The sequence below is a fragment of the Paracoccus saliphilus genome (assembly GCF_028553805.1).
Lineage (GTDB): Bacteria > Pseudomonadota > Alphaproteobacteria > Rhodobacterales > Rhodobacteraceae > Paracoccus > Paracoccus saliphilus.
The window spans coordinates 3179082-3291965 of sequence record NZ_CP067140.1 but is presented as its reverse complement, the minus strand read 5'-3'; the positions used below and the strand labels follow the sequence as shown (position 1 = coordinate 3291965).

Genomic DNA, 112884 nt, shown 5'->3' with positions numbered 1-112884 from the left:
CCCGGTCACATTGACCTCGCCGATCTTGCCCGCATCGGTGACCGCCTGCGCCGCCGCGACGATCCCGACCGAGGTAGGTGCGATGATCGCCTTGAGTTCGGGATAGGTCTGCAGCAGCCCCTGCGTTTCGCGATAGGATTTATCGGCCAGATCGTCTCCATAGACGGTGCCGACGACCTCGACATCCGGGTAATCGCCCGCGACTTTGTTCATCTCTTCGATCCAGGTGTTCTGGTTCGTCGAGGTGGTCGTCGCTGATAGCACTGCGACCTGCCCACCCTCGGGCATGTGATCGGCGGCCAGCTTGATGATCATGTTGCCGATCAGCGGGGCCGAGGACGGGCTCAGATGCATCTGCCGCCCCTCGGGCGCGACGCCGGAATCCCAGCTTATGACGGTGATCCCGCGCTGCATCGCCTTTTTCAGCGTCGGCACCAGCGCGTCGGTATCGTTGGCGCTGACGGCGATGGCGTCCACGCGCTGCGCGATCAGCGAATTGATCACCTCGATCTGGCCTTCGGCGGTGGTGTCGGTCGGGCCGGTATAGATGATCTCGACATCACCCAGTTCTCCGGCGGCTTCTTCCGCGCCCTTGTGCGCGGCCTCGAAGAAGCCGATGCCCAGAGCCTTGGCGACGATGGCGATGCGCATGTCCTCGGCCTGCGCGGTGCCTGCCAGCAGGGCAGACGCTATCGCGGCGGTGGTCAGGGCCTTTTTCAGAATGCTCATGATGTTCCTCCCCTATGAGCGGTGCCGCGCGTCATTCTTGCTCTGCGCGGGTTTTTCGGTCCGATGTGGCCGTCTCGGCCACGATCAGGCGTATTTCGGCGGCTTCCAGCATCTGTGCGGCGCGATCCTCGATGCCATCATCGGTGACGACCGTATGAATGCGGTTCAGCGGGCAGAGCAGCAGGCTGGAGCGTTGCTTGAATTTCGAGCTGTCGGCGAGCACGATCAGTTCATCCGCCTGGCCGATCAGTTTTTGTTCGGCCTGCACCAGAAGTGGATCGCCCTCCATCACCCCCAATGGGCCAAGCCCCCGGCAGCCCATGAACATGCGCCGCGCATAGAAGTGGCCCGAGCCGTCATCATTGAAGGGCGACAGGATGATGTTCTGCTCGCGATAGATCGCACCGGCGGGCAGTTGGACCGTGTTCCTGGATTGCTTCAGCAGATGTTCCGCGATCGGAAAACTGTTGGTAAAGACCTGCAGCCGCTTGGTGGTCAGCGGGTGGACCATCTGGAAAGTCGTCGTGCCGCCATTGATGATGATCGCGTCGCCATCCTCGCACAAATCGACCGCAGCCTGCGCGATGGCACGCTTTTCCGCGATATTGATTGTCTGGTTGACGGCGAAGGGCCGGGCGTTGATGCCCACGAATTGCGGCGGCGAGATCGCTTCGGCCCCGCCACGGACACGGCGCAGTTTCTTGGCGAGGTGAAGCTGGGCGATGTCGCGGCGGACCGTGGCCTCGGACACGCCGGTCAATGCGCAAAGATCGGCAACCGTCACCACGGGCCGTTCCTGCACGGCCGACAGAATAATTCGATGGCGCTCGGTTTCCAGCATGGCGTCCTCCCTGGCGCTCAGTTTCACTTATTTGCGCGCAATGTCAATCAATTTCGATCTTTTGTGTGCTTTGATTCGCCAATAATGATCGTTTATGATCGTTTATGATTGACTTTTGCCCGAATAAAAGCCTATTTGCCGCAAGAAGGCCCGGCGCCCTGCCGCTGCCAAGGGAGGCATTCATGACCCAGATCGTCGCCGCCAATCGGCTTGAAAACCTGTGGGATGACGCCAAGACCGCGTCGATGAGCGAATCGGAAAAACTGCTATACCGGTCGAACCTGCTCGGCTCGGACAAGCGGGTGACGAATTACGGGGGCGGCAATACCTCGGCCAAGGTGATGGAAGCCGATCCGCTGACCGGCGATCAGGTCGAGGTGCTGTGGGTGAAGGGTTCGGGCGGCGATATCGGCTCGATGAAGATGGACGGTTTCGCCTCGCTCTACATGGACCGGCTGCGGGCGCTGAAGGGGAAATATCGCGGGGTCGAGCATGAGGACGAGATGGTCGGTTATCTGCCCCATTGCACCTTCGCGCTAAACCCGCGCGCGGCCTCGATCGATACGCCGCTGCATGCCTATGTGCCGCGCAAACATGTCGATCACGTTCATTCCGACGCGATCATCGCCATCGCCGCCTCGGTGAATTCCAGAGAATTGACGGCAGAGATCTTCGGCGACGAGATCGGTTGGCTGCCGTGGAAGAAACCGGGTTACGAGTTGGGGCTGTGGCTGGAGAAATTCGCGACCGAGAACCCGCAGGCGAAAGGTTGTGTGCTGGAAAGCCACGGGCTGTTCACTTGGGCGGATGATGCCAAGGATTGCTACCTGACCACTTTGGACATTATTAACAAGGCTGCCGCGTGGCTTGAGGGCAAGACCGGAGATGCCGCGCCGTTCGGCGGCGCCAAGCGACCCACGCTTGAGCCTGCACAGCGGCGCGAGGTCGCCGCAAGGCTGATGCCGGTGATCCGCGGCTTGATCTCGAAGGACCGTCACAAGGTCGGCCATTTCGACGATCAGCCTGCTGTGTTGGAATTCGTCGGGTCGCAGATGCTCGAGACATTGGCGCCGCTCGGGACATCCTGTCCCGATCATTTCCTGCGCACCAAGATCCGTCCGCTGGTGGTGGATTTCGACCCGGCCGATCCCGATCTGGACAAGACGATCGAGGGGCTGGCCGATGCGGTGGCCGCCTATCGCGACGATTACGCGGCCTATTACGATCGTTGCAAGCATGATGACAGCCCGGCCATGCGCGATCCGAACGCGGTCGTTTACCTGGTGCCCGGCGTTGGCATGATCACCTTCGCGCTGGACAAGGCGACGGCGCGGATATCGGGCGAGTTCTATGTGAACGCGATCAACGTGATGCGCGGGGCATCCTCGGTCAGCACCTATCAGGGCCTGCCCGAGCAGGAGGCTTTCGACATCGAGTATTGGCTGCTTGAAGAGGCCAAGCTGCAGCGCATGCCCAAGCCGAAATCGCTGGCGGGCCGGGTGGCGCTGGTCACTGGCGGGGCGGGTGGCATCGGGGCCGCGACGGCCGAGCGGTTCCTGCGCGAGGGAGCCTGTGTAATGCTCGCCGATATCGATGCGGATGCTCTGAAAGAGGTACATGAGGGCTTTGCCGCGCGGCATGGCAAGGATGTCGTCCGCAGCGTGCAGATGAATGTGACCGACGAGCATCAGGTTACGGGTGCCTATGCCGCAATGGCGGTCGAATTTGGCGGCATCGACATATTGGTATCCAATGCCGGCATAGCCTCTTCCGCACCCGTTGAGGAAACTTCGCTGGCGCTGTGGAACAAGAATATGGATATCCTCTCGACCGGGTATTTCCTTGTCAGCCGCGAGGCGTTCAAGAACTTCCGGGTGCAGGATATCGGCGGATCGGTGATCTTCGTCGCCTCCAAGAACGGGCTGGCCGCCAGCCCCAATGCGAGTGCCTATTGCACCGCCAAGGCCGCCGAGATCCATCTGGCCCGCTGCCTCGCGCTGGAAGGGGCCGGGGCGGGTATCCGCGTGAACGTGGTGAACCCGGACGCGGTGCTGCGCGGCTCTCGGATCTGGGAAGGCGAATGGCTGGATCAGCGCGCCTCGACCTATGGCACCGACAAGGAGGGACTGGAGGAAATGTATCGCCAGCGTTCGATGCTGAAACGCTCGGTCCTGCCCGAGGACATAGCCGAGGGGGCATATTTCTTCGCCTCGGACCTGTCCGCCAAATCGACCGGCAATATCCTGAACGTGGATGCCGGTAACGTCCAGGCATTCACGCGGTGAGTATGATGATCGACAAGACACTGATCGAGGCCGAGAATGCCAGCCGCCAATCCGATCTGACGCAGGATTATGAAGCCCTTGGCGCCCGGCTGGCGCGCCGGGGTGTGGATATCGAGGCCCTGACCACCCGCGCCATGGGCTTTGGCGTGGCGGTGCCGAGCTGGGGCACCGGGACGGGCGGCACGCGTTTTGCACGCTTTCCGGGCGAGGGCGAGCCGCGTGGCATCATGGACAAGCTGGACGATTGCGGGGTGATCCATCAGCTGACCGCGGCGACGCCCCAGGTCTCGCTGCATATCCCGTGGGACAAGGCCGATCCTTCCGATCTGCGTGCCAAGGCGGAAGAACTCGGGCTGGGCTTCGACGCCATGAACTCGAACACGTTCCAGGATCAGCCCGAACAGGCGCATAGCTACAAGTTCGGCTCCCTGTCCCATACCGATGCCGCAACCCGGCAACAGGCCATCGAGCATAACCTGGAATGTATCGAGATCGGCCGGCAGATCGGATCGAAGGCGCTGACGGTCTGGATCGGGGACGGTTCGAACTTTCCCGGCCAGACCTCGCTTTCGCGGCAGTTTGACCGTTATCTCGAGTCGATGAAGGCGGTCTATGCCGGGTTGCCCGAGGATTGGCGGATCTTCTCGGAGCACAAGATCTACGAGCCTGCCTTCTATTCGACGGTGGTGCAGGATTGGGGCACCAGCCTGATGACGGCGCAGGAACTGGGACCCAAGGCGCAATGCCTCGTCGATCTGGGCCATCATGCGCCGAACGTGAATATCGAGATGATCGTCTCGCGGTTGATCCGCGCGGGCAAGCTGGGCGGCTTCCATTTCAACGACAGCAAATATGGCGATGACGACCTGGACAGCGGCACGATCGACCCGTTCCGGCTGTTTCTGGTCTTCAACGAGCTGGTTGAACTGGAAGATACGCCCGGCCTCGGCCTGGCGCATATGATCGACCAGAGCCACAACGTCACCGATCCCATCGAGAGCCTGATGATATCGGCTTGCGAGATCCAGCGTGCCTTCGTGCAGGCCCTACTGGTGGATCGCGCGGAGCTGGAAGGTTATCGGCAGGAAAATGATGCGCTGATGGCAGCGGCAACCCTGCGCGCGGCATTCCGCACCGATGTCGAGCCGATCCTGGCGATGGCGCGGGTCCGGGCGGGTGCCGCACTGGATCCGATTTCGACCTACCGCGCCTCGGGTTATCGCGCCAAGGTGGCGGCAGAGCGTCCCAAGACGGCGGCAGGCGGCGGCGGAATCGTCTGATCGCCACGCATTTGCCGGAAACGGCCTGCCCGGCTCATGATCGGGCCGGGTTGCGATAGCCGAACCGGGTGATCTCGGCGGCGCATTGCGCCTCGACAATCTCGGCCGCGGCGGGAAATTGCGTGTAGAGTTCCTCGCAACTCGCCCCGCGCTCCGGTCGTCGGCCACCCTTGGCACGGATTCCCGCGAAATCGTCCCATAATCCCTCAAGACCTAACGCCTCGACATCTTCCGCAAGGGTTTCGTAGCGCAGGTGCCGGTCGATCCGGTTCGGCCCATCGAAAGGTGCGATCTGGGCGCTTTCGGCGAGATATTCGGGATGGGCGTCGATGAATTGGCCGAAATCCAGCCCGGTCCGTTCGACACCTTCCCAGTAATAGCGCGAAATCGCGGCATCGAACGGGTCGCGAACGATGGCGATCTTCTGGTAATCGCGCCAGACTTGGTCCGGGATCAGATGACGCGCCTCCTCGGCGCGGATGTGATTGTAGAATTTGCCGGAACTGCCGGTTCCGTCCGGCCAGATCGTGTCGCGAAAATTCTGCGGACCACGATATCCCTTGTTGCGGCGGATCTCTTCGTTCGCAGGGGTGATCGGCGTGATGACGCAATCCGACCCGCAAAAGCGCGAAAGGGCGATCTCGAAGGACGTGCTGCCGGTTTTCTTCGTCTTGAAAAATATAAGATTAAGCGTGTGACAGATGATCATAGGCGAAACTTTTCCATACAATGCGGCATCGCTGCCTCGTGATCCGAGACCCATGCTCGCATGGGCCGGTTAACATGGCCTTTACCTGCACGGCAATGGACCGGTATCACCCAAGCTGGAGCAGGGAAGCAGGGGATGGGGAATCGGAATGTCGAAATGGCGATGGTTGCTGCTGCAATATACACGCAAGCTGTGGGTGCGGGCCACGCTGATCGGTGCAATAGGGATCGCGGCGGCGGTGCTGGCCTCGCTTGCCGATCGTTTCATCCCCCTGCAATTCGCCTTCGAAATCAGCGCCGATGCCATCGACAGCCTGCTGACGATCATCGCGTCCAGCATGCTGGCGGTTACGACCTTTTCACTGAGCGTGATCACCGCGGCATTCTGGTCGGCGACCGCCAATATCTCTCCGCGCGCGATCAAGCTGCTCGCCGAGGACAGGCTGACGCAAAACGTCCTTTCCGCCTTCGTTGGGTCGTTTCTGTTCAGCATCGTGGGCCTCGTCGTCCTCAAGGCCGGGGTCTATAATGCGCAAGGTCGCGCGGTCCTGTTCCTCTTCACCATTGCGGTGCTTGTCCTCATTGTTGTGGCGCTCATGCGCTGGATCGATCACCTGACCCGATTTGGCCGTGTGGGCGAGACATCGGAGCGGCTTGAATGCGTGACCAGAGAGGCCATCGAAGCGCGCCTGAAAAACCCCTATCTCGGAGGCCGGCCCCTGATCGATCCGGGACATGTTCTGTCTTCGGATGCCATGGCAGTGACATCGGTCGAAACCGGCTATGTCATTCATTTCAGTATGGAGCAGCTTGCCAGTTTTGCGGAGGATGCCAAGGCCAAGATATATCTCGGGGTGACGCCCGGCAGCTTTGTCTATCGCGACACCGTTCTGGCCTGGATCCGTTTTGACGCGCCGCTCGGGTCCGAATTTGATCAGAACGTAGTAACGGACGCCATCAGAGATGCGTTCACATTGGATGACCATCGTAGTTTCGATGAGGATCCCGGCCAAGGCATCTCGGTTCTGAGCGAAATAGGCCAGCGTGCGCTTTCGCCGGGCATCAATGATCCGGGCACCGCGATCGATGTGATAGGCCGCATGGCGAGGTTGCTGACAATGTGGGCAAATGGTCCGGCACAGAAGCCGGAAGACGAGATTGTCTATCCCGATGTTCATGTCCCGCCGCTCGAGACGGCCGAACTTTTCGCAGCAGCCTTCGGGCCGATTGCCCGTGACGGGGCTTCGGTGATCGAGGTTCAGGTGAAACTGCGCGAGACGTTGCGGGCGCTTGCAAGGCTGGGAGATGAAAGTTTCCGCTCTGCCGCCCGCCATCAGGCGGAGGTAGCGATGAAGCGGGCCGAGGCAGCTTTGGTGCTCGACGAGGAAAAGCGAAGGCTCGACATGATCAGGATCGACGATTGATCGGGCCGGGCCTTCGTCACCCTCTCCGCGTCAGAAGGTCTTGCTGAGCGAGACCTTGAAGTTGCGGCCTGGCGCGGGGCCGGTCACATAGGTCGCGGGAACATATTCGCGATTGGTGAGGTTATCGATCCCCATATTGACCTCGACACCTTCCAGCGCGCCTTCCTGAGGGGTCCATATCGCATAGATGTCATGGGTGCCGAACCCGCTGCGATGCGCTCCGCTCGGTTTGTCCCGCCCATCGGCCAGCATGCTGCGCAGCCCGAGTTTCCAGCTATCGCTTGCCTGCCACGATGCCGAGAGCACGACCCGGTCATTGGGCAGCGTGTCCAGCACTTCGCCGTCCTGATCCTTGCCATCCACGACCGATACGGCAGCGCCGAATTGCCAGTTGCCGGTCAGATAGCTGGCTTCCAACTCGCCGCCACGCAGATAGGCGCGGTCGATATTCGTATAGGACGGTGATGGCGCGGGCATGTTGGTCCGCACGATCATATCGTCGATATGGTTGCGGAACAGGGTCAGCTTCATCGCTGCCTCGTCTCCTGCCGTGAAGATGTCATTGCCGCGATAGCTGACGCCGATCTCGATATTCTTGCCCTGTTCGTCCTTCAGGTCGGGCGATGCGGCTCCGCCGCTGAAACCGTCGTAAAGTTCGTCCACTGCCGGCATCCGGTTCACGAAGGCGAGCGAGCCGAAAACCGACCAGTCGTCGTTCAGGCGATACATCACGCCGACCTGGGGTTCTACTGATTCCGCCTCGATCCGATCGTCGCTGACCGTCACGCTGCCTTTGGGCTCGGTCCGCTGCCGTTCATATCGCAGGCCGGAATTCATCGTGAAACGATCCCATTCCAGTTCGGACCATGCGAAGATGGCGGTCGAGCGGGTGTAACCCTCGGGATGCGAAGCCGAGATCGTTGTGCTGGAGCGATCCTGCTTTAACGTTTCTGCACCGATTGTCAGGTAATGATTGTAGCCCGCGCCCGACAGATCGGCAGTATTCTGCGCCTTGAGCTTCCACAACGCATAGTCGCGGCGGCCCAGAAGGGTCGGGGATATCTGCTCATCCGGGTTGTCGCCCTGCTGCACGTCCTTGATCGAATTGGTGTAGGATAGCGTGACCGTCGCATCGACATAACGGTTGTCCTCCGGGTTCCAGCCCCATTCCAGCCGCGCCACCTGGTCACGGGTCAGGATGTCGCCGACACCCCAGCCGGGGAAGGTCGGGCCGAACGCGCCGATCTGTGCGCCTTCCAATTGATTGAAATCCTGATCGTTCCCGCGCGCTTCTAGATGTTGATACGACGCCTCGACATAGTGATCGCCAAAACTCTTGCGCGCCTTCAGCAGCAGGTTCGGCGTGTTGGAATTCGTTCGCACGATGGTATCGCCATCCACGTCCTCGGTATCGCCCAGCTTGCGATACGCGAAGGCCGCCAGCGCCTCGAAATCCTCTGTCGGGCGCCAGCCCCAAGCGATACTGCCGAACGCGGTGTCGGGATTCGAGGCATAGCCCAGCTTGACCCGCCCCCCGCTGCTCGCACCCTCGGGGATCAGGTCGCCGGGGTCGATCGTCTCCATCGCGATTACGCCGCCCAACGCGCCTGAACCGTAAAGCGTGGTTGCGCCGGGGCCGCGCAGCACCTCGACCCGCTTTAGGAAGTCGGGCTCCACGAAGAGCGAGCCTTGGCGATAGCTTTCGAAATATTTCTTCTCGCCGTCGATCAACTGGATGATGCCTGCTTCCGATGCTGCGGTGCCCGACGATCCGAACCCGCGGATATTGAAGCCCTGACCGAAAAAGCTGGCCGAGCCGACGCCCGCCACGCCCGGTACCTGTTTCAGGACATCGCCAATATTATCCGGAGAGATCTCGTCAAGCTCGGTCTCGTCAACCACGCTGACCGATTGGGGCAGGGACGAGGCCACCTTTTCCGTCCCCGCGCGCAGGACAATGGGGTCGAGCGTGATGGGGTTGGAGCTTTCCTGCGCGGTTGCAAGCGTCGTTGTCCCGAGCAGCAGGGCAAAAGCCGTAATTTGTCTACGCATCGCCAGTCCTTCATGTGTGCAAAGCCTTGTTTGAAGCTGGCGCGTGCTGGCGGCTTGCGTTGGCTAGAGATTCTGACTAATTATGTCAAGTATTGCGTCCAGCCTCTTCGCCAGATGCCGATGACCCGATGCAGCAGAGGCACATGATGAATGATCTGACCCCGGCGCGACTGCGCGAACTGAAACGAGACGCCACTGTCAGGCCCTATGACCTGGCGGCACAGCTTGGCCTGTCCGAGGCCGCGCTGGTCGAGGCAGAACTGGGTTACGGTGCCACGAGGATTGATCCGACGCTGGCCAGGCTGATCCCGGCGGTTCAAAAGCTGGGCGAGGTGATGGCGCTGACTCGCAACCGCTCTTGCGTGATCGAGAAGATCGGCACCTATAACGAATTTCATGATGGCGAGCATGCGGCCATGACGCTGGATGCCGAGATCGACATGCGCATGTTCCCGCGTCATTGGGCGCATGCCTATGCGGTCGAGGCGGCGGGTGCGGATGGTTCGCGTCGTTCGGTTCAGGTGTTCGACGCGGCAGGGGGCGCGGTTCACAAGGTGCATTTGCGCGCGGGATCGGATCTGGATGCCTGGGCCGAATTGGTGCGCGAATTGGCATTGCCCGATCAGGCCGGGATGTCGGATTTCGCGTCCCGCACCGGACCCGAGGGGGCCCGCATGTCCGAGGGGCAGGCCGAGACCCTTCGCGAAGAATGGGCGAAGATGACCGACACCCATCAGTTCAACACGCTCGTTCGGCGGCTGAAGATGAACCGGCTTGGCGCTTATCGCGTCGCCGGGACTCCGTTTGCCGAACCGTTAAGCGTCGAGGCGGTTCCGGCCCTGCTCGAACGGGTGCAGGCCGAGGGGCAGAAGGTGATGTTCTTTGTCGGTAATATGGGCTGTATCGAGATCCATTCCGGGCCAATCCGGACGCTGAAGCCGATGGGTCCGTGGTTGAACGTGCTGGACGACCGCTTCAACCTGCATTTGCGCGCCGATCACGTGGCCGAGGTCTGGCTGGTCGACAAGCCCACCACACGTGGCCCTGCCATATCGATCGAGGCTTTCGACGAGATGGGCACTCTGATCTTCCAATGTTTCGGAATGCGCTCCGACAGGGGCGGCGATCCCGATGCCTGGGCGCGTCTGACTCGATCCTTGCCCGCTGCAGGTGAAGCATGATCGCCCGTGCCGTATGCGCCGCCACGCTGGCCCTGTCATTGACCATGCCAGCGCAGGCCGACCCGCATCCCGACGCGGAGCGGGTGCTGGCCATTGGCGGATCGGTGACCGAGATCATCTATGCCCTGGGTCAGCAGGGCCGGCTGATCGCCCGCGACACGACCTCGAGCTTTCCCGCCGAGGCGCAGGAACTGCCCGATGTGGGTTACATGCGGGCCCTGTCTTCCGAAGGCGTGCTTTCGGTGAAACCCGACCTGATCCTGTCGGAAGAGGGGGCGGGTCCGCCTGAAACCGTCGCGATTCTGAAAGAGGCGGGAATTCCTTTCGAGACGATCCCGTCCGGCACGGATGCCGAGGGGCTGACCGCCAAGATCGAGGCCGTGGCCGAGGTGCTTGGCGTGCCAGAAGCCGCCGATGCGCCCGTCGAAGCGCTGAGGGCCGATCTTGACAGTTTGGCCGAGGCGACCGGCAATGAGGGGCAACCAAAGCGCGTCATGTTCATCCTGTCACTGCAAGGCGGCCGCGTGATGGCATCTGGGCAAGGGACCGAGGCCGACGCAATTATCCGCCTCGCGGGGGCAGAAAATGCGGTGCAAGGCGTCGAAGGTTACAAGCCGCTGACCGACGAGGCGATCACCTCCGCCGCGCCCGAGGTGATCCTGATGATGAAACGAGGCCCGGAAGACAGCGGCCATGCGGTGGCGGCCGAGGCGCTGATGACCAATCCCGCGATAGCCGCGACTCCAGCGATCGAGAGCGGCTCGGTGATCCGGATGGACGGCCTCTATCTGTTGGGCTTTGGGCCACGCACCGGACAGGCTGCGCTGGATCTGCATGACGCCATTTATGGAGGAACGTGATGGTTGCGCTCGATGCGTCCCAGGAAAGGCTGGCGGGTGATCGCCGTCATCTGGGGCGCTCTCTGGCATTCTGGCTACTTGCATTATTGGTCGCGATGGCGGTGCTGTCCCTGGGGCATGGTGCCTCTGGCGTATCGGCGCCTCGGGTTCTGGTCGATTGGCTGACCGGTCACGAGATCGCGCAAACTGATCGTGTGGTGCTGTTCGACATAAGACTTCCGCGCCTGCTGACCGGGATGCTGGTCGGGGCCGGACTGGCGGTGTCGGGGGCGATCATGCAGGGGTTGTTCCGTAATCCGCTGGCCGATCCCGGTCTGCTTGGGGTCAGCGCGGGTGCCTCGCTCGGGGCGATATCTGCCATCGTGCTGGGCGGTCTGTTGCCGCCCACCATCATCGCCGTCGCTGGCTGGCATCTGGTGCCGCTGGCGGCCTTCGCGGGCAGTTGGCTGGCGATGGTCACCCTTTACGGCATCGCCACACGGCAGGGGCGGACATCGGTGGCCACGATGCTGCTTGCGGGGATCGCCCTCGCCGCGATGATCGGGGCGGTCTCGGGACTGATCATCTATCGCGCAGATGATCAGCAGTTGCGCGATCTGACCTTCTGGGGGCTTGGTTCGCTGGCCGGGGCAAGCTGGGTCAAGCTGCTTGCCGCCGGACCCGTGATTGCCGCCGCGCTGCTCGTCTCGCCATTCCTGGCACGCGGCCTGAACGGGCTGGCACTCGGAGAGGCCTCTGCCGCCCATGTCGGCATCCGGGTGCAACGCGTCAAGACAACCGCCATCCTGATAACCGCCGCGGCGACTGGCGCCTCTGTCGCCATTTCGGGCGGGATCGGCTTCGTCGGTATCGTCGTGCCGCATTTGCTGCGCCTGCTCGCCGGACCGGATCATCGCTGGCTGCTGGTGAATTCCGCTTTGCTCGGTGCTTCGGTGCTGTTGGTGGCCGACATGATCAGCCGCACGATCATCGCCCCTGCCGAACTGCCCATCGGCATCATCACCGCGATGATCGGCGGGCCGTTCTTCATGTGGGTGCTGCTGTCGAACCGTCGGATGCTGGACGGATGAAACTGCGGGCACGCGATATACGGCTCCATCTGGGCCGGTCCGAGATCCTGCATGGCGTCGATCTGACCGCATGCGCCGGGCAGTTGACGGCCATCATCGGTCCCAATGGCTCGGGCAAGACCACCTTGCTGCGTGCCTTGACCGGCGAAATCGTTCCGACCTCTGGTCATGTTACACTGAACGGCCGGGATGTCAGTGCCATGCACCCCGAGGAACTGGCCTTGACCCGCGCCGTCCTGCCGCAGCAAAGCGCATTGAGCTTTCCCTTCACCGTGGCCGAAATCATCCGCATTGGCCTGACGGCCACCCATGCAGGACAGGGCAGCGAGAGCGACGGCCTGATCCGCGCAGCCCTGATCCGGGTCGGTTTGCCGGAACATGCCGGGCGACTGTATCAGGAGCTCTCGGGCGGAGAGCAGCAGCGGGTGCAACTGGCCCGGACCCTGGTGCAGATCTGGCATCCGGTGGGAAGGGACAGCCCGCGCTGGCTGCTTCTGGACGAGCCGGTCAGCAGTCTCGACATCGCCCAGCAACTGACCGTGATGCGGCTTGCCGCCGATTATGCGCGGCAGGGCGGTGGGGTGGTGGCAATCATGCATGATCTCAACCTGACCGCGATGTTCGCCGATCATGTCCTGCTGATGCAGGAAGGCCGCGCGGTTTCCGAGGGCCCTCCCGCCGAGGTGTTGACCGATCACATGCTTTCCGGGGCCTATGGTTGCAGCTTGCAGGTCAACCATACTCCGTCCAACGGTGTCTGGCTGCTGCCGCAGGGTGCGGCGCTGTAATCAGTGCCGTTCAGCCGAATTTCATCAGCGACGCCGACAATTCCGGATGGGTTTTCGCGTAATCCACCAGTTCCCCCGTCGGCGACCTCCCATGCCTGCCGGATCGCGCGTATTCCGGCGTCGGCCGCCCCGCTATGCGCGAGGCGCTACAATCGCGGGCTGATCACCATCAACCATGGCGAACGTTCCCGCGTGAACGAGATCAATCCGGCCACGGTCCTGCACCGGTCGGACGAGTTGGCGCGGCTGGTTCTCAGTTCCGCGCCGGGAACTCGGATCACCTGAAACATGCCCGGCAGATGTTCGAGATGGGAATGGTGGGGTCGCCATGGAGAAGGCGGCGGCCGAGGATATCGCCGAATTGCGCGAACTGGTCGAGCGGCAGCCGGGGGGGAGGCGGGAAATGCCACGGCCTTCATCTCGATCGACATGGCGTTTCACCGCAAGCTGGCCTGATCCCCGTAGACTCCTCCTGGGCCGCAGGCATTGAACCAATCGAAGCGGCCATCAGGGGCGATCCTTTTCGACAGGATGGCAACTACCCTATCTTAACTGGATTTTTTGGGTTTTTTCTCTTACAATCATGACAGTTAACGAGAATGCGGCTGCTGCTATGCCCGCATGTCGAAACGAAAAATCAGGATGTGCGCAACATGATGATCGCACTTGTCCTTGCTCTGGTCGTTGTCGCTTCAGTGGCATTCCATCTCCTTAGCCCGTGGTGGTGGACGCCGATTGCGTCGAACTGGGATTATATCGACAACACACTGATCATCACGTTCTGGATCACCGGAGTCGTCTTTGCGGCAGTCGTCCTGTTCATGGCGTATTGCGTGTTCCGCTTTCGTCACCAAGAGGGCCGCAAAGCGGATTTCAACCCTGAAAACAAACGGCTTGAGATCTGGCTGACGGTTGCGACGGGGGTGGGTGTGGCCGCCATGTTGTTGCCGGGGCTGTTCGTATGGAAGCAGTTCGTGACGGTTCCGGATGCCGCCACCGAAGTCGAGGTCGTCGGGCAGCAATGGTTCTGGAACTTCCGTCTCCCGGGTAAGGACGGACAGCTTGGCACGTCAGATCCGCAGTGGATGAATCTGGACAATCCGCTGGGCGTCAACCCGCATGATCCGACCGGCACCGACGACGTGATCGTCGAGGGCGGTGAGTTGTACCTGCCGGTGAACCGGCCGGTGAAGATGTCGCTGCGCTCGATCGATGTTTTGCACAATTTCTACGTTCCCGAGTTCCGCGCCAAGATGGATATGGTTCCCGGCATGGTGACCTATTTCTGGTTCGAGCCGACGCGCACCGGGGAATTCGAGGTGCTTTGCGCCGAATTATGCGGGACCGGTCATGGCTTCATGCGAGGCTATGTCCAGGTGGTGGAACAAGAGGAATATGACGAGTGGCTGCAAGAGCAGCTGACCTTCGCCGAATATGCGAATGCGGTGCCGGTGGAAGATCAGCCGACACGCCTGGTGAAGGGAAACTAGGCTCCGGGAGGGGAGAGTGCCGGCAGGACAATACAAACCCGCCAAACGTGCCGCACCGCGCTGACGGTGCAACCGAACAGGAGGAGTAACATGGGCGATATTCGTCACGAGGCCGGTACCGAGCTTCCGCCGCTCGAAGTGCCCGACGTCATGCCTCCGCATGCCCATGGCTGGTGGGGCAGATATGTATTCTCGCAGGACGCCAAGTATATCGCGATCCAGTATGCCTGCACCGCGCTGGCGATCGGACTGGTCGCCCTGGTTCTTTCCTGGCTGATGCGGCTGCAGCTCGGGTTTCCGGGCGTGTTCGATTTCATCACCCCCGAAGCCTATTACCAGTTCATCACCATGCATGGCATGATCATGGTGATCTATCTTCTGACGGCGATCTTTCTTGGCGGGTTCGGCAATTACCTGATTCCGCTGATGGTGGGCGCCCGCGACATGGTGTTTCCCTTCGTCAACATGCTCAGCTACTGGATCTATCTGCTGGCGGTGCTGGTGCTGGTGGCAAGCTTCTTCGTGCCCGGAGGGCCGACCGGGGCGGGCTGGACGCTGTATCCGCCACAGGCGATCCTGTCGGGCACGCCCGGCGGGCAGCAGGCAGGCATTGTCCTGATGCTGGTCTCGCTGATCCTGTTCATCATCGGTTTCACGATGGGCGGGCTGAATTACGTCGTCACTGTGCTGCAGGCACGCACCCGCGGCATGACAATGATGCGGCTGCCGCTGACCATCTGGGGCATTTTCACTGCCACCGTGATGGCGTTGCTGGCATTTCCGGCGTTATTCGTGGCCTGCGTCATGATGCTGTTCGACCGGCTTCTGGGCACCAGCTTTTTCATGCCCATGCTGGTCGAGATGGGCGAAAAGCTAAGCTATGGCGGCGGCAGCCCGATCGCGTTCCAGCACCTGTTCTGGTTCTTCGGCCATCCCGAGGTCTATATCGTCGCACTACCGGCATTCGGCATCGTGTCGGACCTGATATCGGTGCATGCCCGCAAGAACATCTTTGGCTACCGGATGATGGTCTGGGCCATCGTGATCATCGGCGCACTCAGCTTTGTCGTCTGGGCGCATCACATGTATGTCAGCGGCATGCATCCGTGGTTCGGTTATTTCTTCGCCACCACGACATTGATCATTGCCGTGCCGACCGCGATCAAGGTCTATAACTGGGTGCTGACGCTGTGGCGCGGTGACATCCACCTGACATTGCCGATGCTATTCGCGCTCGCCTTCATCGTCACCTTCGTCAATGGCGGGCTGACCGGACTGTTCCTGGGCAATGTTGTCGTCGACGTGCCGCTGTCGGACACGATGTTCGTGGTTGCGCATTTCCACATGGTCATGGGCGTCGCCCCGATCATGGTGATCTTCGGGGCGATCTATCACTGGTATCCCAAGATCACCGGCCGGATGCTGAACGAGGCGATGGGCCAGGTCCATTTCTGGGTCACCTTCCTTGGCGCCTATGCGATCTTTTTCCCGATGCATTATGTCGGGCTGGTCGGTGTGCCGCGACGTTATTACGAGTTGGGTGAGCCGGCCTTCATGACCACATCGGTCGAAGGGCTCAACGCCTTCATCTCGGTTGCCGCATTGGTTGTTGGCGCCGCGCAGATGCTGTTCCTGTTCAACCTCGGCTGGAGCCTGCGCCATGGGCGCGATGCCGGACCCAATCCCTGGCGTGCGACCAGCCTGGAGTGGCAGACTCCGGATACCCCGCCCAGACATGGTAACTGGGGCGAATCCCTGCCGCTGGTCTATCGCTGGGCCTATGATTACAGCGTGCCCGGCGCGGCAGAGGACTTCATCGCCCAGAACGATCCCGTCACACCCGAGCATCCCGGAGGCCGGCTGTGAACATTATCCTCGCCTTTCTCGCCGTTCTCATCGCGATCATCGGCTGGTGGCTGTCGCGCCAGCGGCTTTTTTCCAAGCCATGGCTGGAAACCGGTGCGCCGCCAGCGATAACCGAGGCATCACCCGTCGCGCCGCAAAAGCTTGGGCTGGGCGTTTTCCTCGCGGTGGTCGGAGGGCTTTTCGCGATGCTGGGGAGCGCCTTCGTCCTGCAGATCGACGCGACGCCGTGGCAATTGGTCCCGCTGCCCCGGTTGGTCTGGATCAATACCGCAGTACTGTTGTCCAGCAGCCTTTTCCTGCAAATCGCGGTAGCTGCCGCGAGGCAGGGCGAGGCTCGGTTGCTCAACTGGTCCCTTGCCGCGGGCGTGTTGTCCACGCTTGCCTTTCTGGTCGGCCAGATCGCGGCATGGGACATGTTGACGACAAGCGGCTACGTTCTTGCCGGGGCACCGGCCGCCAGCTTCTTCTACCTGATCACCGGCTTGCACGGGCTCCATATCCTGGGCGGTCTGATGGCGATGGGAGCGGTCTGGCTGCGGCTTGCCCGACAGCCGGAGCCTCGGCGGGTGCAGGCCATCGTCGCGCTTTGCGCGCTCTACTGGCACGCCCTGCTGTTAATCTGGATCCTGCTGCTTGCGCTGTTTACCGGGTGGGGCAACGAATTCCTGGCGCTTTGCCGGTCCGTACTGAGATGAGGGGGAAGCAATGGCCGATGTGACACTCAAGAAGACGCCGCCGGAACACCCCGAGGGACTTGCCGGCTTTGTCGCCGACTGGAGTTCGGATCAACGCACCTTCAAGCAGGTCTCCTGGGGTAAGGCGATGATGTGGATCCTGCTTCTGAGCGACACCTTCATCTTCGGCATTTTCCTGGTTGCCTATATGGTTGCACGCAGTTCCACCCCTGAAACCTGGCCAAACGCCAGCGAAGTTTTCGCGCTGCATATCGGCGGGGCGGATATGCCGCTGATCCTGATCGCGATCATGACCTTCGTCCTGATCTCGTCCTCGGGAACCATGGCCATGGCGGTCAACAGCGCCTATCGGCGGGCGCGCGGCCCGACCGCCTTGTTGATGCTGGTCACCGCATTGCTCGGAGCGGGTTTTGTCGGCATGCAGGCTTTCGAATGGTCGAAACTGATTTCCGAGGGCGTCCGGCCCTGGGGCAACCCGTGGGGAGCCGAGCAGTTCGGCGCAAGCTTCTTCATGATCACCGGCTTTCACGGCACGCATGTGACCATCGGAGTCATCTTCCTGTTGCTGGTGGCGCATCGGGTCTGGCGGGGCGATTTCGATCTCGACCGGCGCAGCTGGCTATCGCGCGGCAACGGCGATTACGAAAGCGTCGAGATCATGGGTCTTTACTGGCACTTCGTCGACCTGGTCTGGGTCTTCATCTTTGCATTCTTCTATTTGTGGTAGGGAGGGATCATGGAGCAATCGTCAATGGAGCATCAGCCGCAGGCAGCAACCGTCGGCGGTACTCACGAAGGCCAGCAGCACCCGATCAGGCTCTACCTCATGGTCTGGGGCCTTCTGTTCGTGCTCAGCGCGGCGTCCTATCTGGTGGATTACATGGAGTTTCAGGGAGGGCTTCGCTGGAGCCTGATCCTGATCTTCATGATGCTGAAAGCGGGTCTGATCGTCGCGGTCTTCATGCATATGGCATGGGAACGGCTGGCGCTTGGCTATGCGATCCTGCTGCCGCCATTCATCATTCTGGTCTTTGTCGTCATCATGGTGTTCGAATCCGACTACACCCTGCTGACGCGATTGACGGAATTCGCCACCCAATAGTAGCGGACCACCCGGAAAAAGGGCGACTGAACTGATCCCGACAGCATATCAGGATGGGCCGAGATCAGAGTCATGCGCTACTATGCGTGAAAGGGCGTGTCCTGCCTTGAGACGGGATAGCGCAACAATTCCCCAAAGAAAGTCAATCGGGTTCAAGGCTTACTCCACGACCACCGACAGCCGGGGTTTGCTGTCATGCGGGCGGTCGTCCTCCAAGCGGGTAACACGGCTCTCCAGTCCCGCGATTCCGGCGGCGATCTCTTCAGGGGCAAGCGGCTCGGTTTCCTCTTCCTTGCGACCGATCATGCCGCGTGTCAGCCGGGCCAGCAGCCGCGACAAGTCGTCCATGATCAGGAAGAAGGCCGGCACGACCAGAAGCGATAGCACGGTCGAAACGATGATCCCCCCGATAACCGCCGTTGCCATGGGCGCGCGGAAGGACCCTCCTTCACCCACACCGAGGGCCGAGGGCAGCATCCCCGCCGACATGGCGATCGAGGTCATCACGATGGGCTGGGCGCGCTTGTGCCCGGCCTCCATCACCGCCTTGATCCGGTCCATCCCCTGCCGTCGCATCTCGATGGCAAAATCGACCAGCAGGATGGCGTTCTTGGTCACGATCCCCATCAGCATCAGGATGCCGATCATCACCGGCATGGATACTGGTGACGAGGTCAGGATCAGTGCCGCCGCGACGCCACCGATGGCCAGAGGCAGCGACAAGAGGATGGTAAAGGGCTGGATCACGCTGCCGAACAGCAGGATCAGCACTGTCAGCACCAGCATCAGCCCCATGATCATGGCGTTGCCAAAGCTCTCCATCAATTCGGCCTGGATCTCGGCATCACCGGATTCGGCCACCCGCACGCCGGGTGGCAGATCGACGCCGTGAACGAGTTCGTTGAAGCGTTCCGTCGCCGAACCGAGGGCCACACCAACGGGTAAGCTGGCACCGATGGTCGCCTTGCGGGTGCGGTTCAGCCGTTCGATGGATGAGGGGCCTTCGCCGATGCGGATATCGGCAACGGATTTCAACGGCACCGAGTCGCCGGTGACCGTCGCGACACGCAGGGCGCCGATCCGGGCAAGATCGCCGCGCGTCGCATCGTTCAGCCGCACCCGCACCGGCACCAGCCGGTCGTCGATCGCCAGCTTGGCCAGTGCCGCATCGATATCGCCGATGGTCGCCACCCGCACTGTCGCGGCGATGGCAGCCGTGGTCACGCCGAGCCGCGCCGCCTCGTCGGGCTTGGGCGTGATCTGCAATTCGGGCCGTGGCAACGCGCCTTCGGTGCCGACATCGGCCAGCAGGGGATCGCCGCTCAACGCATCCTCCAGCATGGCGACGGCCCGGTTGAGGCTCTCGTCATCATTCGACAGGATCGAGAAGGACAGGTCGCGCTCTCCCCGGTCGTTCAGCCGATAGGCGCGGATATCCGGGACATCGCGCAAAAGCAGGGCAATCTCGGCCTCGATCCGGTTCTGGGGCTTGGTCCTGCCCTCGCTTTCGAGATCCGGCACGATGACAGAGAGCAAGGGTACCGAATTACCGATCTCAGCCAGCTTGTGCAGCAGTGAATGGTCAAGCTTGTCCAGAAGCACCGTCACCGAGGCGCGGCGGATATCGAGATCGCCGGTCGGCGACGAGCCGCCCAGCACGAAGATGTCTTTCACGCCCTCGATCTCGCGGATGCGTTCGGTCATGGTGCTGGTCGCGTGCTCGGTTTCCTCGAGCGTCGCGCCGGGCGGCAGCTCGACACTGATCGAGATACGGCTGACATCCTCGGGCGGCAGGAAGCTGCCGGGGACCTTCAGCATGAAGAAGACCGAAACGATCAGCACCAGTATCGCGGTCAGCATGGTCAGGTACTTGTGGCGGGTGGTCATCGCCACGAAACGCAGATAGCCGCGCATCACCGGACCGTCGCGCTGGCCCTCCTCGTGACCGGCGGCATCCTTGTCGCGCATCAGGTAGGCGGCCATCATCGGCGTGATCAGCCGCGCCACCAGCAGCGAGAACGCCACGGCGATGGCCACGGTCAGGCCGAATTGCCGGAAATACTGGCCCGGAATACCGGGCATGAAGCTGACCGGCACGAACACGGCGATGATGGTGAAGGTGGTCGCGATCACCGCCAGCCCGATCTCGTCGGCAGCATCCATGGCGGCGCGATAGGGCGTCTTGCCCATGCGGATATGGCGGGCGATATTCTCGATCTCGACGATCGCGTCATCGACGAGGATACCGGTGGCCAGCGTAAGCGCAAGGAAGCTGACAAGGTTAAGTGAGAAGCCCAGCAGGTCCATCATCCAGAAGGTCGGAATGGCCGAGAGTGGCAAGGCGACGGCAGCGATGAGGGTGGCCCGCCAGTTGCGCAGGAAGGCAAGCACCACCAGCACCGCCAGCAGCGCGCCCTCCAGCAGCGTATGCAGCGCGGCCTCGTAATTGCCATAGGTGTAGTAGACCGTATCGTCGACGAGGGTGATCCCGACCTCGGGATGTTCGGTCCGCAGCTCGTCCAGCATCTCATTCGTCACTTCCGCAACCGAGACTTCGGAAGCGCCCTTGGCCCGGAACACGGCGAAGGTCACGACCGGCGCGCCGTTGAAACGCGAAAACGACCGCAGTTCTTCATAAGTGTCGGTGATCGTCCCCAGTTCCGACAGCCGGACATAATGCCCGCCACCGAGCGCAATGGTGGTGCGGGAAAGCTGTTCGACGGTGCTGGCGTCGCCCAGGGTGCGGATCGCCTGCTCTCCGGCGCCGAGTTCCGCCCGGCCGGAACCGAGATTGGTGTTGGTCAGCCGCAGTTGCGAGCTGACCTGCTCGGCCGTCACATCATGGCTGGCGAGCCGCACCGGATCGAGTTCGATGCGGATCTCGCGATCGGCGCCACCAAAGCGGTCCACCCGTCCGATGCCGGGCCGACCCTGAAGGGAGCGCTTGATCTTGTCGTCCACGAACCATGACAGCGCTGCCATCGTCATGTCAGGGGCCGAGACGGCAAAGGTCATGATCGCCTGACCCTCGACATCGATACGGCTGACTATGGGGGTCTCCACGTCGCCCGGCAGATCCCCTATGACCTTGTCGATGGCATCCTTGGTGTCCTGCACCGCCTTGTCGGTCGGCACTTCCATACGAAACTCGACCAATGTCTGGGACTGCCCGTCGGTCACGGTGGAAGTCACGTTCTTGACGCCGGAGATGCCCGCAACGGCATCCTCGACTTCCTTGGTCACCTGTGTCTCGAGCTCGGCCGGGGCGGCGCCGGATTGCGCCACCGTCACCGCCACAAGCGGCACATCGATATTGGGAAAACGGGTGATGGGCAGGCTGTTGAAACTTTGCCATCCCAGCATCAGCAGCATGAAGAATGCCAGAAGCGGCGCCACGGGATTGCGGATCGCCCAGGCTGAGAAATTCATGGTTTCGCCCTCATTGCGCGTCAGCCAGAACGGCGTTGACCCGGTCGCCATCACGGACAAAGGCGGCGGCCTTGCTCACCACCCGATCACCCTCGGCAACGCCCGAGACGATTTCCACCATGCCCACATCGCGAATGCCGGTTTGCACCGGCACCTCGTGCACCACGCCATCTTCGGCCAGCATCACCACCGCCTCTCCATCGGCATCGCTGCCGACAGCCGTCACCGGTACCGCCAGACCCTCGCGCTCGGCCAGGATGATCTCTGCATCCGCATACATACCCGACCGCAACGCATTCGACTCATCGATGAAGATCCGTGCGATGCCGAGCCGGGTCGTGGCGCTGATCCCCGGTTCGACCAATCGCAGTGTGCCGGCGATCGGTGCCTGGCCACCGACATTGCGGATCAATGCCGGCATTCCCGGCTTAAGTCGCAGCAGATCCGCCTCGGAAATCTCTGCACGCAGCTCCAGCGCCCCGTCCTTCATCAGCACGAACATGGGTTCACCCGCCGCGCTGGCGACCGCGCCGACTTGGGCGTTGCGGGTCAGTACCTCGCCCGCCACCGGGGCGACGACATCGGTGCGCTTCAGGTTCAGTTCCACATCGGCAAGCTGCGCCTCGGCCAGATCGACCTGCGCCTGCGACGCCTCCAATGTCTGCCGGGCCACGGTGACCCGCGCCGCCGCGGAAACCGCTGCAGCCTGCGCCTGGTCATAAGCCGCCTGAGAAGCATTGCCGCGCTCTCGCAACGCGCGGTTGCGTTCGGCCACGCGCTGCGCTTCGTCCGCGGACGAGCGCGCCTCGAGAACCTGTGCTTCGGCCTGCGCCACCGTTGCTCGCGCCGAGGCCAATCCGGCCCGAAGCTGGCTCTTTTGCAGCTCCAGCGCGGCTGTAGACAAGCGGGCCAACACCTGGCCCGCCTCGACATGATCGCCGACATCGGCCTCCAGCGTCTCGATTGGCTGGCCCTCGACCAATGGCTGGACAGTGACTTGCTCCACTGCGCCTACAAGCCCCCCGGCGATCACCCGGTCGCGCAGGACCATCCGCGTGACCTCGGAAACCGTAATCGCGGGGGGTGCGGGTTGGGTAGTGGCGTCAGCTTCCTCTTCCGCCGCCCAGGCAGGCAGGGCAAGCAACAGAACCAGCGCGGAAAGAATCCTGCACCTCATTTCGGCTCCCTTGGCCTTGCAGCGGCCACTTCATCAAGGATCATGTCGATCAGGCGCTGGACCAGCGCCGTCAGATCGTCATGCGACAACCTGCATTGCGCGCTTGGGCCATGCGCCTGGATGGATGTCGTCTTGACCAGCATCACCACCATCGCCGCATGGGGAAGAAAGCGACGCTCCGCCTCGTCCTGCGATACATCGGCGATCAGCGCAAAGGCGGCGACCAGATAACTGGTTATCCCGCGCTCCATATGCTGGACGACGGTGCCGATCTCGGGTTTGCGCTGCGCCGCCGCGGTGATCTCGGCCCAGAGCGAGGCATCCTCGACACCACAGCATTCCTCGGCCACGCGCAGATGCAGCCCCTCACGCAGCGCCGCCAGCGGATCCTCGGCTGCGGCGACATCGGTGAATTTCTGCCCCACCTCCTCAAGATCGCGGGTGATGATCGCTGCCACCATCGCTGCCTTCGACGGGAAATAGCGGTAAAAATTACCCACGCTCATCCCTGCCGCCCGCGCCAGTTCCTGCATGGATGCGCCGTCAAAGCCTTTTTCGGCAAAGGTCTGGCGAATGCTGTCGAGTATCTCGTTCTCGCGCGGACGGACAGGGGTGTCGGCATCAGGATCTTGCGTGTCGAAAGGGATGGGACGAATGACCATGTCGAGGGAATGATTCCATAAGTGAACGTTCATTCACATGATTGATGATTAATCGTCACAGGTCAAGAGTTTGAATCTGAGTTCAATATGAAGTCGAGCAGATGGCGATGCTGGAGCCGGGTCTGTCCAAGACGATTTGCGCTTCGCTGCTCATTGGCATGCGCGAGGTGCCGGACGAATGCGTCCGGCGGGGTCAGCCATGAATGCACCCGTGACTTCCTGTTGGGACGTATGAACACCCTCGGTGCGGTGATCTTCGAGGATTGCGAGGGAGATTTCTCGGATGTAAGGCCATCGAATTCGGCAAACCGATGTAGATGCGCGACAACTGGAAGGCGCGTCTTCGAATGGGACGAAATCGCCGACAGCATCAAGCGGATCACCTGATCTCGCCGCCCGTTCCGACCACCCGCGTGGGCATGATCGCAACACCACCGATCGGGGTTACGCCCGCGCCCTTGACCGGGGCGGGGTGAAAGCCTAGCTCCAAAACCCGAGGACGACCTCCCCATCATGGGCAGCACTGCCGGGACGACCCGGCCCCTGTCACGAGGCTTTCCATGCCCTGGCTCACCCTTACCATCGCCGGTCTTCTCGAAATCGTCTGGGCCACCGCGATGAAGCAATCCGACGGTTTCACGAAACCCTGGCCCACCGGCATCATGGTGGTGGGCATGATCGCGTCCTTCTGGCTTCTGGCCATCGCCATGCGCCAGCTTCCGCTCGGCACCGCCTATATGGTCTGGACCGGCATCGGCGCCGTCGGCACCTTCATCCTCGGGATCGTCCTGATGGGAGAACCCGTCACTCCGGCCCGATTGTTTGCTGCCGCTCTCATCCTCGCCGGGATTCTCGCCATGAAAATGGCATCCTGACGCGCCCCTTCTTCTTTACCCAAATATCTCGGGGGAATCCGGCCCGCATGGGCCGGATGGGGGCAGGGCCCCCGATCCTTCTGGAACACAATCCCGTCATCCGACGACAGAATGCACCCTTGAATCCCGTGTTTCAGGTAATTTCCTTCCGTCGCAAGGGGTGATAAGGAAAGTCGCCAGCAAAGGAGATCCGTTATGCCCGCCTATCGTTCCCGCACCACCACCCACGGCCGCAACATGGCAGGCGCCCGGGGCCTGTGGCGTGCGACCGGGGTGAAGGACAGCGATTTCGGCAAGCCGATCATCGCTATCGTCAACAGTTTCACGCAATTCGTGCCCGGCCATGTGCATCTCAAGGATCTCGGTCAGCTCGTCGCGCGCGAGGTCGAATCGGCGGGCGGCATCGCCAAGGAATTCAACACCATCGCCGTCGATGACGGGATCGCGATGGGCCATGACGGGATGCTCTACTCGCTGCCCTCGCGCGAGGTCATCGCCGATTCCGTCGAATACATGGTCAACGCGCATTGCGCCGACGCGATGGTCTGTATCAGCAATTGCGACAAGATCACGCCGGGCATGCTGAACGCCGCGATGCGCCTGAACATCCCGGTGGTCTTCGTCTCGGGCGGCCCGATGGAGGCCGGCAAGGTCGTGCTGGAAAACGGCGAGATGAAAGCGGTCGATCTGATCGACGCGATGGTGGCCGCGGCTGACGACAATGTGTCCGAGGCCGATGTGATGACCATGGAGCAATCGGCCTGCCCGACCTGCGGCTCTTGCTCGGGCATGTTCACGGCCAATTCGATGAACTGCCTGACCGAGGCGCTTGGCCTGTCACTGCCCGGCAACGGTTCGACGCTGGCCACACATGCCGACCGCAAGCGGCTGTTTGTCGAGGCCGGGCACCTGATCGTCGATCTCGCCCGCCGTTACTACGAGGGCGACGATGCCAGCGTGCTGCCGCGCTCGATCGCCAATTTCAACGCTTTCAGCAATGCCATGACGCTGGATATCGCCATGGGCGGCTCGACCAATACCGTTCTGCACCTGCTGGCCGCTGCGCATGAGGGCGAGGTCGACTTCAGCATGGGCCATATCGACAAGCTGTCGCGCAAGGTGCCGGTGCTGTGCAAGGTCGCGCCAGCGAAATCCGACGTGCATATGGAAGATGTTCACCGTGCCGGGGGGATCATGGCGATCCTGGGCGAGCTGGATCGGGCAGGGCTGCTCGATACCTCGGTCGGCAATGTCCACGCGGGCACTTTGGCTCAGGCGCTGGACCGGTGGGATGTCGCCCGCACCGAGTCCGTCACCGTGCATGATTTCTACCGCGCTGCGCCGGGGGGCGTGCCGACGCAGACCGCCTTCTCGCAGGACCGCCGCTATGACGCGGTCGATCTGGACCGCGAGGCCGGGGTGATCCGCGATGCCGATCACGCCTTCTCGAAGGATGGCGGGCTCGCGGTGCTTTACGGCAACCTGGCCGAGGATGGCTGCATCGTCAAAACCGCGGGTGTCGATGAATCGATCCTGAAATTCGACGGCCCTGCCAATGTCTTCGAAAGTCAGGATTCCGCCGTGTCCGCCATCCTGACCGGCAAGGTCAAGGAAGGCGAGGTCGTGCTGATCCGCTATGAAGGTCCGAAAGGCGGACCCGGCATGCAGGAAATGCTCTATCCGACCAGCTACCTGAAATCCAAGGGCTTGGGCAAAGCCTGCGCGCTGGTTACCGATGGCCGCTTCTCGGGCGGCTCCTCGGGTCTGTCCATCGGCCATGTCTCGCCCGAGGCCGCCGAGGGTGGCATGATCGGGCTGGTCGAACAGGGCGACCTGATCCGGATCGACATCCCCAACCGGACCATAGAGCTGGCCGTGGACGATGCCGAACTGGCCCGCCGCCGCGAACTCCGCGAGGCCGAGGGCTGGAAACCGAAAGAGCATCGCAAGCGCAAGGTCTCGACCGCCCTGCGCGCCTATGCCGCGATGGCGACCAGCGCGGCCAAGGGAGCGGTGCGCGTTATCCCGGATTGATCCTGCCGACGGGGCGCAGACCTTTCCGGCAGAGGTTCCGCGCCGCGTGTCCTGCTGGCGATGGCACGCCTTCCACGCATCATGTGGACGGCAAGAAAGCAGCTTCCCCGCTCTGCGGGGGGCCTGCAAGAGTTGGCACAATTGGAGCGAAGCTCATGACCCCGGACGGGACCACCGAAATGACGCCCGAAAGACTGCGCGAAATCTATGGCGATCCTTCGCCTCGCGCCGCCGTCAAGGTGATCCGGAAATTCGACAGGCATTGCCGCCAATTCATCGAGCATTCCACCTTTCTTGTCCTGGCGAGTTCCGACGGAACCAATCTTGACGTGTCGCCCAAGGGTGATCCCGCCGGGTTCGTAACGGTCGAAACGGATACGACCCTGCTTGTGCCGGATCGTCCGGGCAATAATCGCATCGACGGGTTGTTGAATATCCTTCAGCACCCCAAGGTCGCCCTTCTCTTCATGATCCCGACTGTCAGCGAAACCCTGCGGGTCAATGGAACTGCCGAAATCTGCACTGACCCCGCCCTTTGCGACCGGTTTCAGGTGAACGGCCGCAGCCCGAAAACGGTTCTGAGGATCACCGCGGAAGAAATTTTTACCCATTGCGGCAAGGCACCGATGCGCGGGGGCCTCTGGAAGGCCGAGACATGGCCCGCAGCGCGTCCGGTCGCGTCACTGAATGAAATGATCCGGGATCACGGACAGGTGGAGGTTGAGTCCATCGAACAATCCGCTGTGGAAGACCGGTATCGGCAAACGCTGTATTAGCGCGTGTTGCGCCAATCCGGATGCGCCCCCTCCTTCTTCTTCATGCAAATATCCTCTGGGGGGCATCGGTTGGTGCGCCACTGGTTCGAGAGACCTGCCGGCGACGGGGCAGCGCCCCCGGCCATCGCGGAACGCAAATGCCCGGCATTTCCGATTCAACGCGACACGCTCTGGAACGAACGGCGTGAAGGCTGCCAGCCTACCGGGGGCGATTGTAGGCACCCGGGCGCTGCCAAGACGACCTGGTGCCGCCAATTATGAACCGCGACTTAATTTGTGACGTAACGTAATTTGTGCAACGCAAGCACCCTGTGTACGCGCAGTGTACAATCTGTGTACATGCAGTGTACGCGTTGTGCAGGCAAAAACCCAGCATTTGCTGGTCAAGCAGCATGATCTGTTGCGCATGAAAAAGGGACGCAACGCGCGCTGGTGTTGCGTCCCTTTTTGTCCGCGAGTTGCGAACGCTTTCGGTCAGGCGCGTTCGCTATATTCGAACATCTCGGTATTGACGACGATATCCTCGTCCTGGCCGATAAAGGGCGGCACCATGACCCGCACGCCATTGTCCAGAACGGCAGGCTTGTAGCTGTTGGCGGCGGTCTGACCCTTCACCACGGGCTCGGTTTCGACGACCTTGCAGGTGACTTTCTGGGGCAGCGAGACCGACAATGCCTCGTCGCCATAATACTCGATCGTGGCGGTCATGCCGTCTTGCAAGAAGGGGCGGCGCTCGCCCAACAGATCGGCGTCAAGCTCGGTCTGCTCGAAGGTTTCGCTGTCCATGAAGACCAGCTTGCCGTCGCTTTCATACAGGAATTGCTGGTCTTTCTGGTCCAGCCGGACACGCTCGATCTTGTCTTCGCTGCGAAAGCGCTCGTTCAGCTTGCGATTGTCACGCAGGTTTTTCAGCTCGACCTGGGCAAATGCGCCGCCCTTGCCGGGCTTGACATGGTTGACCTTCACGGCGGCCCACAGGCCCCCGTCATGCTCCAGCACATTGCCGGGTCGGATTTCATTGCCGTTGATCTTTGGCATGGAGGCACTCTTGGAACTGTTGCGGGAATTTCCGTCCAGGCATTGAACGGCGTTGTGCCGCCCCTATATCGGGACGGACGCCCTTAGGCAACAAGTTCGAAGCCGCGCGGATGTCAAGGCGATTTCCACCTATTGTCCAAGGGCCGGATCATGCCGAACACAGCGGGAATGTCACAATTTTCTACGAGTTGCATGATATGCATGGCAGATATGTGCTATGGGGAATATCGAATCGACGGCATAACGTCTAAGTCAACGTCACCGTCGGAGAAACGGAATTGATAAGAAAGGCCTGCACTTGGCCTGTAAGATGGTCATGGCAGAAGACCATAGAAACGGAAAGATGTTATGCGCGATTTTGTTGATGGCTCCGCTTTCAATTTCGAACAAGGCCAACGCGCCCGCAAGCTGTTTGCGGCTGTCGTGCTGGCTGCGCTTGATGATGCGATTGCGGATGACAAGAAATATGGCAATGGCCCCGAGCAGATTGCCCGTTGGGCCCGTTCGCGCGATGGCCGCGAGGTGCTGAGCTGTGCCGGGATCGACCCGAATGAGCGGGTGGTCAAGGGGTTGATGGAATTCGTGTCCAAGGGTGTCCGCACCTCGGTCGCGCTGTCCCGCGAAGAGAGCGAGCGCCGCATGGCTGCCGAAGCCGAAGAGGCCGAAGCCGCCTGATCGTTCCGCTCGACCGGATCATGAGGAAAAGGCCGCCCGAGGGCGGCCTTTCTCGTTCGGGCCCAGCCTGTCGTCCTGCTTATCGCCGGCGCACCCATTTCCAGCCGGTCAGCATCGGCCGGATCAGGTCCTCGTTCTTCCAGATCCGATAGAACAGGATCGCCACGATATGCAGCAAGACAAGGACCAGGATGATATTGGCGCCAAGCGCGTGCCAGGCATCGGCTTTCGTCGCGACATCGCTGCCGACCTTGCTTGCCAGCGGGCCGACATTCACGAAATCTTCGGGATCCGCGATCAGCCCGGTCCCGACCTGCCAGAACAGCGTCAGCAGCATGGCGATGACGGCCAGCGCGCCAAGAGGATTATGGCCGGGCCAATGGCTCGGCTGTCGCTTGCCCATGTCACGCAGATAGCTGGTCACGGCGCGGGGACCGTGGAAAAGGCTTGAAAAGCGTGCGCTTTCGGGACCGACAAATCCCCAGATCAGTCGGAACACCAGCAGCGCCACGATCGTGTAGCCCAGCCAGAAATGCAGCGTCATGATGTTGGGTCCGAACTGGCCCAACAGCCAGTTGGCGATCACCAGCACCGCAAGCAGCCAGTGGAATGCCCGCAAGGCCGGATCCCAGATCCTGACGCGGCGGGCCTGATCCTCAGCCATCAGTCCTTCTTGCGGTAATCATCGTGGCAGGCCTTGCAGGCTCCGCCCAGCTTTTGCAGGGCCGGGCCGATATTTTCTTGCCCGCCCATGACGGCATCACCCGCCCCGGTTGCGGCCTCGCCAAGATCGGCGAATTTCCGGGCGAAGTCCTCGGGGTTTTCCCAGATGGCCGGCAAGGCGTCGGAATCGTCAGCCTCGCCTTCGGCGGTGCCTTCGGGGAACAGGGCGGGGACGGTATAATTACTGAGGGTTTCGATATTCGCGCCCGCGGTCGAGGCGGCAGCCTCGTCATATTCGATCTCACCCTTCGCCATTCCGGCAAGCGTGCCCATGTTGATCGACAGCATCTTCATATAGCCGTGACGCGCCTCGATAGCGTCCTCGGCTGCATCGGCATGGGCGAACAGGGGAAGTGCGGCAGTTACGGCAATCGCGGTAAGGGAAATCAGGCGCATAAGAGTTCCTCGCTATATGCTGGGTAGCTTCGATGACATCCAGGAACGGCATCCGGAAATACCGTAATTCCATCTTGTCAGAGGGCTGTGCCGCAATCAATCGGAGCGATGACCGCTCACGCTTTTGCTATCGGCGTGAGCGGCCCGGGTCTTCGGGATCAGCTGTAAAGCCGAGTCGTGCCGACCTCGTCATGGATCTGGTTGACCGTCTCGCGCGGCAGGCCCATCGCCTCGGCCAGCGCATGCAGGTAGCGCGCCTCTTCCTCGTTGTCGAAATCGATGGCCAATAGCGACATCAGGTAGACCTGCGCCTCCAGCCCGTCGGGAACCTCTTGCGCCAGTGCCGCCGCATCGACCGGGGCTGCCATCTGCTCGCGGATGAATTGGCGTTCTTCGTCATCCAGCTCGTCGCCCAGGTGACCAAGCAGCCGTTCCTTCTCGGCTTCGTCGATGCGGCCGTCGGATTTGGCGGCCTGGATCATCGCCTTCAGCATAAGTCCGGCGGCGGCGTTCTGTTCCGGGGTGGGCGCGGTTTCGGGTTCGTCGTTGCGCGACAGCGAATCGTTGAAAAGCTCGCCAAAGCTCGCGTCGTTGCTGGGTTGCGAATCCTTGCGCGCCAGTCCGCCCGTGGCTGCGCCTGCCGCTCCGCCGACCGCGGCACCGCCCAGCAACCCGCCAAGCATGTCACCAAGCCCGCCCGAGCCGCTGCCCGACGCGCTTCTGCCGCCGGTCAACTGGCCCAGCATACCGCCAAGCCCGCCGCCACTGCTCCCGCCGCGGCCAGCCAGCCCGTCGAGCATTCCGCCAAGGCCGCCCTGGCTGCCACCGGAACCGCGGCCGCCCAGGACCTTGCCCAACTGGTCGGTGACGCTGCCGCCGCGCTGACCCTCGACATTGTTTCCGAGCAGGCCGTCCAGAAGTCCGCCGCCCGAGCGGTTCGCGGATGACCCGCTCTGCGAGCCTTGCTGTCGGTTTTTCATGAGATTGCCGACACCTTTCGCCAGCATGACCCCGGCGGCGACCTTTGCGAGAGATTTCATCAGGCTCATGAGTTTGTCCTTTCGGCTTGGAAAGCGGTTAACGATGACGTCGTTCAGGATGCGAACGTCAGCGGGCTGGCGCGGGTTCCCGAAAAGCTCGTGGAAGCCGTTGCGGCAAGGCGAAAAAATGCGCGATCAAAGCGGACTTCCAGCCCTTGATTTTTCCCCGGCGGCCTTATACATCGCGGCGCACGTTTAACCGGGGCCGTTTCATGCCATGCCCCGCGATCAGGAGGCCCTAGATGGCAAAGGCAAAGTTTGAACGGAACAAACCGCACGTCAACATCGGGACGATTGGTCACGTTGACCACGGCAAGACGACGCTGACGGCTGCGATCACGAAGTATTTCGGCGATTTCCGCGCCTATGATCAGATTGACGGCGCACCGGAAGAGAAGGCGCGCGGGATCACGATCTCGACGGCGCATGTCGAATACGAGACCGAGAACCGTCACTATGCTCACGTCGACTGCCCCGGCCACGCCGACTACGTGAAGAACATGATCACGGGCGCGGCGCAGATGGACGGCGCGATCCTGGTGGTGAACGCCGCTGACGGCCCGATGCCGCAAACGCGCGAGCACATCCTGCTGGGCCGCCAGGTCGGCATCCCGAAGATCGTGGTTTACCTGAACAAGGTTGACCAGGTCGATGACGAGGAGCTGCTGGAACTGGTCGAGATGGAAGTGCGCGAGCTTCTGTCGAGCTACGACTATCCGGGCGACGATATCCCGATCATCAAGGGCTCGGCCCTGGCTGCGATGGAAGGCCGTGATCCCGAGATCGGTGAGAACTCGATCAAGGAATTGATGGCTGCGGTCGACGACTACATCCCGACGCCTGAGCGCGCCGTGGACCAGCCCTTCCTGATGCCGATCGAGGACGTGTTCTCGATTTCCGGCCGCGGGACGGTTGTGACCGGCCGTGTCGAGCGTGGCGCGGTGAACGTGGGTGACGAACTGGAGATCGTGGGTATCCGCGACACCAAGAAGACCACCTGCACGGGCGTCGAGATGTTCCGCAAGCTGCTGGATCGTGGTGAAGCGGGCGACAATATCGGTGCGCTGCTGCGCGGCATCGAGCGTGACGGCGTTGAGCGCGGTCAGGTTCTGTGCAAGCCGGGTTCGGTGAAGCCGCATACGAAGTTCGAGGCCGAGGCCTATATCCTGACCAAGGACGAGGGTGGCCGTCATACGCCGTTCTTCGCGAACTACCGCCCGCAGTTCTACTTCCGGACGACGGATGTGACCGGGACGGTCAACCTGCCGGAAGGCACCGAGATGGTTATGCCCGGCGACAACCTGAAATTCGAGGTCGAGCTGATCGCGCCGATCGCGATGGAAGAAAAGCTGCGCTTCGCCATCCGCGAAGGCGGCCGCACCGTTGGCGCCGGCGTGGTGTCGAAGATCATCGAATGATCCCGGACAAGCGGATCGACTGAAACGTGACAGGGCCGTCCCATGGGGCGGCCCTTTTGCGTTCCCGCGCCCGGCGTCCCGGTCGCCATCGGGGAAGGGCAGGGGGCCGCAGGGCCGGGCCCAATACGCAACGGCTGTGTACGCCTTGTGTACAGGCTGTGCACGTCCCGTGTACGCATGTCACAACCGAAATCCCAGCAAATGCTGGCCAAACTGGCGTTGCGCAACTGCTCGTTGCATCGAACACCGCAGGCTGTCGTTGCGCGTCTTCCCATCTGTCAGGCCCTCTTGGGATACTGTCGTGTTTTGTCAGCAAGCTCATGGCATGTTCCGATATGAAAGGAGCATGCCATGATCGACCATATCGGATTTCCCGTCTCTGATCTCTCTGCCTCCCGTGCCTTTTATGAACGCGCGCTTGCGCCTCTAGGCATATCGCTGCTGATGGAGGTGACCGAGGAAATGACCGGCGGCCACGGCGCCCATCTGGGTTTTGGCCGCGATAACAAGCCGTTCTTCTGGATCGGGACTGGCCGCCCGGCCGCATCCGGGGCGCATGTCGCCCTTGCGGCCCCGGACCACGCGACAGTGGATGCGTTTCACAAGGCCGCACTGGATGCAGGTGGCCGCGATAACGGGGCGCCGGGACTGCGCCCTGTCTATCATCCTGATTATTATGGTGCTTTCGTTCTCGATCCGGATGGAAACAATATCGAAACAGTCTGCCACGGGGAGGGTGGGGCATGAAAACCTATCACGGAAGCTGCTTTTGCGGAGCGGTCGGTTTCGAGGCCGATGGCGATCTCGGCGAGGGCACGATGCGCTGCAATTGCCGATTCTGTCGCAAGATGCGCTATTGGGAGATGCGGCTGCCCGATCCCGACGGCTTTCGGCTGACGCAGGGGCGCGAATATCTGGCCGAGACCCCGCGCGCGCAGGATGACGCCATCGCCATGCATCACTGGTTCTGCTCGCGCTGCGGCACGAGATTATGGACAGAAGGCGACATCGCCGAAATGGGTGGCCGTTTCGTGCAGGTCGTGGTTCCTGCGCTGGACGACGCGACCGAGGCCGAGCTGATTGCCGCGCCCGTCTATTGGGCCGATGGAGCGGATGACAACTGGTGGAACCCGGCCCCCGAGACGCGGCACCTGTAGAGCTTCCATGCCGCCGGATTTCATGCTATGGGATGCGCTGACGAAGAAGGAGCAAGTGCCATGGACAATCTCGCGATCTGATCTAACCCGTTCAGAATCGAAAGGATTTTCCATGCCCGTCAAATTTCTTGACGCAACCTCTGCCTATCCGATGCGCTTTCCAGATGGTCGGATCAATCACGGCCTGGCTCACCTGAACCGCGTCATCGACCATCCGAATATAGAGGTCGGCGATTTCACCTATGCCAGCAGTTTCGCGCCGCCCGAAGATTGGGCCGCGCAACTGGCTCCCTACACATATCCCGGCGCGCCCGAGCGGCTGGTGATCGGGCGTTTCGGGCAGATTGCCGATGGTGTCCGGATCATCACCGCCTCGGCCAATCACCCGATGGCCGGTATCTCGACCTATCCTTTCGCGATTTTCGATCACGAGCGGGTTGGCGATTATATCGACCAGATCTCCGGTCTGCCCGATACGGTCATCGGCCATGATGTCTGGCTGGGCGATGGCGCCGTGATTCTGCCCGGAGCAATGCTCGGCAATGGCGTGATCGTCGGCGCTCGGGCGGTCGTGTCAGGCAAGGTGCCCGATTACGCGGTCGTCGCGGGGAACCCGGCGCGGATCGTCCGGATGCGTTTCGATCCCCCGGATATCCGGCGCTTGCAGGAGCTTGCCTGGTGGAACTGGCCCTTGGACCGGGTCGACGCCGCCACAGCCGCCCTGGCCGCTGGAGATGTCGAGGCATTGGCCCGGCTCGCCCCGTAAACGATCCATTCTCATCCCGGGGCGGGTTCGCTTGACATATACCGGAAATTTGGTCAGCACTTCCGCCCCGGCTCCTTTCACAAACTGCCAGTTCAGGTGACGCCATGTTCGCGTGGTTCGAGCGACGCATAGACCCCTATCCCACTGACACGCCGGACATGCCGCCGCGGTCACTGGGAAAATTCCTCCTTCATTACAGCCACGGTGCGCTTCCTTGGCTGATCTCGCTTGCACTGCTGTCCAGCGTCATCGCCCTGATCGAGGTGATGCTGTTCAGCTGGCTGGGTGAAGTCGTAAACAGGTTGTCCGACACGCCGCGCGATGTCTTTTGGCAGCAGGAGGGTGCGCGTCTGGCGATGATGGCCGTCGTGCTGCTGATCATGCTGCCGGTCCTGAACCTGCTTGGCTCGCTGATCCTGCATCAGTCGCTGATGGGGAATTTCCCCCAGCGCATCCGCTGGCAGGCGCATCGCTATCTATTGCGCCAGTCCATCGGCTATTTCCAGGACGAGTTCTCGGGCCGGATCGCGCAGAGGCTGATGCAGACTGCGCTGGCGGTGCGCGAGGTCGCCATGAAGATCATGGATGTCGGCAGCTATGTGCTGATCTATTTCCTCGGAGCGCTCGTGCTTGCCGCTAGCCAGGATTGGCGGCTGGCGTTGCCTTTCCTTGCATGGGCCACCGGTTACGGAGTGATGCTGTGGTATATCGTGCCGCGCTTGGGGCATGTGGCGAAGGCGCAGGCCGATGCGCGCTCGGCGATGACCGGGCGCGTGGTCGACAGCTATACCAATATCGCCACGGTCAAGCTGTTCTCTCATTCGGCGCGCGAAGAGGCGTGGATGCATGATGGGATGGATTCCTTTTTGCGGACGGTCCACCGGCAGATGCGGCTCAGCAGTGCACAAGACATCACGCTGAACACCATGAACGTGCTGTTAGTGGCGCTGGTCACGGGGCTTGGGCTGTGGCTCTGGACCGAGGATCAGATCGCTGTCGGGGCCGTCGCCATCGCGGTGCCCCTGGCGCTGCGGCTGAACAACATGTCGCATTGGATTATGTGGGAATTTGCCGCGCTGTTCGAGAATATCGGTACGGTGCGCGACGGCATATCCAGCCTTGCCCTGCCGCGTCAGGTGGTGGATGCGCCGAATGCGCGCCCGTTGGTTCGGGGGCCGGGCGAGGTGCGTTTCGATCATGTCACCTTCCGCTATGCCAGCGTCGCAGGCGAGCAGCCGCTTCCGATTCTGGATGATCTGACTCTGCATATCGCGCCAAGCGAACGGGTTGGGCTGGTCGGGCGCTCGGGTGCCGGGAAATCGACGCTGGTCAACCTGTTGCTGCGCTTCCACGATATCGATGACGGGAAGATCACCATTGATGGTCAGGACATCTCGCAAGTAACGCAGGACAGTCTGCGGGCCGGCATCGGGGTGGTGACGCAGGACAGTTCGCTTTTGCATCGGTCGGTGCGCGAGAATATCGCCTATGGCCGTCCGGAAGCCAGTGAGGCCGAGATCGCCGATGCCCTGCGTATCGCCGAGGCGCATGGATTCGTGCCGGGCCTGTCGGACAGCTATGGCAGGCGGGGGCTGGATGCTCATGTCGGTGAGCGTGGCGTCAAACTGTCCGGCGGACAGCGCCAGCGAATCGCGATTGCCCGCGTGGCGCTGAAGGATGCGCCGATCCTGATCCTGGACGAGGCAACCAGCGCACTGGACAGCGAGGTCGAGGCGGCGATCCAGTCGCGGCTGGATGCGCTGATGGAGGGCAAGACGGTGATCGCCATTGCGCATCGCCTGTCGACCATTGCAGCGATGGACCGGCTGATCGTCATGGATGAAGGCCGCATCGTGGAGCAGGGCAGTCATACCGAGTTGCTGGCGCAAAACGGGCTCTATGCGCGGCTGTGGTCGCGCCAATCGGGTGGATTTCTTGCCGCGGATGCCGCCGAATGATGCAAGTGGGGCCAAAGCCCCCTTGCACCAGAAACCTCACTGCCGTAAACGGTCGCACGGCCATAGGGGTATAGCTCAGTTGGTAGAGCATCGGTCTCCAAAACCGAGGGTCGTGGGTTCGAGTCCCTCTGCCCCTGCCAGTCTCTTTTTCCGGATGGGGGATTCTCCATCCCGGATCGGGACAGCCAGGGTTGAAAGCCCGCCGTGGCTTGGCTAAGTTATGCCCCTGCATACTCGAAGGAGCCGATCGTGCCCAATCCCGTCCAGTTTATCAATCAGGTTCGTGCCGAAGGCTCCAAGATCACATGGCCGAATCGCCGCGAGGTGGTGACGACCACGATCATGGTTCTCATCATGGCGGCGCTGACCAGCCTGTTCTTCTTCCTGGTCGATCTGGTGATCCGCTTCGGTATCACCAACGGCTTGCAGATGATCAGCGGCTGATCGGGGCTTGCAATTTCGGGTCCGTGGCGTTATTTGCGCCCGACTGTCCGGCAAACGGCGTGCATCGAATCCGCATGCGCGCCGATTTCAATTTTGCCGAACATATTTGAATTCAGGGGCTTGGCGCGTGTATCGCGTGATTCTCCCAATGAGCAGGGGTCGCTAGAGGCATGGCAAAACGTTGGTATTCGGTCAGCGTCCTTTCGAACTTCGAAAAAAAGGTCGCCGAGGCGATTCGCCAGTCGGTGGCCGAGAAGGAGCTTGAGGAGCAGATCGACGAGGTGTTGGTGCCGACCGAAGAGGTCATCGAGATTCGCCGTGGCAAGAAGGTGACCTCGGAGCGCCGCTTCATGCCAGGCTATGTGCTGGTCCATATGGAGATGACGGACCGCGCCTATCACCTGGTGAACTCGATCAACCGGGTGACCGGATTTCTCGGTGCGCAGGGCCGGCCGATGCCGATGCGCGACGAGGAAGTGAATACGATCCTTCACCGCACCGGCGAAGGGGACGAGGCTGCGCCGCGCAACCTTATCCGCTTTGATGTGGGTGAGAGGGTGAACGTGACCGACGGGCCCTTCGAAGGGTTCTCGGGCATGGTCGAAGAGGTTGACGAGGTGTCCGCGCGCATCAAGGTCACCGTGTCGATCTTTGGCCGGCCTACGCCGGTCGAGCTGGAATTCACGCAGGTCGCGAAGACCGCGTGATTGGTTGCGGGAGGCTTGCCGCCGTACCGCTAAGTCGGCCCTGAGCCCAGTTATGGGTGGGGCGTGATGATAAAGGAGAAGGCCAGATGGCCAAGAAAGTTGTCGGGCAGCTGAAGCTGCAGATCAAGGCGGGTGAAGCCAACCCGTCGCCCCCCGTTGGCCCCGCTCTGGGTCAGCGCGGCATCAATATCATGGAATTCTGCAAGGCGTTCAACGCCAAGACGCAGGAGATGGAAAAGGGTTCGCCCGTTCCGGTCGTGATCACCTATTATGCCGACAAGTCGTTCACCTTCGAGACGAAGACGCCGCCCGCGTCCTTCCTGTTGAAGAGAGCCGCCGGGCTGAAGCCGCAGGGTAAGCGGAACCGTGCAAGGGGCGGGGAAACTCCGGGTCGTGTGACCGCCGGTTACGTTACCGTCAAGCAGGTGCGTGAGATCGCGGAAACCAAGATGCAGGACCTGTCGGCGAATGACATCGAGCAAGCGATGAAGATCGTGCTCGGTTCGGCCCGTTCGATCGGTATCGAGGTGAAAGGCTAAGCCATGGCGAAGATTTCGAAAAAGAAAGCCGCAGCTCGCGCCGCCTTCGAAGGCAAATCGAACCTTTCGGTCGAGGATGCCGTCAAGCTGGTCAAGGGTAATGTGCAGGCGAAATTCGACGAGACTGTCGAGATCGCGATGAACCTGGGCGTAAACCCGCGCCATGCCGACCAGATGGTGCGTGGCGTCGTGACGCTGCCCGCCGGGACCGGCAAGGATGTCCGTGTCGCCGTATTCGCGCGTGGCCCCAAGGCCGACGAGGCGAAAGAGGCCGGTGCCGATATCGTCGGCGCCGAGGACCTGATGGAAACCGTGCAGTCGGGCAAGATCGAATTCGACCGTTGCATCGCCACTCCTGACATGATGCCGCTGGTTGGCCGTCTCGGCAAAATCCTCGGTCCGCGTAACCTGATGCCGAACCCCAAGGTCGGCACGGTGACGATGGATGTCGCAGATGCCGTCAAGGCCGCCAAGGGCGGTGAGGTCCAGTTCAAGGCCGAGAAGGCGGGCGTGGTTCATGCCGGCGTCGGCAAGGCGTCCTTCGATGCCGACAAGCTGGCACAGAATATCCGTGCCTTCGTCGACGCGGTGAACAAGGCCAAGCCGACCGGCGCGAAAGGGACCTATCTGAAAAAGGTCTCGATCAGCTCGACGATGGGGCCTGGCGTGTCGCTGGACATCGCTTCGGCGGCGTCCGAAGCCTGATGAAATTTGCCGGAGCGATCCGGCGAATGGCGGGGTAGCCGCAAGGCCGCCCTGTCCTGTCCGAGACGGAGGGTGCCTGAACCTGAAAGGGTGACGGCTTAATGTCCTTCCTGAGATGGGGAGCAAGCATTTTTCCGAAGGTCAACCTTCGGGCGATCTTGTCCCTAGCGGACCCGACCCGGTTCCTTGTGACCGGGAAAAGTGAGAGCCGGGGGGAAACCCCCAAATTGGAGTGAAACCGTGGATAGAGCGCAAAAAGAACAGGTGGTCGACGAACTCGGCCAGATCTTTGAAAGCTCTGGCGTCGTTGTGGTTGCCCACTACGAGGGAATGACGGTTGCGCAAATGCAGGACCTTCGCTCGCGCATGCGCGAAGCGGGCGGTTCGGTGCGTGTTGCCAAGAACAGGCTCGCCAAGATCGCCCTCGAGGGTAAGCCATGCGCAAGCATTGCAGACTACCTGACGGGCATGACCGTGCTCACCTATTCGGAGGATCCTGTCGCTGCTGCGAAGGTCGCCGATAAATATGCCAAGGATAATGACAAGTTCAAAATCCTCGGCGGCTCGATGGGTGAGTCGGCTCTAGACGTTGCTGGCGTGAAAGCCGTTGCAGCGATGCCATCGCGTGACGAGCTTATCGCTTCGATCGTGGGCTGCATCGGTGCACCTGCTTCGAACATCGCCGGCGCGATTGGCGCCCCTGCAAGCAATATCGCGGGCATCCTCTCGACCCTTGAGGATCGAGAGGCGGCTTGACGCAACCCTTTCCCGACGAGTGGTTGAATACTCGACGTTGGAACACTAACTGAAAGAACGGAAAAATGGCTGATCTGAAAAAACTCGCCGAAGAAATCGTGGGCCTGACCCTGCTGGAAGCCCAGGAACTGAAAACCATCCTGAAAGACGAATACGGCATCGAGCCCGCTGCTGGCGGCGCCGTCATGATGGCTGGCCCTGCTGCCGATGGCGGCGAGGCTGCTGAAGAGAAGACCGAATTCGACGTTGTTCTGGTCGAAGCCGGTGCAAGCAAGATCAACGTGATCAAGGAAGTTCGCGGCATCACCGGCCTGGGCCTGAAAGAAGCCAAGGACCTGGTCGAAGCCGGCGGCAAGATCAAGGAAGGCGCGTCCAAGGACGAAGCCGAAGAAATGAAGAAAAAGCTCGAAGACGCTGGTGCGAAGGTCGAGCTGAAGTAATCGGCCTGTCAAGGCTGATCGAAAAAGGGCAGGGTCCGGGATTTCCCGGTCCCTGCCGAACCTGTCTTGAAGGGCGGTCTTTGTTGACGCTGCGTAAGACCTTCCTTCAGGGCATGTTCGAGGTTCGGGAGCCGCGCGGTGGGACGGGCGGCAAGTATGGAACCTCACCCCTGCATTCGTAGGCCGCGCCTCGGGGGCCCCGACCCGAGACGCGCGCGAAGACGAAAGGTGATAAGACCCCATGGCGCAATCCTATGTCGGCCAGAAGCGTATCCGGCGCTATTACGGCAATATCCGCGAAGTTCTGAAGATGCCGAACCTGATCGAGGTTCAGAAGTCTTCCTACGAGCTGTTCCTCAAATCGGGCGAGGGCGAAGGTCACAATGACGGTGACGGCATTCAGGGCGTTTTCCAGTCCGTGTTCCCGATCAAGGACTTCAACGAGACTGCGACGCTGGAATTCGTGAAATACGATCTGGAACGTCCGAAATATGACGTCGACGAGTGTCAGCAGCGCGACATGACCTATGCGGCGCCGCTCAAGGTGACGCTGCGTCTGATCGTGTTCGATGTCGATGAGAATACCGGCGCCCGTTCGGTCAAGGACATCAAGGAACAGGATGTCTTCATGGGCGACATGCCCCTGATGACCTATAACGGCACCTTCATCGTAAACGGGACCGAGCGTGTCGTGGTCAGCCAGATGCACCGCAGCCCCGGCGTGTTCTTCGACCATGACCGCGGCAAGACCCATTCTTCGGGCAAACTGCTGTTCGCCTGCCGCATCATTCCCTATCGCGGCAGCTGGCTGGATTTCGAATTCGACGCCAAGGATCTGGTCTTTGCCCGCATCGACCGTCGCCGGAAACTGCCGGTGACGACGCTGCTTTATGCGCTCGGCATGGATCAGGAGGGCATCATGGATGCCTTCTACGAAACCGTCGATTACGGCCTGCGCAAGACCGGGCGGGAGCAGGGCTGGGTTACCCGCTTCTTCCCCGAGCGCGTGCGCGGCACCCGTCCCTCCTATGATCTGGTGAACGCCGATACCGGCGAGGTCATCACCAAGGCGGGAGACAAGGTGACTCCGCGCCTGGTCAAGCAACTGCTGGAATCGGGCGAGCAGGTGAATTTGCTGCTGCCCTTCGACCGGATCATCGGCCGCTTTGTCGCCAAGGATATCATCAACGAGGAAACCGGTTTCATCTATGCCGAGGCCGGGGACGAGATCACCGCGGAATACGACAAGGAAGGCGACCTGAACGGCGGGCTTCTGAAAACCCTGCTGGATAACGGCGTGACGGATATCCCGGTTCTCGACATCGATCATGTCAATGTCGGCCCCTATATCCGCAACACCATGGCCGCGGACAAGAACATGAACCGCGAGCAGGCGCTGATGGATATCTATCGCGTCATGCGTCCGGGCGAACCGCCCACCGTCGAGGCCGCCTCGACGCTGTTCAACAGCCTGTTCTTCGATTCCGAGCGTTACGATCTCTCGGCTGTCGGCCGGGTCAAGATGAACATGCGCCTCAACCTGGACGCACCCGACACGCAGCGTACCCTGCGCCCCGAAGATATCGTGGCTTGTGTGGGTGATCTGGTCGGCCTGCGCGATGGCAAGGGCGAGATCGACGATATCGATCACCTCGGCAACCGCCGGGTGCGCTCGGTCGGCGAACTGATGGAAAACCAGTATCGGGTCGGTTTGTTGCGCATGGAGCGCGCGATCCGCGAGCGCATGTCGCAGACCGAGATCGACACTGTCATGCCTCAGGACCTGATCAACGCGAAACCGGCTGCGGCTGCGGTGCGCGAATTCTTCGGCTCTTCGCAGCTGTCGCAATTCATGGACCAGACCAACCCGCTCTCCGAGGTGACGCATAAGCGCCGCCTGTCCGCGCTTGGGCCGGGCGGTCTCACGCGTGAACGCGCGGGCTTCGAGGTTCGCGATGTTCATCCGACCCATTATGGCCGGATGTGCCCGATCGAGACGCCGGAAGGTCAGAACATTGGTTTGATCAACTCGCTGGCCACCTTTGCTCGCGTGAACAAATACGGCTTTATCGAGACCCCTTACCGTAAGGTCGAGGATGGCAAGGTCACCGATGACGTCGTCTACATGTCGGCAACCGAGGAAATGCGCCACACCGTGGCCCAGGCCAATGCCGAACTGGACGAAGATGGCAAGTTCGTACAGGAACTGGTCAGCACCCGTCAGGCCGGTGACTTCATGCTCAACCCGGTCGATGCGGTCGATCTGATCGACGTGTCGCCGAAGCAGCTGGTCTCGGTCGCGGCCGCCCTGATCCCCTTCCTGGAAAACGACGACGCCAACCGTGCTCTGATGGGTTCGAACATGCAGCGTCAGGCCGTGCCTCTGCTGCGTGCCGAAGCGCCCTTTGTCGGTACCGGGATGGAAGCCATCGTGGCCCGCGACTCGGGTGCCGCGATCATGGCGCGCCGTGGCGGGATCATCGACCAGGTCGATGCGCAGCGGATCGTTGTGCGTGCCACCGAAGATCTGGGCGCGGGCGACGCGGGCGTGGACATCTATCGTCTGCGCAAGTTCAAACGCTCGAACCAGTCCTCGACCATCAACCAGCGTCCGCTGGTCAAGGTGGGCGAAAAAGTTGTGGGCGATCAGGTCATTGCCGACGGTCCCTCGACGGATCAGGGCGAACTGGCCATCGGCCGGAACGTGGTCGTCGCCTTCATGCCCTGGAACGGCTACAACTACGAGGACTCGATCCTGATCTCCGAGCGGATTCACCGCGACGACGTGTTCACCTCGATTCATATCGACGAATACGAAGTGGCGGCCCGCGACACCAAGCTGGGGCCCGAGGAAATCACCCGCGACATCCCCAATGTCGGTGAAGAGGCGCTGCGCAACCTGGACGAGGCAGGCATCGTTTATATCGGTGCCGAAGTCGGTCCGGGCGATATCCTGGTGGGCAAGATCACGCCGAAGGGCGAAAGCCCGATGACGCCGGAAGAAAAGCTGCTGCGCGCCATCTTTGGTGAAAAGGCGTCCGATGTTCGCGACACTTCGCTGCGTCTGCCGCCCGGCGCTTACGGCACCATCGTCGAGGTCCGCGTCTTCAACCGTCACGGCGTCGAGAAGGACGAGCGTGCGCTGCAGATCGAGCGCGAGGAAGTCGAGCGTCTGGCCCGTGACCGGGATGACGAGCAGGCGATCCTCGACCGCAACATCTATGCGCGTCTGAAGTCGCTGATCATGGGCAAGGTCGCCGTCAAGGGGCCGAAAGGCGTCAAGGCGAATTCCGAGATCACCGAGGAATTGCTGGGCACGCTGAGCCGTGGTCAGTGGTGGCAGCTTGCGATTGGCGAGGAAGAGATCGCCAAGGAACTCGAGGCGCTGAACCAGCAATATGACAGCCAGAAGAAGCTGCTGGAGGCCCGCTTCGAGGACAAGGTCGAAAAGGTCCGCCAGGGCGACGACCTGCCGCCGGGCGTGATGAAGATGGTCAAGGTCTTTGTCGCCGTGAAGCGCAAGCTTCAGGCGGGCGACAAGATGGCCGGTCGTCACGGCAACAAGGGTGTCGTCTCCAAGGTCGTGCCGATGGAGGACATGCCGTTCCTTGCGGACGGGACTCCGGTCGATCTCGTCATGAACCCGCTCGGCGTGCCGTCGCGGATGAATGTCGGTCAGATCCTTGAAACCCACATGGGTTGGGCATCGCGCGGTCTTGGCATCAAGATTGACGAGGCGTTGGAGGCTTATCGCCGCGATGGCGACATGTCCCCGGTGCGCGATGCGGTGAAGAACGGCTATGGCGAAGAGATGTATGCCGAGACCTTTGCTGACATGGAAGACGATACGCTTGTCGAACATGCCAACACGGTTCGTACCGGTGTGCCGATCGCAACCCCGGTCTTTGACGGGGCCAAGGAGGCCGATATCAACGACGCGCTGACGCGTGCGGGCTTTGACAGTTCGGGGCAGTCCATCGTCTTCGATGGCCGGACTGGCGAGCAATTCGCCCGTCCGGTCACGGTGGGGATGAAATATATCCTCAAGCTGCACCATCTTGTCGACGACAAGATGCACGCACGCTCGACCGGTCCCTACTCGTTGGTCACGCAGCAGCCTCTGGGCGGCAAGGCGCAGTTCGGCGGACAGCGCTTGGGTGAGATGGAGGTCTGGGCCCTCGAAGCCTATGGTGCCGCCTATACCCTGCAAGAGATGCTGACCGTGAAGTCGGACGACGTCGCCGGACGGACCAAGGTCTACGAGTCCATCGTCAAGGGCGAGGACAATTTCGAGGCTGGCGTGCCGGAATCGTTCAACGTGCTGGTCAAGGAGGTCCGGGGTCTGGGCCTCAACATGGAACTCCTGGATGCGGAAGAAGAAGAGTGAGGGCGCAAGCCCTCACCCGACTTTCCCGTACCCTTCATTAGGATTTGAAAATGAACCAGGAACTTGCCTCCAATCCCCTGAACCCGCTGGCAGCGCCGCGGCAGTTCGACGAAATCAAGATCTCGCTGGCCTCGCCGGAAGAAATTCTGGCCTGGTCCTTCGGCGAGGTGAAGAAACCCGAAACCATCAACTACCGCACGTTCAAGCCCGAGCGTGACGGGCTGTTCTGCGCGCGTATCTTTGGCCCGATCAAGGACTACGAGTGCCTGTGCGGCAAATACAAGCGGATGAAATATCGCGGCCTCGTCTGCGAGAAATGCGGTGTCGAGGTGACGTTGCAAAAGGTCCGCCGCGAGCGCATGGGCCATATCGAACTGGCCGCGCCTGTCGCACATATCTGGTTCCTCAAGTCGCTGCCCTCGCGCATCGGCCTGATGCTGGACATGACGCTGCGCGACCTGGAGCGGATCCTCTATTTCGAGAATTACGTCGTCATCGAGCCCGGCCTGACCGATCTGGCCTATGGCCAGTTGATGAGCGAAGAGGAATATCTCGACGCGCAGGACAATTACGGTGCCGATGCGTTCACCGCCGATATCGGCGCCGAGGCGATCCGCACCATGCTGGCCAATATCGACCTGGCGGCAACGGCAGAACAGCTGCGCGAGGATCTGAAAGAGGCCACCGGTGAACTGAAGCCGAAAAAGATCATCAAGCGGCTGAAGATCGTCGAAAGCTTCCTCGAATCCGGCAACCGTCCGGAATGGATGGTGCTGACCGTCGTTCCGGTCATTCCGCCGGAACTGCGTCCGCTGGTTCCGCTGGACGGTGGCCGCTTTGCGACTTCGGATCTGAACGACCTGTATCGCCGGGTTATCAACCGGAATAACCGTCTGAAGCGCCTGATCGAGCTGCGTGCGCCCGATATCATCGTCCGCAACGAAAAGCGGATGCTGCAGGAATCGGTCGATGCTCTGTTCGACAATGGCCGTCGCGGCCGCGTCATCACGGGCAACAACCGTCGCCCGCTGAAGTCGCTGTCGGACATGCTGAAAGGCAAGCAGGGCCGCTTCCGGCAGAACCTGTTGGGCAAGCGCGTGGACTTCTCGGGCCGTTCGGTCATCGTGACCGGTCCCGAGCTTAAGCTGCATCAATGCGGTTTGCCCAAGAAGATGGCGCTCGAACTGTTCAAGCCGTTCATCTATTCGCGGCTTGAGGCGAAGGGGCTGTCCAGCACCGTCAAACAGGCGAAAAAGCTGGTCGAGAAAGAGCGCCCCGAGGTCTGGGATATCCTCGACGAGGTGATCCGCGAGCATCCGGTTCTGCTGAACCGTGCGCCGACGCTGCACCGCCTTGGCATCCAGGCATTCGAGCCGATCCTGATCGAGGGCAAGGCGATCCAGCTTCATCCGCTGGTCTGCTCGGCCTTCAACGCCGATTTCGACGGCGACCAGATGGCCGTGCACGTCCCGCTGAGCCTCGAGGCGCAGCTGGAAGCGCGTGTGCTGATGATGTCCACGAACAACGTGCTGTCGCCTGCCAACGGCGCGCCGATCATCGTGCCGTCGCAGGATATGATCCTTGGCCTCTACTACATCACGATGGAGCGCGAGGGCATGAAGGGCGAGGGCATGGCTTTCGCCAATGTCGAAGAGGTCGAGCACGCCCTTGCCGCCGGCGAGGTGCATCTGCACGCCAAGATCATGGCGCGGCTGCGCCAGGTCGACGAGAACGGCAACGAGGTTCTCGTTCGCTTCGAGACGACGCCGGGCCGCATCCGGTTGGGCGCCTTGCTGCCGTTGAACGCCAAGGCTCCGTTCGAGCTGGTCAACCGCCTGCTGCGCAAGAAGGATGTGCAGCATGTCATCGACACGGTCTATCGCTATTGCGGTCAGAAGGAGTCGGTGATCTTCTGTGACCAGATCATGGGCATGGGTTTCCGCGAAGCCTTCCGCGCCGGCATCAGCTTCGGCAAGGACGACATGGTGATCCCGGACAACAAGTGGACCATCGTGGACGAAGTCCAGAGCCAGGTGAAAGAGTTCGAACAGCAATATCTGGACGGCCTCATCACCCAGGGTGAGAAGTATAACAAGGTCGTGGATGCCTGGTCGAAATGTAACGACCGGGTGACCGAATCGATGATGTCCACCATCTCGGCCAGCAAGCGGGACGAGAACAATGCCGAGCAGGAACCGAACAGCGTCTACATGATGGCGCATTCGGGTGCTCGGGGCTCGGTCAATCAGATGAAGCAGCTCGGCGGGATGCGCGGCCTGATGGCCAAGCCCTCGGGCGAGATCATCGAGACGCCGATCATCTCGAACTTCAAGGAAGGCCTGACCGTTCTTGAATACTTCAACTCGACCCACGGCGCGCGGAAAGGTCTGTCGGACACCGCTCTGAAGACGGCGAACTCGGGCTACCTGACCCGCCGTCTGGTGGATGTCGCGCAGGACTGCATCATCCGCGAGCATGATTGCGGCACCGAGCATTCGATCACCGCCTCGGCGGCGATCAACGATGGTGAGGTGATCGCGCCACTGTCCGAGCGCATCCTGGGCCGTGTCGCGGCCGAGGACGTGGTGGTTCCGGGCGAGGACGAGATCATCGCTCGCGCCGGGGATCTGATCGACGAACGCAAGGCCGACGAGATCGAGCAGGCGGGCGTTCTGACGGTTCGCATCCGGTCTGCCCTGACCTGCGAATCCGAAGATGGGGTCTGCGCGCTTTGCTATGGCCGCGACCTAGCTCGCGGTACGCTGGTCAATATCGGCGAGGCTGTCGGCATCATCGCCGCTCAGTCCATTGGCGAGCCCGGCACGCAGCTGACGATGCGGACCTTCCATATCGGCGGTATCGCCCAGGGCGGGCAGCAGTCGTTCCAGGCTGCTTCGCATGAAGGCAAGGTCGAGTTCCGTAACGAGAACGTGCTGGCCAATGCGAATGGCGAACAGGTCGTGATGTCGCGCAACATGCAGGTGGTCATCGTCGATGATCAGGGTGTCGAGCGTGCCAGCCACAAGCTGTTCTATGGCAGCAAACTGTTCGTGAAAGCCGGAGAGCGGGTCATTCGCGGCGCCAAGCTGTTCGAATGGGATCCCTATACCCTGCCGATCATTGCCGAAAAGGGCGGCGTGGCGAAATTCGTCGATCTCGTTTCGGGCCTGTCGGTCCGCGACGAAACCGACGATGCGACCGGCATGTCTCAGAAGATCGTGACTGACTGGCGCTCTGCACCACGCAGCAACGACCTGAAGCCGGAAATCATCATCATGGATGCCAATGGCGAGCCGGTTCGCAACGATCAGGGCAACCCGGTCAGCTATCCGATGTCGGTGGACGCCATTCTGTCGATCGAAGACGGCCAGGAAATCCGTCCGGGCGACGTGGTGGCTCGTATTCCGCGCGAAGGTGCCAGAACCAAGGACATCACCGGGGGCCTTCCCCGCGTGGCGGAACTGTTCGAGGCCCGTCGTCCCAAGGATCACGCCATCATCGCCGAGGCAGATGGCTATGTGCGCTTTGGCAAGGACTACAAGAACAAGCGCCGTATCGCCATCGATCCGTCCGAGGAAGGTCAGGAGCCGATCGAATACATGGTGCCGAAAGGCAAGCACATCCCGGTGCAGGAAGGCGACTTCGTGCAGAGGGGCGACTACATCATGGATGGCAACCCGGCTCCGCATGACATCCTGCGGATCCTGGGGATCGAGGCGCTGGCCGACTACCTGATCGACGAGGTGCAGGACGTCTACCGGTTGCAGGGTGTGAAGATCAACGACAAGCATATCGAGGTGATCGTTCGCCAGATGCTTCAGAAGATCGAGATCATCGACAGCGGTGAGACAACCCTGCTCAAGGGCGAGCATGTCGAGCGCGACGAGTTCGAGGAAGAGAATGCCAAGATCGAAGCGCGGGGCGGTCGTCCGGCCGTGGGTGAGCCGGTCCTCCTGGGGATCACCAAGGCCAGCCTGCAGACCCGCAGCTTCATCTCGGCGGCCTCCTTCCAGGAAACGACCCGCGTGCTGACCGAGGCTTCGGTCCAGGGCAAGCGCGACAAGCTGGTCGGGCTGAAAGAGAACGTCATCGTCGGCCGGTTGATCCCGGCAGGCACAGGTGGCGCAACCACCCGCGTTCGCCGCATCGCTTCCGAGCGTGACAACGAGGTGGTCGAAGCCCGCCGCGCCGAGGCCGAAGCCGCCGCGGCTCTGGCCGCGCCGGAACCGGCAGCTGAAGCTGCACCGGCCGACATGCCCGATGCGGGCAGCGAAGAGTGATCGACCCTGAATGACGAAAAGACGAAGAGGCCCGGCGATCTGCCGGGCCTCTTCTTATGTAGGGTGTCGGTTTCGTGAACTTCGGGAATACCACCCCTTGATCGTGCCCCTCTTGCTCTGGCCGGAATGACCGCCTAACGCTTGGGCGATGCAGGAGGATATCACCGATGCGCACGCCCATCATTTCACCTTTCCGCAGGGTGCGTCCGCCATCAATCGCCGCCAAGCCACTCCAGCCGGGCGACAACCTGCGCGGCGCGACATTGATGTGCTTCTCGATGCTCGGCTTTACCTGCAACGATGTGGTGATGAAATTCGTCACACAGGACATGCCACTCTACCAGGCGATTACCCTGCGCGGGCTGGTGGTGATGCTGGGAATTCTGCTGCTGGCGTTGCGCGAAGGCGGATTGCGCCTCGCTGTTCCCCGCTCTGACCGACTTCTCATGGCCGCGCGGGTGGCGGGCGAGGTCTGTTCCACCATACTGTTCCTGAACGCGCTTCAAAACATGGCGATCGGAGACCTCTCGGCGGTCATGCAGTCGTTGCCGCTGGTGGTCATGTTTGGCGCGGCGCTACTGTTTGGTGAGAAACTGGGCTGGCGGCGGATGAGCGCCGTCGGCATTGGCCTGGTGGGGGTCATGTTCATCCTGCGTCCCGGTAGCGGCACCTTCGGGATCTGGTCCCTGGTAGCCCTTGGTGCGGTCGTGATGGTCACCTTGCGCGACCTGGCAACGCGGAAATTCAGCTGGGGGGTCAGTTCCACCACCATAGCTTTCTTCGCGGCGGTATCCGTGACTCTGCTGGGCTTCATCGCCAGTCTCGGGCAGGGCTGGGCGGCGCCGAGCCTGTCGCAATTGCTGCTCCTGCTGCTGGCCGGAGCGTTCCTGACGCTTGGCTACATGACATCCGTGTCGGCCATGAGAGTGGGCGAGATTTCCTATGTTGCCCCGTTCCGCTACACCTCGTTGATCGTTGCGATTATCGCTGGACTGCTGGTATTCGGCGACTGGCCGGATATCTGGACCTGGACCGGTGCCGTGCTGGTCGTCGGCGCGGGTATCTATTCGATCTGGCGTGAGGCACAGTTGAGGAGAGAGTGATGCGTGTACAGATGTTGGGGCTCTGCCGGTTTTCCTATGTCGGTCTGCGGGGCTATCAGGTTGAACATCAAAGCTACGAGGAGCGCCGGGCCTATCTATATGATCCGGAGCGGCTGGAGCGGCGCTGGTTCTGGTTCACCGAGATCGCCCTGCCAGCCTGGCGTGCGCAGACCGATCCCGACTTCACGCTGGTCGTGATGACTGGGCCCGATCTGCCCGAACCCTATCTGTCGCGGCTGCGCGACTTGGCGGCCGAGATCCCACAGTTGCATCTGGAACCGGTTCCGCCGATGGAGCGGCATCTGGCGGCCTGCCGTGCAGCGATCGCTCCGCATGTCGATCCGTCCGCCGATGTGATCGGGCATTTCCGCCATGATGACGACGATGCCGTGGCGGTGGATTACGTCGAGGCGACGCGCAAGGATTTCCGCCGCGTGAAGGGGCTTTGGAAAAACGAGGGCAAGCTTTCGCTGGATTATTCGCGCGGATTGATCCTTAAATTCGAGAAGGGCGAAATGAAGCTCATCCCCCGTATCTGTCACAACGCGACGGCGGCGCTGACGATATTCCTGTCGCCGGATGCGGATGAAACCGCGTTGAATTACAATCACTCCAAACTTGCGCAATGGATGCCCGGCATATCGGTGACGCGTCCGCTGATGTTCATCCGCACCGTTCACGGGGACAGCGATTCCGGAGATATGGGGCCGGGGCTGCCGTGGCAGCTAGAGGATGACAAGCTGAACCGGCAGTTGGCCCGGCGATTCGACCTGCGGCGTCAGCGGTTGGAGAGGCTTTTGCGGAACTGACCAGTAGCCTCGATCATTTCCGACCGGGACGATTTATCCAAACTGTTGCAGGAGGTCCGAGATGGCCGCCACGAAAATTCAGCCTATCGGGGTTTGCCGCTTTTCGCTTGTGACGGAAGGCGGCTTCAAGCGTGGTCCGTCATCGGTCGAAGAAAGGGCGGCCTATCTGTTCGACGATACCCGGATGGCGATCCGGATGGCCTGGTTCACGCATGCGCTGATGCCGTCGATCCGGGCGCAGACCGATCAGGATTTCATCTTCGTGGTCCTGGCAAGCAGCCTCATGCCGCAAAAGTGGCAGGATCAACTGGCCGAGGCGGTGTCCGGCTGCCCGGCCATCCGGCTGGATTTCGTCGATCCGGGCAAGCATTACGAGATCTGCAATGGCGCATTCGACCGATATACGGAACCGGATGCGGATGTGATCGCGCAGTTCCGGCTGGATGACGACGATGCGCTGGCACGGGATTACGTGCAGCGCGTGCGCGCCGATTTCGATGCCTTTATGGCCCCGCTATATCAGCGTTTCGAAATGGTCAGCAGCGATTACACCAGCGGGTTCATCCTCGAGGCCGACGGCAGGGAGGCGCAGCTCTATCGGACCTTCGCCTCGACATGGACCTGTGCGCAGACGCTGTATCTGCCGCCGCGTTCGTCCAAGAGCCTGTTTGTCTGGGGGCATCATCAATTGCATTGCTTCATGCCGACCCTGACGCTCAATGACAAGAATATGTTCCTGCGTGGGCGGCACGGAACAAATGACAGCGATTTCAAGCTGCCCAAGCACAATACCCGGCCGTGGGATCTTGGTGCATTGCAACGCCGCTTTGACATCGAACTGAAGCCGTTGCAGAATGCACTCCGTGCGGTGTCGTCATAGCCGGGGCTCCGGCATCATCACACCGGCTGATTGGATTACGATTGCGCGGCGGGTCGTGTTGACAGCCACGCCGATTCCTCCTATACGCCCCGCACCCGGCGGGATTCCGCTTCGGGTACCAGAACCTATGTGGTCATGATCCGGGTCATAATACCCCGATCCTCTGGAATTTTTCCTGTCCACCCCTTCAATGCGGGGCCGGATGGGTTTGGCATTTCACGATTCGCGTGGAATGCCGTCGAGAAGTGGCGCAGCCGGTGGCTGCGAGTATTGACAGAGCAAGACGGGGAACCGAATGCCGACGATTCAACAGCTGATCCGCAAGCCGCGGCAGCCCAGAGTGCAGCGCTCGAAATCGATGCACCTGCAAGGATGCCCGCAGAAGCGCGGCGTCTGCACGCGCGTCTATACCACGACGCCGAAGAAGCCGAACTCCGCTATGCGTAAGGTGGCCAAGGTCCGCCTGACGAATGGCTACGAGGTCATCTCCTATATTCCGGGCGAAAAGCACAACCTGCAGGAGCACAGCGTCGTGCTGATCCGTGGCGGCCGTGTGAAAGACCTTCCGGGTGTCCGTTATCACATCCTGCGCGGTGTGCTGGATACCCAGGGTGTCAAGGATCGTCGCCAGCGTCGTTCGAAATACGGCGCGAAGCGTCCGAAGTAAGGAGATAGGCACATGTCCCGTCGTCACGCCGCTGAAAAGCGCGAAATCCTGCCCGACGCCAAATTTGGCGATCGCGTGCTGACCAAATTCATGAACAACCTGATGGTTGACGGCAAGAAATCGACTGCCGAGCGCATCGTCTATAATGCGCTGGACCGCGTCGAGAACCGCCTGAAGCGCGAGCCGATCGAGGTGTTCCACGAAGCCCTCGACAACGTGAAGCCCTCGGTCGAGGTGCGTTCGCGCCGCGTCGGTGGTGCGACCTACCAGGTTCCGGTCGAGGTTCGGCCGATCCGCCGTGAGGCGCTGGCGATCCGCTGGCTGATCACCGCGGCCAAGAACCGCAACGAGAACACGATGGAAGAGCGCCTTGCAGGCGAGCTGTCCGATGCCGTGAACGGTCGCGGCACGGCCGTCAAGAAGCGCGAAGACACCCACAAGATGGCCGACGCGAACAAAGCGTTCAGCCATTACCGCTGGTAAGCGAAAGGACCCATTCCATGGCACGCGATTATCCGCTGCAGCGTTATCGGAATTTCGGCATCATGGCCCACATCGATGCCGGCAAGACGACAACGACCGAGCGTATCCTTTTCTATACCGGCAAGTCGCACAAGATCGGCGAAGTGCATGACGGCGCCGCGACCATGGACTGGATGGAGCAGGAACAGGAACGCGGCATCACCATCACTTCCGCCGCGACCACCACGTTCTGGCAGCGTCAGGAGGACCCGACCACCGAGGGGACTTCGGACACCAAGTACCGCTTCAACATCATCGACACGCCGGGCCACGTCGATTTCACCATCGAGGTGGAGCGTTCGCTGGCCGTTCTGGATGGCGCGATCTGTCTGCTGGACGCCAATGCCGGTGTCGAGCCGCAGACCGAGACCGTCTGGCGCCAGGCCGACCGCTACAAGGTTCCGCGGATCGTTTTCGTCAACAAGATGGACAAGATCGGCGCCGACTATTTCAACTGCGTGCGTATGATCAAGGACCGCACCGGCGGTACGCCTTGCCCGATCACATTGCCGATCGGGGCCGAGGACAAGCTGGAAGGCATCGTCGATCTGATCAAGATGGAAGAATGGGTCTGGCAGGGCGAGGATCTCGGCGCAAGCTGGGTCCGTCAGCCGATCCGTGACGAGCTGAAGGACGTGGCGGAAGAATGGCGCAACAACATGATCGAGCTTGCCGTCGAGCAGGACGATGATGCCATGGAAGCCTATCTCGAAGGCAACGAGCCTGACGAGGAAACCCTGCGCAACCTGATCCGCAAGGGCACGTTGTCGCTGAGCTTCTTCCCCGTCGCTGCCGGTTCCGCCTTCAAGAACAAGGGTGTCCAGCCGCTGCTGAACGCGGTCATCGACTTCCTGCCCTCGCCGCTGGACGTGCCCGCCTATATGGGTTTCGCGCCTGATGACGAGACGGAAACCCGCAACATCCCGCGCCACGCAGACGACTCCGAGCCTTTCTCGGCCCTGGCATTCAAGATCATGAACGACCCCTTCGTCGGCTCGCTGACCTTCACCCGGATCTATTCCGGCGTTCTGAAGAAGGGCGATTCGATCATGAACTCGACCAAGGGCAGGCGCGAGCGTATCGGTCGTATGATGATGATGCATTCGAACAGCCGTTCCGAGATCGAAGAGGCGTTCGCAGGCGACATCATCGCGCTGGCCGGTCTGAAAGAGACCACCACGGGCGACACGTTGTCGGACACGAACAAGCAGGTCGTTCTGGAAACCATGACCTTCCCGGATCCGGTGATCGAGATCGCGGTCGAGCCGAAATCCAAGGCCGACCAGGAAAAGATGGGGCTTGCCCTTCAACGTCTGGCTGCCGAGGATCCGTCCTTCCGCGTCGAAACCGATCTGGAATCGGGGCAGACGATCATGAAGGGGATGGGCGAACTTCATCTCGACATCCTGGTCGACCGCATGAAGCGCGAATTCAAGGTCGAGGCGAATATCGGTGCGCCGCAGGTGGCTTACCGCGAAACCATCTCGTCCGAGGCCGAGATCGACTACACGCACAAGAAACAGACCGGCGGTACCGGTCAGTTCGCGCGCGTCAAGCTGATCATCACGCCGACCGAGCCGGGCGAGGGCTATTCATTCGAATCGCGCATCGTCGGTGGTGCGGTGCCGAAGGAATATATCCCGGGCGTCGAGAAAGGCATCAAGTCGGTGATGGATTCCGGGCCGCTGGCCGGCTTCCCGGTGATCGACTTCAAGGTCGCGCTGATCGACGGCGCGTTCCACGATGTCGACTCCTCGGTTCTGGCCTTCGAGATCGCATCGCGCGCTGCCATGCGTGAAGGTCTGCGCAAGGCCGGTGCGAAACTGCTGGAGCCGATCATGAAGGTCGAAGTGGTGACGCCGGAGGAATATACCGGTTCGATCATCGGCGACCTGACCAGCCGCCGCGGCATGGTTCGCGGGCAGGACTCGCGTGGCAACGCCAATGTCATCGACGCAGCCGTGCCTCTGGCAAACATGTTCGGCTACATCAATAACCTGCGTTCGATGTCCTCGGGCCGCGCGGTGTTCACGATGCAATTCTCGCATTACGAAGCCGTCCCGCAGAACATCTCTGACGAGATCCAGAAGAAATACGCCTGATTTGGGTTGGCTGACGCCCGCCCCTGAAGAACGAAAAGGAGCCACTCATGGCAAAGGCAAAGTTTGAACGGAACAAACCGCACGTCAACATCGGGACGATTGGTCACGTTGACCACGGCAAGACGACGCTGACGGCTGCGATCACGAAGTATTTCGGCGATTTCCGCGCCTATGATCAGATTGACGGCGCACCGGAAGAGAAGGCGCGCGGGATCACGATCTCGACGGCGCATGTCGAATACGAGACCGAGAACCGTCACTATGCTCACGTCGACTGCCCCGGCCACGCCGACTACGTGAAGAACATGATCACGGGCGCGGCGCAGATGGACGGCGCGATCCTGGTGGTGAACGCCGCTGACGGCCCGATGCCGCAAACGCGCGAGCACATCCTGCTGGGCCGCCAGGTCGGCATCCCGAAGATCGTGGTTTACCTGAACAAGGTTGACCAGGTCGATGACGAGGAGCTGCTGGAACTGGTCGAGATGGAAGTGCGCGAGCTTCTGTCGAGCTACGACTATCCGGGCGACGATATCCCGATCATCAAGGGCTCGGCCCTGGCTGCGATGGAAGGCCGTGATCCCGAGATCGGTGAGAACTCGATCAAGGAATTGATGGCTGCGGTCGACGACTACATCCCGACGCCTGAGCGCGCCGTGGACCAGCCCTTCCTGATGCCGATCGAGGACGTGTTCTCGATTTCCGGCCGCGGGACGGTTGTGACCGGCCGTGTCGAGCGTGGCGCGGTGAACGTGGGTGACGAACTGGAGATCGTGGGTATCCGCGACACCAAGAAGACCACCTGCACGGGCGTCGAGATGTTCCGCAAGCTGCTGGATCGTGGTGAAGCGGGCGACAATATCGGTGCGCTGCTGCGCGGCATCGAGCGTGACGGCGTTGAGCGCGGTCAGGTTCTGTGCAAGCCGGGTTCGGTGAAGCCGCATACGAAGTTCGAGGCCGAGGCCTATATCCTGACCAAGGACGAGGGTGGCCGTCATACGCCGTTCTTCGCGAACTACCGCCCGCAGTTCTACTTCCGGACGACGGATGTGACCGGGACGGTCAACCTGCCGGAAGGCACCGAGATGGTTATGCCCGGCGACAACCTGAAATTCGAGGTCGAGCTGATCGCGCCGATCGCGATGGAAGAAAAGCTGCGCTTCGCCATCCGCGAAGGCGGCCGCACCGTTGGCGCCGGCGTGGTGTCGAAGATCATCGAATGATCCCGGACAAGCGGATCGACTGAAACGTGACAGGGCCGTCCCATGGGGCGGCCCTTTTGCGTTCCCGCGCCCGGCGTCCCGGTCGCCATCGGGGAAGGGCAGGGGGCCGCAGGAACGGAATCTCACTTTGCCGGAACATGATCAGATCGTGAGATAAAAGGGACTGCGCTTTGGCCGGATTTCCTGGCTTTCTGCTCTTGACTATCGGTATGAGATAAGGCACTACCCCCGGCATCGCAATCGGCTTCCGGTTTTTGGAAGAATCGATTGTTTAGGTGCGGGCCGTCATGGAATTTGACGGCCTGCGCTTTTTTACGGTTCGACGCAGCCAGGGCGTGGTGTTCTGTCTGCCTCTCAACTGGAACTCCCCATTCGAGGGATGTGACATGCAAAGCCAGAATATCCGCATTCGGTTGAAGGCCTTCGATTACCGCGTGCTGGACGCCAGCACCCAGGAAATCGTCAACACGGCCAAGCGCACCGGTGCGACCGTTCGCGGCCCGATTCCGCTTCCGAACAAAATCGAGAAATTTACCGTCCTGCGTGGTCCGCATGTCGATAAGAAATCGCGCGACCAGTGGGAAATTCGTACGCATAAGCGTCTGCTGGATATTGTCGATCCGACGCCCCAGACCGTTGATGCCCTGATGAAACTCGACCTCGCCGCCGGCGTGGATGTCGAGATCAAGGTGTAAGGAGGGGTTCGATGCTACGTACTGGTATTATCGCCAAGAAGCTGGGCATGACCCGGCTGTTCCTCGAGGATGGGCGCCAGGTTCCGGTGACCGTCCTGCAACTGGACAACCTGCAAGTCGTCGACCAGCGTACGGCAGACCGTGACGGCTATACCGCCGTTCAGCTGGGTGCCGGCACTGCCAAGGCCAAGCGGACCACTGCTGCGATGCGCGGTCATTTCGCGAAAGCCTCGGTCGCGCCCAAGCGCAAGATCGCCGAGTTCCGCGTCGCCGAAGAGAACCTGATCAAAGTCGGTGAGGAAATCACGGCTGACCATTACTTCGCCGGTCAGTATGTGGATATCGCCGGCACCTCGATCGGTAAGGGGTTCGCGGGCGCGATGAAGCGGCACAATTTCCGCGGCCTCGAGGCCACGCATGGTGTGTCGATCAGCCACCGTTCGCATGGTTCGACCGGTCAGTGCCAAGACCCCGGCAAGGTGTTCAAGGGCAAGAAAATGGCAGGTCATCTGGGTGCCGCCCGTGTGACCACCCAGAACCTGCAGGTCGTTCGCACCGATGCCGAACGTGGCCTGATCATGGTCAAGGGCTCGGTTCCCGGGTCCAAAGGTGGCTGGGTGACGGTCAAGGACGCGGTCAAGAAGGTTCTGCCCGAAAACGTGATCTTCCCTGCTGCGCTTAAATCGGCCGCTGAAGAGGCCAAGCGCCTGGCCGAGGAAGCCGCCGCACAGGCCGCCGCCGAGGAAGAGGAAGCCCGTCTGGCTGCCGAAGCCGAGGCCGCCGCTGCCGAAGAAGCCGCGCTGAAGGAAGCCGAAGCTTCGATCGAGTCCGACAAGACCGATGGTGGCGAGGCTGCATCTGACGACTCCGCGCCCGAAGGAGACAAGTGATGAAACTCGATGTGATCAAACTGGACTCGGGCAAGGCCGGGTCGATCGATCTGAACGACGAGATCTTCGGGCTGGCGCCGCGTGGCGACCTGCTGCAGCGCGTCGTTCGCTGGCAGCGTGCCAAGGCCCAGGCCGGGACCCATTCGGTCCTGGGACGTTCGGAAGTCAGCTACTCGACCAAGAAGATCTATCGCCAGAAGGGCACCGGTGGCGCACGTCACGGCAGCCGCAAGGCACCGATCTTCCGCAAGGGTGGCGTCTACAAGGGGCCGACCCCGCGCAGCCATGCCTTTGACCTGCCCAAGAAGGTGCGGGCCCTGGGCCTGAAGCACGCGCTGTCGGCGAAAGCCACGGCCGGTGAACTGGTGGTCATCGAGGATCTGAACCTCGCCGATGCCAAAACCGCCGCGGTCGCCAAGGCCGTCAAGGAAAACGGCTGGAAGCGTGTGCTGGTGATCGACGGGACCGAGGTCAACGAGGGCTTCGCCCGCGCCGCGCGCAACATCGATGGCGTGGATATCCTCCCGTCGATGGGCGCCAATGTTTATGACATCCTCAAGCGTGATACCCTGGTCATCACGCGGGCGGGTGTCGAAGCTCTGGAGGCTCGCCTGAAATGAGCGCGAAACCCGAACATTACGATGTGATCGTCAAGCCGATCATCACCGAAAAAGCCACGCTCACCTCGGAAAACAGCGGCGTTGTCTTTCAGGTGACCAATGACGCCACCAAGCCGCAGATCAAGGAAGCGGTCGAGGCTTTGTTCGGCGTCAAGGTGAAGGCGGTGAACACCACCATCACCAAGGGCAAGCAAAAGCGTTTCCGTGGCCAGCTTGGCCGCCGGAGCGATGTGAAGAAGGCCTATGTGACCCTCGAGGAGGGGAACACTATCGACGTCTCGACGGGACTCTGATAACAGGCTGCGAATCTGCGGCCCCGGTTGTCCGGGGCCGCGCGTTTTTTGATTGAAACGGACCATCTTGGTCCAAAGCGACGGAAGACAGAAAGATGGCATTGAAGTCGTATAAGCCGACGACGCCTGGCCAGCGCGGGCTGGTTCTGATCGACCGTTCGGAGCTTTGGAAAGGTCGCCCGGTCAAGACTCTCACCGAGGGTTTGACCAAGAAGGGCGGACGGAACAACACCGGACGGATCACCATGCGCCGCAAGGGCGGCGGGGCAAAGCGCCTGTATCGCATCGTCGATTTCAAGCGCAACAAGTTCGACGTGACCGCGGTGGTCGAGCGGATCGAATACGATCCCAACCGTACCGCCTTCATCGCGCTGGTCTCTTACGAGGATGGCGAGCGCGCCTATATCCTCGCGCCGCAGCGTCTGGCCGTGGGCGACAAGATCGTCGCCAGCAGCAAGGTCGACGTGAAGCCGGGCAACGCCATGCCCTTCAGCGGCATGCCGATCGGTACCATCGTCCATAATGTCGAGCTGAAGCCCGGCAAGGGCGGTCAGATCGCACGTTCGGCTGGCACCTATGCCCAGTTCGTGGGTCGCGACGGTGGCTATGCCCAGATTCGCCTTTCCTCGGGCGAGCTGCGGATGGTCCGCCAGGAATGCATGGCCACCATCGGTGCCGTGTCGAATGCCGACCATTCGAACCAGAATATCGGCAAGGCAGGCCGCAACCGCCACAAGGGTATCCGTCCCTCTGTTCGCGGTGTCGTCATGAACCCGATCGACCACCCGCATGGTGGTGGTGAGGGCCGTACCTCGGGTGGCCGGACGCCGGTGACGCCCTGGGGCAAGGACACCAAGGGCAAGAAGACCCGCAGCAACAAGTCGACCGACAAGTATATCCTGCGGTCGCGTCACGCGAAAAAGAAGGGGCGTTGATCTATGGCACGTTCTGTATGGAAGGGCCCCTTTGTTGACGCCTATGTGCTCAAGAAAGCGGAAAAAGCCCGTGAGTCGGGGAAATCCGACGTCATCAAGATCTGGTCGCGTCGTTCGACCATCCTGCCGCAATTCGTCGGCCTCACTTTCGGCGTCTATAACGGGCACAAGCATATCCCCGTGAACGTCTCGGAAGACATGATCGGCCAGAAGTTCGGTGAATACTCGCCCACCCGGACCTATTACGGTCACGCGGCGGACAAGAAAGCCAAGAGGAAGTAATCGTCATGGGTAAGGAACAAAATCCGCGCCGCGTGGCGGAGAACGAGGCGATGGCGAAGACCAAGATGCTTCGCGTCTCGCCGCAGAAGCTGAATCTCGTCGCTGGCCTGATCCGCGGCAAGAAGGTGGATCGCGCGCTGTCCGATCTGACCTTCTCGCATAAGCGTATCGCGGGTGACGTGAAGAAATGCCTTCAGTCGGCCATCGCGAATGCCGAGAACAATCACGGCCTCGACGTCGACAACCTGATCGTCGCCGAAGCCTGGGTCGGCAAGAACCTGGTCATGAAGCGCGGTCGTCCGCGGGCTCGTGGCCGGTTCGGCAAGATCATGAAGCCGTTTTCGGAAATCACCATCAAGGTGCGCCAAGTCGAGGAGCAAGCGTAATGGGTCAGAAGGTCAACCCCATCGGGATGCGCCTCCAGGTCAACCGCACCTGGGACAGCCGCTGGTATGCAGACGACAAGGAATATGGCGATCTGCTTCTTGAAGACCTGAAAATTCGGGAATTCATCAAGAAAGAAGCCAAGCAGGCGGGCATCAGCCGCGTCATCATCGAGCGTCCGCACAAGAAGTGCCGCGTGACCATTCACGCTGCGCGTCCGGGCGTCATCATCGGCAAAAAAGGCGCCGATATCGAGGAACTGCGCAAGAAGCTGTCGAACTTCACCACCAGTGAATTGCATCTGAACATCGTCGAAGTGCGCAAGCCCGAAGTCGATGCCGCTCTGGTCGCCGAGTCGATCGCTCAGCAGCTCGAGCGTCGTGTCTCGTTCCGCCGCGCCATGAAGCGCTCGGTCCAGAACGCGATGCGCATGGGTGCCCTGGGTATCCGCGTGAACGTCGCCGGCCGTCTTGGCGGTGCCGAGATTGCGCGGACCGAATGGTATCGCGAAGGCCGTGTGCCCCTGCACACGCTGCGCGCCGACATGGATTACGCGCTGGCGGAAGCCTCGACCCCTTACGGGATCATCGGTGTCAAGGTGTGGATCTTCAAGGGCGAGATCATGGAACATGATCCGCAAGCCCGTGATCGTCGCGCTGCCGAGGCTCAGGAAGGTCCGGCACCTCGCGGTCCGCGTGGCGGCCGGTAAGGAGAACGAACAATGCTGCAACCTAAACGGACGAAGTTCCGCAAACAGCACAAGGGCCGGATCCACGGCAACGCAAAGGGCGGATTCGATATCAATTTCGGCTCCTTCGCCCTGAAAGCCGCCGAGCCTCAGCGCGTCACCGCCCGCCAGATCGAAGCGGCTCGCCGCGCGATCACCCGCCACATGAAACGTCAGGGTCGGGTCTGGATCCGGATTTTCCCGGATGTTCCGGTCTCGTCGAAGCCGACGGAAGTGCGGATGGGTAAAGGCAAGGGCTCGGTCGATTTCTGGGCCGCCCGCGTGCATCCCGGCCGGATCATGTTCGAGATCGACGGCGTCTCCGACAGCATCGCCAAAGAGGCCCTGCGCCTCGGCGCGATGAAGCTGCCGGTCCAGACCCGCATCGTCGAGCGTCAGGACTGGTAAGGGCAGGCCGCGGAAGCGGACCTTCCGAAATAGACACCCCGCCAGGAAGCTGGCGGGGTTTTCCCTTTCCACCGAAAGGGGCTTGCAAAACGGGGGGCTGACCTGTATGGGCTGGCCTTCGTCTCGAAACTCCACCGGGAATCAGGGTGGCCTTGGCAATCAAGGGCCCTCCGGTGATGTTGGAAAGGAATAAGCGCAATGGATGCGCAGGAATTGAAATCGAAGACCCCGGACCAGCTGCAAGAGCAGCTCGTTTCGCTGAAAAAGGAAGCGTTCAACCTGCGCTTCCAGCAGGCCACCGGCCAGCTCGAAAACACTGCGCGTATGCGTGTCGTGCGCCGCGACGTTGCGCGTGTGAAGACCATTTTGAACCAGAAAGCGGCGGATGCCGCGGCATCGAACTAAGGAGACTGGCTCATGCCCAAACGCATTCTGCAAGGCCGCGTGACCAGCGACAAGAACGATCAGACCGTCACCGTTCTGGTCGAACGCCGCTTCAAGCACCCGCTGCTGCACAAGACCGTACGTCTGTCGAAGAAATATCGCGCCCATGACGCGAACAACCAATTCAAGGTCGGAGATTCCGTTCGCATTGCCGAATGTGCTCCGGTCTCGAAGTCGAAACGCTGGACCGTTCTGACGGATGAGGCTGCCGCTTCGGCGTAACCTCTTAACCAGTATTGATCGAAACCCTGGGGCCGGAAAGGCCGGTCCCCAAAGGTCGGGAGAAACCTAATGATCCAGATGCAGACCAATCTGGATGTTGCTGACAACTCCGGCGCGCGCCGGGTGCAGTGCATCAAGGTCCTGGGTGGTTCGCACCGTCGCTATGCGTCGGTGGGCGACATTATCGTCGTTTCCGTCAAGGAAGCCATCCCACGGGGCCGGGTCAAGAAGGGCGATGTGCGCAAGGCCGTCGTCGTTCGGACCGCCAAGGAAGTGAAGCGCGAAGACGGAACCTCGATCCGTTTCGACCGCAACGCCGCCGTCGTCCTGAACAACCAGGGCGAGCCCATCGGCACCCGTATCTTCGGGCCGGTCGTGCGTGAGTTGCGCGCGAAGAACTTCATGAAGATCATCTCGCTTGCTCCGGAGGTGCTGTAATGGCTGCCAAGCTGAAAAAGGGCGACAAGGTCGTCGTGCTGGCCGGCAAGGACAAGGGCAAGCAGGGCGAGATCACTGCCGTGATGCCCAAGGACAACAAGGCCATCGTTGACGGCGTGAACGTCTCGATCCGGCACCAGCGCCAGACGCAGGCGTCGCAAGGCGGCCGCGTGCCGAAGGCGATGCCCATCAACCTGTCGAACCTGGCGCTGATGGACAAGAACGGCAAAGCGACCCGCGTCGGCTTCCGCGAGGAAGACGGCAAGAAGGTCCGTTTCGCCAAGACCACGGGAGACGTGATCTGATGCTGGACGCTTCGAAATACACGCCGCGCCTGAAGGCGCAATTCCGCGACACGATCAAGGCTGCCCTCAAGGAAGAGTTCGGCTACAAGAACGACATGCAAATCCCGCGTCTGGACAAGATCGTCCTGAACATGGGTATCGGCGAGGCTGTCAAGGATACCAAGAAGGTCAAGCAGGGCGCTGAAGAGCTGTCGCTGATCGCCGGTCAGAAGGCCGTGATCACCAAGGCGAAGAACTCGATCGCCGGCTTCCGTGTCCGTGAGGAAATGCCCCTGGGCGCCAAGGTGACGCTTCGCGGCGACCGGATGTATGAATTCCTGGATCGCCTGATCAATATCGCGCTGCCCCGCGTTCGCGACTTCCGCGGCGTCAAGGGCACGGCTTTCGACGGCTACGGCAACTATGCCATGGGCCTGAAAGAGCACATCGTGTTCCCGGAAATCAACTTCGACAAGGTCGACGAAGTTCTGGGGATGGACATCATCATCTGCACCACCGCGAAGACCGACGCGGAAGCGAAGTCGCTGTTGAAGCATTTCAACATGCCGTTCAACAGCTGAGTCGCGGAGGGAAGAAGATATGGCAAAGAAGTCGATGGTAGAGCGCGAAAAGAAACGCGCACGTCTGGTTCAGAAATACGCCGCCAAGCGCGCCGAACTGAACGAGATCATCAAGGATCAGTCCCGCCCGATGGAAGAGCGGTTCAAGGCCACGCTGAAACTGGCCGAACTGCCGCGGAATTCCTCGGCTACGCGTCTGCACAACCGGTGCCAACTCACCGGTCGTCCGCATGCGTATTACCGCAAACTGAAATTGTCGCGGATCGCGCTGCGCGAGCTTGGCTCGTACGGTTATATCCCCGGCATGGTCAAATCCAGCTGGTAAGGGGGCAAATATGTCGATGAACGATCCTCTCGGCGATATGCTGACCCGCATCCGCAATGCGCAGATGCGTGGCAAATCGACCGTACGCACCCCGTCCTCCAAGCTGCGCGCTTGGGTGTTGGATGTGCTCAAGAACGAAGGTTACATCCGCGGCTACGAGGAAGTGACCACCGATGCCGGCCATGCAGAGCTGGAAATCGGTCTGAAATATTTCGACGGTACCCCGGTTATCCGGGAATTGTCGCGCGTATCGAAACCGGGCCGCCGCGTTTATGCCGGTGCCAAGGAAATCCCGCAGGTCCGCCAGGGTCTGGGCGTTTCGATCGTGTCGACTCCGCAAGGCGTCATGTCAGATGCAGCGGCTCGCAACGCCAATGTTGGCGGCGAAGTCCTCTGCCAGGTATTCTAAGGAGGGCAGCAGATGTCTCGGATTGGTAAAAGACCGGTCGAACTGCCCAAGGGCGTGACGGCCGAGATCAAGGGTCAGACGATTGAGGTGAAGGGCCCGAAAGGGACTCGCAGCTTCACCGCGAATGACGAAGTTGATATTGCGCTGGAAGACGGTTCCGTCTCGGTCAAGCCGCGCGGTACGTCCAAGCGGGCTCGCCAGCAATGGGGCATGACCCGTTCGATGGTCGCGAACCTGACGCAGGGCGTGTCGGAAGGCTTCAAGAAAGAGCTGGAAATCCAGGGCGTGGGTTACCGCGCGCAGATGCAGGGCAAGACCCTGAAACTGTCCCTGGGCTACAGCCACGAGGTGAATTTCGAAACGCCGGATGGCGTGACGATCACGGCACCTAAGCAGACCGAAGTGGTTGTCGAAGGAATTGACCAGCAGTTGGTCGGTCAGGTTGCGGCGAATATCCGCGAGTGGCGTGCACCCGAGCCCTACAAGGGCAAGGGTATCCGCTACAAGGGCGAGTATATCCTCCGCAAGGAAGGCAAGAAGAAGTAAGAGGCGCAAGAGAAATGGCACTGAAAAAGCAAAAGCTGTTCCAGAAGCGCCGCTTGCGCGTACGGAACAAATTGCGGGCGATGTCGAATGGCCGTCCGCGGATGTCGGTTCACCGTTCGTCCAAGAACATCTCGGTTCAGGTCATCGACGATCTGAATGGCGTGACCCTGGCCTCGGCCAGCACGCTGGAGAAGGATTTTGGCGTCGTGGGCAAGAACAACGTCGAGGTCGCCGCCAAGATCGGTGCGGCGATCGCCGAGCGTGCGAAGAAGGCCGGAGTGGAAGACGTCGTCTTCGACCGCGGCGGCTTCCTGTTCCACGGCAAGATCAAAGCCTTGGCCGACGCTGCCCGTGACGGCGGCTTGAAGTTCTGATCCCTGTGGGTGGCGGGTGCGCCACCCCGATGATCCGGGAGCAAGGGGCCATCTGGCCGAAAAGCTCACTTGGATCGATGATAACGGCGCAATGTTGCGCCAGCTTGATAAGGAAAGCCGTATGGCAGAACGTGAAAATCGTCGGGGACGCCGCGAAGACCGCGATGAAACCCCGGAATTCGCCGATCGTCTCGTGGCGATCAACCGTGTGTCGAAAACCGTCAAGGGGGGTAAGCGCTTCGGCTTTGCCGCTCTGGTGGTTGTCGGTGACCAGCGTGGCCGTGTCGGCTTCGGCAAGGGCAAGGCCAAGGAGGTCCCCGAGGCGATCCGCAAGGCGACCGAACAGGCCAAGCGCGGCCTGATCCGCGTGCCGCTGCGCGAAGGCCGCACCCTGCACCACGACATCGAGGGCCGTCATGGCGCCGGTAAGGTCGTGATGCGGACGGCTGTTCCCGGGACCGGGATCATCGCCGGCGGTCCGATGCGCGCCGTGTTCGAGATGCTGGGCGTCCAGGATGTCGTGGCCAAGTCGTTGGGGTCGCAGAACCCCTACAACATGATCCGCGCGACGCTGGATGGTCTAAAGGGCAATGCGAGCCCCCGTTCGGTCGCGCAGCGCCGCGGCAAGAAGGTGGCAGACATCCTGCTCTCGCACGACAAGCCGGCCGAGGCTCCTGCCGAAGCTCCGGCTGAAGCGTAAGGAGGCAAGGACATGGCCAAGAAGAAAACCATCGTCGTCAAGCAGATCGGTTCTCCGATCCGCCGCCCGGTCAGCCAGCGTGCAACGCTGAAAGGTCTGGGCCTGAACAAGATGAACCGCACCCGCGAGCTGGAGGATACTCCGGCGGTCCGCGGCATGGTCGCCAAGATCCCGCATCTGGTGACGATCGTCGAAGAGCGCGGCTGATCATCCTGATCGACTGACAGAAAAGGGGCGCCCCGGGTTACGGGGCGCCTTTTCGTTTTTGCGCAGGCCGCGGGAAAGCGCTATCGTCCCGGTTTTTACGACTCGGTTTACGGGACGATGTGGAGGTCACATATGCCGGATGACGAGCTGTCCGCTGCTCGGCGCGATTTCAGAAAGGGCAAGGCGAATGCCGCGACGAACGGGCTCGCCCCTCTTTTCGGAGCGGGTGGGGTCGCGGCCGATATCATGCCGTTCAACGAGATCGACCTGCATAACTGGCTCCATGCGAAAATCGCCATTGCGGATCATGCCCGGCACCGGGCCCGCTGGTTCGGCGGGCGTTGGTATAACCGCATGATCAACGAGGAACCGGAAAGGATTTCCGTCTCCGGGGCAAGGCTGCACCAGTTGCTCGCACTTCTGGAACAGGAACCGCCCGCGCAGGTTGTGCCGAAAGGTTATTATCCGCTTCAGGTCGAGCATGCGTGCAAATGCCTTGCGGTTCTGCGGGACAGGTTGCAGATCAGCCGGACCTGAGGGGAGGGCATGGCGTATTCAGGAGGTTTCATTGTTAGTCGGTATCGGACATCCCCGCTGTGGAACGGGGTTCACGGCGGCATTGCTGCGATCGTGCGGATTGCAGGTAGAGCATGAAAAGATCGGCAGGGACGGGATCGTGTCCTGGATGGCCCTCTCGGGGCGGGAGAGCGTTCCCTGGGGGCATGCCATCGGTCCGCTTGCCGAGGATTTCAGACTGTTCTGTATCGCGCGATCTCCCCTTGCGGCGATGGGCTCGATCCTGCCCGAGAACAACAACCGCCGTTCGATTGGTTGGCGGGCCACGGTCATATGGGAAAAGCTGGGCGTCGACATCTTCAGCCACTCAGAAGTTCCGCAGACCGGGCTTGGCTTTGCGCTTGCGAGCTTTGCCTATTGGTATCGAATCGCGCTGGATCTGCATCCTGAAATCATTTTCCGCGTTGACCATGAAGAGGATGATACCAGCCTGGCCTCGTTCCTGGGACAGCCTGTGCAGCGCAGTTCGGGCATCGAATTGAATTCGCGTCCGCATATCCGCCGGAATGATTGGCACATCTCTGAGCTGGCGAGTTTTCCCAGGCCTTTGCTCTATACGGCAATCGATGTCGCGGAGGCCTTGGGGTACCCGGAAGATGCGCGGGTCATCTCGGCCCAGATATGAGGCGAGTCATGAGAGGTTGCGGCCTTGACCCGCATCGCGGCATCCGCTACGCACCCGCGGTGCCCATGTAACGGGCCGACTCGACAACCAAGAAACGCCGTGTCCGTCCTGTATCGCTTCGGGGATGTGTCCGGCTTAGGAGAAGCGATATGAAACTGCATGAAATCCGCGATAATGAAGGCGCGACCCCGACCAAGAAACGCGTAGCGCGTGGTCCCGGTTCGGGCAAGGGCAAGACTGCCGGCCGTGGTATCAAGGGCCAGAAATCGCGTTCGGGCGTGGCTCTGAACGGTTATGAAGGCGGCCAGATGCCGCTGTACCGCCGCCTGCCGAAGCGCGGCTTCAAAAAGCCCAACGCCAAATCTTTCGCTGTCATCAACCTGGGGCAGCTGCAAAGCTTTGTCGATGCGGGCAAGCTGGACGCCAAGGCCGATGTGACCGAAGATGCGCTGGTTACCGCGGGCGTTGTGCGCCGCAAGCTGGACGGCATCCGGCTGTTGGGCAAGGGCGAGCTGAAAGCCAAGCTGAACATCACTGTCACCGGCGCGTCGAAATCGGCGGTCGAGGCGGTCGAAAAGGCGGGTGGCAAGGTGACGCTGCCGGCGTCGGCGGAATAAGCTGTTGAACGGGGCGCCCGCGCCCCATAGATAGCAAACAGGTTTTCCAGGCGCCGCCGGACCCCGGAAACGGATCGGCGGCGCTGTCATGACACGGGACGGAAAATATGGCGTCAGCCGCAGAACAGATGGCCTCGAACCTCTCCTGGGGGGCATTCAGCAAGGCCACGGAACTTCGCCAGCGTATCTGGTTCACGATCGGTCTGCTGATCATCTATCGCCTCGGCACCTATATTCCGGTGCCGGGCATCGACGGCGGCGCGCTACGCAACTTCATGGAGCAGGCGCAATCCGGCATTGGCGGCATCCTGTCGATGTTCACGGGCGGTGCGCTCGGGCGGATGGGCGTTTTCGCGCTCGGGATCATGCCCTATATCTCGGCCTCGATCATCGTTCAGCTCATGGCATCCATGGTGCCGGCGCTGGAACAGTTGAAGAAAGAGGGCGAGCAGGGCCGCAAGAAGATCAACCAGTATACCCGCTACGGCACAGTTCTGCTGGCGCTGTTTCAGGCCTACGGCCTGGCGCGCAGCCTCGAATCCGGGGGATTGGCACATGATCCGGGCCTGTTCTTCCAGGCATCGGTGGTAATCACGCTGGTCGGCGGCACGATGTTCCTGATGTGGCTGGGCGAACAGATCACCGCACGCGGCATCGGCAACGGCATCTCGCTGATCATCTTCGTTGGCATCGTGGCCGAAATTCCCGGAGCGCTGGCGAACTTCTTCGCGCAGGGCCGCTCTGGCGCGATTTCCACCCCGATCGTCCTCGGTGTGATCATCATGGTGATCGCCGTCATCGGCTTCGTCGTGTTCATGGAACGCGCGCTGCGCAAGCTCCGTATCCAGTATCCGCGACGCCAGGTGGGAATGAAGGTCTATGACGGGCAATCGAGCCACCTGCCGATCAAGGTCAACCCGGCAGGCGTCATCCCGGCGATCTTCGCCAGCTCGCTGCTGCTGCTGCCGGTGACGATCTCGACCTTTTCCGGGAATGAGACCGGGCCGATCATGTCGACCCTGCTGGCCTATTTCGGGCCGGGGCAGCCGCTTTACCTGGTCTTCTTCGCGGCGATGATCGTGTTCTTCGCGTTTTTCTATACCCAGAATGTGTCCTTCAAGACCGATGATGTGGCCGAGAACCTGAAAAATCAGGGTGGGTTCATTCCGGGCATCCGGCCGGGCAAGCGGACCGAGGAGTACCTGGATTACGTCGTCAACCGCGTGCTTGTCATCGGTTCGGCCTATCTGGCCGCCGTTTGCCTGCTGCCCGAGATATTGCGGCATCAATGGTCGGTGCCGTTCTATTTCGGCGGGACATCGGTGCTGATCGTTGTTTCGGTGACGATGGACACGATCAACCAGGTCCAAAGCCATCTGCTGGCGCATCAGTATGAAGGTCTGATTGAGAAATCCCAACTGCGTGGTAAACGTAAATCGGGAAGCGCAAAGCCGCGCAAGGCGCCGTCGCGGCGCTGATCAACAAGCCGGAACGGCCAGCCGAGGGGGACAGGCTACATGACGATCAATATCATTCTTCTGGGGCCTCCGGGCGCGGGCAAGGGAACACAGGCCCGCAAGCTGGTCGAAGAGCGGGGCATGGTGCAGCTTTCCACCGGTGACATGCTGCGTGCCGCCCGGACCTCGGGGACCGAGATGGGCAAGAAAGTGGCCGAGGTCATGGATCGTGGGCAACTGGTCACGGATGATATCGTCATCGGTTTGATTCGCGAGAAACTGGCCGAAGGCGGCAAGGGTTTCATCTTTGACGGCTTCCCGCGCACATTGGCGCAGGCGGATGCGCTGGGGGAATTACTGGACGAGACCGGGATGGGGCTGGATACGGTCATCGAGATGCGGGTCGATGACGAGGCGCTGGTGCGCCGGATCACCGGTCGCTTTACCTGTGGCAATTGCGGCGAGGTCTATCACGACGATACCAAGCCGACCGCCAAAGAGGGCGTTTGCGATGTCTGCGGCTCGACGGATCTGCAGCGCCGCGCCGATGATAACGAGGATAGCCTGCGCACCCGTCTGCTGGAATATTACAAGAAGACCTCGCCGCTGATCGGCTATTATTATGCCAAGGGCGATCTGACTTCGGTCAACGGGCTTGCCGAGATCGACAGCGTGGCATCCCAGATCAACGCAGCACTGGACGGAAACTAGGGCGCCGATGAAATTGGCTTTGTCAAGTCCTTGTTAAGCTATCCCCTTGACGCGGACGTGATCTCCGATTAGATCACGGCTTCTCGCAAGAGAATCACCCGCTCTCCGGGTGGATCATAGAATGGCCCGAAGGCATGGCTTTCGGGCCTTACGTTGTGAAAAAAGGTTCCGGTGCTACGGAACCGCAACCGAAAAGGAAAACGCGTGGCTCGTATTGCTGGCGTCAACATTCCGACGGGGAAACGTGTCCCCATCGCACTGACCTATATCCATGGCATCGGCCCTGCCTATGCCCATCAGATTTGCGAATCGACCGGCATCGATGCCGCACGTCGCGTGAACGAACTCTCGGATGCCGAAGTTCTTCAGATTCGTGAATTTATCGACCAGAACCTGACCGTCGAAGGCGATCTGCGCCGTGAAGTGCAGATGAACGTCAAGCGCCTGATGGATATGGGTTCCTATCGCGGCCTGCGCCACCGTCGCGGTCTTCCGACCCGCGGCCAGCGCACCCACACCAATGCCCGCACCCGCAAGGGCCCGGCGAAGCCCATTGCCGGCAAGAAGAAATAAGGGGGAACGGACATGGCACGCGATAAAACTCGGACTAAGCGCAAAGAGCGCAAGAACATCGCCACCGGTGTGGCGCATGTGAATTCGAGCTTCAACAATACCAAGATCCTGATCTCGGACGTGCAGGGCAACGCCATTTCCTGGTCGTCGGCTGGCACGATGGGCTTCAAGGGTTCGCGTAAATCGACCCCTTACGCCGCGCAGATGGCTGCCGAGGATGCTGGCCGCAAGGCGCAGGAACATGGCGTGAGAACGCTTGAGGTCGAAGTGCAGGGCCCCGGTTCGGGCCGTGAATCGGCGCTGCGTGCGCTGGCTGCGGTCGGCTTCAACATCACTGCCATCCGGGATGTGACCCCGATCGCGCATAACGGCTGCCGCCCGCCAAAGCGTCGTCGCGTCTAATACTGGATCATCATTCACCGGGCTGCGTGTGATGCACGCGGTTCGGACATTTCGCATTCAACCTCGGGCGTTTCCGGCCACGGTCATGGGCTCGGAAACAAGTATGGAGGCAAACCCATGATCCACAAGAATTGGGCCGAACTGATCAAGCCGACACAGCTGGTCGTCAAGCCGGGCGCCGACGCGACCCGGACGGCGACCCTGGTCGCAGAGCCGCTGGAGCGGGGCTTCGGCCTGACGCTCGGCAATGCGCTGCGCCGTGTGCTGCTGTCGTCGCTGCAAGGCGCTGCCATCACCTCGGTCCAGATCGACAACGTCCTGCATGAATTCAGCAGCGTTGCCGGCGTCCGCGAGGATGTGACGGATATCGTCCTGAACCTCAAGGGCGTGACCCTGAAAATGGAAGTCGAGGGCCCCAAGCGCCTTTCGCTGACGGCCAAGGGCCCGGGCGAGGTGAAGGCCAGCGATATCCAGGAAACGGCCGGGATCACGGTGCTGAACCGCGATCACGTGATCTGCCACCTGGACGAGGGCGCCGATCTGAACCTGGAGCTGACCGTGCAGACCGGCAAGGGCTATGTCGCCGCTGACAAGAACCGCCCCGAGGATGCGCCCATCGGCCTGATCCCGATTGACGCGATCTTCTCGCCGGTCAAGCGTGTCAGCTACGAGGTCACCCCGACCCGCGAGGGCCAGGTGCTGGATTACGACAAGCTGACCATGAAGATCGAGACGGACGGTTCGCTGACCCCGGAAGACGCCGTGGCCTATGCCGCCCGTATCGTTCAGGACCAGCTTTCGGTCTTCGTCAACTTCGAGGAGCCGGAATCGGCCAGCCGTCAGGATAACGACGATGGCCTGGAATTCGATCCGCGCCTGCTCAAGAAGGTGGACGAACTGGAACTGTCGGTCCGTTCGGCGAACTGCCTGAAGAACGACAATATCGTCTATATCGGCGACCTGATCCAGAAGACCGAGGCCGAGATGCTGCGGACCCCGAATTTCGGCCGCAAATCCCTGAACGAGATCAAGGAAGTGCTCTCGGGCATGGGCCTGCATCTGGGCATGGATGTCGTGGATTGGCCGCCGGAGAATATCGAGGATCTGGCCAAGCGCTTCGACGATCAGTTCTGAGACTTGAATTTCTGGCGGCGGCGGGTTGATCCCGCCCCGCCAAACCCCGGGCATTCCGCCCCAAGGAGAGTGGCCCGCACGCATGGGCCGCCGGACAAAGCAAAAGACGTCAATGGAGAAATGAAATGCGTCACGCTCGCGGCTATCGCCGTCTCAACCGTACCCACGAACACCGCAAGTCGCTGTTCGCCAACATGGCTGGCTCGTTGATCGAGCATGAGCAGATCAAGACGACCCTGCCCAAGGCCAAGGAACTGCGCCCCATCGTCGAGAAGCTGATCACGCTGGCCAAGCGCGGCGATCTGCATGCCCGCCGCCAGGCCGCCTCGCAGCTCAAGCAGGACGCCTATGTCGCAAAGCTGTTCGATGTCCTGGGCGAGCGTTACAAGGATCGGCAGGGTGGCTATGTCCGCGTGCTGAAGGCCGGTTTCCGCTATGGTGATATGGCGCCGATGGCAATCATCGAACTGGTCGACCGCGATCCGAGCGCCAAGGGCGCAGCCGATCATGCACGTGTCGAAGCCTCCGAGGGCGATGACGGCTGAAGACAGCCTGCAACGACAATCGAGAACGGGAAAACCCCGTCGCTGGAAACAGCGGCGGGGTTTTTGCAACTGCAGCATGCGGGGGTGGCCAATCACTCTCCCGGCCAGTATTTCAGTGTGAAATATTGTGATATCGATACCTTTTGGTGTTATAAGACCCGTCGGCGGAACAATTCCGATGCGTTAACCTTCTGGTAATACAAAATTGTTTCGATTGTGTTGATATTGTAAGTTTAATTAGGATCGGCTCAGAAGAACATGATTGCACGTGCAGAGATAAATGCCTTACTGAAAAAGTTGGACGTAATCGCACCGACGGGATATTTCCTGTCTTTGCATATCCGCTTCGCGGCACCGTTGATGCGGTTCCAGACTTATCCGGAGACTTGGGCGGAGTTCTATTTTCAGAACGGGTTTGCCCTGCGGGATCCCACCATTGCCTGGGGATTATCGACCACCGGGGCGTGCAGATGGTCCGCGCTGCCCGTTCCGGATCCGTTCGGCATCATGCGGGAGGCTGCCGGTCACGGGCTGCCCTATGGCGCGACATTGTCGCATGGCCTGATCACCTCGCGCAGTATCGCAAGTGTTGCCAATGGCAAACGTGAATTCACCGACGAAGAAATCGTTGCGGTTTCGGCCATCCTTCGGCAGTTGCACGAATTGGCCGAACCACCGGCCGGGCTGACCAAGGCGCAGAAAGACGCCCTGCGCCGCATCGCGGAAGGCGAGCGGCATGCCGAGGCGGCCGCCAAGCTTGGCATCACGGAAAGCGCCTTCAAGGCCCGGCTGATATCGACCCGGAAGCGGCTTATGGCCCGCACCACCGCCGAGGCGTTGCAAAGGGCGCAGGAATACCGCTTGCTGTAATCCTGACCAGAGAAGGTGATCAGGGGCTTTCGATCCCGTTGCCCGCATCCTAGAATGCGCGTGACATGGCCGATCTGTTCGACACTCCCGCTTCATCCGAATCGCCGTCCAATTCGGCGATGCGCCCTCTGGCCGACAGGATTCGTCCGGCCCGCCTGGCAGAAGTGATTGGCCAGGACAGGGTGCTTGGCCCGGATGGCCCGCTCGGTTCGATGCTGGCGGCGGGTAGTCTTTCCTCGCTGATCCTCTGGGGGCCTCCGGGGGTGGGCAAGACCACCATCGCCCGGCTGCTGGCCGACGAGACCGATCTTGCCTTCGTCCAGATCAGCGCGATCTTCACCGGCGTTCCCGAATTGCGCAAGGTGTTCGAGGCCGCCAAGCTGCGCCGCAGCCAAGGGCGGGGGACGCTGCTTTTCGTCGATGAAATCCACCGCTTCAACAAGGCGCAGCAGGACAGTTTCCTGCCGCATATGGAGGATGGCACCATCCTGCTGGTCGGCGCGACCACCGAGAACCCCTCGTTCGAGCTGAATGCCGCCGTCATGTCGCGCGCCCAGGTGATCGTGCTCGAACGTCTGAGCCTCGCCGATCTCGAGCGTCTCGCACAGCGCGCCGAGGGGGAGCTGGGCCACAAGCTGCCGCTGAGTGCCGAGGCGCGCGAGGCCCTGCTGGAAATGTCAGATGGCGATGGCCGCGCCGCGCTGAACCTGATCGAGCAGGTCGCGGCATGGAAGATCGACAAGCCGCTGGACGCGCAGGCCATGGCCAACCGGCTGATGCGACGTGCCGCCAAATATGACAAGTCGGGGGACGAGCATTACAACCTGATCTCGGCCCTGCATAAATCGGTGCGCGGGTCGGACCCGGATGCCGCGCTCTACTGGCTCGCCCGGATGCTGGAGGGGGGCGAGGACCCGCGCTATCTCGCCCGCCGCATCACCCGCATGGCGATCGAGGATATCGGGCTGGCCGAACCGGCGGCGGCGCGGCATTGCCTGGATGCCTGGGCACTCTATGAGCGCCTCGGCAGCCCCGAGGGCGAGCTGGCGCTGGCGCAGGCGGTGATCTTCCTTGCGCTGTCTCCGAAATCGAACGCGGGCTATGTCGCCTACAAGGCCTCCCGCGCCGAGGCGAGGCGCACCGGCAGCCTGATGCCGCCCGCCCATATCCTGAACGCGCCGACCAAGATGATGAAGGACCAGGGCTACGGGGCGGGCTATGCCTATGATCACGACGCCGAAGAGGGGTTCTCGGGCCAGAACTATTTCCCCGACGGTATGAAGCGACCGATCCTCTATACCCCGATCGAGCGGGGCTTCGAACGTGAGTTGAAGAAACGGCTGGACTGGTTCGTTGCGCAACGGCACAAGCGTGGTGGTTGACTTTACGCCCGCAGCGCCACATCACCCCGCCATGATGAATCCCTTTCTCCAGGTCGCCGTGGGCGGCGCACTCGGCGCGACGGCGCGCTACGCGGTCTATCGCGCCATCGCGTGGCATGGCCCGGGTTTTCCCGTTGCGACCGGCGTGGTGAACGTGCTGGGCAGTTTCGCGATGGGGCTTCTGGTCGCCTTCATGGCGCATCGCTGGAACAACGATTTCGCGCCGCTGCTGCTGACGGGTATTCTGGGCGGTTTCACGACATTCTCGGCCTTCTCGCTGGACGCGCTGACCCTGTGGGAGCGGGGGCAGATGGCGGGAGCCATGATTTACGTGACCGGTTCGGTGGTGCTGTCGCTGCTTGCAGTGACGGCGGGCCTGGCCGTCGGCAGAGGGATTTTCGCATGAGCGGCGTTCAGGTGATCAATGTGAGCCATGACGAGGGCGATCAGCGCCTCGACCGCTGGCTCAAGAAGCGTTTCCCGCAACTGACGCAAGGCGCGGTCGAAAAGATGTGCCGCACCGGGCAGTTGCGCGTCGATGGCGGGCGCGTCAAGGCCGCGACCCGGATCGAGGCCGGGCAGGAGGTGCGCGTGCCGCCCTTGCCCGATGCCAAGCCCGTGCCTGCCAAGGCCAAATCCGAAGGCGCGCGCATTCCCGATAACGATCAGAAGATGATCCAGCAGGCGGTGCTGTGGAAGGACGAACATATCATCGCGCTGAACAAGCCTCCGGGCCTGCCTTCGCAAGGGGGCAGCGGGCAGGGCAACCGTCACGTGGACGGGCTGACCGGGGCGCTGATGTTCGGCTTCAAGGACCGGCCCAAGCTGGTGCACCGGCTGGACAAGGACACCTCGGGCCTGCTGCTGCTCGCCCGCACCGACCGTATCGCCCGTGCGTTGTCCGAGGCGTTCCGCTCGCGCACGACCCGCAAGATCTATTGGGCGGCGGTGGCGGGTGTTCCCAACCCGCGCATGGGCACGGTCCGCTACGGTCTGGTCAAGGCCGCCGGACACGGGCGCGGCGGCGAGGGCGAAAAGATGGTTGCCGTCCACCCCCGCGACATCCCCTCGACCGAGGGGGCCAAGCGGGCGACCACTGACTACGCGGTGCTGGATGCCCTGGGCACGCGCGCAAGCTGGTGCGCGCTGGTGCCGATCACCGGGCGGACGCACCAGCTTCGCGCGCATATGGCCGAGCTGGGTCATCCCATCGTCGGCGACGGCAAATATGGTGGCTCGGGGCAAGAGAACCTTGGCGATGGCTGGGGCGCGCAGCTTGGCGGAGAGATCAGCCGCAAGCTGCATCTGCATGCCCGCAGCCTGTCCTTCGATCACCCGATCACCAAGCGGCGCATCACCCTCACCGCACCCTTGCCCGAGCACATGCAGCGCACATGGAAAAACCTGGGCTGGCACGAGAACGACGTGCCCGCAGATCCCTTTGCGGAGGAAGAATGAAGCTGGTCATTTTCGACGTGGACGGCACGCTGGTCGACAGCCAGCACCATATCCACCATGCCATGAGCCACGCCTTTCAGACCGCAGGCTTGCCGGTGCTGCCGCAATCGCGGGTGCTCGAGATCGTCGGACTGTCCCTGCCGGTCGCCATCGCCCGGCTGGCACCCGAGACTGACGAACCAACGCAGGCGCGGATCGTGCAGGGCTACAAGGACTCCTTCATGAGCGCCCGCAAATCCGCGCCCGCACCGCTTTATCCCGGCGCGCGGGATTGTCTGGACGCGCTGGCAACGCGCGACGATCTGTTGCTGGCGGTGGCCACCGGAAAATCGCGCCGGGGTCTGGATGCGATGATCGAGGCGCATGGGCTGCAAGGGCGATTCATGTCCTTGCAGACGGCGGATAACCATCCCTCCAAGCCGCATCCCGCGATGCTGGAAGCCGTGCTGTCCGAGACCGGGATGGATGCCGCGGATGCCGTCATGGTCGGCGATACGAGTTTTGACATCGAGATGGCCGTTGCGGCCGGAATCCGGGGCTTCGGCGTCGCATGGGGCTATCATCAGCCTGCCGCGCTGCGTGATGTGGGCGCCGAGCTGGTCGCGCCCGACTTTCCGGCGCTCACCACCGCAATCATGGAGTGGGCGGCATGAGCGAATGGAAGGCGCGGCGGTTCTGGAAGGCGGCGGGCACGCGCCCGGCGGATGGCGGATGGGAGATCCTGCTGGACGAACGCCCGCTGCGGACGCCGGGCAAACAGGCGCTGATCCTGCCGACCGAGGCGCTCGCGCAGGCCATTGCCGCCGAATGGGACGCGCAGACCGAAGTCATCGATCCCAATGCCATGCCGCTCACCCGTGCGGCGAATTCGGCAATCGAGAAGGTGCGGCCGCAATTCGACGCCGTGGCGGCCATGCTTGCCGAATATGGCGGCACCGACCTGTTGTGCTACCGGGCGGAACATCCCGAGGAACTGGTCCGGATGGAGGCCGAGGGCTGGGATCCGCTAGTCGATTGGGCTGCCACCGCGCTGCAGGCGCCCTTGCGGATCACCCATGGGATTATTCCGGTCAGGCAGCCCGATGATTCGCTCGAACGGTTGCGGGCGGAAATCGATCGGCTCGACAGCTTTGGACTGATGGCGCTGCACGACCTTGTGACATTGCCCGGTTCTCTGGTGCTGGGCCTGGCCGTCCTTCATGAAAGGTTGAGCGCGGAAGAAGCCTATCACCTGGCACGCATAGACGAGACCTTTCAGATCAGCCAATGGGGGCGGGATGAAGAGGCCGAGGCGACGGCCCGCAATCGTCTCGATGCGATGCGGTCGGCGGAACGGTTTCAACAGCTTTTATGTAAAAGTTGAACTTTCGAAGGAAGGCGCCACGCTTGACCTGTGGGACAGGATAGGCAAGATGTTGCTTGTAATGACCGCGTGTCGGTTGCGGTCCGGATCAGAAATCGCGGCTTGGTCAACAGGCCCCTTGAACCCTGGACAGGGCAGACAGCTTGGCTCTGGGCTCCAACAACGAGGTAAACATGAAAAAGACGGTATTTTTAGGCAGCATCGCGGTTGCCGGTATGGCTGCGGGTATGGGCATGGCCGATACCCTGGCCGATGTGAAGGCCCGTGGCGAATTGAACTGCGGCGTCAATACGGGATTGGTCGGCTTTGCCGCGCCCGATGCCAATGGCAACTGGGCCGGGTTCGACATCGACCTGTGCAAGGCGGTTGCCGCCGCCGTTCTGGGCGATCCTTCCAAGGTGAAATATGTCCCGACCACCGGGCAGACGCGCTTCACGGCGCTGTCCTCGGGCGAGGTGGACATGCTTGCCCGGAACTCGACCTGGACATTCTCGCGCGATACCGACCTCAAGCTCGATTTCGCCGGCGTGAACTATTACGACGGTCAGGGCTTCATGGTGCCCAAGGATCTGGGCGTGACCTCGGTCAAGGAACTTGGCGGCGCCACGATCTGCATCCAGACCGGCACCACGACCGAGTTGAACCTGGCCGATTATTTCAAGGCCAATGATATGGAATACCAGCCGGTCAACATCGACAGCAATGCCGAGGGCGAACAGCAATACATGGCCGGGGCATGCGATGCCTATACGACCGACATCTCGGGCCTTGCGGCGACCCGCGCGGCATTCGCCGACCCTGAAAACCACGTCATCCTGCCCGAGGTCGTCTCGAAAGAGCCGCTCGGCCCGGCCGTGCGTCACGGTGACAACAATTGGGGCGATATCGTTCGCTGGACCTTGAACGCCCTGATCGCCGCCGAGGAATACGGGGTGACCTCGAAGAATATCGAGGAATTGGTGAAATCCTCCGAGAATCCCGAAGTTCAGCGGCTTCTGGGCGTGTCCGGCGAACTGGGCGCGATGATCGGGCTGGATAACGAATGGGCCAAGCGGGCCATCCAGGCTGCCGGCAATTACGGTGAAATCTTCGCGGCCAATATCGGGGAGCAGACTCCGATCGGGCTGACTCGCGGGCTGAATGCCCAATGGACTCAGGGCGGCCTGCTTTACGCACAGCCGTTCCGTTAATCAGTGAAAATGGGGGTGCTTCGGCGCCCCCATTGCCTTTGCAAGAACAACATCCGGTCAATAGCAAGCGGCGCAAAAGCCGTGGACCGGCGACAGGGAAACATATATGACGGACGCTCCGCTACCGGCTGACCAGCCGTTCCGGGTGAGCATGCTGGTCTATGACCGGCGCTACCGCTCCATGACGTTCCAGGTGATCGTCTTCATCCTGGTCATGGCATTGGCCTGGTGGCTGGTGAACAACACCATCCAGAACCTCGCCGCGCAGGGCAAGGACTTCGATTTCGGGTTCCTGTTCCAGCGGGCTGGCTATGACATCCCGCAAACGCCGATCCCCTATACCTCGGACGATTGGCATCTGCGGGCGACGATTGTCGGACTTCTGAACACCATCATCGTTTCGATCCTCGGTTGCGTGGCCGCGACGATCCTCGGGGTATCCATCGGTGTCGCCCGCCTGTCGAAGAACTGGCTCTTCGCCCGGCTGATGACCATCTATGTCGAGATTTTCCGGAATATCCCGCTGCTGCTGTGGATCCTGATCATCTATGCCATCTTCACCGAGATCATGCCGCCGCCAAGCGCCTATCGCGGCGACGATCCGGCCTGGTCGAAGATCCTGTTCGATCAGGTCGCGCTGACCAACCGTTATACCGCGATCCCGGCACTTGGGATGACCAATGATCCCGGCACCCTCGACCTGGGCGCGCGGATCACCGTCAACTGGGCGGTCATCGCCTTCCTGGTGGTCATCATCGGCGGCTGGTTCACCCGCGGCGCGATCCTGGACCGGGCGCAGGCCATCCAGGACCGCACCGGCATCCGCCCGACGACATGGTGGATCAATCTCGCCGTGATGACCGTCCCCTCGCTGCTGCTGATCTGGTATTTCGGCCTGCATCTGCTGGCACCGGAACTGCAGGGCTTCAACTTTGGCGGCGGGATCAACCTAGGCAACGCCTTCGTGGTGCTGTGGCTGGCGCTGACGCTCTATACCGGCGCCTTCATCGCCGAGATCGTGCGCGCGGGTATCCTCGCCGTCAGCCATGGGCAAAGCGAGGCGGCCTTCGCCCTGGGCTTGCGTCCCAACAAGACGATGAACCTGGTGATCCTGCCGCAGGCGCTGCGGGTGATCATTCCGCCGCTGATCTCGCAATATTTGAACCTGATGAAGAACAGTTCGCTGGCCATCGCGGTCGGTTACATGGATTTGCGCGGCACGCTTGGCGGGACGACGCTGAACCAGACCGGGCGCGAGCTGGAGGCGATCGTGCTGATGATGCTGATCTACCTGGTCCTCAGCCTGATCATCTCGGCCGGGATGAATGTGTTCAACAGCCGCGTCAAGCTGAAGGAGCGTTGAGATGAGCAAGACCTCTGCCCGCGACGACGCCTATTACCGCGAAACCATGCTGCCCCCCGAGCCGCCCCCTATCCGCGAGGCCGGGGCGGTGAAATGGCTGCGTGAAAACCTGTTCTCCGGCCCGGTCAACACTCTGCTGACATTGGTCGGCCTGGCGATCATCTGGTTCCTTGTCAGCCATTTCTGGGATTGGTTCGCGCATTCGGTCTGGAATGCCGACAGCCTGGCAGAATGCCGCGAGATCATCGCCGCCACCTGGGGCGAGGGCGCGCGCGGTGCCTGTTTCGCGGTCATCCGCGAGCGCTGGCATCAATACATGTTCGGCTTCTACCCGCCCGAACTCTATTGGCGGCCATTGCTGGCATTTGGCTTGCTGATGGTCGCATTGGCCCCGATCCTGTTTTCCGAGACGCAGCAAATCCGGCGGATCGTGCTGGTCGTGTCAACCATCGCCACCTTGCTGTTCATGCAGGTGCTCGGCGTTCCGGCCATCGCTTTTCTGTTGGGCGCGATCATCATGATCGGCGCCACGATCCTTGCCGAACGCCATGCGGGCTGGCTGCTGATCTTTTCGGCGCTCTACCCGCTGATCGGCGTGTTCCTGTTATGGGGCGGAACCCTGTGGGCGCCGCTGATGGTGCTGGCGGGGATCGGTCTCGGTTGGCTGGGCTGGCGGCTTGTCGCCATCGTCTCGCCGATGCTGGCAGTGATCGCGGGAATCCTGATGACGCTTGTCTGGTGGATCGGCTTCACCGGCGAAGCGGCGGGCGATCTGCAGAACCTGCTGCCCATGGGCATAACGCCTGTCGAATCCGAGAAATTCGGCGGCTTCCTGTTGGCCATCACCATCGGCGTCGCGGGCATCGCCCTGTCCTTGCCGATGGGCATCATCCTTGCGCTGGCGCGGCGCTCGGACATGTTCCTGGTGACCAGCCTGGCGGTGGTCTTCATCGAGTTCATCCGGGGCGTGCCGCTGATTACCCTGCTTTTCGTGGCCTCGCTGCTGCTGAACTATTTCCTGCCGCCGGGCACGAATTTCGACATCATCCTGCGGGTCATCATCATGGTGACGATCTTCGCCGCCGCCTATATGGCCGAGGTGATCCGGGGCGGGCTGGCGGCCCTGCCCAAGGGGCAATACGAGGCTGCCGATTCCCTTGGGCTGGACTACTGGAAGGCACAGCGCCTGATCATCCTGCCGCAGGCGCTCAAGATCAGCATTCCCGGCATCGTCTCGACCTTCATCGGCATGTTCAAGGATACGACCCTGGTCACCTTTGTCGGGCTGTTCGATCCACTGAAGGGGATTTCCGATTTCGTGCGCGCCAATTTCGCCTGGAAGGGCATCTATTGGGAGCCGTTCATCTTCACCGGCGCCATCTTCTTCATCATCTGCTTCAGCATGTCCCGCTACTCGATGTATCTCGAGCGCAGGCTGCAGCGTGACAACAGGTAAGGAACCCGCCATGAGCGAAGCCGTGACCCGCAAGATCGACCCCAGCCAGATGACCATCAGCGACGAGGTCGCCATCGAGGTCAGTTCCATGAACAAGTGGTTCGGAAGCTTCCACGTGCTACGCGACATTGACCTGACCGTCCATCGCGGCGAACGGATCGTGATCGCCGGGCCCTCGGGCTCGGGCAAATCGACGCTGATCCGCTGCATCAACCGGCTGGAGGAACACCAGGCGGGACGGATCGTCGTCGACGGGATCGAGCTGACCAGCGACATCAAGAATATCGACAAGGTCCGCTCGGAAGTCGGGATGGTGTTCCAGCATTTCAACCTGTTCCCGCATTTGACCGTGCTGGAAAACTGCACGCTGGCGCCTATCTGGGTGCGCAAGACGCCGCGCCGGCAGGCCGAGGCGACCGCGATGGAATATCTGGAAAAGGTGAAGATCCCCGAGCAGGCGGGCAAATATCCCGGCCAGCTTTCCGGCGGACAGCAGCAGCGGGTGGCGATCGCGCGCTCGCTCTGCATGCAGCCCAAGATCATGCTTTTCGACGAACCGACATCGGCGCTGGACCCCGAGATGATCAAGGAGGTCCTCGACACGATGATCGAGCTTGCCGAAGAGGGGATGACGATGATCTGCGTGACCCACGAGATGGGCTTTGCGCAGGCCGTGGCGAACCGGGTGATCTTCATGGACCAGGGCCAGATCGTCGAGCAGAACAATCCGCATGATTTCTTCAACAATCCGAAATCGGAACGTACCAAGCTGTTCCTGAGCCAGATCCTGGGACATTGAGCGAGATCTCGGCTCTGCGCTGACATTCTGGCGGGATTGCGTCCCGCGATGGCCGGGGGGCTGCCTGTCCGCCGGCCTTTCTTTCCAATCGACTGTTTTCTCTATATGAAATCCGCAATGTATACGGAAAGGTAGCATTTCGGGTAGCTTCTGGTTCGATCTGTCTGGTTGGCCATCGCATTTCCGATTGCTGCCTCGGAGAATAGTGTGTTGTCCACCGTTTTGGAAGATGTGGTGGAGTTTTTGGCAGATCCGTGGGCAGTTTTCTTTTCGCGGCGCCGGTTTTCCTGGGTTTCAGGAGCGCTTCGTCATTGTCATGGAGGGCACTGCTCACGGTGCCGTGGCGGGATGTTTGAGCCGAAGACAGATGGCGCCAACCTATGCAGTCTTCGTGCCAAACATGTGGATAACCGTGACGAGACACTTGCGAGTTTACCCATGATCTGGAGTATAATCTTCATGAGCCGCAAGCAATAAACCAACCGATGCGGCCACCAAAGGCGACCGCACGGACAATTCAATCAGCACGTTCTTTCTGTGACGGTCTGGTTCCTTTGTCAATATGGGTTGGCGAGAAAGGATGAATATGAAAAATGGAAACGCCTCGGACAGCGGCACGCTGCTGATCCCCAAGCTTCAACTCTGCCAGTTACTCTCAGTCAGCGAGGCAACAGCCGATCGCTGGCTGAGAACTGATCCTAGCTTCCCGCAACCCCGTCGGCTCGGCCCCGGGACAATCCGCTGGCGGCGTGACGAAGTGATGGCGTTCATCCGTGATCTACCGAGGGTCGAATATGATGATCATGCTTTCGATCCGAATGATAGGTCAGAAACCGGCATGGCACTCACTGCCTGAACCCGCGCTGTGAGTAAAGAAGTGTTCTGCGGCTGACATTCCGGATTTCGCTCGTGATTTGTCGGTCTACGGCCGATCCTGACCAGAAGTGCTTGAAGCGATCATCGTCTGACGGCGCAACGAGGCGGGATGGTCGTTTGGACATCCCATTCAAATACCGCAGAACAGCGTGTTGTTCTTGCCTTGGAGGTGTTCTTGGCCGGTTCGCGTTGTGCTGGTGGCTTGAGGCGTGCGAGCAGAGGCTTGGGAGATCATCAAGAAAAGCATAATCCGGAAGACTCTGAAACGGATAAAAAATATCCGAAAAACCACTCTCAATCTGTTGAAAAAGTAAAGAGATAAAAAGCGCCGAAAGGCGCAATACAGAATCTGGCCGTAAGACATGAAGAAAAGAAAAACGCCCGAGAGGGCGCAGAGAGCGAGTGGGAACTGGCGAAAAACGGTGCCGATCGGAAGGACGGCACCGATGAGTGATTGTTGATACAAGAATTATATGGGCACTGGATCTGCATGATTGGGTATTCCTGAACTGGATCTGTCACTCTGATCTCACACGGGAAGCTGCTCCACATCGCAAGTTAAGCTGCATTCAAGAGGAAAAGCGGGTGGGTGGTAGCCGATATGCCGTCCGGGCTTAGAGGGATCGCCAGGAAGGCCGGGCGCCCCAATTCGTTGGGATGTCGAGCGGCTCAATCCGATACCGTCTCGCCGGTAGTGGCATCGACGGGCGGCGATGGATCGCCTGGCGTCATATCTGTTGGTGATACCCGCGACAGCCAGAGCCAGAGCTCGGCTTCGCCGACCTCGCGCCGCTCATGAAGAGTTGCGGCCATCTTGCGCAAGAGAGGTTCATGCGCTTCAAGGATATTCTCCGCATGTTGCTCCGCCGCTTCGAGCCTCTTGCGAATACGCGCATGAATCGCGGGATCGCGCAGCAACTCGTGATCTGGCGCGGCGGTCCAGACCGGGCCGTCAGCGCCAAGGCCCAGCATCACATCGATCGCCAATGCGAGGCGGGTCGCTTGCGCGATATCCGATTCTGCCGGCCCGCCAGCACCGCCCGCAATGTCGCCAAGGATCTGGCGCTCGGCGGCGCGACCGGCGAGCATATACGCAATCTCTGCCTCGATATCTGCGAGCAGGCCTTCTTGCGTCGCGGCACGCCGATGCGTCTCGCCGCCCGCGGAGGTGAGCAGCAGGCGCGTGATCGTTCCGCATCCCAACACGGTGCCAACGATGGCATGCCCACATTCATGCAGGGCCGCACGCCAATCCGTGGCGATCCCACGCGCATCGCGGGTGATGCTGAGATGGTGCCGGATCATCTCGATCGGCAACGCTGTCTGCGCATGCCGTGCTTCCGATCGCGCGGCACGGACGCCAGCATCGATCTCCACCGCGCTGCACCCTACGGCGTCCCGTGCCAGCGTCTGCAACTCGCCATCCGCGATCTCGCCTGCGAGATGTCGCTCCAGAATACCCCGGATTGCAACTACATCAGGTAGTGGCATCTGCAGCTTGATATCAAAGCGTCCGGCGCGAAGGACGGCGGGATCGATGCGATCGGGATGGTTACATGCACCGATGACGATCACGCCCTCATCGCGGGCAAGACTGTTCATCTCGCCGAGAAACGCGTTGATCACTTGTCGTTGGTAGCTGCTGCCATTCCTGTCGCCGCTCTCTCGCGAACCAACCGAATCAATCTCGTCGATGAACAGAATGCTGGGTGCCAGCCGCCGTGCCTCGGCGAAAGATTTGCGCATCTCGCGCAGCATGTCGCCGAGATGACCGGCACTCTGCCAGATTGCAAAGCTGGGCTCGACCATGGCGACACCTGCGCTATTGCCCATCGCACGCGCGAGCCAGGTCTTGCCTGTGCCCGGTGGGCCATAGAGCAACATGGATCGCGACAGGTCCGTCCACGGAACCTGCCCGTCTTGCCAGAGCTTTAGATCGGCGATCAACTGACGCGCCGCGGTGAGGGCCGGTCCGTCACCCGCCATCGCATCGAGATCGGGTCCGTCGGACTGCATCGGAGCACATAGCTCGGTGATGCGTTCCGCCACCGCGCGGGCCGTCGGGGCACGCAGCGCCAGCCGCAAAGTGGTGAAGGGTAATGCGGCCAGCAGGCGATCATCGGGAAGCGCATCACGCAATGCATCCGCATCGATGCTGTCATTCGCATTGTGACTGTGCCCCAGATGCGCGATCAGCACCTCGCGACCGAGCGGGGCTAGACGCCGGGATGCCGTATTGCAGGCCGGGCGGCCGTCATCTGTATCTTCATCGGTCTCGCCCGGTGTATCGGCCGCGTCTGCTGGCAGGTGCCGCTTGCTTCCCGCTTCCTGCGCTTTGTCGAGCAAGTCACTTACAAGATCACTTTGCGATTCCGTTTCCACAAGCGGCGGCAGCTCGTCGACGGGATCAGGGTCATCACGCGTGGCGAAACCTCGCGCTTTATCGCGCGCCGCATGATACGCGGCATGCTCCGCTGCCAGACGTGCAATAACGGTGTCGGCATAGGGCCGCCAGGATGGGATGGGGTTTGCTTGATTGGACATATGGTCATCTCCTCTGAAAAGGAAAACATGTGGGAAGGGGTGCACTATCTGGCCTACCCACAGTGCAACTGCGGATGGGGAGTGAGGCGTAACTACGTCGTGAAGCTTTGCCGCTCCGTGATGGGCGATCAGGCGGCCGCGGCCTTCTTCTCGATGTCATCGAGCATCGACAGGATCTGCGGTGTCAGGGCCGCATCGTAGTTCTCCGAGCGGACCCTGATCTGGTCGCGATAGCTTGCGGGATCGACGACCGCATCGGGATGGGCATGACGTAATCGGACATGCAGGGCCTTCTCCGTGCGGATGGCTAACTGCCCGGTGGCCATCGGCACGACGCGCAGGAACTCGCATGGGATATCGCGATCCATGCGCAGCTGGTGCAGCAGGCGTGACGTGGGGTCGCGGGAATAGCCGAGCTTCACGAGCTCCCTGCCATTGGCCAGAGTGAACGCCATGGCATAGAGAAAGCTGCCTGACGCCACCCAGGCCTCACCGCATGTTGCGCATGTGAAACGACCAGTCTGCATGTTCGCCCGGGCGATACGTTGTAGGACGCCGCAGCCATCGGCATGCGTGTAAATCCGATAGTTCGGATCGCCCTCAGGATCGGGGCCGGTCTGCATCCAGCCCCGCCTGCGAGCCTCCGCCGCTTCAATGGCGGCATGACATGACTCGCAGCGCAGTTCCGTGGTCCCTGCCGCGACCCGGCGGATGATCTCGTGTTGGCGGCGCAGCTGATGGCCACAGGCTGCACGATAGAAGCTGTAATGCCGGTGTGCGGGATCGCGGCGCAGATGGGTCAGGCCTGCAGCGCGCGCATCGCGTTCCAGCCGCCCGAGCAGGCAGGCCGGGCATTGAGGTTGCGCCGACACCAGCGTGTAAATCCGGCTGGCATGGACATGGGCGCAGGCATGGCAACGCAAGGCGAGATGGTAACGGTCGCGAATGCGCTTGATGATGTCAAAACCTTTGGTGTTCGCGGTGGCCTGCCAGTGCGCATGGATGGCGCCGGGATATGGGGGAAGCTGTTCGGATAAAGTGGTCGTCCTTGCAGAAACTGGGAGTGCATGTTTTGCGAAAAGACTGTCTTGGATGCGGATTGGGTATGCGTCATCGGTCGGGTTCCTTCGGGCAATCAGGGGGAAGTGGATATGCGGGCGCAACTGCCGGATCCTTGGGATCGGCATGAGCGGCAGGTGTCATGGGGATGCGACGCGTATCCGGCCACCGCCATTCGGCGGCAGCGCGGGCATCGTGCTCAGATCAGGGGATCAGGCGGCCAATTGGTCGCCGGGCTCAAAAGCCAGGCTGTCCATGTCGAAATCGGCACCGCCATAGAGCCGCAGTGTCGCCAGTTCATCGATACAGGCATGCGTGTCCATGAGCATGCGCTCCACGCGCTTTGACCCGGTGCCGTAACCCCGGCTGCGAAAAAGCGTCTCGAAGCGCGGCAAACGGCAATGCAAACGTTGAAACGCATCCGGTTCCTCGGAGCCGATCATGCTATCGATAAGGCATGCCATGCGTTGCAGGGGCAGGTCTTCTTGGCGATCGAGGGCTGCGTGCCGGATCGCCGACAGCAAGGCGGCGACATCCGTGTAGGCCTCCTCGGCCTCGATCCGCCAGTTCAGAAATGCGATGTTCCAGAAATCGACGTCCTCGAGATCGCGCTCCACCTGGATATGGCGCATGAGTGCATCGAGCAGGTGCGGGAACATCTCCGAGATGACGCTTTCGGGAACATCGCCCCGATACGGCAGGACTTCAGTCGCCTCATAGGGCGTGGTAGGGATGGCTTTAGCCATGGCGGTCTTCTTATCCGAGATCGTTGTGGTCAGAGCGAGGGTGAGAGGTGCGAACTCTTGCCCTTGCTCGGTTATCATGTAATACTGTAATCATAAAGTCAAGCGACTTCGTGAAAGGAATTGCATGAGCGAGAAAAAAAAGATGGGCCGTCCCAGAACGGATACCGAACCCGTGATGATCAGAATGTCCCAGGATATGATCCGCGCGATAGATGACCGCCGCCGGGAAGAGCCGGATTTGCCAACCCGGCCGGAGATGATCCGGCGCCTTCTTGCGGATGCGCTGCAGATGTCGGGTGACGACTGATCCTGAATATCCACCAGATGCACGGTTTGTTATTGGGAGCTTCCATGTCGATGGGGATGATCTGTCGATAGGGGAAATTCCCACTGGCAAAAGGTCGATCTCGGTTGTCGCGATACCGTTTGCCCTGTGCCAGGATAGACTTGCTTGATGTCCGATAAACCTGTCATTGATGGTCAGCCCCATATTATCGGGCCGAATAAATTGGCAAGGGCGAGAATTGTGCGTCGCCACTGATGTTGCGAAATGCTGACGCCGGGGAAAAACGTCGGGTCCGATCAAGACGTTGATTGTTGGTGATATTAATTTTACCAGATCGGGATCGCGACCGGTGCCGAGTGTCGGGCGATGACTGAAAGGTGACCGGATAAAATCTCCATGGGCAAATGCGGCGTTCAGGGGATGGGACAGGGGTCATGGTGGTACTCATGATCCGGGGTTCTGCACCAACTGCAGAAACTGGCGCGGGCGGCATTGATGCCGCCCGCGCATGATAGATCGGAAAATTGAACTCGGCTTTAAGCCGACACATGTGGCTTTCTTCGTGACTTGGATGCATGCTTGCCAGCATCCTGCTCCGCGGAGTGCGCGCGGAGATAGCTGCCCAGTGTGCTGGGACTGATCTGGACGCCGCGTTTACTCATCTCACTTGCGATGTCTCTCAGGGAATAGCCGTCCGCTGCGATCTTTGCGCGGATGTCGGACGCGAGGGCGGTTACGACATCGCGTGCAGTCAAGTGTTTCTTTTGCTTCGGAGGGAGCTGGATCAACTCGCTGCGAAGTTGTTCTATGACAGTTGGGGCAATGGTCATGTCGGTCCTTTCAGTTTGGCCGACATTATTATTAACCTCGATTTCGTCTCTTGTGACAACTGAAATCCCGTAATCCACAGGTAAATGAATCGTGCCGGGCCGGCGGTCCGCGAGACGCCGTTAACCGGAAAGAACGTCTTCGTAACGTAGCTTCACGACAAAACGCGGTCAGGCAGGAGAGGTCCGCAGGGCGGTCATCTTGTTCATCGACGCAGCAAGTCGGCAGGGTCGATGCAGAGTTCCTCTGCCAGCCGGGCAGCGCCCAGCAATTGACCGTGATGCGGCTTGCTGCCGATTATGCGCGGCAGGGCGGTGGAGACGTGGCGATCATGCATGACCTGAACCTGACGGCGATGTTTGCCGATCATGTCCTGCTGATGCAGGAAGGCCGTGCAGTGGCCGAGGGGCCGCCTATCGAGGTGCTGACCGATCACATCCTGTCGGGTGCCTATGGTTGCAGCCTGCAGGTCAACCATACGCCGTCCAGTGGAGTCTGGCTGCCGCAGGGTGCGGCGCTGTGATCGGTGCCGTTCAGCCGAATCTCTTCAGGGACGCCGCCAGTTCCGGATGGGTTTTTGCGTAATCCGCCAGCTCCAATCCCTTCCCGGCGGCCTCCCATGCCTGTCGGATCGCGCGTATTCCGGCGGCGGGGCCCATCGGATGGCCGTGGATGCCGCCTCCGCCCAGATACATCAGGTCCAGCGTCTGTCCGGTGCGCCGATAGGTCTCGACCGCCTGACCGCCCCACTGACCCGAGCAGACGACCGGCAGCGGGCGGTCCGCATCCGAGAAGATTGGGGTCATGCAGTCGTGGAAGGATCGCACGAAACTGTCGTCGGGCTCCCAGTATTTCGCGCTGATCCCGTTGATCTGGAACTGGTCGACGCCCAGCAGCCGCCAGATCTTCTGATAGGCGCGGAATTCCATCCCCAGCCCCGGATGCCGGGTCAGGATATCCCAGCCATTGCGATGCGCATGCAGGCATAGGGCCGAGCGTTTGCGCAGAAAGCTCATTCCGCCATGGCCGATCGAGTTGATATTGATGACCGCGGCATGACCCCCGGCATCCGCCACCATATCATGATTCCGCATCATCATGTCAGGATCGGCCGAGGATATCCCGAAGGCGTAGATCACCCGCTTGCCCGTCCTCTGCTCGTGCTCGCGGATCACCGGCATGATGGCGGCGATCCGGTCCTGCAGGGGCGAATAGACCGGACTCATCAGCTTTTCATCGTCCTTGATGAAATCTGCGCCTGCCTCGCAGAGCGTGGCGACCATCTCGGCGGTCTCACTCGGTGTCAGGCCAAGAGAGGGCTTGATGATCGAGGCGATGATCGGGCCGCGTTCGACCCCGATCAGGCGGCGAGAGCCCTCGATTCCGAATTGCGGGCCGGGATGGCAAGCGAAGGCTTGGGGAAGGTCGAAATCCATGACCCGAATGCCCGACAGGCCGCGAACGGCGAAGACGCCTCCGACCGTGACCGTCATCAGCGCGGCGATATCGGTGCCAATCGCCTCCAGCGGATATGCGATGACCACATCGGCACGGTTGAACGGGCCTGTCCCCGCATCCTGTGGGAAAGAGGGTGCATCCGCCGGGGGCAGGTGGCGAATATTCTCGACCCGTGCCGCAAAGCGGCGGCGGATGTCCTCGGTTTCGCCCGGAAGCTCCGTGAAGGTCCCGGTGGACTGGTCCGACGCGATCTTGGCCGCTATCGCCTCGACATCGCCCGCGCATTCGATGCGGTAGGTGACGCGAATGAATTCATTTGCCATGCGATCCTCCATGACATGATCTGTAATACTCATCATACCTGTTGACAATCATTTAACGATACCACAATCTGCCATCGTTCAGGGAGGAGCGGTTCCCGCAAGAACCGCGCTGTTAAACAGGAGGAGCAATCCAGATGGCCATTACACGCCGCATTTTCGTCTCCATGTTTGCCGCTACGACGGCCATGAGTTTTGGTGTCGCCGCGCATGCGCAGGACAGGGGGCTGATCGCGATCATCACGCCGAGCCATGACAATCCCTTTTTCAAGGCCGAGGCCGTGGGTGCCGAGAAGCGCGCACAGGAACTCGGCTATGAAACCTTGGTATTGGTCCATGACGACGACCCCAACAAGCAATCCGAGATGTATGACACTGCCATTGCACGCGGGGCAAAGGCGATCATCCTCGACAATGCTGGGGCGGATGCGACCGTCGCGCCGGTTCAGCGGGCCAAGGATGCCGGTATCCCGTCCTTCCTGATCGACCGCGAGATCAAGGAAAGCGGTATTGCCGTCAGCCAGATCGTGTCGAACAATTACCAGGGCGCGCAGCTCGGGGCCGAGAAGTTCGTCGAGCTGATGGGCGAAGAGGGTAACTATGTCGAGCTTCTGGGCCGCGAGGCCGATACCAATGCCGGCATCCGCTCGGCCGGGTATCACGATATCATCGACCAGTATCCCGACATGACCATGGTCGCTCAGCAATCGGCGAACTGGTCGCAGACCGAAGCCTATGAAAAGATGGAGACGATCCTGCAGGCAAACCCGGATATCAAGGGCGTCATCTCGGGAAATGACACCATGGCAATGGGTGCTTGGGCCGCATTGGAGGCTGCCGGGCGGACGGATGTGATCCTCGTCGGCTTTGATGGTTCAAACGATGTGCGCGACTCGATCAAGGCGGGCGGCATCAAGGCGACGGTGCTGCAGCCCGCTTATCGCCAGGCACAACTGGCTGTCGAGCAGGCCGATCAGTACTTGGAAACCGGCTCGACCGGGCAGCCGGAAAAGCAGCTCATGGATTGCGTGCTGATCGACGAGGCGAATGCCGACAAGCTGGAAACCTTCGCGCTCAGCGAGTGACCCTGTCGCGGCATGCCCGTGCTGACGGATGTGCCGCAATCCGAGACCATTCCCGAAAGGATGTGACGCGCCATGCGAGACGTCTTTCGCATTTCCGCATTCTGCCTTGCGACCAGTGTTGCAATCGCGGGCTGCAAGATCGTTCCCGACCCGGACCCAAGCGAGGCCACATCTGCCGCGAGCGGACAGACCGACGAAGCGCGGATGGAAGCCTATGCGCAAGAGATCTGGGAATCCAAGGTCCTTCCGGTGATCCAGGAGAACCTAGTACCACTGTCCGAGCTGAAAACTGCGCTGGCGGCGGATGCCGATGCGGCGGGGAAACAGCACGGCCTGCGCCCCGAAGGCGAGGCGAATCCGTGGAATTTCGCAATCTCCGGTGAGGGCAATATCGTCGAAGCCAAGCTGGACAGCCGGGCGGCCAGTCTGGGCGTCGATACGACCGGCGACGGGGCCGCCGATGTCACCGTGCAGCTTGGTCCGGTCATTCGCGGCACCGCCTTGCGCGACGCGATGCCATTCATCGTATTCACCGATTTCCGCGACCAGATCGAGTTCGCCAAGCTGGCCAATGCGTTGAACGCCGCGGCCCATGCCGCCATCGTCAGGCCCGGCGGCGACGTAATCGGCCAGACGGCACGTTTCGAGGGTGTCTTCACCCTGCGCGATCCGGCGAAGATCGAACTGGTGCCCACGATGCTGGAGGTCGGAGGCTGACATGACCCGGCCAGCAGAGGTGCATCCCGTCGGCCTGTCGATCCGCGATGGCACCAAGGTCTATCCCGGCACGGTCGCCTTGCGGGACGTGAATTTCGATCTGCGCATGGGCGCGGTCAATGTCCTCGTGGGCGAGAACGGGGCGGGCAAATCCACGATGATGAAAGTCATCGCGGGGGTCGAGCGTCTGACCAGCGGCAGGCTGATCCTTGACGGGCAGGAGGTCGAGTTCCGTTCCACCGATGACGCGGCGCGGCACGGGATCGGGATCGTGTTCCAGGAACTGAACCTGTTTCCCAACCTGAGCGTGGCGGAAAATATTTTCATTTCGCGCGAGAAGACCCGTTTCGGGATAGATATCGACAAGGCGAAACAGTGCGAGATGACCCGCGCGCTGATGAAGCGGCTGGAGCATGACATCGATCCCGATGCGCTGGTCGGCGATCTCAAGGTCGGCCAGCAGCAGATCGTCGAGATCGCGAAAAGCCTTGCGCAGGATGCCCGCATCCTTATCCTCGACGAGCCGACCTCGGCCCTGTCGGCGGCAGAGGTGGAGATCCTGTTCCGGGTGATTGACGACCTGCGCGCCTCGGGTGTCGGCATCGTCTATATCTCGCACCGGATGGAAGAGCTGATCCGCGTCGGCGACTATATCACCGTGCTGCGCGACGGGGTCATCACCGGGGCGCAATCGATGGAAGGCGTCGATATTCCCTGGATCGTGCGGCACATGATCGGGCAGGCGTCGAAGGATTTCGCCAAGGAGATCGAACATGATTTCGGCCCCGAGATCTTTCGTGCCGAACATGTCACCGCGCCTAACCGTCACGGCGGTTTCGATGTGCGGGACGTGTCCTTCTCTCTGCGCGCGGGCGAGATCCTGGGCATCTACGGGCTGATGGGGGCGGGACGCTCGGAATTGCTGGAATGCATCATCGGTGAGCGGCGCAACTACCGGGGTGAGTTCTTCGTGGAGGGTGCGCGGCTGACCGCGCAAGGCGTTGCCGGGCGCATCGCCAAGGGTATCGCCCTGATCCCTGAGGACCGCAAGACCGATGGCCTGGTGCAGATCCTGTCGATCCGCGAGAACATGACGCTGTCGAGCCTGTCCGCTTTCACCCGCGGCGTGCACATGTCACTGAAGCGCGAGGCCGAGACGGTGCGCGACTTCATCAGGCGGATGACCGTCAAGGTTGCCTCGCCCGAGCACGAGGTCTCTTCGCTGTCGGGCGGCAACCAGCAGAAGGTGGTCATTTCCAAGGCGCTGATGACCAACCCGAAGATCCTGCTGATGGACGAGCCTTCGCGCGGGATCGATATCGGCGCCAAGGCCGAGGTGTTCCGCGTCATGCGCAAGCTGGCGGCCGAGGGGCTGGGGATCGTCTTCGTCACCTCGGATCTCGAAGAGGTGATGTCGCTGTCGGACCGTATCATCGTGATGTCAAATGGCCGGATCACCGGCGAATTCAACCGGGACGAGGCGACCGAGACCGCGCTGGTCGAGGCTTCGGCCAAGGGACATACTCCCGATATTCCCGCAGAACCCGTGACGGAGGATGCCGCCAGATGACCGATTCAACCGTTTCCATGCCCGGGAACCAGCCGGGGTCAGGCAATGCGCTGCTGTTGCTATTGAAGGCGCGGACCTTCATCGCGCTGATCCTCGTGGTGCTGTTCTTTTCAATCGCCGCGCCGAATTTCCTGTCCACGGCCAACCTGGTCATCATGTCGAAACATGTCGCGCTGAACGCGTTTCTGGCCATCGGCATGACCTTTGTCATCGTCTCGGGCGGGATCGATCTGTCGGTTGGCTCGATCGTAGGGCTTTGCGGGATGGTGGCCGGCTGGCTGCTGCTTCACGGGATCAATCCGGGGTTTGGCTGGTCGATCCAGTTCAATACATTCGAGATCTGCCTGATCGTCATCGCCGTGGGCGTGATGGTCGGGGCGCTGAACGCCTTCCTGATCACCAAGCTGAATGTCGCGCCCTTCATCGCGACGCTCGGCACGCTCTATATCGCGCGGGGATCGGCGATGCTGTCCTCGGACGGGCGGACCTTTCCCAATCTGAACGGCAATCCGGAATACGGCTCCGACACGTTCCGCTGGATCGGGGCCGGGGACATGCTGGGCATCCCGGTCTCGATCTGGATGCTGGTCATCGTTGGGCTGGGCGCGGCCTATATCGCCCGGCGCACGCCGCTTGGCCGTTATATCTACGCCGTCGGCGGCAACGAGAAGGCGGCGGGACTGTCGGGCGTCCGGGTCACTCAGATCAAGTATTTCGTCTACATGTTCTCGGGTTTCTGCGCGGCGTTGGTGGGGATCATCATTGCCTCGCAACTGGTCGCCGCGCATCCGGCCACCGGCGACACGTTCGAGCTGAACGCCATCGCGGCGGCGGTGCTGGGCGGCACCTCGATGTCGGGCGGCAGGGGCCGGATCGGTGGCACCATCGTCGGCGCCTTCGTGATCGGGGTACTGTCGGACGGGCTGGTGATGATGGGCGTCTCGGCCTTCTGGCAGACGGTCATCAAGGGCATCGTCATCGTCGCCGCCGTGGTGATAGACCAGGCGCAGCAGCGCGTGCAGGCAAGGGTGGCACTGCAGGCACAGGCAGCCTTGGGCAAGTAGAACGGGATGGACGGAATGCTGAAAATCGCCCTGATCGGTTGTGGGTTTTTTGCACAAAATCAGCTGAATGGATGGAAAGACCTCGAAAGTGTCGAGGTTGTTGCACTGTGCGACCGCGACCGGAACAGGCTGGATGCGGTAGGAGACGCGTTCCGTATCGCGCGCCGCTTTACCGATGCCGCCGAGATGTTCGCCGAGGGCGGGTTCGGCGCGGTGGACATCGCCACGACGGTTTCTTCTCACCGCGCGCTGGTCGAGATGGCGGCGGATGCCGGGCTGCACGTGATCTGCCAGAAGCCTTTCGCGCAGACATTGACCGATGCCCGCCACATGGTCGAGGCCGTGGAGCGTGCGGGAAAGACCCTGATGGTGCACGAGAATTTCCGCTGGCAATCGCCGGTCCGCGCCGTCATCGAGGCGCTGCGGGGCGGGGCTATCGGCACGCCCTTCTTCGGGCGGGTGTCGTTCCGCTCGGCCTATGACGTGTTCTCGGGCCAGCCCTACCTCGCCGAGGGCGAGCGTTTCATCATCGAGGATCTGGGCATCCATATCCTCGACATCTCCCGCGCCTTGTTCGGCGATGTGGACCGGATCACCGCCACCACCCGCCGGGTCAATCCCCGGATCAGGGGCGAGGATGTGGCGACCATGCTGCTGTCCCATGCGAGTGGGGTGACATCGGTCGTCGATTGCTCTTACGCGACGCGGCGAATGCCCGAGACCTTCCCCGAAACCCTGATCGAGATCGACGGGACCGGGGGAGTGCTGCGGCTGGATGCGGGCTATCGCCTCACGATCCAGAAGGGCGGCGGCACCGAAAGCCGCGATGTGAGCCCGCAGCTTTTGCCCTGGGCGGAGAAGCCATGGCACAATATCCAGGAGAGCGTGGCGATCATCCAGCGGCATTTCACCGAATGCCTGCGCGCTGGAATCCAGCCTGAAACATCGGGACGCGACAACCTGCGGACGCTCGCCCTGGTCGAGGCCGCCTATCGCTCGGCGGCAGAGGCGCGCAGCGTCGATCCGGGTGAGCTATGAGCGATCTGCGCGCCCTATACGGCACGGACAAGCCGCCCGAGATTTGCGAGACCATCACCCATGGCGATGTCAGCCTGACCCTGCAGGGTGGCGCCTTGCGGCATATCCGGGTGAACGGGGCCGAGGTGATCCGTTCGGTCGCTTTCCTCGTGCGGGACCGGGACTGGGGCACGATTGCGCCCCGGTTGGGGCCGGTCGAGTGCGAGACGGCCGGGGCGCTGCGCGTGAGCATCCCGATGCGTTTCGATACCGCGACCGGGCGGCTGGAGGTGACGCTGAGCGTCGAGATCACCGGGACGGGCCTGCAAGTCCTGGCGCAGGGCCGCGCGACGGGCAGGTTCGAGACCAACCGCGCGGGTTTCACCGTCCTGCACCCGATCGACGGCGTGGCCGGGGCGCCCGCCACCGTTACCCATCCGGATGGAACGCGGGAGGCTGGGCATTTCCCGCTGCTGATCGCGCCATGGCAGCCCTTCAAGGATATCGCCGCGCTCGAACATGTCGCGAGGGGCCTGCATATCCGCTGCGCCTTTGTGGGCGATGTGTTCGAGATGGAGGATCAGCGGCAATGGGGCGATGCCTCGTTCAAGACCTATAACCGGCCACTGGCACTTCCATGGCCCTATCGGCTGGCGGATGGCGAAACACTGTCCCAATCGCTTGAGATCTCGTGGCAACGGGCGGCGGAGCACGCAAACCCTGCCGAATGGGAGTCGCCTCCGCGCAATCCCGTGTTCCCGCAAATGGCGCTGGTCCTGACTGCCGAGGATGCCCGTAGCATTGGTGAGGTGACCGAGGCTGTCCGTTTCGCCGGTCCTCAGCGGCTGCTTTGCCATGTCGATGCCGCGGTGGGGCCGGTCGGGCCGCAGGTCGCCGCTTTCGCGGCGCTGCAATCCGTGCTGGCTGAGCCGTGCTATGACCTGGAACTGATCTGCCGTTTCGACGGCGCGCAATCGCCCGAGGAGGAATTGGCCGATCATGCCCGCGCCGTCGCCGATGCCGGGCTGACCCTGTCTTCGGTCTTTGTCTGTCCTTCGGTCGACCGGCAATCCACGCCTCCGGGATCGGAATGGCCGGATTGTCCGCCTCTGGACCGGGTCCATCTCGCGACGGCCAATGCCTTTCCCGATCTTCCGCGCGGCGGCGGCATGGCCAGCTTCTTTCCCGAATTGAACCGCAAGCGCCCGCCATCGGGGATGTTGGATTTCGTCACGCATGGCCTGTGCCCGCTCGTCCATGCCGCCGACGATGTCTCGGTGATCGAGACATTGGAGGCGGTGCCGCATATCGCCCGCTCGGCCCGCGCCATTGCGGCGGGGCGTGGGTATCGCATCGGCCCGGCCACCATCGCCATGCGACAGAACCCTTATGGCTCGCGCACCATCCCCAACCCCGATCATGACCGGATCTGCATGACCGATGACGATCCCCGGCATCGCGGGGCTTTCGGAGCTGCCTATGCGGTGGGATTGGCGGCCGCGCTGGCGCCTTTCGCAGCCGATGTCTGGACCCCGGCGGCGGTCCTGGGTCCGCGCGGGCTGACCGGCCCGGACGGCTTTCTGCCGATCGCCCATGCCCTGCGCGCGCTGGCAGGAAGCGCCGGGCAGCCCGTCCACGAGGCGCGGATCGCGGAAGACATGGCCATATTGCATCTGGGTGACGGAACCATCCGCGCCAATCTGACCCCGCGCGCGCAAGACGGCCTGCCTGCGTTTGGCTGGGGTGCAGAGGGAAATTGTGGACGGGACGGATAGGGTTCAGTTATCACCATAGCAGACCAGCTACAGCGGAGACGCAAAAGCCATGATCAGCGCCCAAGACAGCAATGACGACAGGATCGTCAAGAAGAAACTGTCCGACCAGGTCCTGGAACGTCTGCATGACATGATCCGTAGTCACGAGCTGAAGCCCGGCGATTACATGCCCTCGGAGCGCGCACTGATGGAACGGTTCGGCGTCGGTCGCCCTGCCGTTCGTGAGGCGCTGCAATCGTTGCACAACAATGGGCTGATCACCATCAGCCATGGCGAGCGTTCGCGCGTGAACGAGATCAACCCGGCGACCGTCCTGCACCAGTCGGACGAGCTGGCCCGGCTGGTTCTCAGCTCTGCGCCCGGGAACCTCGATCACCTGAAACACGCCCGGCAGATGTTCGAGATGGGCATGGTCCGTGTCGCCGTGGAAAAGGCCAAAACCGAGGATATTGCCGACCTGCGCAAACTGGTCGAGCGGCAGCGTGAAGAGCTGGGCAATGCCACGGCATTCATCTCGATCGACATGGCGTTTCACCGCAAACTGGCTGCATTCTGCGACAATCCGATCATCCTGTCGGTCTCGGATGCGATGCTGGGCTGGTTGTTCGAATATCATGTCAGCTTGCTGCACCGCTCGGACAGCGAAGAAATCACCCTGCTGGAACATGCCAAGATCATCGACCATATCGAGGCACGCGACACCGATGCCGCAATCGAAGAGATGCGCCGCCATCTCGAGCGTTCTCGGGTTGCATTCGAGCGACATGAATGACATCCGGCTGCCCTCGCGATGGCCGGGGGCACTGCTTCGTTGTTGGCAGGTTTCTCGAACCAGTGGCGCGAACTTCCGGCGACCCTCCGAGGTATTTGGACAAAGAAGAAGAAAAATGCCGACAGGGGATCAACCCGGGTTTGATCGGGCTCCGCCGCCGTCGCGAATCCAGCCGAAATAATCCTCGCTTCCCATCTGACCTCCCTTCAGCGCGATCTCCAACCCGTCATGCGGTCCCTCGCCATGAGCCGTGCAGAGCGCCGCGCCGGGAATGGTCGGGGCCTTGGCGACCAATGCAGACAATCCGAGTTGGCGCATCCCGTGGCCTGAACTGTCGCCGCCCGAGATGACGGCGCGACGGATGCCGGTCGCCCGCAAGATCCGGTCCAGAATGCGGCCAAGCGCTTCGCCGATTTGGCGGTTGGCGGTTGCCGCATCCATCCCGCTTTCCCTCAGCGCCTTGCGAAAGCGGCTGATCTCGGGGCCATCATGGCCGCGGGCGGAATATACCAACGGACTTCCCCCGCGCTCCGCGGCAATCGAGGCGGCTTCGACGAGGCGGTTCTCCTCGGCCTCCAAACTCTCGGCAGGTCCGCAGACGGTGCTGGCGTCAAAGGCCAGTAAGGCGAAACCGTTCCGCCCCGCCCAATCAAGTTGCCGCGCCGTGATCGGCGATATCGATCCCGAGACCGCTGCGATCCGGTCAACGGCTCCTGCTGAGCCGACAGATTCCGGTTCAGGCAAAAGCCCGCTCTGCTGCCAATGCCGGATCAGCGCATATTCGACACCTTGGCTGCCTGCGACAAATCCCAGATCGGCACTGTTCTGCCAGATCAGTGCTCCTGCGGCCGTCTCCGAAACGGCGTCGATGGAATCAAGCGACAGGATGCGCACGCCATCCCCGAGCAGGTCACTCAACCGAGCCTGCGGATCAGCTGCCATTGCCTCCAGGTCGATCAGCCCGCCGGGCAGGTCGGTCTGCTTCGACAGGTGCCGAAGAAGATCGGCTTCTGCCATCGGTGTCACCGGGTGGTGTGCCATCACCGGGTGCCGGTCCAGCCGCGCAACCCCGTCCAGCCCACCGGCGAACAAATGTCCGAAAGTCTGGTATCGCCGCATCGTTGGTGCCGCCGTCAGCAGCGGTACGGCGCGGGCCGGGCGAATGCCAAGGCCGATCTCGATTGCCCTGCCGATCGACCCGGTTTCTGGTGATGAATCGAAGGTCGAGCAGATCTTGTAATGCAGAATCGGCGCGCCCAACCCATGCAGCCAGGCAAGAGGCGCTGGCAGATTCGCGGCCATCCAGTCGGGGCCATGGCTGCGCGCGGTCGAGGCGATGCCGATGCCCTGGCAATCCCCAAAACGGGCGGCTAGACGATCATCGGGAATATCGGTGAACAAGACCGATGGCAGCCCCGCGAAAGCAAGGACCTCCATCACCGCCGCCGATCCGGTGAAATCGTCTCCGAACCATGTCACCCAGGGCCGTTTGGCTGCTTCCGCAGTGTTGTCGCTCATGTCGGCCCTCGTCGATCCGGTTCTCTTGACATCTATGTATCATTATTATCTTATCATACCAGTTAAGCAAGCAATTCGAGGGATGAGAAGGAATGACCAAGGTCGCTTTGTTCGGTGCGGGCGGAAAGATGGGCCTGCGCCTGTCCTCCAATCTCGCAAAATCCGATTTCGAGACCCGCCATGTCGAGGTCAGCGACGAAGGGCGCACGCGTCTCAAGAAGGATTTCGGCTTTGACTGCGTGGACCAGAAAACCGCGCTGGAAGGGGCCGAGGTGGTCATTCTCGCGGTTCCCGACACGGTGATCGGCAAGGTCGCGGCAAGCGTCGTGCCTCAGGTCGCACCCGGAACCATGATCGTGGTGCTGGACGCAGCGGCGCCGTTTGCCGGTCATTTGCCTGAACGCGAAGACATCACCTATTTCGTCACCCATCCTTGCCATCCGCCGATCTTCAACGACGAAACCACCGAGGAAGGCCGTCGTGACCATTTCGGCGGCGTCGCGGCGAAACAGGGTGTCGTCAATGCATTGATGCAAGGCCCGCGCGAACATTATGAACTGGGGGACCGCATCGCCCGCGCCATCTACGCCCCCGTTGCCCGGACCTATGAGGTTACCGTCAAGCAGATGGCGATGCTCGAGCCGGGTCTCTCCGAAACCGTCTGCGCCTCGCTGCTCAGCGTCATGCGCGAGGCGCTGGACGAATGCGTGCGCCGGAGCGGGGTCAGCCATGAATGCGCCCGCGACTTCCTGCTAGGGCATATGAATATCCTCGGCGCGGTGATCTTCGAGGAGCGCGAGGGAGCCTTCTCGGATGCCTGCGACAAGGCCATCGAATTCGGTAAGCCGATGCTGATGCGGGACGACTGGAAGCGCGTATTCGAATGGGACGAGATCGAGGACAGCATCAAGCGGATCACCTGATCTTGACGCCCGCTCCGGCTTCAGCGTGGAAGGGCCGCAAAGTGCCAACCGGGTTGCGATCCGAGCCCTTGACTAAAGCATTACAGTTGCATTTTGTTCCTGCAGTGACATCTTTGAGCGCAGGCCTGATGAGCTCGCCTCCAGAGCGACCAGGCAATGATATGGACAGACTGGATCTGACGCTGTGCCATGCGGATGGCGATGCGGCGGATTTCTTGCATGGACCAGCGGATCAGCTTTGGTGACGCGCCCTGCGCATCGTTTTTAGGGGTGGTGTGTTAATTTTCGCTGAGAACTGACCCGGGTTGGTAGGGAATATTCATTGAGAAGTGACTCATGTGCGAACTTCGCCCTGTCTGCGATTTGCAGGGGGCATTGGAGTGATAGACATGGCATTTTTGAGTGTAATTCGACGTTGGGCATTGCGAGAGGGAATGTCGATCCGCGAGATAGCGCGGCGAACCGGCTTATCGCGCAACACGATCCGGAAATATCTTCGAAACGGCACAACGGAACCAAGTTTCAAGGTTCCCGATCGGCCCAGTAAACTGGATCCTTATGCGGAGAAGCTTTCTGGCTGGCTGCTGACGGAGAGTCGCAAGCCACGCAAGCAGCGCCGCACGATCAAACAGCTTCACCGGGAGCTGGTTGTGCTCGGCTATACCGGTTCCTATGGCCGGGTGGCTGCATTTGCCCGCGCCTGGCAGGAAGATCGGCGTCGGGATCAACAAACAACTGGCCGCGGCACCTTTGTGCCGTTGGTCTTTCAGCCCGGCGAGGCGTTCCAGTTCGACTGGAGCGAGAACTGGGCGGTGATCGGCGACGAGCGTATCAAGCTTCAGGTGGCCCATATCAAGCTGTCGCACAGCCGCGCCTTCCTGTTACGCGCCTATCTCCTGCAAAGCCATGAGATGCTGTTCGATGCCCATTGGCACGGCTTTCGCGTGTTCGGCGGGGTGCCGCGGGCCGGTTCGCGCGCGCGAGTTGGGTCAGTTGTAATAGCCGCGGCTGGCCAGCAGATCTTCGGTCTCGGCGGTTGCTTGGTCCAGCGCCTCCTTGACTTCAGCCTCGCCGGTCACGGCACGCAGGATATGGCGGGTGACGATCTCGCCCACGTCGTTGAAATCAGGCATCGCCGGGAAGGCCTTGCCGCTTTCCAGCGCTGTGCGGGCCGCAGAGTACCAGGGGAACTCTGCGGCCTGCTCGGCATTCTCAAGCAGCGACATCCGCGGCGGCATGGAGTATCTCGCGCCTTCCTGCATACTCTCCTTGTTGGCGGCCTCGGCCACCATCCGGAACATCTCTTCGCGGTCGCCCGACGAGAAGGCGGAGATGGCGAAACCGTCATTGGCCACACGCGCACCACCACCCGGCGGCGCGACCCAGTCGATCTGGTCCACGACCCGGGACTGTTCGGGATTGTCCATAGCCGCAGCACGGGTGAACCATTGCAGTCTCATGATTGATTGCGGCATCTGGGGGGGGCGCGGCCGCCGTCATCCAGATTGGCAATAGTGATGTAGCCGGCAGACAGTCATGCGAAACACCTTAAGATCACGCACGATCTAATGATCCAGCTCTCAGCTTCTTCGCACCTGGTCGAGTGCATTATCGAAAAATTTTGTGCCGCCCATTTGACCACCCTTGAGGATCAGCCGCATACGGTCCCTTGCCGCGTCCCGATGTCGCCCGACGCACATGCTGACGCCGCGCTCCATCACCTTCTCAAATTCAAGCGCATGAAAACCCAGCCCAGCACAGATGCGGCTGGATGTATCGCCACCGGCGACACAGACATATCCAACCGAGGTTCCATCGAGAATGGCGGCTATCAGTTTCACCGAGCAATCCGCAAGTTCGTCGGGCGACAGGGTGTAATCGGTCTCTGGATCAAGAGCGATTAAAACGGGGTGGCCGGAGATCAGCTTGTCCTTGCATTCCGCGACCAGTCCGACATCGGCAAGACGGTCAGGCGAAACCACGACCACATCAAGGGCCGCGCAGGCCCTCACTTGCTGCGCCGTGATTGGCGATCTGCTTCCGGCAAAAGCGAGAAACCTCTTCGAACCGGGTGGGGTCGCATCGCCTTCACATTCCTTCGGGTGAATGTTTCCGGCGATGATTTCGGCCACCGAACTCGCTCCGATCAGCAACTGCCGTCCGCCCGCAAGGGTCAGTGCTTCGCCAATCAGTTGTTGATCCTGTTCGGATGTCACATCGAAAATCACTGACCCGTTCCGCAACCGTTCCGCCATCTGAACGGTATGGGCAAGCTCCCGAAACGTGACACGGTCCAGATCGTCAAGGCCTTGCGCAGCAAGATGACGCGCGAGATCTATTTCGGTCATGGGAGTCACGGGATGGCGGCTCATGACCGGATGCCGATCTATCCGATGGACCCGTCCGTCACCGTCGCGCGCGAACAGGTTACCGAAGCAAAGATAGCGTCCAAGACTCGGTTGTCCTCCGATCACCGCCATCACATCGGGACGGAACCTCGCCCGTAATTCACTTGCGATGGCACCGATGGAGCCGATCGTGGGCGAGGAATCGAACGTGGAGCAGACCTTGTAATGCAGTCGTTCGGGAGACAAGCGGGCGATCATGGGCCAGATCCGTTCGATCTGCGTGATCGCCCGCTCGGGTTTCAGTGAGCGCAAATCGGTTGCAATACCGACCGCATCCAGCCCGTGCGGAACAGAATCCATATCCGTATCTACCAGTAGTCGCGTTTTGCAACCGCGTCGCGCGTAGCTGGCGAGACTGTCGGATGCGCCGGTGAAATCATCGGCCAGGAAGACAATTGGCCGCCGCATCAGCGTGACCCAAAGAATGCCATCGCGGTCGCCAGTTCCGAGTAATCCGAGGCTGCCGAAGCAAGGGCCCGCCCGTGGCTCAGGGCCTCGTATGCCTGGTGCAGAGAGGCGACCCCGGCGGCGGCCCCGTTCGGATGCGCAAGAATACCTCCCCCACACATGAACATCAGATCCGAGCTTCCGGCAGCTGTCAGGCTGCGTTCCAAAGTGCCCGCCCACTGCCCGGAGGAAAATGCCGGCATCACGCGATCGTCCGCGCCGACTTGAGACAATGGCTGTAGGCATGCCCGCGCAGCCTCGGCCACGTCTTGTGCCGTATCAGCGAATTTTCCGCCGGTCCCGTGAACATGCATATGGTCGACTCCGGCCAACCGGTAGAGCACATGATAAGGTTGAAAGGACATGCCCAGCAGCGGATGACGACTCAATCCACCGAAGCCGTTACGATGTGCGTGGATGGCAAGCGGCGTATGCGCGCGCAAGGTCTGGATGGCTGACAGGCCGCACCAGTTCAGACTTGCCATGACGCAACTACCGCCCTCCGCCGCGACCAGATCGGCGTGCCGGCGCATGTCATCGGTTTCGTCGGTGATGTTGAATGCCACCATCACTTGACGACCTGTCTTCTCGCGCCATTTCCGGATCACCCGCATGACCGCAGGCACACGCTCGGACAGCGGCGCGATATTCGGATTGGCGCAAATCTCGTCATCCTTGATGAAGTCGATACCCGCTGCGCATAGCCGGTCCACCAGTTCCGCAATGTCGTCGGTCCGCATCCCCACATTTGGCTTGACGATCGTGCCGAATACGGGGCGGCCCACCACGCCGGTTGTTCGGCGCGTCCCCTCGATACCAATTCTCGGAAACTCGTAGCGTGCCCGATAATCCGAAGGGACCGTTAGACCGGTCAGCTTGAGGCCGGTGACCTCCCCCAGATCGTAGAGATTGCCGGCGACGGTCGCGGCAAGCGTGGGCAGGTTCCGCCCGATATTCTCTGTCGGGAAAGCGATGGAGACACGGGCTCGCCTGAACGGTCCCGATATGTCCTTGCGCTCAAGATAGGCCGAATGCAGCGCAGCCTCCGGCGTCTCTGCCAACTGCTCGATCGACGTTACTTCCGCTGCCGATCTGGCGCGTAGCTCGTCCGTTTCCCCTGCTACGCGCACGAAGGTTCCACTGGATTGTTCGCCCGCCATCATGGCAGCGACCTCGTCAAGCGGCAGTGGCGTTTCTATCAGGTAATCCGCGACCAGTCTTTCCATCGGCGGCCTCAGTTTCCGGACAGGTCGAGGAATGGCCGCACCGGATCGTCGCCGTTCCAGCCCTGCGCAGCCTCGCGGATCAGATCGAACATGCGGCCTTTCGGCCCCATCACTTCCGACAATTCGACGCAGGTGCCCGGATGCTGCTCTTCGGCGAAATAGGCGAACCGCCCGTTTCTCCCGACGCAACCGCTCATCTTCACGGTAAAGCCGCGAGCTTGCATCATCTCGAGGTCACGGTCGTAATCGCGGGTCCAGAATGCCACATGCTGAAGACCGCGTAGTCCGTTCATTTTGAAGTCCCGATACATCGAGGGCACGTCATTGCGGGTCTGGATCAACTCGACTTGCATCTCGCCCGAATTCGCCAATGCAACCGAGTTCCGCACCTTATAGCTTTGCCCGTCATAGCGGTAATCCTCGATCGGCACTTCGGGATTATAGTACCAGGGACCGACGCCCATGGTTTCGGACCAGTATTTCATGCCCGCTTCGATATCGTCCACGACATATCCAAGCTGACGGATCGGGCCAAGCAGGTTGCTCATGAGATCGCTCATTTCATTAGTGTTTCGGGTAGCCAGGTCGACAGTGCCGGAACTGCGGAGACAAGCAGCAGCGACAACAGTAGCGGAACGAAGAAGGGTATTACCCCCGCGATCACCCGAGCAATCGGCATACGGGTTATGATCGAGATCATGTAGAGGCTCATACCCACTGGCGGCGTCAGAAGCCCGATCATCAGGTTCAGAACGAAGACGATGCCAAGCTGCAAGGGGTCGACTCCGGCAGCAGTCAGCGCGGGAGCGATGATCGGCGCAATGATCAGGATTGCGACGATGCTTTCCAGCACCATTCCGACAATCAGCAAAAGCACATTGGTCAGTAATAACAGCAAAAACGGATTCTCGGTCAGGCTCAACAACAGCGCGGAGGCTTTCATTGGCACCTGATCCAGCGTTAGCACCCAAGCAAATAGTGCGGCGGTGGCGACCACGAACAGGATATTGGCCGTTGCTTCGGTTGTCTCGCGCAGGGCCGACAGGATCTTTCCGACGGTCAGGCTGCGGTAAACGACAATGCCGATCAGGATCGCATAGGCGACCGTCACGCCTGCGACCTCGGTCGGGCCGAAATAGCCGCTGATGAGCCCGCCGATAAGCAAGACCGGTGCCAGAAGCGCTGGCAGAGATATCGCGAATTTGCGCAGCACGTCGCCAGATGCGGGGCGAATGCTGTCGCGGGGGAGGCCACGCAGCTGTGCGATGATCGCGACCTGAAGCATCAGGAATGCCGTCAGCAACAAGGCGGGAACGATCCCGGCAATCAGCAGTTTGACCGCCGACACATTCGCGACCGAAGCATAGATGATGATCGGGATGGAGGGCGGAAAGATCGGCCCGATTGTGGCAGCGGCGACAGTCAGTCCCGCCGCGAATTCTTCACGATAACCCTGTTTCTTCATCTGCTCGACCTGAATCGCGCCCAATGCGCCGATATCGGCGAGCGCCGCTCCGGACACGCCGGAAAAGATCAGCGAAACAAACACGCTGACCTGCGCGACCGCGCCACGAATGCGGCCAAAGATCATCCGCACCAGATCGAACATATGGGTCGTTACCCCAGTCGCATTCAGCAGGCTGGCGGCAAAGATGAACAACGGCACCGCCAGCAGGGGCGAGCTGTCCAACGCATTCAGGCTGCGCTGCGCCAGCACCGAAACCGGCAGGCCATGCAGAACGATCACCACGGCCGAAGATAATCCCAGGCAGATCGCGACCGGGGCGCCCAATGCCAGAAGCACCGCGAATATGGCCAGAAGAAGCAAGCTCATGATGATGGCACCGTCGGATCTTCTCCTGCGCCGCCTAAATCATCGGTCGGATCGATTCCTCCGAACGCCCGGAACACGCGGTAAAGCACAACCAACGCCAGCATGATGCTCCCCGCGAGGGCGAGGCTGTAATACACCCAGTTGGGCAGTCTCATCGCCGGAGTCAGGAACTTCCCTGCTTTCGGCAAGAATTCCGCAAAGCCCCATAGCAGCAAACCCGAAAAGCATAGCGTCGCGAGATCGGCAATCAGTCTCATCCAACGTCTAGCGGCTTGGGGGAGCGCATCGGGAAGGATGGTCACCGATACCATGATCTTTCGGCCCGCCAATGCGGGAACAGCGATGTACACAAGGCCGATGCAACTGAACCGGGCCAGTTCATCGGCCCATGGCAATCCCGTATCCGCAAAATTGCGGGCAAGAACCTGAAGCACCACCAATCCCGCCATCAAGGCCAGCAATCCCATGCCCGCCAGCATTCCCACGCGCGTCATCGCGACGATGATCCCGCCCAACCAAGTCGTCATCAGGATATCGCCGCGATCTTGTCGTAAAGATCGCCATAGGTCGCGCCGAAGCGTTCTTCGACCACCTTGCCGACCGACTCGCGGAAGGCCGCGACATCCAGACCTTCATCCGGGCCGATCACGTTCATGCCCAGGTCACGCAATTCCTGCGTTTCGGCCTCTTCATTGTCCTGGATCGCCCTGGTCGCCTTTTCACGTGTCTGGCGCGCAGCTTCGCGCACCGCCTCTTGCTGCGTATCGTTCATGCCCTGCCACACATCCTCGTTCATTACGACGACTTCGGCATTGGACATATGCCCGGTGAGCATCAGATGGGACTGCACTTCATGGAGTTTGACGTTCAGTACCACATTGACCGGGTTCTCCTGCCCATGCACGACGCCCGTGGCAAGCGCTGTTGGGACCTCGGACCAGTCGACCGGAACGGCAACCGCCCCCATCCCCTCGACCGCGGCAGTATAAATCGGGAACGGAACCGAGCGGATCTTGACGCCCGACAGGTCGGCGGGGGTCAGGATCGGCTTGCTACAGGTCAGATTCCGCTTGCCGAAATAATGCGCATAGATCACGCGGACATTGGCGGCGGCGACAAGTCCTTCATTCAATTCCTGCATGACCGGGGAATCAACGTCGGTGACCTTCATCAGGTGATCGATATCGCGGTAGATGTAGGGTGTATCAAGCGCGGCAAACGGCTCGTATAGCGAACCCAGCGCCCCGGCGGTGTTATGTGAGAACGCGATCGTGCCCAGTGAGACCGCCTCGGCAAGTTCCTGAAGTTTTCCCAACTGGCTTGCCGGAAAAACCTGAACCTCGATATCACCTCCGGATGTCTGCGCCAGTGCCTCGGCGAACCAGTCCGCCTGTGCTCCGGCGACCGAGGCCGGTTCATTGTTGTGACCATAACGCAGACTGGTTTGCGCCCAGGCGCCGCGAGGCAACCCCATGGCACAGGCTGCCCCCGCCCCAAGCGCCATGAAGCCACGGCGCCCCATATGGTCTAAACAGGTTTTCATAGCTTCTCCTCCCAGAGTAGAATGATTTGAATTGATGTATCTCTGCGCAGTTCAGGCGCTGAAATTTTCAAATTTTGCCTTATTGACAGAGGCTAGGCAAAAGAGGAGCATCAGTCAAAAGATATGAATTAATGGGTTTTGAGGTGTTTTAATTGAGCAAGGAAGATTCCGGAACGAGAGGCCGCCCGACTCTTGTAGATATTGCTGATGCGGCAGGCGTTTCACTCGCGACCGTCGATCGCGTGATGAATCAGCGCAAGGGTGTGAAGGAGCGAACCCGTATGCGGGTTCTGGAGCTCGCCCGTGAAACCGGTTTTCTCAGCCAGGCCGATGTCGAAAGATTCGTGACCCCGCCGCCACCCAACATCGTCTTCCTGCTGCCTTCGGGCGGGAACCCATATCTCCGGCTTCTTGGCGACAGGCTGCGACGGCGCGTTTCTGCCAAGAACGCGGGAGAGCCCGCCCTTCGCTGCTTTTTCATCGAGGGCTTCAATGCCAAGGCCCTCGCTGCGGCATTGCGTCAGAATGCGGGCTGGGCGGACGGTATCGCGTTTTTCGCCATCGAACATCCGCTGGTGCGCGATGCCGCAATCGAAATCTCGGAGTTGGGCAAGAGGCTGGTGACAATTGTATCTGACCTGGGATCACATTCCCCGGTCGACTATATCGGGTTGGACAACCATACCGTCGGTCGAACCGCCGGGTTTCTGATGGGGCGCTTTCTGAACCGCCGGGCGGGTTCGGTCGCACTCGTTGCAGGCTCGCGGCAGTACCGCGCGCATTGCGAACGCGAAGCGGGGATCATGAGCATAATGGACGAGATGTTCCCGGACCTTCACGTCATGGCCATGCGCGAGGGTCATGACGATCCGGGGGAGAATTATCGCCATGCGCTGAACCTTCTGGAGCAAAAGCCTGATCTCGTAGGAATATACAATGTCGGCGGGGCCTCCGGTGGGATCTGTCGGGCATTACGCGAATGCAACCGTGCCGATATCGTGACTATCGGTCATGGACTGACAACCGACACCAGAAAGGCGTTGCTCGACGGCACTTTGGACGCGGTTTTCGATCTTGCCGCGGACGAGGTGATAGCACGCGCGATCGCCGCGCTTGTCGCGCCGGAAACGGCCACCAGTCTGCCCAAATTTGACATTTTCTTTCGCGAGAACCTGCCGTGAGAGATGGCAGGAACCATCGCCGAGGATCTGCCATTATGCGCCCGGTTCAAAATCTATGCGCTCGCTGCAGCGCTGCGGGGCAATTTGGAGCTTGAAGCATCGAGCAGGTGTTGGTTTGCGTCTTACGCCGTACCCGCTGAAATTTTTTATCCTGTAATCGGTTTGAGCCGTACTAAACCCTCCTGCCCCTGAAAGAGTAGATGGGGTTAAGGCGTTGGCGTCGTCCAGCCTAGGCACCTGTCCGGCTGTCCACCAGTAGCGTGTAGTGCTTCTGTAATGGGCCTTTGTTCGTCAAGTCCCTTCGAGTGATCATCTCGCCGCCAGGATCATGCTTCTGTCCGTGGTCAACACGCGGGCTGCCACACTATGCCATCAGATCCGGAACCGGCAGGTCAATCTAGGACGCGTGATTTGCCGAAGCGTTCACAGCACTACTTCCGACCTTGCCAGGCCCTCGTCCCGGCGACGGGACCCCGAAGGAGCAGAACCTGAGCTGGCCTGCTCCGTTTCCTCTTTTGCTCTTACACGGTCACGACCTCCTTGCCCCAGCGAAACGCGCTGGCATCAATCCACATGCAATGCAGGACGGTGGCCAGCTTGCGGGCCAGCGCCACTTTCGCCCGTTTCATGCCCCGCCGTTTCGCGACACCCATCGCCCAGCCTTTCAGGGCGGAGAACCTCGAAGCACGCGTCAGCATGATATGCGCGGCCTCGTAGAGCGCGGTGCGCACCATGGCGTCACCGACCCTGGTGATGCCGCCGTCTCTGTCGGTCTCACCGGACTGGTATTTTCCAGGCGTCAGCCCGAAGTAAGCGCCGACAGTTCGGGACTTGGAAAACCGCTCCGGATCATCGACCGCCGAGCGATAGGTCAGCGCCACCAGAGCACCTACGCCGGGTACGTTCATCAACCGATGGCAGACAGGATCGGCCCGGGCGATCTTCAGCATTTCACGATGCAGCCGGGTGAATTCGTCCCACAGGGCGGCCCGGGCCTTCAGTATCGCACTGATCACCGTCGTCAGCATGTCATGGCCTTCGATGAGGTCGCGAATGCGGGCATCAAAACGACCGCGACTTACCTCGCCGACCTTGAGCCCGTAACCACGCAAAATGCCGCGAATGCTGAGTTCGACATCGCGCAGCTTGGCCTGCAGCAGTTTGCGGCCGACCAGCAATGCCCGCACGGCCTGAGCGTCCGCGGATTTTGCATGAACCGGGCGAAACCAGCCCATGCGCAGCAATTGCGCGATCCCACGGGCATCCTTGCGGTCCGTCTTCACGGTCATCGCTGACAACGCCGCCTTCACATGCCGCGTTTCCAGCAGCACCACATCAAAACCCGCGTTGACCAGGCCTTCGCGCAACCATTGAGACAATGGCCCCGCCTCGAGACCGATCCTGACGATCGGAAGCTCAAACTCGGCAAAATACCGAGACAACGCTGCCGGCTCACTCGCCACTTTCGTTTCGCGTACGATCTTGCCCGACGCATCCATCACGCAAACGCTGCACTGTTCCAGCGACACATCGATTCCTGCATAATACTCCATGGCTGTTCCTCGCTTGATGCCTGGGGCCGAAATCAGCGGACCCCGTTTCAACATCATCACTCTGGGGGACAGCCACCTTCATGGCCACCAGAGGAGCGCAGGCCCATAATGGCATCTAGGCACACTCTTCGGTGGTATCCCGTCGAACCCGCCAAAGGATATTCCGGAAGGAAGACCGGTCAGGCGTGATCGGAATATCCAAGTACCGCTCAGTGCAGTTCCGCCTTCGGCAGTTGCCGCGAGACCAGCCAGCCGATCAACAGCCCGGTGCAAAGTGGTTCTATGGCAACCGGCCCGATCAGCAGCAACGCGATCAACATGGCGGCGAGCGGTTTGCCCATGCCCACGGTCAAAGCAGCACCGATTCCCGCCACCACGGCAACAGTCACCGGGCTCTGCGGCAAGAGCCAAACCGCAGCAGCACCCGCTGCCGCGCCGGCGAAGATGAGCGGAAACGCCGCTCCGCCGCGCCAACCCGAGGCCAGACATAAGGAAAGAGCCAGCACTTTCAGGGCTGCCAGCGCCAGCAACGCGATCAACCCCGCTTCCTGCCCCCAATGCAGCATCTCCTGCAGTTCATGATGGCCGGAAAATCGCAGAATGGGGAAGGCGGTCGCCAGCAAGGAAAACAAAGCGGTTCCGATCAGCGTCTACTGCCAAATTGCCCCAAAACCCGACAAACCGGCCCGGATCGCGGTCAACGATCTGAGAAACAACCAGCCTATAGCAGCCCCCAACATGCTTGGAAGCACCGCAAGAATGATTTCGCTGCCGTCCCCCGCCGCAACATGGGTTGGCAAATCCACATGCAATGCATTCTCGGTCAGGATCCGCCGTGCCACTATGAGGAAACCTGCGAGCCCCGCCAGTGCGGCGACATAAAGCTGCCATTTTGGGGCTTGCGGCTCTTCATCCAGCAGCATGGCGCCACCGGGGGGCGAACCATAAAGCCCACCAAGAGCACCAGCCGCGCCGATCTCGCCAACCATATCGGCGGGATGGTGCAGTCGCGCGAGCAGCGCAGTGACCAGTACCGATAATTCGGCCACAACCGCCAGGATTCCGGCCTCTGGGCCGACAGCGCCACCAAATCCGACCGCTACGATTGCAGTCAGTGCCAGAACCCCGGTCTTGTGGATCTGCGTGGCAGCCGGCTGTCTTGCCAGAGCGATCTGCTCTGACAAGCCACCCCCCGTCGGTTCGGCTGCGAAGCAGCGCGATGATGCCCCCACCGACGAGAATCACGACAAAAATGTACCAGTGCGTTTCCGGTCCGGACCAGACCAAATGCGACACCAGCCCCATGCCTGCCCCACAAGACCAGTGCCGTGGTCATCCCTGCAATGAAGCCATAGAGAACGGATATCAGCGCCTTGGTTATCGCTGGTTCTCCTTATTTCTGCCGTCGCGCCGCGAGGAGATGATGGCATCGGCAATTGCGCTTGCCGTGGCGACAAACAACCCCAACCCTGTCAGCACATATCCTATGGTGAACAACTTGCCTAAGGCGGTCTGCGGGGCCAAATCCCCATACCCTATTGTCGAGATGGTAATAACCGAAAAGTAGAAGGAATCGAGCAGACCCCATCTCTCGACCCAGCTATAGAAAAACGCTGCTCCGGTTATCAGACTGAAGGTCAGCGCCACAAGTCCACGCACCTGTCCGTCTTTCAGCGCCATTCGCAGCCCAAGTCAAAGATCTTTGATCGGTCTCATGAAGCTCTCCTTTCGGGCTCCGGCTCCCAGCAACCATTCGACCAGCAGCAGACCGATCACCGTCAGCATCACTT

Annotated in this window: 116 protein-coding genes, 1 tRNA gene and 2 pseudogenes (2 of these 119 running past the window's edge); 91 read left to right on the top strand and 28 right to left on the bottom strand. The window is 61.2% G+C overall.

Annotated features, from left to right (window positions below):
- A protein-coding gene (gene rhaS, locus JHX88_RS15870) for a rhamnose ABC transporter substrate-binding protein (protein WP_076526728.1) crosses the window boundary here: on the bottom strand, positions 1–729 show its 5' portion. It extends 264 nt beyond the left edge of the window; 729 of the gene's 993 nt are visible here — the first part of the coding sequence; it begins with the start codon at positions 727–729; its stop codon lies beyond the left edge, outside the window.
- Between the two features lie 31 nt (positions 730–760).
- Positions 761–1570 (bottom strand): DeoR/GlpR family DNA-binding transcription regulator, encoded by an 810-nt coding sequence (locus tag JHX88_RS15865; protein ID WP_076526727.1) that lies wholly within the window; start codon positions 1568–1570, stop codon positions 761–763.
- A gap of 182 nt (positions 1571–1752) precedes the next feature.
- On the opposite strand from JHX88_RS15865, the gene JHX88_RS15860 reads away from it, so the two are divergent.
- A complete protein-coding gene (locus tag JHX88_RS15860; RefSeq protein WP_076526726.1) occupies positions 1753–3855 on the top strand; it encodes a bifunctional rhamnulose-1-phosphate aldolase/short-chain dehydrogenase in 2103 nt (700 codons plus the stop codon).
- Between the two features lie 5 nt (positions 3856–3860).
- A complete protein-coding gene (rhaI, locus tag JHX88_RS15855; protein ID WP_141225846.1) occupies positions 3861–5135 on the top strand; it encodes an L-rhamnose catabolism isomerase in 1275 nt (424 codons plus the stop codon).
- A 34-nt stretch (positions 5136–5169) separates the two neighbouring features.
- Here the strand turns inward: rhaI and JHX88_RS15850 are convergent, their stop codons facing one another.
- Positions 5170–5844, bottom strand: a complete 675-nt coding sequence (locus JHX88_RS15850; RefSeq protein WP_076526724.1) for a sulfotransferase family protein — start codon at positions 5842–5844, stop codon at positions 5170–5172.
- Positions 5845–5992: 148 nt separating this feature from the next.
- On the opposite strand from JHX88_RS15850, the gene JHX88_RS15845 reads away from it, so the two are divergent.
- Positions 5993–7267 (top strand): DUF2254 domain-containing protein, encoded by a 1275-nt coding sequence (locus tag JHX88_RS15845; RefSeq protein WP_076526723.1) that lies wholly within the window; start codon positions 5993–5995, stop codon positions 7265–7267.
- A 30-nt stretch (positions 7268–7297) separates the two neighbouring features.
- On the opposite strand, the gene JHX88_RS15840 is transcribed toward JHX88_RS15845, so the two are convergent.
- Positions 7298–9319, bottom strand: a complete 2022-nt coding sequence (locus tag JHX88_RS15840; RefSeq protein WP_076526722.1) for a TonB-dependent receptor domain-containing protein — start codon at positions 9317–9319, stop codon at positions 7298–7300.
- Positions 9320–9462: 143 nt separating this feature from the next.
- Between JHX88_RS15840 and JHX88_RS15835 the strand changes: the two genes are divergently transcribed.
- The 9 genes from JHX88_RS15835 (at position 9463) to JHX88_RS15795 (ending at position 18371) form a co-directional block, all read left to right on the top strand.
- Positions 9463–10500: a hemin-degrading factor gene (locus tag JHX88_RS15835; RefSeq protein ID WP_272848054.1), complete on the top strand. Its 1038-nt coding sequence runs from the start codon at positions 9463–9465 to the stop codon at positions 10498–10500.
- Entirely contained in the window at positions 10497–11360 is an 864-nt protein-coding gene (locus JHX88_RS15830; protein WP_076526721.1) for a heme/hemin ABC transporter substrate-binding protein, read from the top strand. The genes JHX88_RS15835 and JHX88_RS15830 overlap by 4 nt, the downstream gene beginning before the upstream one ends.
- Positions 11360–12430: a FecCD family ABC transporter permease gene (locus tag JHX88_RS15825; protein WP_076526720.1), complete on the top strand. Its 1071-nt coding sequence runs from the start codon at positions 11360–11362 to the stop codon at positions 12428–12430. The genes JHX88_RS15830 and JHX88_RS15825 overlap by 1 nt, the downstream gene beginning before the upstream one ends.
- Entirely contained in the window at positions 12427–13218 is a 792-nt protein-coding gene (locus JHX88_RS15820; protein WP_076526719.1) for a heme ABC transporter ATP-binding protein, read from the top strand. Before JHX88_RS15825 ends, JHX88_RS15820 begins: the two co-directional genes overlap by 4 nt.
- A 653-nt stretch (positions 13219–13871) precedes the next feature.
- The gene (gene coxB, locus JHX88_RS15815; protein WP_076526793.1) at positions 13872–14708 is read left to right on the top strand and encodes a cytochrome c oxidase subunit II; all 837 of its coding nucleotides are present in this window, start codon (positions 13872–13874) and stop codon (positions 14706–14708) included.
- 90 nt (positions 14709–14798) lie between these two features.
- The gene (locus JHX88_RS15810; RefSeq protein WP_076526718.1) at positions 14799–16574 is read left to right on the top strand and encodes a cbb3-type cytochrome c oxidase subunit I; all 1776 of its coding nucleotides are present in this window, start codon (positions 14799–14801) and stop codon (positions 16572–16574) included.
- Positions 16571–17269, top strand: coding sequence for a cytochrome c oxidase subunit 3 (locus JHX88_RS15805; protein ID WP_076526717.1), 699 nt, complete (start codon positions 16571–16573; stop codon positions 17267–17269). Before JHX88_RS15810 ends, JHX88_RS15805 begins: the two co-directional genes overlap by 4 nt.
- A gap of 10 nt (positions 17270–17279) precedes the next feature.
- Positions 17280–17996, top strand: a complete 717-nt coding sequence (locus JHX88_RS15800) for a heme-copper oxidase subunit III family protein (RefSeq protein ID WP_076526716.1) — start codon at positions 17280–17282, stop codon at positions 17994–17996.
- Positions 17997–18005: 9 nt separating this feature from the next.
- The gene (locus JHX88_RS15795) at positions 18006–18371 is read left to right on the top strand and encodes a cytochrome C oxidase subunit IV family protein (protein WP_076526715.1); all 366 of its coding nucleotides are present in this window, start codon (positions 18006–18008) and stop codon (positions 18369–18371) included.
- A gap of 159 nt (positions 18372–18530) precedes the next feature.
- Here JHX88_RS15795 and JHX88_RS15790 read toward each other — a convergent pair whose 3' ends face one another.
- The 3 genes from JHX88_RS15790 to JHX88_RS15780 are packed head-to-tail and all read right to left on the bottom strand — an operon-like array spanning position 18531 to position 23639.
- A complete protein-coding gene (locus JHX88_RS15790) occupies positions 18531–21800 on the bottom strand; it encodes an efflux RND transporter permease subunit (protein ID WP_076526792.1) in 3270 nt (1089 codons plus the stop codon).
- 10 nt (positions 21801–21810) lie between these two features.
- Positions 21811–22977: an efflux RND transporter periplasmic adaptor subunit gene (locus JHX88_RS15785; protein ID WP_076526714.1), complete on the bottom strand. Its 1167-nt coding sequence runs from the start codon at positions 22975–22977 to the stop codon at positions 21811–21813.
- Positions 22974–23639, bottom strand: coding sequence for a TetR/AcrR family transcriptional regulator (locus tag JHX88_RS15780; RefSeq protein WP_076526713.1), 666 nt, complete (start codon positions 23637–23639; stop codon positions 22974–22976). Before JHX88_RS15780 ends, JHX88_RS15785 begins: the two co-directional genes overlap by 4 nt.
- A gap of 101 nt (positions 23640–23740) precedes the next feature.
- Here JHX88_RS15780 and JHX88_RS22355 point away from each other — a divergent pair.
- The 4 genes and pseudogenes from JHX88_RS22355 (at position 23741) to JHX88_RS15765 (ending at position 27324) form a co-directional block, all read left to right on the top strand.
- Positions 23741–24026: pseudogene (locus JHX88_RS22355) on the top strand (phosphogluconate dehydrogenase C-terminal domain-containing protein).
- Positions 24027–24199: 173 nt separating this feature from the next.
- Complete coding sequence (locus tag JHX88_RS15775) at positions 24200–24514, top strand: DMT family transporter (RefSeq protein WP_076526712.1); 315 nt, start codon at positions 24200–24202, stop codon at positions 24512–24514.
- Positions 24515–24709: 195 nt separating this feature from the next.
- Complete coding sequence (gene ilvD, locus JHX88_RS15770) at positions 24710–26548, top strand: dihydroxy-acid dehydratase (RefSeq protein ID WP_076526711.1); 1839 nt, start codon at positions 24710–24712, stop codon at positions 26546–26548.
- A gap of 155 nt (positions 26549–26703) precedes the next feature.
- On the top strand, positions 26704–27324 hold the full coding sequence (locus JHX88_RS15765) for a pyridoxamine 5'-phosphate oxidase family protein (protein ID WP_076526710.1): 621 nt from the start codon (positions 26704–26706) through the stop codon (positions 27322–27324).
- 474 nt (positions 27325–27798) lie between these two features.
- Here JHX88_RS15765 and efp read toward each other — a convergent pair whose 3' ends face one another.
- Positions 27799–28362, bottom strand: a complete 564-nt coding sequence (gene efp, locus JHX88_RS15760) for an elongation factor P (RefSeq protein WP_076526709.1) — start codon at positions 28360–28362, stop codon at positions 27799–27801.
- Positions 28363–28710: 348 nt separating this feature from the next.
- Between efp and JHX88_RS15755 the strand changes: the two genes are divergently transcribed.
- A complete protein-coding gene (locus JHX88_RS15755) occupies positions 28711–29037 on the top strand; it encodes a DUF6280 family protein (RefSeq protein ID WP_042251710.1) in 327 nt (108 codons plus the stop codon).
- Between the two features lie 79 nt (positions 29038–29116).
- Here JHX88_RS15755 and JHX88_RS15750 read toward each other — a convergent pair whose 3' ends face one another.
- From JHX88_RS15750 to JHX88_RS15740, 3 genes are all read right to left on the bottom strand, one after another.
- Entirely contained in the window at positions 29117–29701 is a 585-nt protein-coding gene (locus tag JHX88_RS15750; protein ID WP_076526708.1) for a cytochrome b/b6 domain-containing protein, read from the bottom strand.
- A complete protein-coding gene (locus JHX88_RS15745) occupies positions 29701–30156 on the bottom strand; it encodes a c-type cytochrome (protein ID WP_076526707.1) in 456 nt (151 codons plus the stop codon). The genes JHX88_RS15750 and JHX88_RS15745 overlap by 1 nt, the downstream gene beginning before the upstream one ends.
- Before the next feature lie 158 nt (positions 30157–30314).
- Positions 30315–31205 (bottom strand): DUF533 domain-containing protein, encoded by an 891-nt coding sequence (locus JHX88_RS15740; RefSeq protein WP_076526706.1) that lies wholly within the window; start codon positions 31203–31205, stop codon positions 30315–30317.
- 233 nt (positions 31206–31438) lie between these two features.
- Between JHX88_RS15740 and tuf (JHX88_RS15735) the strand changes: the two genes are divergently transcribed.
- The 62 genes from tuf (JHX88_RS15735) to JHX88_RS15430 all read left to right on the top strand — a co-directional run bounded on the left by tuf (JHX88_RS15735) (position 31439) and on the right by JHX88_RS15430 (position 83542).
- The gene (gene tuf / locus JHX88_RS15735; RefSeq protein WP_076526689.1) at positions 31439–32614 is read left to right on the top strand and encodes an elongation factor Tu; all 1176 of its coding nucleotides are present in this window, start codon (positions 31439–31441) and stop codon (positions 32612–32614) included.
- Between the two features lie 351 nt (positions 32615–32965).
- A complete protein-coding gene (locus tag JHX88_RS15730) occupies positions 32966–33361 on the top strand; it encodes a VOC family protein (protein WP_076526705.1) in 396 nt (131 codons plus the stop codon).
- A complete protein-coding gene (locus tag JHX88_RS15725; protein ID WP_076526704.1) occupies positions 33358–33771 on the top strand; it encodes a GFA family protein in 414 nt (137 codons plus the stop codon). The genes JHX88_RS15730 and JHX88_RS15725 overlap by 4 nt, the downstream gene beginning before the upstream one ends.
- A 112-nt stretch (positions 33772–33883) precedes the next feature.
- Positions 33884–34537, top strand: a complete 654-nt coding sequence (locus JHX88_RS15720; RefSeq protein WP_076526791.1) for a CatB-related O-acetyltransferase — start codon at positions 33884–33886, stop codon at positions 34535–34537.
- Positions 34538–34641: 104 nt separating this feature from the next.
- A complete protein-coding gene (locus JHX88_RS15715) occupies positions 34642–36495 on the top strand; it encodes an ABC transporter ATP-binding protein (protein WP_076526703.1) in 1854 nt (617 codons plus the stop codon).
- Between the two features lie 64 nt (positions 36496–36559).
- A tRNA-Trp gene (locus JHX88_RS15710) sits at positions 36560–36635 on the top strand.
- 109 nt (positions 36636–36744) lie between these two features.
- Complete coding sequence (secE, locus tag JHX88_RS15705; RefSeq protein ID WP_084203170.1) at positions 36745–36939, top strand: preprotein translocase subunit SecE; 195 nt, start codon at positions 36745–36747, stop codon at positions 36937–36939.
- 170 nt (positions 36940–37109) lie between these two features.
- Complete coding sequence (gene nusG / locus JHX88_RS15700) at positions 37110–37646, top strand: transcription termination/antitermination protein NusG (protein WP_076526702.1); 537 nt, start codon at positions 37110–37112, stop codon at positions 37644–37646.
- Positions 37647–37732: 86 nt separating this feature from the next.
- Positions 37733–38185, top strand: a complete 453-nt coding sequence (gene rplK, locus JHX88_RS15695) for a 50S ribosomal protein L11 (protein ID WP_076526701.1) — start codon at positions 37733–37735, stop codon at positions 38183–38185.
- Between the two features lie 3 nt (positions 38186–38188).
- Positions 38189–38890: a 50S ribosomal protein L1 gene (gene rplA, locus JHX88_RS15690; protein ID WP_076526700.1), complete on the top strand. Its 702-nt coding sequence runs from the start codon at positions 38189–38191 to the stop codon at positions 38888–38890.
- A gap of 240 nt (positions 38891–39130) precedes the next feature.
- Positions 39131–39646 (top strand): 50S ribosomal protein L10, encoded by a 516-nt coding sequence (gene rplJ, locus JHX88_RS15685; protein ID WP_076526699.1) that lies wholly within the window; start codon positions 39131–39133, stop codon positions 39644–39646.
- Between the two features lie 65 nt (positions 39647–39711).
- Positions 39712–40086, top strand: coding sequence for a 50S ribosomal protein L7/L12 (rplL, locus tag JHX88_RS15680; RefSeq protein WP_076526698.1), 375 nt, complete (start codon positions 39712–39714; stop codon positions 40084–40086).
- Between the two features lie 241 nt (positions 40087–40327).
- Positions 40328–44473, top strand: a complete 4146-nt coding sequence (gene rpoB / locus JHX88_RS15675) for a DNA-directed RNA polymerase subunit beta (RefSeq protein WP_076526697.1) — start codon at positions 40328–40330, stop codon at positions 44471–44473.
- Between the two features lie 50 nt (positions 44474–44523).
- The gene (gene rpoC, locus JHX88_RS15670; protein WP_076526696.1) at positions 44524–48753 is read left to right on the top strand and encodes a DNA-directed RNA polymerase subunit beta'; all 4230 of its coding nucleotides are present in this window, start codon (positions 44524–44526) and stop codon (positions 48751–48753) included.
- A gap of 167 nt (positions 48754–48920) precedes the next feature.
- Positions 48921–49856, top strand: coding sequence for a DMT family transporter (locus tag JHX88_RS15665; RefSeq protein WP_076526695.1), 936 nt, complete (start codon positions 48921–48923; stop codon positions 49854–49856).
- Positions 49856–50665 (top strand): glycosyltransferase, encoded by an 810-nt coding sequence (locus tag JHX88_RS15660; protein WP_084203168.1) that lies wholly within the window; start codon positions 49856–49858, stop codon positions 50663–50665. The genes JHX88_RS15665 and JHX88_RS15660 overlap by 1 nt, the downstream gene beginning before the upstream one ends.
- 61 nt (positions 50666–50726) lie before the next feature.
- Complete coding sequence (locus JHX88_RS15655; protein ID WP_076526693.1) at positions 50727–51545, top strand: glycosyltransferase; 819 nt, start codon at positions 50727–50729, stop codon at positions 51543–51545.
- 295 nt (positions 51546–51840) lie between these two features.
- Complete coding sequence (rpsL, locus tag JHX88_RS15650) at positions 51841–52212, top strand: 30S ribosomal protein S12 (RefSeq protein WP_076526692.1); 372 nt, start codon at positions 51841–51843, stop codon at positions 52210–52212.
- A 12-nt stretch (positions 52213–52224) separates the two neighbouring features.
- Positions 52225–52695: a 30S ribosomal protein S7 gene (rpsG, locus tag JHX88_RS15645; RefSeq protein WP_076526691.1), complete on the top strand. Its 471-nt coding sequence runs from the start codon at positions 52225–52227 to the stop codon at positions 52693–52695.
- A 17-nt stretch (positions 52696–52712) separates the two neighbouring features.
- Positions 52713–54836 carry an elongation factor G gene (fusA, locus tag JHX88_RS15640; protein ID WP_076526690.1) on the top strand — a complete coding sequence of 708 codons (2124 nt, stop codon included), beginning with the start codon at positions 52713–52715 and terminating at the stop codon, positions 54834–54836.
- Positions 54837–54883: 47 nt separating this feature from the next.
- Entirely contained in the window at positions 54884–56059 is a 1176-nt protein-coding gene (gene tuf, locus JHX88_RS15635) for an elongation factor Tu (protein ID WP_076526689.1), read from the top strand.
- A gap of 386 nt (positions 56060–56445) precedes the next feature.
- Positions 56446–56754 carry a 30S ribosomal protein S10 gene (gene rpsJ / locus JHX88_RS15630; protein WP_076526789.1) on the top strand — a complete coding sequence of 103 codons (309 nt, stop codon included), beginning with the start codon at positions 56446–56448 and terminating at the stop codon, positions 56752–56754.
- Positions 56755–56765: 11 nt separating this feature from the next.
- Positions 56766–57644, top strand: coding sequence for a 50S ribosomal protein L3 (gene rplC / locus JHX88_RS15625; RefSeq protein ID WP_076526688.1), 879 nt, complete (start codon positions 56766–56768; stop codon positions 57642–57644).
- Positions 57644–58264 (top strand): 50S ribosomal protein L4, encoded by a 621-nt coding sequence (gene rplD / locus JHX88_RS15620; protein ID WP_076526687.1) that lies wholly within the window; start codon positions 57644–57646, stop codon positions 58262–58264. Before rplC ends, rplD begins: the two co-directional genes overlap by 1 nt.
- On the top strand, positions 58261–58557 hold the full coding sequence (locus JHX88_RS15615) for a 50S ribosomal protein L23 (RefSeq protein WP_076526686.1): 297 nt from the start codon (positions 58261–58263) through the stop codon (positions 58555–58557). Before rplD ends, JHX88_RS15615 begins: the two co-directional genes overlap by 4 nt.
- Positions 58558–58652: 95 nt before the next feature.
- Entirely contained in the window at positions 58653–59492 is an 840-nt protein-coding gene (gene rplB, locus JHX88_RS15610) for a 50S ribosomal protein L2 (protein WP_076526685.1), read from the top strand.
- A 3-nt stretch (positions 59493–59495) separates the two neighbouring features.
- Positions 59496–59774, top strand: a complete 279-nt coding sequence (gene rpsS, locus JHX88_RS15605) for a 30S ribosomal protein S19 (RefSeq protein WP_076526684.1) — start codon at positions 59496–59498, stop codon at positions 59772–59774.
- Between the two features lie 5 nt (positions 59775–59779).
- The gene (gene rplV / locus JHX88_RS15600) at positions 59780–60160 is read left to right on the top strand and encodes a 50S ribosomal protein L22 (RefSeq protein ID WP_076526683.1); all 381 of its coding nucleotides are present in this window, start codon (positions 59780–59782) and stop codon (positions 60158–60160) included.
- Positions 60160–60867 (top strand): 30S ribosomal protein S3, encoded by a 708-nt coding sequence (rpsC, locus tag JHX88_RS15595; protein ID WP_076526682.1) that lies wholly within the window; start codon positions 60160–60162, stop codon positions 60865–60867. Before rplV ends, rpsC begins: the two co-directional genes overlap by 1 nt.
- Before the next feature lie 12 nt (positions 60868–60879).
- On the top strand, positions 60880–61293 hold the full coding sequence (gene rplP / locus JHX88_RS15590; protein WP_076526681.1) for a 50S ribosomal protein L16: 414 nt from the start codon (positions 60880–60882) through the stop codon (positions 61291–61293).
- Between the two features lie 198 nt (positions 61294–61491).
- A complete protein-coding gene (gene rpmC / locus JHX88_RS15585) occupies positions 61492–61698 on the top strand; it encodes a 50S ribosomal protein L29 (protein WP_076526680.1) in 207 nt (68 codons plus the stop codon).
- Positions 61699–61710: 12 nt separating this feature from the next.
- Positions 61711–61959: a 30S ribosomal protein S17 gene (gene rpsQ, locus JHX88_RS15580; RefSeq protein ID WP_076526679.1), complete on the top strand. Its 249-nt coding sequence runs from the start codon at positions 61711–61713 to the stop codon at positions 61957–61959.
- Positions 61960–62028: 69 nt separating this feature from the next.
- Complete coding sequence (gene rplN / locus JHX88_RS15575) at positions 62029–62397, top strand: 50S ribosomal protein L14 (protein WP_076526678.1); 369 nt, start codon at positions 62029–62031, stop codon at positions 62395–62397.
- Positions 62397–62702: a 50S ribosomal protein L24 gene (rplX, locus tag JHX88_RS15570; RefSeq protein WP_076526677.1), complete on the top strand. Its 306-nt coding sequence runs from the start codon at positions 62397–62399 to the stop codon at positions 62700–62702. Before rplN ends, rplX begins: the two co-directional genes overlap by 1 nt.
- Entirely contained in the window at positions 62702–63262 is a 561-nt protein-coding gene (gene rplE, locus JHX88_RS15565; RefSeq protein WP_076526676.1) for a 50S ribosomal protein L5, read from the top strand. Before rplX ends, rplE begins: the two co-directional genes overlap by 1 nt.
- Before the next feature lie 19 nt (positions 63263–63281).
- Positions 63282–63587: a 30S ribosomal protein S14 gene (gene rpsN, locus JHX88_RS15560; protein WP_076526675.1), complete on the top strand. Its 306-nt coding sequence runs from the start codon at positions 63282–63284 to the stop codon at positions 63585–63587.
- 10 nt (positions 63588–63597) lie between these two features.
- Positions 63598–63996: a 30S ribosomal protein S8 gene (rpsH, locus tag JHX88_RS15555; protein ID WP_141225844.1), complete on the top strand. Its 399-nt coding sequence runs from the start codon at positions 63598–63600 to the stop codon at positions 63994–63996.
- A 12-nt stretch (positions 63997–64008) separates the two neighbouring features.
- Positions 64009–64542 (top strand): 50S ribosomal protein L6, encoded by a 534-nt coding sequence (gene rplF / locus JHX88_RS15550; RefSeq protein ID WP_076526673.1) that lies wholly within the window; start codon positions 64009–64011, stop codon positions 64540–64542.
- 14 nt (positions 64543–64556) lie between these two features.
- Positions 64557–64916 (top strand): 50S ribosomal protein L18, encoded by a 360-nt coding sequence (rplR, locus tag JHX88_RS15545; protein ID WP_076526672.1) that lies wholly within the window; start codon positions 64557–64559, stop codon positions 64914–64916.
- Positions 64917–65037: 121 nt separating this feature from the next.
- Positions 65038–65616 carry a 30S ribosomal protein S5 gene (gene rpsE / locus JHX88_RS15540; protein WP_076526671.1) on the top strand — a complete coding sequence of 193 codons (579 nt, stop codon included), beginning with the start codon at positions 65038–65040 and terminating at the stop codon, positions 65614–65616.
- Positions 65617–65628: 12 nt separating this feature from the next.
- Positions 65629–65823 carry a 50S ribosomal protein L30 gene (gene rpmD / locus JHX88_RS15535; RefSeq protein WP_076526670.1) on the top strand — a complete coding sequence of 65 codons (195 nt, stop codon included), beginning with the start codon at positions 65629–65631 and terminating at the stop codon, positions 65821–65823.
- Positions 65824–65955: 132 nt separating this feature from the next.
- Positions 65956–66360, top strand: a complete 405-nt coding sequence (locus JHX88_RS15530) for a hypothetical protein (protein WP_076526669.1) — start codon at positions 65956–65958, stop codon at positions 66358–66360.
- A 31-nt stretch (positions 66361–66391) separates the two neighbouring features.
- On the top strand, positions 66392–67024 hold the full coding sequence (locus JHX88_RS15525) for a hypothetical protein (protein WP_141225843.1): 633 nt from the start codon (positions 66392–66394) through the stop codon (positions 67022–67024).
- Between the two features lie 149 nt (positions 67025–67173).
- The gene (gene rplO / locus JHX88_RS15520; protein WP_076526667.1) at positions 67174–67641 is read left to right on the top strand and encodes a 50S ribosomal protein L15; all 468 of its coding nucleotides are present in this window, start codon (positions 67174–67176) and stop codon (positions 67639–67641) included.
- A gap of 107 nt (positions 67642–67748) precedes the next feature.
- Complete coding sequence (gene secY / locus JHX88_RS15515; RefSeq protein WP_076526666.1) at positions 67749–69119, top strand: preprotein translocase subunit SecY; 1371 nt, start codon at positions 67749–67751, stop codon at positions 69117–69119.
- Positions 69120–69158: 39 nt separating this feature from the next.
- Positions 69159–69809: an adenylate kinase gene (locus JHX88_RS15510; protein ID WP_076526665.1), complete on the top strand. Its 651-nt coding sequence runs from the start codon at positions 69159–69161 to the stop codon at positions 69807–69809.
- A 204-nt stretch (positions 69810–70013) separates the two neighbouring features.
- The gene (rpsM, locus tag JHX88_RS15505; protein ID WP_076526664.1) at positions 70014–70382 is read left to right on the top strand and encodes a 30S ribosomal protein S13; all 369 of its coding nucleotides are present in this window, start codon (positions 70014–70016) and stop codon (positions 70380–70382) included.
- A gap of 12 nt (positions 70383–70394) precedes the next feature.
- The gene (gene rpsK / locus JHX88_RS15500) at positions 70395–70784 is read left to right on the top strand and encodes a 30S ribosomal protein S11 (protein WP_076526663.1); all 390 of its coding nucleotides are present in this window, start codon (positions 70395–70397) and stop codon (positions 70782–70784) included.
- A 117-nt stretch (positions 70785–70901) separates the two neighbouring features.
- Positions 70902–71918, top strand: coding sequence for a DNA-directed RNA polymerase subunit alpha (locus JHX88_RS15495; protein WP_076526662.1), 1017 nt, complete (start codon positions 70902–70904; stop codon positions 71916–71918).
- Between the two features lie 125 nt (positions 71919–72043).
- Positions 72044–72463 carry a 50S ribosomal protein L17 gene (rplQ, locus tag JHX88_RS15490; RefSeq protein ID WP_076526661.1) on the top strand — a complete coding sequence of 140 codons (420 nt, stop codon included), beginning with the start codon at positions 72044–72046 and terminating at the stop codon, positions 72461–72463.
- Between the two features lie 258 nt (positions 72464–72721).
- The gene (locus JHX88_RS15485) at positions 72722–73333 is read left to right on the top strand and encodes a helix-turn-helix transcriptional regulator (protein ID WP_076526660.1); all 612 of its coding nucleotides are present in this window, start codon (positions 72722–72724) and stop codon (positions 73331–73333) included.
- 65 nt (positions 73334–73398) lie between these two features.
- Positions 73399–74715: a replication-associated recombination protein A gene (locus JHX88_RS15480; RefSeq protein ID WP_076526659.1), complete on the top strand. Its 1317-nt coding sequence runs from the start codon at positions 73399–73401 to the stop codon at positions 74713–74715.
- A gap of 31 nt (positions 74716–74746) precedes the next feature.
- Complete coding sequence (gene crcB / locus JHX88_RS15475; RefSeq protein ID WP_076526658.1) at positions 74747–75121, top strand: fluoride efflux transporter CrcB; 375 nt, start codon at positions 74747–74749, stop codon at positions 75119–75121.
- Positions 75118–76173 (top strand): RluA family pseudouridine synthase, encoded by a 1056-nt coding sequence (locus JHX88_RS15470; RefSeq protein ID WP_076526657.1) that lies wholly within the window; start codon positions 75118–75120, stop codon positions 76171–76173. Before crcB ends, JHX88_RS15470 begins: the two co-directional genes overlap by 4 nt.
- On the top strand, positions 76170–76826 hold the full coding sequence (locus tag JHX88_RS15465; protein ID WP_076526656.1) for an HAD-IA family hydrolase: 657 nt from the start codon (positions 76170–76172) through the stop codon (positions 76824–76826). The genes JHX88_RS15470 and JHX88_RS15465 overlap by 4 nt, the downstream gene beginning before the upstream one ends.
- The gene (locus tag JHX88_RS15460; protein WP_076526655.1) at positions 76823–77536 is read left to right on the top strand and encodes an ATP12 family chaperone protein; all 714 of its coding nucleotides are present in this window, start codon (positions 76823–76825) and stop codon (positions 77534–77536) included. The genes JHX88_RS15465 and JHX88_RS15460 overlap by 4 nt, the downstream gene beginning before the upstream one ends.
- Before the next feature lie 173 nt (positions 77537–77709).
- On the top strand, positions 77710–78726 hold the full coding sequence (locus JHX88_RS15455) for an amino acid ABC transporter substrate-binding protein (RefSeq protein ID WP_076526654.1): 1017 nt from the start codon (positions 77710–77712) through the stop codon (positions 78724–78726).
- Between the two features lie 106 nt (positions 78727–78832).
- Positions 78833–80089, top strand: coding sequence for an amino acid ABC transporter permease (locus JHX88_RS15450; RefSeq protein WP_076526653.1), 1257 nt, complete (start codon positions 78833–78835; stop codon positions 80087–80089).
- Position 80090: 1 nt separating this feature from the next.
- Positions 80091–81545 (top strand): amino acid ABC transporter permease, encoded by a 1455-nt coding sequence (locus tag JHX88_RS15445; RefSeq protein WP_076526652.1) that lies wholly within the window; start codon positions 80091–80093, stop codon positions 81543–81545.
- Between the two features lie 10 nt (positions 81546–81555).
- Complete coding sequence (locus JHX88_RS15440) at positions 81556–82344, top strand: amino acid ABC transporter ATP-binding protein (RefSeq protein WP_076526651.1); 789 nt, start codon at positions 81556–81558, stop codon at positions 82342–82344.
- Positions 82345–82930: 586 nt separating this feature from the next.
- Positions 82931–83200 (top strand): helix-turn-helix transcriptional regulator, encoded by a 270-nt coding sequence (locus tag JHX88_RS15435; RefSeq protein WP_176011458.1) that lies wholly within the window; start codon positions 82931–82933, stop codon positions 83198–83200.
- Positions 83201–83329: 129 nt separating this feature from the next.
- Positions 83330–83542 (top strand): hypothetical protein, encoded by a 213-nt coding sequence (locus JHX88_RS15430; RefSeq protein WP_141225842.1) that lies wholly within the window; start codon positions 83330–83332, stop codon positions 83540–83542.
- Between the two features lie 347 nt (positions 83543–83889).
- Here JHX88_RS15430 and JHX88_RS15425 read toward each other — a convergent pair whose 3' ends face one another.
- From JHX88_RS15425 to JHX88_RS15415, 3 genes are all read right to left on the bottom strand, one after another.
- The gene (locus JHX88_RS15425; RefSeq protein ID WP_076526648.1) at positions 83890–85764 is read right to left on the bottom strand and encodes an AAA family ATPase; all 1875 of its coding nucleotides are present in this window, start codon (positions 85762–85764) and stop codon (positions 83890–83892) included.
- Between the two features lie 128 nt (positions 85765–85892).
- Complete coding sequence (locus JHX88_RS15420) at positions 85893–86927, bottom strand: GIY-YIG nuclease family protein (protein WP_272848053.1); 1035 nt, start codon at positions 86925–86927, stop codon at positions 85893–85895.
- A 108-nt stretch (positions 86928–87035) separates the two neighbouring features.
- The gene (locus JHX88_RS15415; RefSeq protein ID WP_272848052.1) at positions 87036–87569 is read right to left on the bottom strand and encodes a hypothetical protein; all 534 of its coding nucleotides are present in this window, start codon (positions 87567–87569) and stop codon (positions 87036–87038) included.
- A gap of 124 nt (positions 87570–87693) precedes the next feature.
- Here JHX88_RS15415 and JHX88_RS15410 point away from each other — a divergent pair, with 124 nt between their 5' ends.
- Together JHX88_RS15410 and JHX88_RS15405 are read left to right on the top strand one after the other, a co-directional pair.
- On the top strand, positions 87694–87876 hold the full coding sequence (locus tag JHX88_RS15410) for a hypothetical protein (RefSeq protein WP_076526646.1): 183 nt from the start codon (positions 87694–87696) through the stop codon (positions 87874–87876).
- Between the two features lie 1084 nt (positions 87877–88960).
- Positions 88961–89206, top strand: coding sequence for an ATP-binding cassette domain-containing protein (locus tag JHX88_RS15405; protein ID WP_176011457.1), 246 nt, complete (start codon positions 88961–88963; stop codon positions 89204–89206).
- Positions 89207–89216: 10 nt separating this feature from the next.
- Here JHX88_RS15405 and oiaX read toward each other — a convergent pair whose 3' ends face one another.
- Positions 89217–90464: a 3-oxo-isoapionate-4-phosphate decarboxylase OiaX gene (oiaX, locus tag JHX88_RS15400; RefSeq protein ID WP_076526787.1), complete on the bottom strand. Its 1248-nt coding sequence runs from the start codon at positions 90462–90464 to the stop codon at positions 89217–89219.
- 134 nt (positions 90465–90598) lie between these two features.
- Here oiaX and JHX88_RS15395 point away from each other — a divergent pair, with 134 nt between their 5' ends.
- The 7 genes from JHX88_RS15395 to nanR all read left to right on the top strand — a co-directional run bounded on the left by JHX88_RS15395 (position 90599) and on the right by nanR (position 98461).
- Positions 90599–91546: a D-ribose ABC transporter substrate-binding protein gene (locus tag JHX88_RS15395; RefSeq protein WP_076526643.1), complete on the top strand. Its 948-nt coding sequence runs from the start codon at positions 90599–90601 to the stop codon at positions 91544–91546.
- 72 nt (positions 91547–91618) lie between these two features.
- A complete protein-coding gene (locus JHX88_RS15390) occupies positions 91619–92263 on the top strand; it encodes a DUF2291 family protein (protein WP_076526642.1) in 645 nt (214 codons plus the stop codon).
- Position 92264: 1 nt separating this feature from the next.
- Positions 92265–93833, top strand: coding sequence for a sugar ABC transporter ATP-binding protein (locus JHX88_RS15385; RefSeq protein WP_076526641.1), 1569 nt, complete (start codon positions 92265–92267; stop codon positions 93831–93833).
- Positions 93830–94897, top strand: coding sequence for an ABC transporter permease (locus JHX88_RS15380; RefSeq protein WP_076526640.1), 1068 nt, complete (start codon positions 93830–93832; stop codon positions 94895–94897). Before JHX88_RS15385 ends, JHX88_RS15380 begins: the two co-directional genes overlap by 4 nt.
- A 15-nt stretch (positions 94898–94912) precedes the next feature.
- Entirely contained in the window at positions 94913–95935 is a 1023-nt protein-coding gene (locus JHX88_RS15375) for a Gfo/Idh/MocA family protein (protein ID WP_076526786.1), read from the top strand.
- Positions 95932–97689: a D-apionate lactonase family protein gene (locus tag JHX88_RS15370; protein ID WP_076526639.1), complete on the top strand. Its 1758-nt coding sequence runs from the start codon at positions 95932–95934 to the stop codon at positions 97687–97689. Before JHX88_RS15375 ends, JHX88_RS15370 begins: the two co-directional genes overlap by 4 nt.
- Before the next feature lie 49 nt (positions 97690–97738).
- On the top strand, positions 97739–98461 hold the full coding sequence (gene nanR, locus JHX88_RS15365; RefSeq protein ID WP_076526638.1) for a transcriptional regulator NanR: 723 nt from the start codon (positions 97739–97741) through the stop codon (positions 98459–98461).
- A 129-nt stretch (positions 98462–98590) separates the two neighbouring features.
- On the opposite strand, the gene JHX88_RS15360 is transcribed toward nanR, so the two are convergent.
- A complete protein-coding gene (locus tag JHX88_RS15360; RefSeq protein WP_076526637.1) occupies positions 98591–99979 on the bottom strand; it encodes a four-carbon acid sugar kinase family protein in 1389 nt (462 codons plus the stop codon).
- A gap of 92 nt (positions 99980–100071) precedes the next feature.
- On the opposite strand from JHX88_RS15360, the gene JHX88_RS15355 reads away from it, so the two are divergent.
- Together JHX88_RS15355 and istA are read left to right on the top strand one after the other, a co-directional pair.
- Complete coding sequence (locus JHX88_RS15355) at positions 100072–100902, top strand: phosphogluconate dehydrogenase C-terminal domain-containing protein (RefSeq protein WP_076526636.1); 831 nt, start codon at positions 100072–100074, stop codon at positions 100900–100902.
- Between the two features lie 389 nt (positions 100903–101291).
- A pseudogene (gene istA, locus JHX88_RS15350) lies at positions 101292–101873 on the top strand (IS21 family transposase); the annotation flags it as partial.
- Positions 101874–101891: 18 nt separating this feature from the next.
- On the opposite strand, the gene JHX88_RS15345 reads toward istA, so the two are convergent.
- From JHX88_RS15345 to JHX88_RS15315, 7 genes are all read right to left on the bottom strand, one after another.
- Positions 101892–102362, bottom strand: coding sequence for a type 2 periplasmic-binding domain-containing protein (locus JHX88_RS15345; protein ID WP_176011455.1), 471 nt, complete (start codon positions 102360–102362; stop codon positions 101892–101894).
- Between the two features lie 120 nt (positions 102363–102482).
- Positions 102483–103718: a four-carbon acid sugar kinase family protein gene (locus JHX88_RS15340; protein WP_076526635.1), complete on the bottom strand. Its 1236-nt coding sequence runs from the start codon at positions 103716–103718 to the stop codon at positions 102483–102485.
- Positions 103718–104983 carry a RuBisCO large subunit C-terminal-like domain-containing protein gene (locus JHX88_RS15335; protein WP_076526634.1) on the bottom strand — a complete coding sequence of 422 codons (1266 nt, stop codon included), beginning with the start codon at positions 104981–104983 and terminating at the stop codon, positions 103718–103720. The genes JHX88_RS15340 and JHX88_RS15335 overlap by 1 nt, the downstream gene beginning before the upstream one ends.
- A gap of 8 nt (positions 104984–104991) precedes the next feature.
- On the bottom strand, positions 104992–105531 hold the full coding sequence (locus JHX88_RS15330) for a VOC family protein (RefSeq protein ID WP_076526633.1): 540 nt from the start codon (positions 105529–105531) through the stop codon (positions 104992–104994).
- Positions 105532–105539: 8 nt separating this feature from the next.
- The gene (locus tag JHX88_RS15325) at positions 105540–106817 is read right to left on the bottom strand and encodes a TRAP transporter large permease (RefSeq protein WP_076526632.1); all 1278 of its coding nucleotides are present in this window, start codon (positions 106815–106817) and stop codon (positions 105540–105542) included.
- The gene (locus JHX88_RS15320) at positions 106814–107344 is read right to left on the bottom strand and encodes a TRAP transporter small permease (protein WP_076526631.1); all 531 of its coding nucleotides are present in this window, start codon (positions 107342–107344) and stop codon (positions 106814–106816) included. Before JHX88_RS15320 ends, JHX88_RS15325 begins: the two co-directional genes overlap by 4 nt.
- Entirely contained in the window at positions 107344–108360 is a 1017-nt protein-coding gene (locus JHX88_RS15315) for a TRAP transporter substrate-binding protein (protein WP_076526630.1), read from the bottom strand. Before JHX88_RS15315 ends, JHX88_RS15320 begins: the two co-directional genes overlap by 1 nt.
- Positions 108361–108605: 245 nt before the next feature.
- Here JHX88_RS15315 and JHX88_RS15310 point away from each other — a divergent pair, with 245 nt between their 5' ends.
- On the top strand, positions 108606–109541 hold the full coding sequence (locus tag JHX88_RS15310) for a substrate-binding domain-containing protein (protein ID WP_272848051.1): 936 nt from the start codon (positions 108606–108608) through the stop codon (positions 109539–109541).
- 521 nt (positions 109542–110062) lie between these two features.
- Here JHX88_RS15310 and JHX88_RS15305 read toward each other — a convergent pair.
- The 5 genes from JHX88_RS15305 to JHX88_RS15285 form a co-directional block, all read right to left on the bottom strand.
- Positions 110063–111094: an IS110 family RNA-guided transposase gene (locus tag JHX88_RS15305; protein WP_076529219.1), complete on the bottom strand. Its 1032-nt coding sequence runs from the start codon at positions 111092–111094 to the stop codon at positions 110063–110065.
- A gap of 209 nt (positions 111095–111303) precedes the next feature.
- Positions 111304–111726 (bottom strand): chloride channel protein, encoded by a 423-nt coding sequence (locus JHX88_RS15300; protein WP_076526610.1) that lies wholly within the window; start codon positions 111724–111726, stop codon positions 111304–111306.
- Between the two features lie 18 nt (positions 111727–111744).
- The gene (locus tag JHX88_RS15295; protein WP_176011452.1) at positions 111745–112278 is read right to left on the bottom strand and encodes a voltage-gated chloride channel family protein; all 534 of its coding nucleotides are present in this window, start codon (positions 112276–112278) and stop codon (positions 111745–111747) included.
- A 193-nt stretch (positions 112279–112471) separates the two neighbouring features.
- On the bottom strand, positions 112472–112774 hold the full coding sequence (locus JHX88_RS15290; RefSeq protein ID WP_084203165.1) for a potassium channel family protein: 303 nt from the start codon (positions 112772–112774) through the stop codon (positions 112472–112474).
- A 12-nt stretch (positions 112775–112786) separates the two neighbouring features.
- On the bottom strand, positions 112787–112884 hold the final stretch of the coding sequence (locus JHX88_RS15285; protein ID WP_272848293.1) for a phospholipase D-like domain-containing protein. The gene runs 184 nt beyond the window's last position; the window shows 98 of its 282 coding nt (coding positions 185–282); the start codon falls outside the window, past its right edge; its stop codon occupies positions 112787–112789.

Excerpts from the sequence above, each read along its gene's own strand:
- JHX88_RS15865 (WP_076526727.1), bottom strand. The coding sequence starts at position 1,570 with ATGCTGGAAACCGAGCGCCATCGAATTATTCTGTCGGCCGTGCAGGAA.
- JHX88_RS15860 (WP_076526726.1), top strand. The coding sequence starts at position 1,753 with ATGACCCAGATCGTCGCCGCCAATCGGCTTGAAAACCTGTGGGATGAC.
- rhaI (WP_141225846.1), top strand. The coding sequence starts at position 3,861 with ATGATCGACAAGACACTGATCGAGGCCGAGAATGCCAGCCGCCAATCC.
- JHX88_RS15850 (WP_076526724.1), bottom strand. The coding sequence starts at position 5,844 with ATGATCATCTGTCACACGCTTAATCTTATATTTTTCAAGACGAAGAAA.
- JHX88_RS15845 (WP_076526723.1), top strand. The coding sequence starts at position 5,993 with ATGTCGAAATGGCGATGGTTGCTGCTGCAATATACACGCAAGCTGTGG.
- JHX88_RS15840 (WP_076526722.1), bottom strand. The coding sequence starts at position 9,319 with ATGCGTAGACAAATTACGGCTTTTGCCCTGCTGCTCGGGACAACGACG.
- JHX88_RS15835 (WP_272848054.1), top strand. The coding sequence starts at position 9,463 with ATGATGAATGATCTGACCCCGGCGCGACTGCGCGAACTGAAACGAGAC.
- JHX88_RS15830 (WP_076526721.1), top strand. The coding sequence starts at position 10,497 with ATGATCGCCCGTGCCGTATGCGCCGCCACGCTGGCCCTGTCATTGACC.
- JHX88_RS15825 (WP_076526720.1), top strand. The coding sequence starts at position 11,360 with ATGGTTGCGCTCGATGCGTCCCAGGAAAGGCTGGCGGGTGATCGCCGT.
- JHX88_RS15820 (WP_076526719.1), top strand. The coding sequence starts at position 12,427 with ATGAAACTGCGGGCACGCGATATACGGCTCCATCTGGGCCGGTCCGAG.
- coxB (WP_076526793.1), top strand. The coding sequence starts at position 13,872 with ATGATGATCGCACTTGTCCTTGCTCTGGTCGTTGTCGCTTCAGTGGCA.
- JHX88_RS15810 (WP_076526718.1), top strand. The coding sequence starts at position 14,799 with ATGGGCGATATTCGTCACGAGGCCGGTACCGAGCTTCCGCCGCTCGAA.
- JHX88_RS15800 (WP_076526716.1), top strand. The coding sequence starts at position 17,280 with ATGGCCGATGTGACACTCAAGAAGACGCCGCCGGAACACCCCGAGGGA.
- JHX88_RS15795 (WP_076526715.1), top strand. The coding sequence starts at position 18,006 with ATGGAGCAATCGTCAATGGAGCATCAGCCGCAGGCAGCAACCGTCGGC.
- JHX88_RS15790 (WP_076526792.1), bottom strand. The coding sequence starts at position 21,800 with ATGAATTTCTCAGCCTGGGCGATCCGCAATCCCGTGGCGCCGCTTCTG.
- JHX88_RS15785 (WP_076526714.1), bottom strand. The coding sequence starts at position 22,977 with ATGAGGTGCAGGATTCTTTCCGCGCTGGTTCTGTTGCTTGCCCTGCCT.
- JHX88_RS15780 (WP_076526713.1), bottom strand. The coding sequence starts at position 23,639 with ATGGTCATTCGTCCCATCCCTTTCGACACGCAAGATCCTGATGCCGAC.
- JHX88_RS15775 (WP_076526712.1), top strand. The coding sequence starts at position 24,200 with ATGCCCTGGCTCACCCTTACCATCGCCGGTCTTCTCGAAATCGTCTGG.
- ilvD (WP_076526711.1), top strand. The coding sequence starts at position 24,710 with ATGCCCGCCTATCGTTCCCGCACCACCACCCACGGCCGCAACATGGCA.
- JHX88_RS15765 (WP_076526710.1), top strand. The coding sequence starts at position 26,704 with ATGACCCCGGACGGGACCACCGAAATGACGCCCGAAAGACTGCGCGAA.
- efp (WP_076526709.1), bottom strand. The coding sequence starts at position 28,362 with ATGCCAAAGATCAACGGCAATGAAATCCGACCCGGCAATGTGCTGGAG.
- JHX88_RS15755 (WP_042251710.1), top strand. The coding sequence starts at position 28,711 with ATGCGCGATTTTGTTGATGGCTCCGCTTTCAATTTCGAACAAGGCCAA.
- JHX88_RS15750 (WP_076526708.1), bottom strand. The coding sequence starts at position 29,701 with ATGGCTGAGGATCAGGCCCGCCGCGTCAGGATCTGGGATCCGGCCTTG.
- JHX88_RS15745 (WP_076526707.1), bottom strand. The coding sequence starts at position 30,156 with ATGCGCCTGATTTCCCTTACCGCGATTGCCGTAACTGCCGCACTTCCC.
- JHX88_RS15740 (WP_076526706.1), bottom strand. The coding sequence starts at position 31,205 with ATGAGCCTGATGAAATCTCTCGCAAAGGTCGCCGCCGGGGTCATGCTG.
- tuf (WP_076526689.1), top strand. The coding sequence starts at position 31,439 with ATGGCAAAGGCAAAGTTTGAACGGAACAAACCGCACGTCAACATCGGG.
- JHX88_RS15730 (WP_076526705.1), top strand. The coding sequence starts at position 32,966 with ATGATCGACCATATCGGATTTCCCGTCTCTGATCTCTCTGCCTCCCGT.
- JHX88_RS15725 (WP_076526704.1), top strand. The coding sequence starts at position 33,358 with ATGAAAACCTATCACGGAAGCTGCTTTTGCGGAGCGGTCGGTTTCGAG.
- JHX88_RS15720 (WP_076526791.1), top strand. The coding sequence starts at position 33,884 with ATGCCCGTCAAATTTCTTGACGCAACCTCTGCCTATCCGATGCGCTTT.
- JHX88_RS15715 (WP_076526703.1), top strand. The coding sequence starts at position 34,642 with ATGTTCGCGTGGTTCGAGCGACGCATAGACCCCTATCCCACTGACACG.
- nusG (WP_076526702.1), top strand. The coding sequence starts at position 37,110 with ATGGCAAAACGTTGGTATTCGGTCAGCGTCCTTTCGAACTTCGAAAAA.
- rplK (WP_076526701.1), top strand. The coding sequence starts at position 37,733 with ATGGCCAAGAAAGTTGTCGGGCAGCTGAAGCTGCAGATCAAGGCGGGT.
- rplA (WP_076526700.1), top strand. The coding sequence starts at position 38,189 with ATGGCGAAGATTTCGAAAAAGAAAGCCGCAGCTCGCGCCGCCTTCGAA.
- rplL (WP_076526698.1), top strand. The coding sequence starts at position 39,712 with ATGGCTGATCTGAAAAAACTCGCCGAAGAAATCGTGGGCCTGACCCTG.
- rpoB (WP_076526697.1), top strand. The coding sequence starts at position 40,328 with ATGGCGCAATCCTATGTCGGCCAGAAGCGTATCCGGCGCTATTACGGC.
- rpoC (WP_076526696.1), top strand. The coding sequence starts at position 44,524 with ATGAACCAGGAACTTGCCTCCAATCCCCTGAACCCGCTGGCAGCGCCG.
- JHX88_RS15665 (WP_076526695.1), top strand. The coding sequence starts at position 48,921 with ATGCGCACGCCCATCATTTCACCTTTCCGCAGGGTGCGTCCGCCATCA.
- JHX88_RS15660 (WP_084203168.1), top strand. The coding sequence starts at position 49,856 with ATGCGTGTACAGATGTTGGGGCTCTGCCGGTTTTCCTATGTCGGTCTG.
- JHX88_RS15655 (WP_076526693.1), top strand. The coding sequence starts at position 50,727 with ATGGCCGCCACGAAAATTCAGCCTATCGGGGTTTGCCGCTTTTCGCTT.
- rpsL (WP_076526692.1), top strand. The coding sequence starts at position 51,841 with ATGCCGACGATTCAACAGCTGATCCGCAAGCCGCGGCAGCCCAGAGTG.
- rpsG (WP_076526691.1), top strand. The coding sequence starts at position 52,225 with ATGTCCCGTCGTCACGCCGCTGAAAAGCGCGAAATCCTGCCCGACGCC.
- fusA (WP_076526690.1), top strand. The coding sequence starts at position 52,713 with ATGGCACGCGATTATCCGCTGCAGCGTTATCGGAATTTCGGCATCATG.
- tuf (WP_076526689.1), top strand. The coding sequence starts at position 54,884 with ATGGCAAAGGCAAAGTTTGAACGGAACAAACCGCACGTCAACATCGGG.
- rpsJ (WP_076526789.1), top strand. The coding sequence starts at position 56,446 with ATGCAAAGCCAGAATATCCGCATTCGGTTGAAGGCCTTCGATTACCGC.
- rplC (WP_076526688.1), top strand. The coding sequence starts at position 56,766 with ATGCTACGTACTGGTATTATCGCCAAGAAGCTGGGCATGACCCGGCTG.
- rplD (WP_076526687.1), top strand. The coding sequence starts at position 57,644 with ATGAAACTCGATGTGATCAAACTGGACTCGGGCAAGGCCGGGTCGATC.
- JHX88_RS15615 (WP_076526686.1), top strand. The coding sequence starts at position 58,261 with ATGAGCGCGAAACCCGAACATTACGATGTGATCGTCAAGCCGATCATC.
- rplB (WP_076526685.1), top strand. The coding sequence starts at position 58,653 with ATGGCATTGAAGTCGTATAAGCCGACGACGCCTGGCCAGCGCGGGCTG.
- rpsS (WP_076526684.1), top strand. The coding sequence starts at position 59,496 with ATGGCACGTTCTGTATGGAAGGGCCCCTTTGTTGACGCCTATGTGCTC.
- rplV (WP_076526683.1), top strand. The coding sequence starts at position 59,780 with ATGGGTAAGGAACAAAATCCGCGCCGCGTGGCGGAGAACGAGGCGATG.
- rpsC (WP_076526682.1), top strand. The coding sequence starts at position 60,160 with ATGGGTCAGAAGGTCAACCCCATCGGGATGCGCCTCCAGGTCAACCGC.
- rplP (WP_076526681.1), top strand. The coding sequence starts at position 60,880 with ATGCTGCAACCTAAACGGACGAAGTTCCGCAAACAGCACAAGGGCCGG.
- rpmC (WP_076526680.1), top strand. The coding sequence starts at position 61,492 with ATGGATGCGCAGGAATTGAAATCGAAGACCCCGGACCAGCTGCAAGAG.
- rpsQ (WP_076526679.1), top strand. The coding sequence starts at position 61,711 with ATGCCCAAACGCATTCTGCAAGGCCGCGTGACCAGCGACAAGAACGAT.
- rplN (WP_076526678.1), top strand. The coding sequence starts at position 62,029 with ATGATCCAGATGCAGACCAATCTGGATGTTGCTGACAACTCCGGCGCG.
- rplX (WP_076526677.1), top strand. The coding sequence starts at position 62,397 with ATGGCTGCCAAGCTGAAAAAGGGCGACAAGGTCGTCGTGCTGGCCGGC.
- rplE (WP_076526676.1), top strand. The coding sequence starts at position 62,702 with ATGCTGGACGCTTCGAAATACACGCCGCGCCTGAAGGCGCAATTCCGC.
- rpsN (WP_076526675.1), top strand. The coding sequence starts at position 63,282 with ATGGCAAAGAAGTCGATGGTAGAGCGCGAAAAGAAACGCGCACGTCTG.
- rpsH (WP_141225844.1), top strand. The coding sequence starts at position 63,598 with ATGTCGATGAACGATCCTCTCGGCGATATGCTGACCCGCATCCGCAAT.
- rplF (WP_076526673.1), top strand. The coding sequence starts at position 64,009 with ATGTCTCGGATTGGTAAAAGACCGGTCGAACTGCCCAAGGGCGTGACG.
- rplR (WP_076526672.1), top strand. The coding sequence starts at position 64,557 with ATGGCACTGAAAAAGCAAAAGCTGTTCCAGAAGCGCCGCTTGCGCGTA.
- rpsE (WP_076526671.1), top strand. The coding sequence starts at position 65,038 with ATGGCAGAACGTGAAAATCGTCGGGGACGCCGCGAAGACCGCGATGAA.
- rpmD (WP_076526670.1), top strand. The coding sequence starts at position 65,629 with ATGGCCAAGAAGAAAACCATCGTCGTCAAGCAGATCGGTTCTCCGATC.
- JHX88_RS15530 (WP_076526669.1), top strand. The coding sequence starts at position 65,956 with ATGCCGGATGACGAGCTGTCCGCTGCTCGGCGCGATTTCAGAAAGGGC.
- rplO (WP_076526667.1), top strand. The coding sequence starts at position 67,174 with ATGAAACTGCATGAAATCCGCGATAATGAAGGCGCGACCCCGACCAAG.
- secY (WP_076526666.1), top strand. The coding sequence starts at position 67,749 with ATGGCGTCAGCCGCAGAACAGATGGCCTCGAACCTCTCCTGGGGGGCA.
- JHX88_RS15510 (WP_076526665.1), top strand. The coding sequence starts at position 69,159 with ATGACGATCAATATCATTCTTCTGGGGCCTCCGGGCGCGGGCAAGGGA.
- rpsK (WP_076526663.1), top strand. The coding sequence starts at position 70,395 with ATGGCACGCGATAAAACTCGGACTAAGCGCAAAGAGCGCAAGAACATC.
- JHX88_RS15495 (WP_076526662.1), top strand. The coding sequence starts at position 70,902 with ATGATCCACAAGAATTGGGCCGAACTGATCAAGCCGACACAGCTGGTC.
- rplQ (WP_076526661.1), top strand. The coding sequence starts at position 72,044 with ATGCGTCACGCTCGCGGCTATCGCCGTCTCAACCGTACCCACGAACAC.
- JHX88_RS15485 (WP_076526660.1), top strand. The coding sequence starts at position 72,722 with ATGATTGCACGTGCAGAGATAAATGCCTTACTGAAAAAGTTGGACGTA.
- JHX88_RS15480 (WP_076526659.1), top strand. The coding sequence starts at position 73,399 with ATGGCCGATCTGTTCGACACTCCCGCTTCATCCGAATCGCCGTCCAAT.
- crcB (WP_076526658.1), top strand. The coding sequence starts at position 74,747 with ATGATGAATCCCTTTCTCCAGGTCGCCGTGGGCGGCGCACTCGGCGCG.
- JHX88_RS15470 (WP_076526657.1), top strand. The coding sequence starts at position 75,118 with ATGAGCGGCGTTCAGGTGATCAATGTGAGCCATGACGAGGGCGATCAG.
- JHX88_RS15465 (WP_076526656.1), top strand. The coding sequence starts at position 76,170 with ATGAAGCTGGTCATTTTCGACGTGGACGGCACGCTGGTCGACAGCCAG.
- JHX88_RS15460 (WP_076526655.1), top strand. The coding sequence starts at position 76,823 with ATGAGCGAATGGAAGGCGCGGCGGTTCTGGAAGGCGGCGGGCACGCGC.
- JHX88_RS15455 (WP_076526654.1), top strand. The coding sequence starts at position 77,710 with ATGAAAAAGACGGTATTTTTAGGCAGCATCGCGGTTGCCGGTATGGCT.
- JHX88_RS15450 (WP_076526653.1), top strand. The coding sequence starts at position 78,833 with ATGACGGACGCTCCGCTACCGGCTGACCAGCCGTTCCGGGTGAGCATG.
- JHX88_RS15445 (WP_076526652.1), top strand. The coding sequence starts at position 80,091 with ATGAGCAAGACCTCTGCCCGCGACGACGCCTATTACCGCGAAACCATG.
- JHX88_RS15440 (WP_076526651.1), top strand. The coding sequence starts at position 81,556 with ATGAGCGAAGCCGTGACCCGCAAGATCGACCCCAGCCAGATGACCATC.
- JHX88_RS15435 (WP_176011458.1), top strand. The coding sequence starts at position 82,931 with ATGAAAAATGGAAACGCCTCGGACAGCGGCACGCTGCTGATCCCCAAG.
- JHX88_RS15430 (WP_141225842.1), top strand. The coding sequence starts at position 83,330 with ATGGTCGTTTGGACATCCCATTCAAATACCGCAGAACAGCGTGTTGTT.
- JHX88_RS15425 (WP_076526648.1), bottom strand. The coding sequence starts at position 85,764 with ATGTCCAATCAAGCAAACCCCATCCCATCCTGGCGGCCCTATGCCGAC.
- JHX88_RS15415 (WP_272848052.1), bottom strand. The coding sequence starts at position 87,569 with ATGGCTAAAGCCATCCCTACCACGCCCTATGAGGCGACTGAAGTCCTG.
- JHX88_RS15410 (WP_076526646.1), top strand. The coding sequence starts at position 87,694 with ATGAGCGAGAAAAAAAAGATGGGCCGTCCCAGAACGGATACCGAACCC.
- oiaX (WP_076526787.1), bottom strand. The coding sequence starts at position 90,464 with ATGGCAAATGAATTCATTCGCGTCACCTACCGCATCGAATGCGCGGGC.
- JHX88_RS15395 (WP_076526643.1), top strand. The coding sequence starts at position 90,599 with ATGGCCATTACACGCCGCATTTTCGTCTCCATGTTTGCCGCTACGACG.
- JHX88_RS15390 (WP_076526642.1), top strand. The coding sequence starts at position 91,619 with ATGCGAGACGTCTTTCGCATTTCCGCATTCTGCCTTGCGACCAGTGTT.
- JHX88_RS15385 (WP_076526641.1), top strand. The coding sequence starts at position 92,265 with ATGACCCGGCCAGCAGAGGTGCATCCCGTCGGCCTGTCGATCCGCGAT.
- JHX88_RS15380 (WP_076526640.1), top strand. The coding sequence starts at position 93,830 with ATGACCGATTCAACCGTTTCCATGCCCGGGAACCAGCCGGGGTCAGGC.
- JHX88_RS15375 (WP_076526786.1), top strand. The coding sequence starts at position 94,913 with ATGCTGAAAATCGCCCTGATCGGTTGTGGGTTTTTTGCACAAAATCAG.
- JHX88_RS15370 (WP_076526639.1), top strand. The coding sequence starts at position 95,932 with ATGAGCGATCTGCGCGCCCTATACGGCACGGACAAGCCGCCCGAGATT.
- nanR (WP_076526638.1), top strand. The coding sequence starts at position 97,739 with ATGATCAGCGCCCAAGACAGCAATGACGACAGGATCGTCAAGAAGAAA.
- JHX88_RS15360 (WP_076526637.1), bottom strand. The coding sequence starts at position 99,979 with ATGAGCGACAACACTGCGGAAGCAGCCAAACGGCCCTGGGTGACATGG.
- JHX88_RS15355 (WP_076526636.1), top strand. The coding sequence starts at position 100,072 with ATGACCAAGGTCGCTTTGTTCGGTGCGGGCGGAAAGATGGGCCTGCGC.
- JHX88_RS15345 (WP_176011455.1), bottom strand. The coding sequence starts at position 102,362 with ATGAGACTGCAATGGTTCACCCGTGCTGCGGCTATGGACAATCCCGAA.
- JHX88_RS15340 (WP_076526635.1), bottom strand. The coding sequence starts at position 103,718 with ATGCGGCGGCCAATTGTCTTCCTGGCCGATGATTTCACCGGCGCATCC.
- JHX88_RS15335 (WP_076526634.1), bottom strand. The coding sequence starts at position 104,983 with ATGGAAAGACTGGTCGCGGATTACCTGATAGAAACGCCACTGCCGCTT.
- JHX88_RS15330 (WP_076526633.1), bottom strand. The coding sequence starts at position 105,531 with ATGAGCAACCTGCTTGGCCCGATCCGTCAGCTTGGATATGTCGTGGAC.
- JHX88_RS15325 (WP_076526632.1), bottom strand. The coding sequence starts at position 106,817 with ATGAGCTTGCTTCTTCTGGCCATATTCGCGGTGCTTCTGGCATTGGGC.
- JHX88_RS15320 (WP_076526631.1), bottom strand. The coding sequence starts at position 107,344 with ATGACGACTTGGTTGGGCGGGATCATCGTCGCGATGACGCGCGTGGGA.
- JHX88_RS15315 (WP_076526630.1), bottom strand. The coding sequence starts at position 108,360 with ATGAAAACCTGTTTAGACCATATGGGGCGCCGTGGCTTCATGGCGCTT.
- JHX88_RS15310 (WP_272848051.1), top strand. The coding sequence starts at position 108,606 with ATGAATCAGCGCAAGGGTGTGAAGGAGCGAACCCGTATGCGGGTTCTG.
- JHX88_RS15305 (WP_076529219.1), bottom strand. The coding sequence starts at position 111,094 with ATGGAGTATTATGCAGGAATCGATGTGTCGCTGGAACAGTGCAGCGTT.
- JHX88_RS15290 (WP_084203165.1), bottom strand. The coding sequence starts at position 112,774 with ATGGCGCTGAAAGACGGACAGGTGCGTGGACTTGTGGCGCTGACCTTC.